The sequence below is a fragment of the Actinobacillus succinogenes 130Z genome (assembly GCF_000017245.1).
Taxonomy (GTDB): Bacteria; Pseudomonadota; Gammaproteobacteria; order Enterobacterales; family Pasteurellaceae; genus Exercitatus; species Exercitatus succinogenes.
Genome location: NC_009655.1, coordinates 1,153,433 through 1,268,775, shown reverse-complemented (window position 1 = coordinate 1,268,775; position 115,343 = coordinate 1,153,433). Strand labels below are relative to the sequence as shown.

Here is a 115,343-nt window from a genome sequence, read left to right as displayed (position 1 = left end):
AAAACGCCCCGACGCTGGAAGAAGCGTTTATTATCTATCTGGAAGAACAGGCGGACGATATTACCGCACCGGAGACAACAACGGATTCCGGCGAAAAAAGTGCGGTCGAAAATACGCGGTCTTTTGAACCGAACCGAGGTTTGCTGGCGTGGTGGTCTTTGATTTGGGCCTTTGCCGTACGGGAAGGCAAAGAACTGTTGCGGGACAATATCCGATTATTCTTCGCCTTTGGCGGACCCATTATTATGTTGCTGACCATGGCGGCCAGTATTTCCTTTGATATTAACCCGTCCAATTTCAAGGTGCTGGATCACGATAACAGCTCCGAAAGCCGTAAATTGGTCGAATACTTCAGCGGTTCACGTTATTTTATCCGGCAGGCGGATCTGCATTCGGTAGATGAAATCACACCGAGCCTGCAAACCGGCGAAATTAAGCTGGTACTTGAAATCCCGGTGAATTTCGGCAAAAAAATGCTGAGCGGACAGCAACCTGAAGTGGGGGTATTTATCGACGGCGCTTTTCCTTCCGTGGCGGAAAATCTGAACGCTTCCGCTTCCGGTGCGATTCGTCAATACATGACGGAAACCCTGCACGAGCAAGGTTTTAATGTGTCCGCCTCCGCCCCAACGGAAGCCCGCTTCATCTATAATCAGGATTTCAAAAGTATTTACGCCATGACTCCGGGTATTATTATGCTGGCGATGATTTTAATCCCTAATATGATGACGGCGCTCGGTGTGGTCAGGGAACGGGAAATAGGCTCGATTATGAATCTATACGGCTCGCCCGCTTCTAAGTTTCAGTTTCTATTAGGTAAACAGTTGCCTTATATCGCCCTTTCTTTCCTGAGCTATTTGCTGATGGTGGCGGTGTCTATTCTGGTGTTTGACGTGCCGATTAAAGGGTCCGCCGCGGCGATGTTTTTCGGCTGTTTATTGGGTATTTGCGCCTCAACCGCATTCGGTCTGCTGATCTCAAGCTTTGTGAAAACTCAGGTTGCCGCCATTTTCGCTGCGGCCATTATTGCCATGGTTCCCACTATCAACTTTGCGGGAATGATGTACCCGACTTCCTCTTTAGACGGGAACGTACGTATCGTTTCAAGAATTTTCCCGGGCGCCTGGTTCCAAAATATCAGCCTGGGCGGATTTACCAAAGGACTCGGTTTTGTCGAATTAATGCCAAACTATATAGCCCTTATACTGATTTACGCAGCTTATTTCAGCCTTGCCGTTCTGTTACTGAAAAAACAGGAGAAATAATTTATGTCACGTTGGTTAAAAAATGTCTTTTTTCTCTGCGGTAAAGAATTTAAAAGCCTGTTTAGCGATCTTACCCTGCTGGTATTGATTATCTATATGTTTTCCATCGCACTGATTTCCGTTGCCAATCTGCCTACTACGGAAGTCAAAAATGCATCGGTGGGAATCGTCGATCACGATCATTCCCCCCTTTCTTATCGTTTGAAAGATGCCTTGCTCAACCCCTATTTCAAAAAGGTGGAATATGCCGCACAGGAACAAATCGACGATCTGATGGATAACAGTGATTTTACTTTTATCGTTGATATTCCGCCGAATTATCAACGGGATATTCTGGCCGGTCGCAATCCGAAAATTCAAATTTTAATCGACGCCACAGCTATGACGCAGGCAAATATCGGCGCCTCCTACATTACGCAGATTTTTACCGCCGAATTAAACCGCTTTCTCAAGGTGACGAACGCCGCGATGCCGATAGAATCGGCGGTAAACGTGCTGTATAACCCCAATTATTCCAGCAAATGGTTTATGGGCGCGATTCAACCGGTGGGAAATCTAAACCTGCTTACCATGCTGCTGGTGGGCGCGGCGATTATTCGCGAGCGGGAACGCGGCACAATAGAACATTTATTAGTAATGCCCGTGCGTTCCAGTGAAATCGCCGTTGCCAAAGTGTTGGCAAACGGCTTGGTTCTATTCGTCGTCGCCATGCTTTCGCTTAAATTCGTAGTGCAAGGTTATTTAGCCATTCCCATCACCGATTCGGCTATCGGATTATTTAGTTTAGGCGTGGTTATTTTTATTTTTTCCATCGCGTCCTTAGGGATCTTACTGGCGGTATTCGCTCCCTCTATGCCGCAATTCGGTCTGTTGTGCTTACCGGTTTATCTGGTGATGTATATGCTGTCGGGTACTATGTCTCCGCTGGAAAATATGCCGCAATTAGCCCAATATTTAACCCAGTTTTCCCCTACTGCGATTTTAGGTTCTTACGCCAAAGACGTACTGTTTAGAGGGGCGAGCCTGAGTATGGTATGGGACGATTTAGTAAAAATGGCGGCATTAGGCGCATTATTTTTAGGTATCGCGCTGATGCAATTTAAGACCATGTTATCCAAACAGGGATAAAAGTGCGGTCGGTTTTTTCCTCGTTTTTCAACAAATTACAAAAACCGATTGTAGTCAAAATATGCAATATCGGTTCTTAAAACCCGATTTATGTTGAGGTTATTATGCAATTCATTTATAAACTCTCGCTGATTGCGGTAGCGGTGACATTAACCGCCTGTTCTAATACCGAGGTGGATTTACATTCACAAATCGACCTGCCAGCAAACTTCGAACAAACCGGCAACGGTACGGGTACTGCCGATGTCAGCCGATGGTGGCGGCAATGGCATGATCCGCAACTCACTCGGCTGATTGAACAAGGGTTACGTAACAACCTCGACATAGCCATGGCGCGCAGTCGTTTGAACGAAGCGCAAGCCAATACCGCTTATACGGAGGCGGATAAAGGCCCGCAAGTTTCAGGCAGCGGGCGTATAGGCGGATCCCGTTCCCGTCTTATCAACAGCCCGTTAACCGGTGAAAACGATACGTCATCGGGCAATAATCAATACGCCGGTATTACCGCAAGCTGGGAACTGGATTTCTTCGGCAAAAAACGCAGCGATGCCGACGCCGCCAAAGCCGCTGAAACGGCGGTACAAAATCAGATTTACGCCACCCGAATGCTGATCGCCGGGCAAATTGCCGAAAACTACTTTAATATTTTTGCCCTGCAACAGCAAAATGCCGTACTGAATCAGTCCGTTAAGGTATTAAGCCGGCTCAGAAATTACGTCCAAGGCAGATTCAACGCAGGACAAGCCAATGCCAACGACGTATTACAAGTGGAAAACCGCCTCACCGCCGTACAGGCACAACAAGCGACATTGAACAGCCAAATTGCCGCTAACGAACGCGCAATCGCCGTGTTAACGGGGCAAACGCCGCAGGGATTCCGGATTAATAAAAACGGCAATCCATTAGTTACGCTACCTTCTCCGCCGGCGGGTATGTTACCGGGCGATTTGCTTAACCGCCGTCCGGATTTACGCGTCGATCGGGCGCAAATTCAAGCCGCCGCCGCAAAATTAGCCAGTGCTAAAGCGGATCTGTATCCCCGCTTCGATATTCAGTTTATGGGCGGAACCGGCCGCATTGAAATAAATTCCGACATTTCCGAATTAAAAGGCTGGACGGGCTTGCTCAGCGGCGGATTAAGCGTACCGATTTTCACCAACGGACGTATTCAGGCCAACATCGACGCAGCGGACGCCCGCTTAAAAACCGCATTACTACAATATGACAAAACGCTGATTCAAGCGCTGGCGGATGTAGATAACGCCTATCAGGCGCAATATGCGTTAAACCGACAAGCGGAACTGCAACAAAGTGCGGTCAAAAAAGCACAGGTTTCCGCCGCCAATGCCGAAAAATTATTTAAATACGGCGATAAAAATCTGGATAACGCTCTCACCGAACGCCTTAATGCGCTGGATTACCAAAACCAACTTATCCAAGTGCGGTTAAACCGGGCGAAGAATTTAGTGAATTTATACAAAGCCTTGGGCGGCGGCTGGCAGGAATAACCGGCAGTCATTGGAAAATAAGGTAAATACTATTTGCTTATCCCGATCATTCGAAATCGGGCGAATGTATTCGTCCGACGAACCTTAAAAAACATTTCGTTTTCCGACCGCACTTTGAGTGGTTTGGTGTTTTAAGTTGTTCGAATTAAGATGATTGGAATGCGGACAGAACGGTCGGAGTGCTTTTTTGTTTGGCTTGCCATAAATCATAATCCGCTTGTTGATGTAACCAACTTTCCGGGCTCGGGCTGTTTTCCCCCAGCCACGCATGCAGGCGCAATGCCATATCTGCACTGATTCCGGCTTTCCCGTTTAACAGGCGCGAAAGTGTCACGCGATTCACCCCTAATTGTTTTGCCGCTTCGGTTACGCTCAATCCTAATTCCGGCAGAATATCCTCCCGAATAATTGCCGCAGGATGAGGAGGCGGGTTAAACATATCCATTATTTTCTCCTAATGATAATCTTGATAATCGACAATTTCGGCATGCCCCATTTCAAATCGGAATGTTACTCGCCAATTTCCATTGACTTTCACTGCCCAACAGCCGGATAAATTCCCAATTAACGGATGTAATTACCAACCCGGAATATTCATATCCTGTACCGATTTTGAACTGTTTAAACGCGCTAAAATACGTTTTAATTTCGCCGCATGACTATTAATAATTCCGGCAGTCGATCCCGTTTTATAAAATCGCTCCAATCCTTTGTGTTTGAAAGAAATAATCATGACTTGATTTCCGTTAAATTGTAGCGCCAACCGCTACAAACATCAATTATTATTTAGACACAGTTTAATATAATTATGAAAAACAAACGGAAGATTTAGTTTAATTCCGGAATAGCGTTCACAATATATTCATTGCAGGGAATTCCTTGATAGCGCGCGTCTCCCGACGCGTACTTGAATCATGAAAAAGGCACGCGTCGGGAGACGCGCGCCAGCAGGCGAATGCGATTCGCCCTTATTGCGATAAAAACAAAAACCCGATCCTAAGATCGGGTTTTTTATTCGCTTAACTAATCCTAAGATTAGAAGAATACGCGTAAACCGACACCGTAGATGTTGTCTTTGTCGGTTTCTGCGTTGTCGTATTTAGTATTTACACGTTCATACATTGCGTATGTGATGACGTTTTTGTGTAATTTGTAATCCACACCGACTTGGTAACGGTTTGCGATTTCTTCTGTGTTACCAGTTGCTTCAGAACGAACGTCTAAACGTTCCCATTGTGCAAATACCGCTGAAGGTTCGGAGAATTGATAACGGGCATCAACCATTGCATAACGACCTTTAGTGCCCGCATCAGTACGACGACCGGTTACTACTTCAGTATAAGCATCGCTTACTTCATTTTTATATTGACCGTAGTTCAACGCTAAATAAAACGGACCGTAAGTGTAGCTACCGTGTAATAACCATGCTTTGTTCTTACCTACGGAATCATTTGAATAGGCAATATCATCATAGTTATCTTGTGTATAACCCGCGGCAAATTCTAAACCGTGATTTTCGGCAAAGTCATAATGATAGAATGCTGTGACACCATAACCGTTTTTATATTCAACATACTCACCAACATAACGATCTACATCAGTATTGCTGTGACCGAATAAGTAGTCTGCACCGAAGCTGAAACCGTTCCATTCCGCTGATTTGAATTTCACGGATTTATCTGAACGGGTAGTCAAAATGTTATATGCACCGGAACGGTAGTAGGTTGCATCCTGCAATACGTCATCCGCTGTGGTTTGTTGACGACCGAATGCCAAACGACCTACATCTTGATGTGCCAAACCGGCATATAATTCACGAGTACTCGGATTATCAAAATCACTATCGGAACCTTTGTTCACGTTAGTTGCATTACCATCTTCAGTAAAACGAATTTGATAACCGGCGAATGCGGATAAACCGTTACCTAAATCTTGACTCGCTTTAACGATAATACGGGAACCGTCGTTTACTAAATCGCTACGACCTTCACCGGTTTTACCCAAGAAAGTACGGAATGAACCGCTTAATTCAACTTTCGCACCGTCCTGTTCATAAACAACGGCGGCGTTTGCTGTGCTTGCCACTGCAGCTGCAGCGACTGCTAATGCTACTAATGTCTTTTTCATAATTTAATTCCTTATCAGAATTTATTTTTTACAACTTCTATTGAACTTTCCGAAACCGGAAAAGTCAAATGCGCTTAAACTTTAAGCTGCTCGGATATTGCCAAAAATCATGTGCATATGTCAATCAATAATGCACAAATAATTTTCATTTTTCTGATCGAGATCACATTTTTTGCAGATTTTTGATTGTTTTTTGTACAACATTGACCGACGAAGCGATTCAGCAAAGGTAAAAAAGAGAATAAACGTTCGATTGAGTATAAAAACCCAAAACTCGGTGTTTTTTGTCGGATCGAGATTATGCTGCCCAAACAGTTGTTGTTAATGCCGGAAAAGCAACCCGGTTTGATCACCGAACTGCAAGCGTTGTAGAATAGATGTCGATTCAGGCTAAATTAAATAATTAAACCGGAGGAATAACTATGCAGAATTTTAATTATTTTACACCGACCCAAATTATTTTCGGCAAAGACACCGAACAACAAGCGGGCGAACTGATTAAAGCTCAACATTGCCGTAAAGTTTTAATTCATTACGGCGGCCAAAGCGCAAAAAAATCCGGTTTGCTGGATCGCATTAAAGCCTCACTCGACAACGCCGGCATCGCTTATACGGAACTGGGCGGCGTAGTGCCGAATCCGCTGTTATCCTTGGTTTATCAAGGTATTGATTTGTGCAAAAAAGAAGGTGTGGATTTCATCCTTGCAGTCGGCGGCGGCAGCGTAATCGATTCCGCCAAAGCCATTGCTTACGGCGTCGCCGAACCGGACAAAGACGTCTGGGAACTGTACGACCGCAAACGTCAGGCCGCCGCCTGTTTGCCGGTCGCCACCGTTTTAACCATTGCCGCCGCCGGCAGCGAAATGAGTCCGAGTTCCGTGATTACCAAAGATGAAGGCGGAATCAAACGCGGTTACAGCAGCGATTTATCCCGGCCGAAATTCTCCATTTTAAATCCCGAACTCACCATGACATTGCCGCAATATCAAACCGCCAGCGGCAACGCGGATATTCTAATGCACACGATGGAACGTTATTTCACACCGAACTCCACCATGGAAATCACGGATTCCATTGCGGAAAGTCTATTAAAAACCGTCATGAAAAATGCGCAGATTCTGGCCAAAGATCCGCAAAATTACGAAGTCCGCGCAGAAATTATGTGGAGCGGCAGTTTATCTCACAACGGCTTAACCGGTTGCGGCGGCGGGCACGGCGATTGGGCGACCCATATGCTGGAACACGAATTGAGCGGCTTATTCGGTGTGACCCACGGTGCGGGATTGGCGGCGATTTGGGGGCATTGGGCAAGATATGTTTACAAAGACGCACTACCGCGTTTCGAACGTTTCGCCCTGCAAGTGATGGAGGTAACAGCGGCTGAAAATGCCGAACAAACCGCTTTAAAAGGCATTGAAGCCATGGAAGACTTTTTCCGTAGCATCGACATGCCGACCAATCTGTCCGAATTAGGTGTAAACGCCAATGCGGAACAGATTGCCGAAATGGCGAAAAAATGCGCTATCGCCACAAACGGCTGCGCCGGTGCCGTTAAGCCGTTATACGAGCAGGATATGATCGCCATTTACACGGCGGCACAAAAAGCGTAGTTAAATTTTTTCTCTACCGCGACTCCATCCTATTATCTTGTGTAAACATCCATTTCGACTAAAAGGTGATCGCTTGAGCGATCACCAAATTCAATGATGAAATCAGAAATCCCGTTTTAAGATTTCAAACGCTCAAATCCCGCTTTTAAATCCGCAATTAATTCATCCGCATCTTCGAAACCGATATGCACGCGGATTAACGTGCCGGTTAAAGTGCGGTCGATATTCGGGCGGATTTTTTGGATTTCTTCCGGTTGGTTGTATAAAATCAGGCTTTCGAAACCGCCCCAGGAATAGGCCATAGAGAACAGTTTGAAGTGATCCATAAACGCGGAAAGCCGCGCGTGATTTAATTTTTCGTTTAATTCGAACGAGAATAAACCGGCGGAACCGCTGAAATCGCGCATGAAAAATTCATGTCCCGGGCAACTCGGCAAGGCGGGGTGATAAACCGCTTTCACTTCCGGTTGTTGGGCAAGCCATTTCGCCACTTTAATTCCGCTTTCGGTGTGTTGTTTGAAACGCACGGCAAGGGAACGAATGCCGCGCGCGGTGGTATAAGCGCTGTCGGCGTCCGCCATTTGCCCCATTAAATAGGAATTTTCCCGTAACTGTTCCCAGCAACGGGCATTGGATACGGCGGTGCCAATCATCACATCGGAATGACCCACCAGATATTTGGTGCCCGCCTGAATGGAAATATCAACGCCGTGTTCCAGCGCTTTAAACAGAATACCGCCCGCCCAGGTGTTATCAATCATGATTACGATTTCAGGGTTCTTTTGGCGCACCGCTTTGACGATACTCGGCACATCGGGCACTTCAAAGGTGAGCGAACTCGGGCTTTCCAAAAACAACACTTTGGTGTTGGAGCGCACCAGTTCTGCGATTTTCACGCCGTCCAGCGGGTCGTAATAAGTCGTGGTCACATTCATTTTGCTCAGGATTTTGTTGCAGAAATCCTGCGTCGGTTCGTAAGCGGCGCCTGTCATCAATACGTTATCACCGGCTTGTACAAAGGCTAAAATAGCATTCGTCACCGCCGCCGCACCGCAAGGATAAAGATAACAACCTGCGCCGCCTTCCATTTCGCACATTAAATCCTGCAGGGCAAAGTGGGTTAACGTGCCGCGACGACCGTAAAACAACGCCTGTTTGGCGCGGTTGACGGTAGCCTGTTTCTTTTGCGCCAGATTTTCAAATACTAAAGAAGACGCCCGTTGCACCACGGGATTCACCGCGCCCTGACTGACGCGTTTACTACGGCCTGCGTGCACTAAAATGGTGGCTAACGACTGTTTTTCCGACATAATAACTTCCTGTTCGATATAATTGATTAATTTAATAGATAAAACCGACTGTAAAAGTGCGGTCGATTTTTTTACAATTTTCCCGTTGATTTTGCACGCTAATTTAAATCGTTGCAAAAAATTTTTCCCTCAATCCATTTTAGGAGATTAAACATGGTATTAGTAACCCGTCAAGCACCGGATTTTACCTCCGCCGCCGTTTTAGGCAACGGCGAAATCGTTGAAAACTTCAACTTCAAACAACATATTGCCGGTAAACCTGCGGTCATTTTCTTCTATCCGTTAGATTTTACTTTCGTTTGTCCGTCCGAATTAATCGCATTCGATCACCGCTATGCGGAATTCCAAAAACGCGGCGTAGAAGTGGTCGGCGTGTCTATCGATTCCCAATACAGTCACAATGCATGGCGTAACACGCCGGTTGACCAAGGCGGTATCGGTCCGGTTAAATACGCATTAGCGGCCGACACCAAACACGAAATCGCTAAAGCATACGGTATCGAACACCCTGAAGCGGGCGTAGCGTTACGCGCTTCATTCTTAATCGACGCCAACGGCGTGGTTCGTCACCAAGTAGTGAACGATTTACCGTTAGGCCGTAACATCGACGAAATGTTACGTATGGTTGACGCTTTACAATTCCACGAAGAACACGGCGAAGTTTGCCCTGCCCAATGGGAAAAAGGCAAAGAAGGGATGAAAGACAACCCTGAAGGCGTAGCGAAATACTTAAAACAAAACGCTGATCAGCTTTAATCGAAAAATTTTCATCGGCTATTTAATGATTATCAGGAACGTTTCAAGCCACACATTTGTGTGGCTTTTTTGTTATTCCGAATCCGCCAAGGCTTGCAATAATACCGGAATATGACTATGTCGCACGTCCTTCACGGCGGTCAGCAACGTGATGTGCGAATGGCGTTTTTCCAACCGCTTCAATTCCGCCAAAGCCTGTCGCTGTGCCGCATTAGTTAATTCCGATCGATAACGCAACACGAATTCGGGGTAATTTTGCTGCGGGTTTTCATGATAAAACCGGCGCAGTTCACGGCTGGGGCAAACTTCTTTCAACCACCGGCAACGGGAAAATTTTTCTTTTGTCACGCCGCGCGGATAAAGCCGATCCACAAATACGGCGCACTCCTGTTCCGTCGGCTTGAAATCATAAATACGCTGCACCTTAAACATTACGCTTCTCCTCAGGGTTCGTTTATCTCGTATAAACAAACCCGAATCCCCATGATAAAAACGACAAAAAATCCGACCGCACTTTTACCGTTCCGGTTGCACCGAAACGCGGCGGTTTTCCGCGGTTTCCGGTTCCAAATCCAGTTTAGCCATCAGTAATTGGTCGCGGTCTTCTTCCGCGTTACCGGTTACCAATAACTTATCGCCGTAGAAGATGGAATTTGCCCCCGCCATAAAACACATCGCCTGCATTTCTTCCGACATACCCTGGCGACCGGCGGATAATCGCACATAGCTTTTCGGCATAGTAATACGGGCGACGGCTATGGTGCGGACGAATTCCGTCCAGTCCAGTTCTTCCGCATCCGCTAAAGGCGTGCCGTCCACTTTCACCAATTGGTTAATCGGGACGGATTCCGGTTGAGGATCCAAATTGGCCAGGCTGGCGATAAAACCGGCTCGTTCCTTTCGGTTTTCGTTCATACCGATAATTCCGCCGCAACAGACTTTCAATCCCGCTTTACGTACTTTTCCCAAGGTACTCAAACGATCCTCAAAACCTCTGGTGCCGATAACTTTCTTATAATGCTCCGGCGAAGTATCGATATTATGGTTGTAATAATCCAGACCCGCCTCTTTCAGATTTTCCGCCATACCGTCTTCCAATAAACCGAAAGTACCGCACGTTTCCAGTCCCAGGTCTTTCACCGCTTTGACAATTTCGGTTATTTTGCCGATGTCTTTCGGTTTAGGTCCGCGCCATGCCGCACCCATACAAAAACGGCTCGCACCGCGGGATTTGGCGATTTTGGCTTTTTCCACAATATCTTCCACTTCTAATAATGCCTGCTTCTGTACGCCGGTTCGGTAACGGGCGGATTGCGGGCAATACCCGCAGTCTTCCGGACAGCCGCCGGTTTTAATGGACATTAGCGTCGAAAGCTGAACCGCTTGCGGATTAAAATGCTCGCGATGTACGATTGCCGCGCGATGAACCAATTCCAAAAACGGCGTTTCGAACAACGCCTCTACTTTACAAACCGACCAATATTGCGCCTGAGGATGCGGTGTATTCGAATAAAGTTGTAATGTTGTTTCCATTGTTATTCCTTACCATAAACGGTATTTGTCTGCATAAACGTAACGGAACCCGCTTTTACCGTTAGAATGCGGTCTATCCGTCCTTTTAATTCATTCGGTTGGTGAGTGACGATTAGCATGGTCAGCTGTTTCTCCGTACAAAGCCGATCCAATAAATCCAGCATTTCCGACCGCAAACCGGGGTCCAGCGACGAAAAAGGCTCGTCCAGTAACAAAATAGGCTTATCCCGCAACAAACAGCGCGCCAATGCCACCCGTTGTTTCTGCCCGCCGGAAAGTGCGCTGGGTTTTCGCCTTAAAAATGCCGCCAAACCGACCGCACTTGCCGCTTGTTGCACCCGCTGTCGTTCCTGTTCGTTCAGTTTTAAATCGGGTTTTAAGCCCAGCGCAATATTTTGTTCCACAGTAAAATGAGGAAACACATTGTTTTCCTGAAACAGCATCGAAACCGGACGCTGATGGGGCTCGCACCGGGTTTGATTTTCGCCGTTCAACCAAATTTCGCCGGATTCCGGCAATTCGAAGCCGGCAATTAAATTTAATAACGTAGACTTTCCCGCCCCGCTGGCACCGATGACGGCGATTTTTTCCTGCGCACGCACGTGCAAATCAAACCGCATTGTCATATCTTGATAGCGGAAGACGACCTGTTTTAATTTAATCATATTGCTTTTCTACTGCCAAAAATAAACCGAAACACACTAATAACAGTACCAACGCCGTGACAGAGGCTTCATCACCGCGATAACTGCCGAGCTGTTGATACAGTAAATACGGCAGCGAGGTGAAATCCTGTCCGCCGAATAAGGCGATAGCGGTGAAATCGCCTAAAGATAATGCCGTCGCCAGCGCGAAAGCATATTTCATCGATGGCGCCAGATTTTGCCATTCAATCAGGCGGAAACGCTGCCAACCGCGAATGCCCAGCGACTGACACAGATTTTCGTAATATTGCATGTTGTTGTTCATGGGCACCGCCAGAATACGAATCGCAAAAGGCAGTGCGGTTAAAGCGTTACACAGCACTACTACGACAAATAAATGCGCCGTGCCGAAATCCAGCCTTTGCAGCTGCAAAAACAAACCGACCGCCAACACCAGCATCGGCACCGCCAGAATCAGCATGCCGCCGTTCATTAAAAGACGGGCCAAAAACGGTAGTTTCAACCAGTTTAAGCGACGCACGAGCTGCAAAAGTGCGACCGCCATCAATAACGAAAGAAAAGCGGAAGACGGTGCAATGGTAAAGGAATAGCCCATGGCCCGCCACAGTTGCGGATTCTGCCACGCACTGAAAAACTGTTGAGAAAACAACGCGCCGGCGACGATATTTCCCAGCGGCAAAACAATAAAAACGGTAGCGACGACAATCACCAAAATCTGCAAAAATCCGACCGCACTTGATTGCTGCGCAAACCATAATTCCCGCTGGGACAGCTGTCCTTCCGGTATTTTGCCCGCCAAATTACCGATACCGAACAGCAGTAAACCAAACACAATCTGCAACGAAGCGTACAACGCCGCCCCGGCAAGATCAAAATCAAAGATTATCGCTTGGTAAACCGCCACTTCCAGCGTACTGTATTGCGGTCCGCCGCCGAGCGTCAGTACGATGGCGAAACTGGTAAAACACAACATGAAAATCAATACCGAAGCGGGAAAAAACTGCTGTCGCAAATACGGCAGTTCAATCAACCGGACAAACTGCCAACCGCGAATACCGAGCTGAGCCGCCAGTTGCCGCTGTTGATTAGGAATAGCCTGGTAACTTTGCAAAAACAAACGCGCCGCCAAAGGCAGATTAAAAAACAAATGAGCGATTAAAATGCCCGGTAAGCCGTAAATATCCGGTTGCCAGTTCAAATGGAAAAAACGGGCTGTCTGCGCCAGCCAGCCCGACCCGCCGTATACGCCCAACAAACCGAACACCGCAACCAGCGACGGCAACACGAAAGTCAGTGAAAACAATCGCAGTAAAACCGTCTTGCCGCGAAAAAGGCGATAAAAAAACGCACGGGCGAAAAGAACGCCGAAAATGACCGATAATAATGCGGACAATCCCGACTGCATAAAACTGAACCACAATATCCGTTTCAAATAGGCATCCTGCCATAAATTCTGCCATACCTGCCGCAACGGCGTGTCGCCCGCAGAATACACGGCATTCAGGCTGCCGCCGTAAAGCACAAGCAAAAAGGCGAAGACACAAATACCGCCCGCATAATGGCGCGGACGCAATCGGCTTAACCGGCGTAATTTCAGAGGAAGAACGTTCATTAACGGCTCAGCTCCGTTTGCCAGATTTCAATCCATTGTTTCACTGTGGCATCCGTCGGTACGGATAAAGTTTGTTTAGTCGGATTGGCGTTTAACGTTTCCGCCTTTAATTGATCAAAGTGCGGTTCGATCGGCGCGGAAATTGACGATAGCATAACGTTTTTCGGAATAATGATTTTTTGCGCTTCGGCGGAAAGCAAAAAGTCAATAAATTCGTCGGCACACACGTGATTTTTTCCGGCGATTTTGGCCACCGTATCAAACTGGTACGGGTTGCCGTCACCGAATCGGGCGGCGGCATACCGATCCTGTTTGTCTTTCAACAAATGATAAAGCGGCGAAGTATTATGGCTGAATACCATATCCGCTTCTCCCTTCAGAAAGGCGCCGTAAGTCTCCGTCCAGCCTTTGCCTACCGTCACCGTATGTTTCGCCAGCGTTCGCCATGCCTCGGTAATCCGTTGCGGCGGATAAACGACGTTCATCCAGCCTATAAAACCGCGTCCCATACTACTGGTACGCGGGTCCTGATAGATCACGCGCAAATCCTGCCGTTCCACCAGTTCTTTCAGGCTTTCGGGCGGATTTTTCAGTTTGTTTTTATCGTAAATGAAGGCAAATTGTCCGAATTCGTAAGGAATAAAGGTTTGGTTCGTCCATCTGACCGGCAAGGAAAGTGCGGTCAAATTTACCGCAGTTTTGGCAAATAATCCGGTTTTTTCCGCCGCGTCGAACTGAAAATTATCCAGCCCGATCACTACATCGGCTTTGGTCTTTTTACCTTCCAGACGCAGGCGGTTCAGCATGGTGTTACGTCCGTCGAATACCCGGTAATCCAGCCGACAGCGGGGGTGTACCTGTTCGAATAATGCCTTCACTTCGGCACCCGGTCCCCAATCGGCACCGAAAAATTCTTCCGTATAAACCTGCAGCGGCGCATTCGCCGCCGCACTATTGATTACGGAAAATGAAAAAACGGAAAGCAGAGAAAAAATGATATGTTTTTTAAGCATGAAAAATCCTTTGACAAACGTTTTGCAAGCAAAGGGAACTTAAGTGCGGTCAAATTTCGGACTGTTTTACAACAAATTGACGTTTCTCAATTCCCTACGCAGATATTAGGATCCGTTTATTTTTCATAAATAGCCCTAATCTGTTCAGGTTCTACGAGTATTTTCTCAGCTTGTCCGGCTGTCGCCGCGATAAGCACCCCGATGAGAACCTGCTGAGTGTAAAACTTCGTTTGCCGATACGCAAGCGAATAATCCGTTTGCAGTGCCGGGATTTTGCTTCTAAAATCACGAATCGCGACAGGAGAAAAACATGCTAACCATTTTACGTAAAATTTCAAACCGTCTGTTTCGTCCGGCGATTAACAAACGGTTGCGGCGACGGTTGAAAAATCACCGCATGTCGGTGATTGCCGGTAACTGCAACGGCGCACTGATTCTGCACGATTTACAGCAACAATTCCGCTCGCCGTTTGTGAATCTGTATCTGGAACCGGCGGATTTCATTCGTTATCTGCAAAATCCCCGTCATTATCAGCAGGCGGAATTGGTTTTCGAACAAACGGATAAACCTTATCCCGTAGCGAAACTGGACGATATCCGGCTATATTTCGTTCATTATCATTGCGAACGGGAAGCGCGGGAAAAATGGCTGAGTCGTTCGTCCCGCATTAATTGGGACAATCTGTTTGTGATGACGACGGATCGCGACGGTTGTACCGAACAAAACATCGCAGATTTCGATGCGTTACCCTATCCGAACAAAGTGATTTTCACGCACAAGGCATATCCGCAATTTACCTCCGCTTATTATATTCGCGGATTTGAAAATCAATCGGAAGTGGGTGATTTGTTCGAGTTCTCCGGCTGGTTCGGTAAAAAATACTACGACCAATTCGATTATGTGGCATGGTTTAACGGAAATGACGGTTAAAGCGATGACAAAATTACTGCAATTTTAATGAAAAACGCATAGAATAGCCTGCAAGTTTGCACGGCGGGCAATTTCTTGCTAAAGTGCGGTTCGATTACGCTTGGATCTGCTTATTTTTGATAATTTCATAAGCGGTTGCGTCCGAAACAGCCGCAGGTTAGACATAAAAGCCGTGAACGGCAGCCCCATTAACACATTTAGGAAATAAAAAATGAGCCAAGAATATCTGGATTTTGAATTACCTATTGCCGAATTAGAAGCGAAAATTGAATCCCTTCGCGCGGTTTCCGGCGACGATAACGAAATTAACCTGGATGACGAAATCAAACGCCTACAGAAAAAAAGCGAGGAATTGACTAAAAAAACGTTCGCCAATCTCGACGCATGGCAGATTTCCCGTATGGCTCGCCATCCGAACCGTCCTTATACGCTGGATTACATTCAACACATTTTCACCGAATTCGAAGAGCTGGCGGGTGATCGCGCCTTTGCCGACGATAAAGCTATTGTGGGCGGATTAGCGCGACTAGACGGCCGCCCGGTAATGGTTATCGGACACCAGAAAGGTCGCACCACCAAAGAAAAGGTACTGCGTAATTTCGGCATGCCGGCGCCGGAAGGTTATCGCAAAGCCTTACGTTTAATGGAAATGGCGGAACGTTTCAAACTGCCGATTATCACCTTTATCGATACGCCGGGAGCGTATCCCGGCGTAGGTGCGGAAGAACGCGGACAGGCGGAGGCCATCGCGCGTAACCTGCGTGAAATGTCTACTTTAAGCGTGCCGGTAATCTGTACCGTAATCGGCGAAGGCGGTTCCGGCGGCGCACTGGCTATCGGCGTAGGCGATAAAGTCAATATGTTGCAGTATTCCACTTATTCCGTTATTTCGCCGGAAGGTTGCGCATCCATTTTATGGAAAAGCGCGGAAAAAGCGTCCACTGCGGCGGAAGTTATGGGCTTAACCGCCGAACGTTTGAAAGAACTGGACTTAATCGACAATATTGTGACGGAACCTTTAGGCGGCGCACATCGCAATTACGCGGAAACGGCACAAAATTTAAAAGCCCGTTTATTGACCGATTTAGAGGATTTAGACGTACTGGACAAAGACGACCTGCTCGATCGTCGTTACCAGCGTCTGATGTCTTACGGTTACTGTTAATTTCTCTTGATTTCGGGTTTCGGTGGGACAAATGTTCCGCCGTTTTTTATCCGTATATTTAACGGGCTGACAAGCCTATGCTATCTATGGAGACAGCTTGATGAAAAACGTTTTATCCATTCAATCCCATGTCGTTTTCGGTTATGCCGGTAACAAATCGTCCACCTTCCCGATGCAGTTAAGCGGTATTGATGTGTGGGCGTTAAATACCGTGCAATTTTCCAACCATACTCAATACGGAAAATGGACGGGAATGGTGGTTCCCCATCAACAAATTCCTGAAATCGCCGACGGTATTGACGCCATCGGCGAACTGAAAAATTGCGATGCGGTACTTTCCGGCTATATCGGTTCCGCCGATCAAGTGGCGGAAATCGTGAAAGTCTCTCATCTGGTTAAAACCCGTAACGCCGCTGCCCTTTATCTATGCGACCCGGTGATGGGCAGCGCGGAAAAAGGTTGCGTAGTCGCAGACGGCGTACGTGAAGGCTTAATCGACATCGCCTTGCCGCAGGCGGATATTATTACCCCTAATCTGTTGGAGCTGCGCGAATTAAGCGGACTTCGAGCGGAAAATTTCGAACAGGCGGTTATCGCCGCACAGCATTTGCTGACCAAAGGACCGAAAACCGTGATCGTGAAGCATTTGGGTTCCGCCGGTAAGTATCCCGGCAAATTCGATATGTTACTGGCAAACCGAGAAGGCGTTTGGTGTTTATCCCGTCCGCTTTATCCTTTTGCAAAAGATCCGGTGGGAGTCGGCGATTTAATTGCCGGACTGTTCTTAGCCAATCTGCTGAACGGCAAATCCGAACCGGAAGCCTTTGAATTAACGGGTAATGCCGTGAATGACGTGATGGAAATCACTCACAAACTGAATTCCTACGAATTGCAGTTAATTGAAGCCCGCCACGCGATTATGGCGCCTCAAAACCGATACAAAGCGGAAAAAATCGCTTAATCTTTTTAATCCGGCTGCTCTGCAGCTCACAAGAGAGCCCCTGAGGGGCTCCGGCTAATTAACCTGATACCGGGGAAATTTAGCTTAACTGACCGGCAGCGGGCAATTTGTCCGCCGTTTTTCGATTTTCTATTCTCATCGCTCGCAGGTTAATGTTATGAGTTTACTGTCCGAATTCCAAGCGCAACTGCAGCATTCCCGTTACCTGATCGCATTCAGCGGCGGTGCCGATTCCACCGCTTTGCTGGCGTTATTTGCAAAATCCCGGCAAAACCGACCGCACTTACAATTACGCGCCATTCATATCCACCACGGGCTCAATGTCGCGGCGAACGACTGGGCGGCGCACTGCCGACGGATTTGTGAAAAACTGGAAGTTCCGTTAATTATCGAACGGGTGGAAATCAACAAAAAAAGCGGCATAGAACAAGGCGCGCGTGAAGCCCGTTACGCAGCGATTCGCTGTCACCGGCACGCCGATGAAATCGTAGCTACCGCCCATCATTTGCAGGATCAAACGGAAACCTTCCTCCTTGCGTTAAAACGAGGCAGCGGTATTAAAGGACTGGGCGCGATGCAACGGGAAAGCCGTTTATACGGTATGCCGATTTTCCGTCCGCTACTGCCCTTCGGCAAAACCGAACTGGAAAACTATTTGCGTGCGCAATCACTGGACTGGATTGAAGACGACAGCAACGCCGATAACCGTTATGATCGCAATTTTCTGCGTAATCGGATTCTGCCGGTATTGCGCCGTCGCTGGACGGATTTTGATCTCGCCGTCAGCCGTTCCGCTCAGCATTGTTATGAACAGGAACGGCTCATTCGGGAATTGTTAACGCCGGCATTCGAAAAAAACTATCGTAAAACCGACCGCACTTTTGCGCTTTCGGACTTCGCCGGGTACAGCCCGAACAAGCAAAACGCTTTATTGCGTATGTGGCTAACGGCGTGTCGTGTGCCGATGCCGGAAAAAATGCAATTGGCGCAACTGATTCGGGATGTGGTTTTTGCCAAGCCCGACGCCGTTCCTCAATTCGTTTTGGGCGAACAAGTCATTCGCCGCTATCAAAACCGACTGTATCTGACGCCGCATTATGCCGATGTGACGGATTTCCGCGCACGGCTTACGGTTAATAAAACGGTCGAACTGCCCGATAATTTGGGGCGATTACATCTGATTAAAAATACAAAAAATCTGACCGCACTTTGGCAATACGAAGACTGGCAATATTCTGCGGATTTCCCCCTCGGCGAACAGCAAATCAGCGTAGGATTCGGTTACGCCGGCAAAGTGAAATTGCATGCCCGGGATATGAGTCGGGATATAAAGAAAGTCTGGCAGAAATACGCCGTACCGCCTTGGCGGCGCACCCGCATTCCGTTAATTTTTGTGGACGGGAAACTGAAAAGTGCGGTCGGTTTTTTCGATGTTTTTTAACCGTTCCCCGACCGCCGCGCCGGTATGCCGTATCAGAGAAATTTCCGTCTAACCTCTTTTTCCCAATCTTGATGACGATCGTACTGGTGCACGATGCAGGCTTTAGAACCGTCCGCCAATAACAGTTCATGGGCTGAATTAAAGGTCAAATTCTCATAATTAAATAAGCCCACCGTGGAAATCACGGAATTCAGCGGAAGACAGCGCACCACCCGGGAAAAACGGTTCCCATAAAGCAGGCGGTTATGAATGCCTTGATCATAATTGGATTTCGCCATAACGGTATAAGGCAACTGCAAAAATTCGTCCAGCATGATATGCAAATAATTTACCACGGATTGATAATCGCCGAGGGTGACGCCGGCACAACAAATCGGATTCGAACTAATCTCCGCCAGCACGTTTTCACCGTACACATCACGCAACCAACTATTGCTGTAACTATCATGTTTCAACGCAACTGCCGGATTTTCGATTCCCAAATATAATCCCTTTTGAATCTGCCGGAACGGATGTTGCTGGAAATACACATCGCGTGTATCCGTCAACATCGCAAATTCCGTTTCCGGCGATGATTCCAAACATGCCAGAAATTCAAAAAAGCGGGAAACGTGAGGATACGCGAATTTTTTCAATAACTCGGCTTTCTTCCGACGATCGGTACGATATAGGCGCTCAAACAGTCGATTAATCAACGGTTTAAAAGTTCGATACCAACGCATACGACGCGCCAGTCCAATTCGGCTGACCCGATAAACAAGCTCGAAACCGAAGGACGAAGACGGATAGAACCGTTGATATTCGGCGAGATCGGATTCGTAAACCAACAAAATAACTTTACCTTTAAACTGCGCAAGGTTCAGACTTTTCAGAAAAATTTCCACCCGCTCGGGTTTATATCCCGTCGCCCCGCCGATAATAATGCCGTTATTGATGTCCATTCATGACGTCCTTTTATTCCGTTCCGTTATTCCGGTTCACCATTCGGGTCGGACGGATTACGTTATCCTTGTTAATTTCCGCTACGCCGAGAAATAAATTCTCCGCTGAAAACAACCGCACTTGTCCGTAAATATTTTCCTCATTATTAAAACGAATACGTTGTCCGAATCCCACGGCTTTGGTTTGTTGTTCGTTTAAAACAAGGGGCGGTAATTTGGATACGGCACTGTCCGTCGGCAGCAAAAGAGCGTCGAGACGGCTTAAATCCGCCGATTCCGCAAGCTGTTGCAGCGCTTCCCAAGTCAGCATTTTTTCCGCCGGATAATCGGAAACCGCGGTGCGCCGCAACATGACGACATGGGCGCCGCAACCGAGATGTTCGCCCAAATCATCAATCAAAGTTCGAATGTAAGTGCCTTTGGAACAATGCACTTCCAGCGTTAAAAACGGGGCGTTGTAGTCAATAAATTTCAGTTCGAAAATCGTAATCGGACGCGCTTGCCGCTGCACGGTAACCCCTGCGCGGGCATATTCATAAAGCGGTTTGCCTTGATGTTTAAGCGCGGAAAACATGGTCGGCACCTGCATTAAATCTCCGCGAAAATGCGGAAGTGCGGTCAGAATTTCAGTTAAATTCACATTCACGGCACGGGTTTGCACCAACTGCCCTTCCGCATCGGAGGTATCCGTCCGTTCGCCCAGTTTCGCCGTCACCAGATACCGTTTATCCGCATCCAGCAGGAACTGGGAAAATTTCGTCGCTTCGCCCAAACAAATCGGCAGCATTCCCGTGGCAAGCGGGTCTAACGCGCCCGTGTGTCCCGCTTTGTTCGCCTGAAAAAGGCGCTTCACCTTCTGCATAATATCATTGCTCGACATGCCCGGCGGCTTATCCAGCAAAAATACGCCATGGATGTCACGCCCTCTTTTCTTTGGTCGTCTGCCCATTATTCGCTGTCTTCCGCCACATGTTTCGCTTCGTCGTTTTTAATTACGTTCGACACCAGATTCGACATCCGCATGCCTTCTACCAAAGACTGGTCGTAAACGAAACGCAACTCGGGCACGATACGCAAACGCATGGCTTTGCCCAAAAGACTGCGAATATAAGGTGCGGCTTTTTCCAGACCTTTCATTCCCTGTTTAATCGCTTCCGGATCGTTATCAAATAAAAACGTCACAAAAATTTTAGCGTAAGCCAAATCTCTGGAAACTTCTACGTCGGACACCGTCACCATACCGATACGCGGGTCTTTCACCTCACGCTGCAAAATCACCGCCACTTCTTTTTGTAACTCTTGGGCGACACGGTCAGAACGCTTAAATTCTCTTGCCATTTTATATCCTAAATTATTTACAAGGACAGATTTTATACCTATCCCGGGTAATGACACAGGACAGGCATAAAGCCTGTCCCTATAAAATGCGGTCAAATTTGACCGCACTTTTTCTTCAATAATTAAATCGAACGTTTCACTTCGACGACTTCGAAAACTTCGATTTGGTCGCCGACTTTGACGTCGTTGTAGTTTTTCACGCCGATACCGCATTCCATGCCGTTACGTACTTCGTTTACATCGTCTTTAAAGCGGCGGAGGGATTCCAATTCGCCTTCGAAGATCACCACATTATCACGTAATACACGGATTGGGTTGTTACGTTTCACTATGCCTTCCGTCACCATACAACCGGCGATAGCACCGAATTTCGGATGGCGGAATATGTCGCGCACTTCGGCCAAGCCGATAATTTCCTGTTTGAATTCAGGCTGCAGCATACCGCTCATGGCGGCTTTGATTTCGTTGAGCAATTCGTAAATAATCGAATAATAACGTAGATCGATATTTTCATTTTCAATCACACGACGTGCCGAAGCATCCGCGCGAACGTTGAAACCGACCATAATCGCGTTGGAGGCCGCAGCTAAAGTCGCATCCGTTTCCGTAATACCGCCCACGCCGGAACCGACCACTTTCACTTTCACTTCTTCCGTTGACAGTTCTTGTAACGACTGAACGATTGCTTCCACCGAACCTTGAACGTCGGCTTTTACGATAACGTTCAATTCCGCTACATCGCCTTCGCTCATATTGCTGAACATATTCTCCAGTTTCGCTTTTTGTTGGCGTGCAAGTTTCACTTCGCGGAATTTACCTTGGCGGTATAACGCCACTTCGCGGGCTTTTTTCTCGTCGCGTACTACGGTGGCTTCGTCACCTGCCGCCGGCACCCCGGAAAGACCAAGCACTTCCACCGGAATAGACGGACCGGCTTCGTTAATGTCTTTACCGTCTTCATCGCGCATTGCGCGTACACGTCCGAATTCGAAACCGCAAAGTACGATGTCGCCGCGTTTCAACGTACCGGACTGAACTAAGATAGTTGCAACCGGACCACGACCTTTATCCAGATAAGATTCAATTACGACGCCGCTTGCCATACCGTCTTTTACGGCAGTCAGTTCAAGCACTTCGGATTGTAACAGAATGGCGTCAAGCAGGTCGTCCACGCCGCTCCCTTTCTTAGCGGAAACATATACGAACTGAACGTCACCGCCGAATTTTTCCGCCACAACGTCATATTGCAATAATTCTTGTTCGACGCGTTCCGGATTCGCTTCCGGTTTATCGATTTTGTTCACCGCAACCACAATCGGCACTCCCGCCGCTCTTGCGTGTTGGATCGCTTCGATAGTTTGCGGCATGACGCCGTCATCCGCCGCTACGACCAATACCACGATATCCGTCGCTTTCGCACCGCGCGCGCGCATTGAGGTAAACGCCGCGTGTCCCGGCGTATCTAAGAAAGTAATTATTTTACCCTTGGTTTCAACATGGTATGCACCGATATGCTGGGTAATACCGCCGGCTTCGCCCGCCGCCACTTTCGCTTTTCGAATATAGTCAAGTAATGATGTTTTACCGTGATCTACGTGTCCCATAATGGTTACCACCGGTGCGCGTTGTACTTTTTCGGCATTCACATCACGATCTTCCAACACCGATTCTTCCAGTTCGTTTTCTTTGCGCAGAATCACTTTATGCCCCAATTCTTCCGCCACCAATTGTGCGGTTTCTTGATCGAGCACTTGGTTGATGGTTACCATTTCTCCCATTTTCATCATGGTTTTGATGATTTCCGTTGCTTTTATCGCCATTTTATTGGCTAATTCCGCTACGGTAATGGTTTCGCCGATCACCACATCGCTTTTCGTAACTTGTGCCGGTTTGGTAAAAGCCTGTTGCAGGGTACTGCCCCGTTTGCCTTGTTTGCTTTGTTTACCTTTTCCTCTCATATCTTTCTGATTACGGCGATCCGCACTGCGTTCGTCTTTCGACCCGTTATCGTCACGACCGCCTTTTTTAGCCTTGGTAACTTTATTTTTACCTGTACGGATATGATTTTCACGGCGACGGTTGTCTTCGTCCTCCGCTTCCCGGGCATAGCTTGAAGTTAAATGGTAATCGGAAAAATCATCGGAATCATTATGATGTTCAACGGTATCCTTTGCCGCTTCGGCATAACGTTTCGCGTCTTCCGCCGCTTTACGAGCCTGTTCTTCCGCTTTTTGACGGGCTAACTCGTCCGCCTTACGGCGCAGCTCCGCTTCTTCCGCTTTACGTTTTTCTTTTTCAGGATCCGCCGCTTTTGCCACCGTACTGTTTTCCGGTTTTGCTTCGGCTTTCGTCGGTTTTGCTGCTTTTTCCCGGACTTTCGCAGCCGTCGCTTTTTCCTGTTCGGCTTTTTCGGCTTCCGCTTTGGCTTTTGCTTCCGCTTCTTCTTGTGCTTTTAATTTTGCCGCTTCCGCCGCTTTAATCGCAGCCTCGGTATCGATTTTCCGGGATTTTCGCACTTCAACCTGAACCGCTTTCGCTTTACCGCCTGCTGTGGTTGCGCTTACCGTCGTTTTTTCACGGCGTTTCAAACTCAGTTTTTTTGGTGCGTTTTCCGCATTTTGTTCTTTTTCTGTCATATTCTGCTCCTATTACTCACCAAACCAACAGATATTACGCGCCGCCATAATTAAGTCCGCCGCCTTCTCTGCGCTTAATTCTTCAATGTCCGCCAAATCGTCGACACCTTGTTCGGCAAGTTCTTCCAGGGTGGTAATCTGTTTTTCCGCCAGTTTGAATGCAAGGTGCCGTTCCATACCTTCCAGATTCAATAAGCGATCTTCAATCTGTGCGTTTTCCAACGCTTTTTCTTCCGCTAAGGCTGCCGCCGTGATAGCGTCTTTCGCGCGTGTTTGCAGTTCTTCTACGAGATCTTCATCTTCAAGACCGTCAATCGCCGTTAACTCGCTCACCGATACATATGCCAGCTCCTCTAATTTGGTGAAACCTTCGTCCACCAGGATTTGTGCGAAATCTTCGTCGATTTCAAGTGCGGTCATAAACAGATTCAAAATTTTGTTATCTTCCGCCTGATGCTTTTGCGCTAATTCTTCGGTGGTCATTACATTTAATGTCCAACCGGTTAATTGGGTGGCCAGGCGAACATTTTGTCCGTTACGACCGATAGCCTGTGCCAAATTACTCGCTTCTACCGCAATATCCATGGAATGATTATCTTCATCCACTACGATGGAACTCACATCCGCCGGTGCCATGGCGTTAATTACATATTGCGCCGGATTCTCGTCCCACAGCACGATGTCCACACGTTCGCCGCCAAGTTCATTAGTAATGGATTGTACACGGGAACCGCGCATACCGACGCAGGCTCCCACAGGATCGATACGTTTATCGCTGGATTTCACCGCAATTTTCGCACGAGAGCCGGCATCACGGGCAGAACCTTTGATTTCGATAATCTGTTCGCCGATTTCCGGCACTTCCAGGCGGAACAATTCCTCTAGCATAATCGGTTTGGAACGGGTAACGAACAATTGCGCCCCTTTGCTTTCCGGACTGACTTTGTAAAGCACACCGCGTACACGGTCGCCCGGACGGAAGTTTTCACGCGGAATCATATCTTCACGGGCAATCACGGCTTCGGCTTTTGCCGGATCTTCTTTATTGCCGAGCAACTCAAGAACGATACTTTCGCGATTTACTTTTTTCACCGTGCCGATGACAATCTTTCCTTCCTCACTGAGGAATTGTTCTACCACTTTACTGCGTTCCGCATCACGGATTTTGGTGCTGATCACCTGGCGGGCAGTTTGCATGGTAATACGGTCGAACGCTACGGATTCGATTTGATCTTCAACAACATCGCCCAGCTGAATGGCGGGATCATCCAAACGCGCCGCTTCCAGAGTAATTTCGCGGGTCGGGTTAACCACTTCCTCCACTACGGTCCAGCGGCGGAAAGTATCGAATTCCCCGGTTTTCGGATCAATCGCCACGCGAACATCAATTTCTGAAGGCTTATCCACACCTAAACGTTCTTGTTTTTGAGCATGCTTTTTCTTCGTTGAAAGTGCAATCGCCGCTTCCAGCGCTTCGAAAATAACTTCTTTTGGCAGCGCTTTCTCGTTTGACACGGCTTCCGCCGCTAATAAAATTTCTTTACTCATCTATTTAATTACCTAGTTATCAATGATTAAAATTTCGGAATGATATTGGCTTTCTGAATATTGCCGAACACAAAAACCTGCGGTTGCCCGTCAACCGTTAGCGTCACCGTATCATTTTCGATTTTTTCCAATTTGCCCTGCCATTTACGGCGATCGGATACCGGAATACGTAAATGAATCGTAATGTCTTCTCCGATAAAACGTTCGTACTGCGACAAAGTAAACAACGGACGATCCAGTCCCGGAGAGGATACTTCCAGATTATATTTATCAGTAATCGGGTCTTCTACATCCAGAATTGCACTCACCTGACGGCTGACATCCGCACAATCGTCTACGGATACCCCGCCTTCTTTATCGATAAACAAACGTACCGTCATAAAACGGCCGGCGCGCTGACATTCGATGCCCCAAAGTTCGCATCCCAAATCTTCTACCGAACCCTGTAGCATCTCTTGTAAATTTTGTTCTAATGTTGCCATTTATTCTCCATAAGATGAGCTTGCCGGCTCATCACCAAATCCCATAAAAGTGCGGTCGGTTTTTGCCGTACTTTCCGCTACGAAAACGCCGCTATACGCGGTTTCAGCTAAATTTCAAACACAAAAAAAGCGCTTAATGCGCCCAGTGAAATTTTCCTAAATTTTACGTACAAAAAAACCCAAATTTGAAATTTGGGTTTCACTGAACCTTTATTTCCTTCCCAATCCGCTGAGAAGTGGTTGCGGGGGCCGGATTTGAACCAACGACCTTCGGGTTATGAGCCCGACGAGCTACCAAGCTGCTCCACCCCGCGTCCGAAATATGGGGCGTATTATACATAAAATTTAGGTCATAGCAAGTTTTTATTACTTTTTTGTTAAAAATTTATACCGGTACCGATTCCGACACCCGCACCGCTGTTATTGGCGCCGAATCCGCCGAATATCGAACACCCGGACAAAAGTGCGGTCAAAAGAAACACTAAAATTGCTTTTTTCATCGATTTTTCCTAAATTAACGGAAAAGTATGATTAACTTTTTACGAAGTGAATAGCGGATTTTATCTATTTATGCCATCCGAAACGCTTCGTTACCACAAAATGAGACTCAAATATGACAAAATTGCTCCGTCTGCTTTTCATCAGTTTATGCTGTTTTCCGCTATTTGCCCAGGCTTTTTCCATCAGCGAGGAAGAAATTAACGCGTATCTGGCTAAAAAATCCGATATTAGCGATAAAGTCGGCTTTCCGGGTCTCTTTTCCCTTGATTATAAATTGCAGGATCTGGCGACTAAGATCGGTCAAAACGATAAAGATCGAGTAGAAATCAGCGGTATCGTTGACGGTATTCTCGGCATTCAGCAAAAACAAATGGCAGGTAAGCTGGCGATGACTATTGATACCATCCCCTATTATGATGCGGAGCAAGGTTCCGTTTATTTGAAAGACATCCGAATTTTAAAATGGTCCGGCGAGCCGGATAGTTACATGCAGCAACTACAGGGCGTTATGCCGTTTATCAGTCAAAGTGTCGCCGCATTAATGAGCACGATTCCGATTTATACATTGGACGACACCAAACCGCGCGATGCGTTAATCAAGAAATTCGCCAAAGGAATCCGGGTGGAAAAAGGACGTTTGGCATTGGATGCCGGCGTCCTATAAGAAGCAAGAAACGATAAACTCAGTCAAAATCAGATATTATTTAGCCAGTAGCGTTTGAATATGACGCAGTTGCTCGGTATTCGTTAAGAATTTCCCCACATCCTGCGTTTCCGGCTTATGAATGTAAGGAATACATCCCAGCAACGGTGCCGCAATTTTACTGCTGAGCACATCAATGATTTCCGCATAATGACTGAGCCCCGGATTGATGCGGTTTGCAATCCAACCTAATACCGGTAATCCCATTTTTTCGACGGATTGTACGGTCAACAAAGCATGATTAATACAGCCTTCTTTAATCCCCACCGCCACAATCACCGGCATGTTGTGCTTCACTACCCAATCTGCAAATGTAAACCGTTCGTTCATCGGACTTAACCAGCCGAAAGAACCTTCCACCGCCACGACATCATAAGTCGCCGCTAATCGCGCTAAATCGCGATCGACTTTTTCTAATTTAATGCGCCCTTTCTCCGCCGTAATCATAGGAACGGTCTGTAAAAAAGTATAACTGTTAATATCGCGATAAGACACATTTTCTTTTGTGGAATTTTGCAGAATCAGTACGTCACGGTTGTCTTCATCGCCATAATCGTTTTTCGGATCATCCAGCGAATCCGCATAAACGGGTTCATCCTGCCCGCTGGCGATAGGTTTAAAACCGACAATTTGCGTATCCATTTCCTGCAGTGCCTGAATAATCGCACGACTACAAATGGTTTTTCCCACACCTGTATCAGTTCCGGTCACAAAAAAAGTACGCATATTTCCCCCTAAATTTATAGGGCGTTAATTTTACGTGATTTGATCAGTGAAAATATTGAGCTGACGCAAAGTTTGCGTACTTTCCGTCGATTATTTTTTGATAACGGATAGGAAATTTTGTAAACCCCGGCTGTCACCCTGTTTCACCATGGTTTGCATCACTAAGGTTGGCGAATGAAGTAATTTATTCATTAACTTGGTACTGAATTCGTCCAGAATCTTGTCCGCACTTTCGCCCTGAGATAAAGAAAATTGCGCTTTTTCCAATAATTCCTGACGAATTTCATCCGCACTTTCCCGATAAGTACGAATGAGATTGGACGCCTGACGAACTTTTAACCACTCGAAGAAAGCGGCGCATTCTTCGGCTATAATTTCTTCCGCCTGTTCGGAAGCCTTTTCCCGTTCGGATAAGTTATGATTGATGATATTTTGCAGATCATCCACAGTATAATGATACACACTGTCTAATTTGACTATGCTTTCTTCCACATCACGCGGCACGGCGATATCCACAATCAAAACCGGACGGTAACGACGCTGTATTTGCGCCTGTTTCATCATTTCATAGGAAATCAGTGTCGTCGGGCTGCCCGTTGAAGAAATGACAATATCCGCCTGATTTAGTCCGTCTTGCAGTTCGGATAACGATAATATCTCGATGAACGGCGATTCCAGTTTTGCGACTAAAGCTTCCGCCCGCGCCCGCGTACGGTTAGCAATCATTAGTTTTTTCACACCGTGACGCAATAAATGGCGAGCCGCTAATTCAATGGTTTCACCGGCTCCGACTAACAGAATGGTTAATTCTTGCAGGCTTTCAAAAATCTGGCGCCCCAGACTACAGGCGGCATAAGCCACGGACACGGCGCTTTCGCCGATATTTGTTTCGGTACGCACGCGTTTAGCGGTAGAAAAGGTTTTTTGGAACAAACGGGAAAGTTCACTGGAAATCACCGCACTTTTTCCAAGCCCGTGCGCCCGCTGATAATATTCTTCCGCAAGTTGGTACGCTTGTTTCACCTGTCCCAGAATTTGCGGTTCGCCTAAAATCAGAGAATCCAAACCGCACGCTACTCGCATAAGATGCGTAACCGCCTGCTGATTTTGATAAAAATACAGACAATCCTGCAGGTCGGTTAATTGAATTTGATGAATTGCCGCAAACCACGCCACACACTCATCAATCCATGCTGAGTTTTGTTCCGGCTGAATAAATTTATTATGCAGATAGACTTCGGTTCGATTACAGGTCGAGAGAATTACCGTACTCTGCGCCAATTTCAGTTGCTCGATTTGGTTCAATGCCGAAAGTCGTTTTTCTTCCGAAAACGCAACTTTTTCACGCAACGCTACCGTTGCGGTTTTATGATTGATACCAAGTACTAAAATTGTCATTTGATTGAACCGCCGTATGGCGTACTCCTCGAAATCGCTTATGCTCTAAAAATCCCGTTATTTTAATCAATTCGCATAGCCTGAGCAAATTACAGCGTGAAGATTACCTCTGATTAGGTAATGTCGAATGGCGGGAAAGATCTTTGCTGTACACCGTCGAGGTCGGGTTCGTTAAATCGAATCCCCGTATCGACGGATGGATATACACCGCACGTTGTATTTGGTAAAGCGGTAAAAAATAACGCTCCTGTTTCACTAAATGCTGAATCTTTTGATAAAGTGCGGTTCGTTCCGCCTCAGTTTTTACAGTTAGCGATTGTTCCAGCCATTGATTGATTTCCGCATTATCGATACCCGTTTTATTATCCGGGTGTTGCCCATGCAGTAAATTAAAAAAAGCGGAAGGATCATTATAATCCGCGCACCAGCCGGAACGGATCAGCTGAAATTCCCCTTTTGCCTGTTTTTCCAATAAGACGGAGAAAGAAACCGGTTGTGGCGTAACATGAATCAGTTCAGACTGAGACCAGGTTCGGACTAAACGGTTTGCAATATTTTCCTGCGGATAACCGCGATCATAGGTTAAGGTAATATGTAACGGCTTTTCCGCCGAAATGCCGGCTTGCTGTAGTAACGGTTCGACGACGCTCGGCTGCCAATCCTGATTTTGTTCCGTTTGCATATGACGGGGCAAAAAATCGCTGAGCGGCAATGCCGGCAAATGTTCGTTCCGTACAATATATTGTGAGGAAATCATCGAAACCAATGCCGTTCTGACCGAACGGCGGCTTAGTTCGGGGTCTTGTAAATTAAACCGATAAAAATAAGTACAAAGCGTTGGAAAATATATTGCCTGCGAGGCATGTTTCGGCGATTCGAGCCAGTCAATCGTCTCCGGCGACTGATCCTCCGCCATTTTTTCATATACTACCGAATTAAACGTGACATTCGCCTCGTTCCAGTAAACGGGATTTTTATCCAGAAAAATCCGATTTCCCCGCATGCGGATAAATCGATAGGCTCCGTTGCTTAAAAACTCCGCAGGCATATTGCCCCGCGTCGGTAAAAACGCCGCATGTGTCAGCATTTTCGGCAGATAAGGCGTCGGTTTATCCAGCTCAATTTCTAAAATACGTTCGTCCGCCGCTCGCACACCGAGCAATTCCGGCGTTAATTGTTGCATGGTGACGGCTTGTGCGTTTAACAGATTGATATACATCAGAGACTGTTTTAACGGGCTGTCGGACAGTGCAAGTTTTCGCCAACTGTCCACAAAATCCTGCGCCACCACCGGTTCGCCGTTTGACCATTTAGCCTGCGGACGTAAATAAAAGCGCCAAAGTTTGTCATCCTGGTTTTCCCACCGCTCCGCAACGCCCGGCAGGATGTCGCCTCGGCTATCGAAAATTACCAACCCCTCTAATAAATCCCGTAAAAAATCCGCTTGTTCCTCATTATTCATGCTCGGTACATCTAAAGTCAGTTCACCGTACACACCGCGAATAAGCCGCTCCTGCGTACGCGCTAACGGTGTAAAAGCCGGTTGTATTTCGTTTTTTCGGTTAGCTTCGATACCGGAAAGTTTTCGACCGAATTCAGATAGAGGTTCACAGGCTGACAAGCTACAAGCCGTAAAAAAAACAGTCAAAAAACGTAGCGCACTTTTACATAAAACCGTCCATACAGAGGACCGTTTCATGCTAAAATACTGGATATGCGACATAACATTAAAACGAGGCAAACGGACAATCTCCCTATAAGAAATGCATCAAAAGAAAAGGCTTCCGATAGCGTATCAGAAGCCTTTCGAATTGTCACGTCAGCAATTAAAGTGCCGAAACATTAAGTTTAGAACCGCCGACAATACGAACGCGGGCACCCGGTTTCAAACTAGCGTCCGCTTTTTGTACTACTACGATTTCATTGCCGTCATCTTTTTTAATCACTAATTCCAAAGCGTCCACTTGGCTTGCTTTTTCTTCGACTTTACTTCCGATAACCGCACCGGCAACGGCGCCCACGGCACTGGCCACCGCACGGCCCGAGCCGCCGCCGATAGTGGATCCGGCGAAACCGCCTAATGCGCCGCCGCCCAATGTGCCAATCACACCCTGATTATCCGCCTGTACTTTTACCGGTCGGGAAGACACAATCGTACCATAACTGATTGAACGCGCTTCTTTAGCTTGATCACCGGTATAAACGTCACCGCTGAAGATATCGGTATTGGCGCAACCCGTTACACTTAAACCCATCAAAACCGCTAACGCTAATGTGATTTTTTTCATTTTTGCCAACCTTAATAAGTTAATTAATATACGATACCTGCTCTTGACAAGGTAGAATGAGATCTTGAACGGGAAACATTACGTACCGTATTGTCATCATCAACACGCACACAGGAACCCACAACCAAATCGGAATCATATTTATGCGTAATCACGACGTCTTCCGCAGCCGTTGCACGTTGCTCCGCCTCACAATTATCTTTTCTCACCGTTAATTTCAGGTCGTTGCCTTCATAGCTAGAGAAAAGTACCGTGCCTTTATAACTGTTATCTTGTTGACTGGAACAGGCCGTTAAACCTAATGTCGCTAAAACAGCAAATACTAAAGTCATTTTTTTCATTCAAAAACCTCGACGATTTTTTTAATAGAATACGGGTGAACTTTAATTGACACATGGTTTCGGCTGTTGTCTTTTAAACTCACGGCAATAGAGGGATTCGGTAACAGCTCGCCTTCTGCCTTAGGTTCACTCACTTTGATAGTTAAACGGTCGAATTGGTTCCATAAAAATACCGACTGAATCCGGTTTATCCACTCATTTGTCGATTCTTTCGCCAAAAGCGGTATCACAAACTCAATGTGTTCCCAAGTTTCATACCGATAAATTTTGTCCTTAGGGAATGGCAATTCAATAACGTCGATAAATTGGTTTAAAAACGGTAGCGGCTCCTCCAATCGAATCAGATAAATTATACGTCCGTTAACCAAATTATCGGATAAAATTGTACCGCACTTTAACAACCGCTCCAACCAATTTTTACCCGCCTCGAGCGAGTTGACCCTTAATGCGAGATGATCGATAACGTAGTCCGCTAAATTAATTCGCATTTCAGCCGCCAACGCCCGGATTTTCCGTTCAAAATCCACATATTCCCGGTAAAGTGCGGTTGAATTTTGAAAGATTTTGTGACTTGATACATTCATTGGTTTACTCATTCTGTTGTTGATCTAATACTTTAACCAGTTCAGTCCCGAATTCCGCCCGCCAATTACGTAATAAATCCGGCAGTTTATTCGGATTGTTATCTTGCAGCCAAACCCATTTCATAAGTTTTTCCAAATCGCGTTTACCGGCAATGATTTCCGGTGCCAAATCCGGCGGTGAAATAGCTTTTAATTTTTGCCGTAATGTCTTTAATGTTGATTTGTAGCGCGGATCTTCGGACAACCGTCGAATAACGGCGGGATAAGTCTGTTCCGGTTCACGCGTCGCTTGGGCCACTAACTTCAGCATTGTTTTTCCATGGATACGGATTTCATGAGGATGAAGTCCCAAATCCGCCAATTCCGACGTATTTTTCGGTGCATGTTTCGCCACTGTCCATAAACTTTCGTTATGCACCACAAAATTAAGGGCCAGATCGCGTTTCACCGCTTCTTCCTGCCGCCATTTCGCTAATAATTTCAATCTCATCAATTCGACCGGTGATAACCGCCATGCATTGGGTACATTCAAATAAGCCGATTCCGCTTCTTTCACGCACCGCTGTTTTTCCAGCAACAAACCGCAATCAAATTCCACCGCACTTTGCCAACGGGTTTTCGCCAATTCCACCGCCATTTTTTCGTACAAAGGCAATAAATACCACACGTCCGCCGCCGCGTATTGTAGCTGTTTCTCCGATAACGGGCGGGCAAGCCAGTCGGTACGCGAGGCCCCTTTGTCAATTTCCAGCGCCAGATAATGCCGGATCAAACTCGCTAATCCGGTGGAATGCGGAAACGCTAAAAATCCCGCCATAACTTGCGTATCCATAATCGGTTCGGGCAATTGCTGAAAATAGTGAGAAAACACTTCCAGATCTTCATAACAGGCGTGCAGCACTTTGATAACATTAATATCCGCCAGTAACGCAGTAAAAGGCGAAAAATCAGTAATGGTCGTCGGATCAATCAAACTCACCCGCTCACCGTCATATAACTGGATCAGACCTAATTTGGGATAATAACTTCTTATACGGATAAATTCGGTGTCCAAGGCGACCGCACTTTTCTGTTGCGCCTGCTCACACACGGTTTTCAGCCCGGAATTCGTAGTAATGAGATTAAATTGCGGTAAATTCTGTATTTCTTTGATCATTAATCCTCTCAATGCTTATCTTTTTATAATCGCTTAAATAACAATGCACGTTCTGAAACGTGCATGTTTGGTTAGGATCGGTTGCTAATTATTCTTGCGTTTATTGATTTCTTCATCGCGCAATACGCGGCGCAATATTTTACCTACATTGGATTTCGGCAGTTCATCACGGAATTCTATTTCTCTCGGCACTTTATAACCGGTTAGATACTGACGACAATGAGTCTTCAATTCTTCTTTGGTTAAGCCCGGATCTTTTTTCACCACGAATATCTTGATGGTTTCACCTGAAACGGAATGAGGAATACCTACGGCCACCACTTCCGCCACTTTGTAATTCAGCATGACCGCATCTTCAATTTCATTCGGATATACATTAAAACCGGAAACTAAAATCATGTCTTTTTTACGATCTACAATACGTATAATGCCTTTTTCATTCATGGTTACAATATCACCGGTCGCCAGCCAGCCGTCTTTCAGCACTTCGGCCGTCGCTTCAGGACATTGCCAGTAACCTTTCATTACCTGATCGCCTTTCACCCAGAGTTCGCCCGATTCGCCCAACGGCGCATTTTCACCGGAATCCGTCACGATACGTATATCCGTATTCGGCACCGGCGAACCGATACTGCCGTCATGAATCAGACAGTTTACATTAGATGCCGCCACCAGCGGAGAACATTCGGTTAATCCGTAACCTTCGATAATATTGCTGCCGGTCAATTCATGCCAACGGGTCGCAATCGCCTGTTGCACCGCCATTCCGCCGCCTACACTTAATTTCAGCGAGGAAAAATCCACTTCTTTAAAATTTTTGTTGTTTAACAAAGCATTAAACAAAGTATTTACACCGGTAAACGCTACAAAACGATGTTTCTTCATTTCTTTTACCAATCCGTCAATATCCCGCGGATTAGTAATTAACACCGCCGTCACGCCCAATTCGATAAACAACAGACAATTCACGCTGACGGCAAAAATATGGTACAACGGCAGCGGCAAAATCGCTTTACGCTGACGCGAATGATTGCCGATAAAAGGAATGGCAATCCATGCGCACTGCATCACACTGGTAATCAGATTACCGTGCGACAGCATGGCGCCTTTTGCCACACCGGTGGTTCCGCCCGTATACTGAAGCATGGCTAAATCGTCACGTTCCAAATCGGGACGAACATACTGCCGTTGTTTACCGATACTCAATACTTCACGGAATGTTACCGCATGGGGTAATTTATATTTCGGCACCAGCTTTTTCACGTATTTCACCACGAAATTCACCAATGTGCGTTTACCGAAAGAAAGCTGATCGCCCATTCGGGTTAAAATAACGTGCTTAATTTCCGTATTAAATACGATTTTTTCTAATGTCGAAGCGAAATTAGAAACTACCACAATAGCTTTCGCCCCGCTGTCCTGCAACTGATGTTCCAGTTCGCGCGGAGTATAAAGCGGATTCACGTTCACCGCTATCAGCCCAGCACGCAATATACCGAATAAAGCAATCGGATATTGCAGTAAATTCGGCATCATTAACGCCATGCGATCACCGCGTTTCAGTTTTAATTCGTTTTGCAGATAAGCGGCAAAAGCGCGACTGCGTTCCTCCAGTTTGCGGAAAGTTAAAATCTGCCCCATATTAATATAAGCGGGGCGATCCGGATGTTCCCGCACCGCTTTATCAAACATATCTAAAAGATTACGATATTTCTTTGTATCAATTTTCGTATCCGAACCTTCCGGATAATTCTGATACCACAGCTTTTCCATAGATAACTTGACGTCCTTTTACTCTTAATTTTATTTATCGCAATATGGTGCGTACTCTCGGTTCCCGATGCCAGAAACCGCCGTAATATCCCCATCTCGGGCCGAATCCGTATCCGTAATAAAAATCGTCGTCCCAATAAGGCGCATAATAGTATTCCCGCACCAACTGCCAATGCTTAAACGCAGTGGCTTTTACCACAGGAAAATGATAATCCGCCTGATCGATTTTCCCCTGTTCTTTACCCGTTAATGTACCTTTCACCGTAATATACTGACTTTTCAGGCTTTCCGGATCCACAAAACCGGGAAGGTAAGCGATAAACCGTCCGTCCGTTGCGCCGTCCCATACCGGTTTAGCCGAAAAACTACTCACGGGCAAACTCATAATTTCTACTCTAGTTTGATCTTTTAAAGCCCGTACCGACAAAATTTTACCGCCTAAACGCACAATTCGGCAGCGACAAGCATAGTCGTCCGCGTCGATTTTGCTTAACTGCTGAATGGTAAATGCGTCTTTTTCCAGTCCTTGCGGCGGTGAAATACAAGCCGTCAGGCAAAGTGCGGTCAAAAAAAGCCATGTTTTTTTCGGCTTTGTCACACAGGTTAAAAATCGAGTCTTTTCACTCATCATTGTCAATAAAATACTCGGAGTTTTTTCCATACTTTCTCCTTATCTCGCCGATAACGAAAAATCAGTACATTATGCTCCCGTCAACGCCGCCCCGGTAGTTTTTTCCATGTTACTTCGTTGCGCAAATAAATCGGCTCAATCTCCGTTGCACTCAGCAGTCGTTTTTGGAACCACATGGGAACAGCCAGACTCAGCATATATTGCGCGGAAGGCAAATCAATGCCGGATTGGCGGTTTAATTCGGCCAACTGCGGATATGCCGTCCACCCCGTGCCGACCGTTTGCCAATGCGTATCAAGATCCTGCGCATATTGCAACACGCTTTCCGGCGGGCAAACCTGTTCCGCAACAATTTCTTGCCATTGTAAAAACTCACCGAATTCCGACCGCACTTTTTTCGCCTCTAAGCGGGAAAAATATACTTCGTTCATACGCGCATCAATGGCGGCAAGCACCTGCGTACTTCGTAATTGTTCATAAGCCGCTTGCGCCATAGCGGTTAAATTCGACACCGCAATCACCGGTAAATCCGCACCCAATGCCAATCCTTGCGTAATCCCCGTGCCGACGCGAACACCGGTAAAGCTGCCCGGTCCTCGTCCGAAAACCAAAGCATCCACTTGGTTTAATCCGATGCCGGACGCCGATAAAATCTCATCCACCATCGGTAAAATACGCTTGGTGTGAGCGCGTTGCGCCGTTTCGTCCAAATGCGTTTTTTCGCCTTGGTGCAATAATGCCACCGAACAGGCTTCCGTCGACGTATCCAACGCCAACAAGGTCAAATTTTTCTTCATATCGCTATTTTTGTAATTGTTGTAAGAATTCTATCACTTTCTTTAAATCGCGGGTACGTCCCGCATTCGGCAAACTCTTTAAAAAAGTTTTACCGTAAGCCCGGTTCACCAAACGGCTGTCACAAATAATCACCGCACCCTTGTCCGTCACATCCCGAATAAGACGTCCGACGCCCTGTTTCAGCGCAATCACCGCGTCGGGGATCTGAATATCGTTAAAGGGTTCGCCGCCCTGTAACTTACAGTCTTCAATGCGCGCTTTCAATAACGGTTCATCCGGCGAAGTAAACGGCAGTTTATCGATAATCACCAGCGACAGCGCATCGCCGCGCACATCCACACCCTCCCAAAAACTGGAAGTCGCCACCAGTACGCTGTGTTCTTCCTGTATGAACTGTTCCAGTAATTTTCCTTTCGTAGTTTCGCCCTGCAACAAAATAGAAAGCCCGCTGTGTGCACGGAAATATTCCGCCAGCCCGCGCATCATAAAATACGAAGTACAAAGTACAAAACAACGCCCTTTATTGGCTTCAATCACCGGTAGCAGCATTCCGCCCAACTGCGTAAGAGTGTGATTTTGATTGCTGCCCGGCAGATAACGCGGCACACATAATAACGCCTGTTCGGCATAATTGAACGGACTCTGTAATACTTTCCGTTCCGCTTGCCGAATGCCTAACCGATGACAAAAATGATCAAAATTACCGCCCACTTCCAAAGTCGCGGAAGTAAAAATCCAGGTACGGTCCTGTTCCTGAATCCGTTCGCCGAATTTATCCGAAACCGTCAGCGGCGTAATATGTAACCCGAATTGGCGGTTAAAGGTTTCATACCAATAACAATACCCCGTGACGGAAATATCCGATAACCGATGAAGCTGCAGTTTCACGGCGGCAATGCGTTCATAAATACTATCCAAAGTTTGCGAACGACCTAACGCCAGTTTGATGACTTCCGCAGTGAAATCCAATTTTTCTTTTAAAGTTTCGAAGCCTCTTTTAACCGCACTTTGCGCAAATAATTCTCGTAAATTGCCGCGTTGATTACCCTCACCTAACAATAGGCGAAAATCCTGTACGATTTTCATTAAATGTTCCGCCGCGACGCCCAATTGCCGCATATCTTTCACTTCGGTACGGTAGACAATTTGAATGTCTTTACAAATATCAAACAGTTGACGCGAAGTCATCGATTGTCCGAAATATTGACTGGCGATGTCAGGCAGCTGGTGGGCTTCATCAAAAATAATCACTTCCGCATTGGGAATCAATTCGCCGAAACCGCTTTCCTTCACCGCCATATCGGCACAAAACAAATGGTGGTTAACCACGACCAAATCCGCCGCCAACGCCCGTTTTCGCGCCAGTGCCACATAACAATCGTTATAATTCGGACATTCCGTACCGAGACAACTTTCCGTCGTGCTGGTTAATTGCGGAAAAATCGGACTGTCTTCAGGTAAGGCGGTACATTCGCTTAAATCGCCGCTTTTAGTGACATTATTCCATGCCCTCACCTTCGATAAATCCGCCAGCACCGATTTATCCCCCAATACACCTTGAGCAATCACCTGTTCCAATCGTTCCAGGCACAGATAATTCGCCCGCCCTTTCAATAAAGCGATTTTGCCGGAATAACCTAATACCGTCTTAATCGCAGGAAGATCGCGATTGAATAGTTGGTCCTGCAAGTTTTTAGAACCGGTAGAAATAATCGTTTTCTTTTTAGCCAGTAACACAGGCGCCAAATAAGCAAATGTCTTACCCGTTCCCGTTCCTGCTTCCACTACTAAAGCGCTTTTAGATTTAATCGCATTTCCCACCGCACTTGCCATTTCCAACTGTTCCTGACGGGGACGAAATCCTTTGATATGACGGCTTAATGCACCGTTAGCGGAAAAAACCTGAATTATTTGCTGCTGATCTACCATTCTGTTCTGTTTTCGGCATAATATTGAGCGTAGTATTAAGGCGTGATTGTATCAGATTTTACTGCAGAAAATAGAAGGTCCGGTTATGAAACGTAAATTTATTCAAAATATTGACACAGGCATTACGCTTTATCAGTACAACGAAATTCCCGTTATTGAAGTGGAACATGCGGTGGGCTCGGCAAAAATTGCGCTGCAAGGCGCCCATTTATTAAGCTGGAAACCGAACGGCGCACAACACGACGTACTCTGGTTGAGTGAAATCGAACCGTTCAAAGCGGGCAATGCCATTCGCGGCGGCATACCCGTTTGCTTTCCCTGGTTCAACAATGCTGGAACACCGGCGCACGGTTACGCCCGCATTCGGTTATGGCAGCTGAGATCGCATCAAATAATGCCGGACTCCGTTCAACTTATTTTCACACTAAATAACGAAAAAAACCTCCCCGTTGCCACACTTGACATGACTTTTGCCGCGGATTGCCGTCTGACGTTTACCAATACGGGAGAAAAAAATGCGCAAATCGCCCTGCACAGTTATTTCAATGTGAGCGATATTCGGCGGATCGTATTACTGAATCTGCCGGATTCCGCCTATAATTCCCTCACGCAACAACAGGAAAATGTACCGACGCCAAGAACCGTCGGTGAAAACGTGGACTGCATTTATCGCGCCGAATCAGGCGCAACTGTCATTGACGATCCGATATATCAGCGTCAAATTGAAGTAGAACATCAAAATGCCGGCGATATTGTCCTGTGGAATCCGTGGCATAAAGCTACCGGCAATATGAGCGAAACCGGTTATCAAACCATGGTTTGCGTGGAAACCGCAAGAATCCGCCGACGAATTAACCGAGAATCCGTGGGCGTCATTATTCGCGTTAAATAAAAAATGTTGTTTTTTTGACCGCACTTTCCGGTTTAAGTGCGGTCGTTCCTTAAATCCAGCCCAACTGAGAAAGAATGATCAACCCTAATGAAGAGGCAAATGCCGAACCGATAGTGGTAATACCGATAATATTGGCTACCGTAACGGCGTTTCCGCCCATACCCCGCACCATTGCATAGGCTGCCGCCGCCAACGGTGTGGTAGTCATCAACAATACGATACCCAATTCCATCCCGGATATCCCGCATAAACGGGAAATAGCAATCATAACTGCCGGTGCGACAAGCAAACGCCCCATCACACCCCAGGATACGACGCGTGATCCCCATCCCATGGTTTTAAAATTAATGGTCGCGCCGGTGCAGATTAACGCTAACGGCAAGGTAATATTGGCTAAGTGATGCCCCGTAGAAATCACGGCCTCCGGTAACGGAACGGTAAAAACATTCATCACTACGCCGGAAACAATGCCAATAATCAGCGGGTTTTTCAGAATATTGAAAAACACGGCGGAAAAGCGGACTTTAGTAGTAGAAAGCGAACGGGTGATAGTAATTACCCCGTAAATATTATACAGAAAAATCAAAACGGCGGAATAAATAGACGCCGGTGCGAAAGCAGCATTGCCGTAAGCATTAATACAGAATGCCAGACCTAAAATACCGTTATTGCCGCGGAAAACGGCTTGTACAAAGGTGCAACGTTCGCGTTTTTCCGCAATAAAACGGGCGGCAAATATTTCTGCCGCAACAAACAAAAATGTCGTACCGAGAAACGCCACAATAATCAGCGGCAGCTGGCCGGCATAATCAATATTCGAACCGTATACATTGAAGAAAAGCAATAACGGCAGAGTGAGATTAAAAATCAATCGGGTCGCTTTTTCACAAAAAGCGTCATCTAAGAATTGATATCGCCGTAACACCATACCGATCAGCAATAAAAGCAGGGTCGGCAGCGTAACATTTACGGAAAATACCAGAGAAGAAAGGAAATTACCATTCATAAGCATTGCCGTTCGGCGGAACAAATAAAAAACAAAACCCCGGCTTTTCAGCCAGGGCATTTTCTACGGTAAAATTAGCGACCGATCGTATCAACATTGTCCATATACGGACGTAAAACTTCCGGTACGGTAATCGAACCGTCGGCATTTTGATAATTCTCCAATACCGCGACCAAAGTCCGACCCACAGCTAAACCGGAACCGTTCAACGTATGCACCAGGCGCGTTTTTTTGTCGCCTTTGGCTCGACAACGGGCCTGCATGCGGCGGGCCTGGAAATCCCACATATTGGAACAGGAAGAAATTTCACGGTAAGTATTTTGTGCCGGCAGCCATACTTCCAGGTCATAGGTTTTACAGGCTCCGAATCCCATATCGCCGCTACAAAGCAACACTTTACGATACGGCAAATTTAACAACCGCAACACTTCTTCCGCATGCCCGGTCAGTTCTTCCAGAGCTTCCATCGATTTTTCCGGTTCCACAATTTGCACCATTTCCACTTTATCAAACTGGTGCATGCGGATTAAACCGCGGGTATCGCGACCGTATGACCCGGCTTCGGAACGGAAACAAGGCGTATGTGCGGTCATTTTTAACGGTAAATTTTCCACACTCAGAATTTCATCGCGTACTAAATTGGTGACCGGCACCTCGGCCGTCGGGATTAATGCGTAAGGCTGTTCGCCTTCCAAAGCTTTGGTATGAAACAAATCTTCACCGAATTTCGGCAATTGTCCGGTTCCGTATAGCGTAGTGTGATTTACCAAATAAGGTACATACGTTTCCAAATAACCGTGTTTTTCCGTATGCAGATCCAGCATGAACTGCGCTAAAGCGCGATGTAATTTGGCGATCCGACCTTTCATCACGGCAAAACGCGCACCGCTTAATTTCACCCCGGCGGAGAAATCCAGCCCGTCGATATTTTCGCCTAACGTAACATGATCTTTGACTTCAAAATCGAAAGTTCTCGGTGTTCCCCAACGGGCGACTTCCTGATTTTCCGTATCGTCTTTGCCTTGCGGTACTTCATCCGCCGGAATATTCGGAATCGTCAATAAAATTGTATTCAGTTCCGCAGATACGTCGTCAAACAACGCTTTCGCCTGCGCCAATTCAATGCCTAAATGATCCACTTCATTTAATAAACTTTCGATATTTTCACCGCGCGCTTTCGCAGCGCCGATAGCTTTGGAACGCAAATTACGCTCCGCCTGCAACGTTTCGGTTTTAACCTGCAGCGCTTTGCGTTGTTCTTCTAATTTTCTTAATTGCTTCACATCCAGAATAAAATTACGCTTCTCTTTTAATTTTTGTGCGGTTTCTTCCAGATTATTACGCAGTAAATTCGGATCGATCATGGCTACCTCAGTTCATTATTGACATTAAAACGATTTTTATTGTAACGGCATTCGGGCGAAAAATACAGGGTTCTTTCATAAATAAACGGGAATAAAGTGCGGTTAAAAACAGCATATTTTTACCGCACTTTATGCCCGTCCGCAGTAAATCTACGAATTGTTTAAAAATTAAACTTCAATTCCGGCTCGAATCCCGTCCATTTTCCGTTGACCGCACTGCCTAAAACGCGGAAATCGTGACTGAATACCGTTAAATTAGCAATCTTGCCCGACTCGACAGAACCTAAGGTATCCGCGACACCAATAGCCTCTGCCGGATACAGATTCGCCATGCGTAAGGCTTCGTCTAAAGGAATATCCGCTTCTTTTACAAGATTAGCGACACTTTCGATCATTGTTATCGCCGAACCGCCTAAAGTGCCGTTGCCGTCTAAACATTTGCCGTCGCGAACATAAACCGTGGTGCCGACAAAATCAAATCGGGCTATATCCGAACCTGCCGCTGCGGTGGCGTCGGTAACCAGATACAGTTTTTTTCCCTTGCAGCGCTTGGCGAGTTTAATGTTGCCGAATTCCACATGTAAACCGTCCGCAATAATACCGGCATACACGTCATCCGCCTCCAGCACCGCACCGACCACCCCCATTTCCCGGCCGGATTTCACCGGCGACATGGCGTTATACAAATGGGTCGCCAACGTAGCGCCTTGGACGAATGCCTGCCGGGTTTGTCGGCAAGATGCGTCGGAATGCCCTACCGCCACGCGAATACCTTTCTTCACAAAATCGGCAATAAAACGCGCGCTCGCATTTTCCGGCGCAATGGTCATGATACGGATAACATCGGCATTCTCGCTTAAAAAATCATACATATCCGAAGAAATTTCCCGTACGAATTCCGCTTGATGGACACCTTTTTTAGCTAAACTGATGTAAGGTCCTTCCAAATGCAGCCCCAATGCCTGATTGCGGTATTGCGTCAAATACTTCCGCATAATTCCGACCGCACTTTTCATGCCTTCGTCGGAAGCGGTAATAAAAGTCGGTAAATAACTGGTAGTCCCCGAACGCAAATTGGTTCGTTGCATGATTTCCAGCGTTTCCACCGAAATCTTGCCGTTAAACATCACGCCTCCGCAGCCATTAAGCTGTAAATCGATAAAGCCGGCGGTCAGATTATGTCCCTGCAAATCTACCGACGGCAGATCGGCAGGCACATTTTCTTCACGTACGACGGCGGAAATACAATCGTTTTCCACTATCGCCGCATAACCGTAAAGCACCGCTTTGCCGGTATAAATTACGCCGTTAGTTAACGCATATTTCATTTTTCTCTCCCAAACCGAATAATGCTTATTTTTTCCAGCGAATATTTTCGCTCTGTTGATCTAAATTCCGTAACCAATCCAATTTTTCTTTAATTTTGATTTCCATACCGCGCGCACCCGGAAAATAAAATCGGGTGTCTTTCAGCGGTTCGGGGAAATAATTTTCCCCTGCCGCATAAGCGTTCGGTTCGTCATGGGCATAACGATATTCCGCATGATTACCCAATTCTTTCAACAACTGGGTCGGCGCGTTGGTTAAATGGCGCGGGACATCGTAATCCGGCGCCTGTTTCGCCAGGGCTTTTGCGGCGTTGAACGCCTGATAAACCGCATTGCTTTTCGGCGCTACCGCAAGATACACAATAGCTTGGGCAATAGCACGCTCGCCTTCCGCCGCGCCGACACGGGTAAAACAGTCCCAAGCGCTTAACGCCACCTGCATGGCGCGCGGATCCGCATTACCGATATCTTCGGACGCAATCGCCAATAAACGACGCGCTACGTACAACGGATCGCCGCCGGCGGTAATAATACGGGCGTACCAATACAACGCCGCATCGGGCGCAGAACCGCGAATGGATTTGTGCACGGCGGAAATCAGATCATAAAAACGATCACCGCCTTTATCAAATCTGGCTTGTCGTTCGCCCAACACTTCCGTCAATAAAGTGCGGTCGATTTTTTTACCGTTTTCGTCCTCTTCCGCCATATCAGCCATTAATTCCAGACAATTCAACGCCAGACGGGCGTCTCCGTTGACATATTCCGCTAACAAATGCAGCAAATTCGCTTGCAAATTTAACCGCGCTTTGCCTAATCCCCGTTCTTCATCCGCCACTGCTTGCTGCAGAACCCTTTGCACATCTGCTGTGGTCAGAGATTTCAAAATATACACCCGGGTCCGCGACAGCAACGCGTTATTTAATTCAAAAGAGGGATTTTCCGTGGTTGCGCCGATAAAAATAATGGTGCCGTCTTCAATGTGCGGCAAAAATGCGTCCTGCTGGCTTTTATTGAAGCGGTGAACTTCGTCCACGAATAAAATGGTTTGGCGATCCGCCAAGCGATTCCGTTTCGCCCGTTCAATGGCTTCACGAATGTCTTTTACGCCGGAAGTTACGGCGGAAAGACGCTCTACCTCGGCGTTAATACGATAAGCGATAATTTCCGCCAGCGTGGTTTTACCTGTGCCCGGCGGCCCCCATAAAATCATGGAATGGGCGTGCCCGGACTCAATCGCCCGACGCAACGGCTTGCCTTGACCGATCAAATGCTGCTGTCCGCAATATTCATCCAACGTACGCGGACGCATACGGGCGGCAAGAGGGCGAAAATCATTTTCGGCAAAATCAAAATTCAGGTTAGCCATTACGAAATCCTTTATGGGGTTATAAAAAAGTTAAAAAGGTGGGCGCCTTGCCCACCTTAAATGCCGCTATTTTTTCTTTTTGCGCTGATCGTCGAATTCCGCGCCTTTCGGCACACTGAAACGAAACAGGTTGTCCGCAATATCGTTATTGTTAATATTGCGCAGCATATACAGATTGGACTGGCCGTCTTTCTCGATGGTACTAAATCCTTTAAGTACGCCGTTACCGTCGATACGAATATCAAACTGCTTGATATTGCTGTTCTTCGCTTTCGGTTTTAACACAAAAGTATCGGCATTTTGCTGCACGTTATATTGATTCCAGTGACTTTGTTCGTTACTGGTCAGCAATACGAAAGGCGTATTGTTCACCGCATCGCTCACCCAGTTGGCCGTCACCTGTTCGACGAAAGGATCATAAAACCAAAGGGTTTTGCCGTCCGCTATAATTTGGCTTTCCTGCGGCTTTTTATTATCCATACGGAACAGATTAGGACGCTTGATTTGGATTTTACCGCTGCCCTGTTGTACCTGTTTACCGTTCGCCGAACTTACATTTTGGGTGAAATCCGCACTGAATACGCTCACTTTCCGCAAACGGGTTTGTAACTCGCTCGCCGCATCGGCCAAAGCCCAAGGTGCAGCCAATGCCAGGGTTAAAAGTGCGGTCAGATTTTTCACTGTTTTTTTCATATTGCTTTCCTTATTTTAAATTCGGCTTCCACTCAAATGCGTGTTTTGGTTAAACATTTAATAATCCGAAGACGTATTGCGCACCAGCAATTCCCGCTTACCGTTACGCATTTCGGACACAATGCCTTGTTCTTCCATCTGTTCCATAATATTTGCCGCGCGGTTAAACCCCACTTTCAAGCGACGTTGAATAAACGAAGTCGAAGTCATGCCCGTGCTGCTGACGATTTCTACCGCTTTATCGAACAGCGGATCAAGATCGTCGCTCTCCGACGACGCATAACCGCCTTCGTTATCCGAATCCTCATCGCCCGAATTTTCCAGAATGGACGCAATATAATCCGGTTTACCGCGCGCGCGCCAGTCATCCGCCACCCGGTTCACTTCATCATCGGTCATAAATGCGCCGTGAACCCGCATTAATTCCGTCGTGCCGTTCGCCAGATACAGCATATCGCCGCGCCCCAGCAAGGCTTCCGCTCCGTTTTGATCCAGAATCGTCCGTGAATCGTTACGTTGCACCACAGTAAAGGCGATACGGCTCGGGATATTGGATTTAATCAAGCCGGTAATTACATCAACGGACGGCCGCTGAGTCGCCAAAATCACATGAATGCCCACCGCCCGCGCTTTTTGGGTTAATCGGGCAATCAATTCTTCAATTTGCTTACCCGCCACCATCATTAAATCGGCAAACTCATCGACGATTAAAACGATATAATTCAAGCGTTCCAGAATCGGCGGCGTAGTATCCATGCTGTCCGACGGTGTCCATAACGGATCCGGAATCACTACGCCTTCTGCGCGATAAGCGTCGATTCGTTCATTGAAACCTTCAAGGCTGCGCACCCGTAATTTCGCCAGCAACTGATAACGGCGATCCATTTCATCCACGCACCAGCGCAGAGCGTTCGCCGCTTTTTTCATGTCCGTCACCACTTCCGTCAGCAAATGCGGAATGCCGTTATACACGGACAATTCCACCACTTTCGGGTCAATCATGATGAACTTCACTTCTTCCGGTTTCACACGGTAAAGCAAGCTCAGAATCATAGTATTGATGCCGACGGATTTACCCGAACCGGTGGAACCCGCCACCAACAGGTGCGGGGTTTTCGCCAAATCGATGACCACCGGTTTACCGCTGATATCTTTACCTAACGCCATCGGTAAAAGTGCGGTGGAATTTCGGAACGTTTCACTCTCCAGCACATCGCGCAAATAAACGTTCTGGCGTTTCGCATTCGGTGTTTCGATACCGATATAAGGCTTGCCCGGGATGGTTTCCGCCACCCGAACGGCTTTAAATGTCAACGCTCGAGCCAAATCCGTGTCGATACTGGTCACTTTCGACGCTTTCACGCCCGGCTGTAATTCCAGCTCGTAGCGGGTGACCACCGGCCCGACCAATACGTCTTTCACCGTAGCTTTGACATTAAAATCGCGCAGACGTTGTTCGATACGTTGCGATGTAGCCCGCAATTCGGTTTCCGTTACATTAACGGTCTGGCTGGAGTGCCGATCCAACAAATCCAGACTCGGCATATCCGTCGTCGGTTTTTCCGGCGATTTATGATCGCCGAATAAAACTATCGCCTGATCGATGGAAATCGTACGTAAACCGGACGATGATTCCTCTTCCGTTTCCTGTGCCGTCAGACTGATTCCCATTTCCTGCGCTTTAGCCTGACGCGCCTGTTCCCGCGCCGCTTCCTGTCGGGCAAACTGTGCCGCTAATTCGGCGTCATCATCCGACTCATCTTCGATTTGTTCAAAAAGCGCGGTCGGTTTCGTCTCAATTTTTCCTGCTACTTCAACCGGTTCTAAGACACCGGCTGAAGAAAGCGGATGAACGACGGGCGACGTATCGGTTGACGGCGCTAATTTTACTGCCGGAATATGAACGGAATCTGAAGAACCCGGCATAAATATATCTCTGGCTCCCACCGTGTTCGCCGCGCCGTTTTTTATAAATTCGGGCTGTAATTCCTGTTCGTTTAGCGGCATATCTTCGTCCGCCTTTCGTACCTCTTGGCTATAATCGCCGTAACAATAATCATCATGAGCTATGCTCACATGAGGTAAATTCTGATCCGCGCTTAAATCGTAAGCGTCGAATTTTTCCAGCATATCCATATTACCGGCATTTTCCTGCTCCGCCTGTGAGGAATCCAAACCGGAAATATGGATTGGCGAGGCATCATCTGCCGGCACAGCCGTTGCAATTTCGCCGCTTTCCGCATCCGCCCCTTCCGTTGCTGCCGCTTCCGAATATTCTTCGTCATTCTTCTGTACTTGTTCGGGCTGAGCAGGCTCTTCATTTTTCATCGTAAGCCAGTTGTAAAACGCCACTAGCAAACGGATCAGCGATGCACCGGAACAAAAAACAAAACCGAGCACGGTCAACGCCACGCCAAAAAGTAAAATGCCGAATTTGCCCATAACCGGAAATAAATGTTTCACCAGGCTCCCGCCCAATACGCCCCCCGCCAAATGATACGGCGTATTATTCAGCAATAACGCACAAAGTGCGGTAGCCCCCAGCATAAAGGTGACAAAACCGAACATTCGCAAACAAAAGCGTGTCCAAGTCAGGCTGTCCGCCCGCTTGGTACGGATGAAATAAATCGGCGTAATACAGACGAGAAACGGCAAAATATGCCCGACATCACCAAAAAAAGTGAAAAACAGATCCACCACCCATGCTCCGAGTTTTCCGGCTTTGTTGATGATTTCCGTTTGATAGGCGGATACCGACCAAGTGCTGTCAAAAGGACTGTAACTCGACCAAGCGATAATCAGATAAAAACCGAAAAGTGCGGTCAATCCTAAGATAAATTCAACCAGATAATGTTTCGGCGAAAAGCCTTCCGTTATTTTTCTAATCATGTTATTTCAGCTGTAAAAAATTCGTCTGTTTGACTTCTTCCATGACCACATAAGTGCGGGTGTCGTTCACACCGGGCAAGCGCAACAAGGTAGTACCCAGCAATTTGCGGTATGCCGCCATATCGGCGACCCGGGTTTTCAACAAATAGTCGAAATCGCCGGAGACCAAATGGCATTCCTGTATTTCGTCCAATTCCTGCACAGCGGCATTAAATTCTTCAAATACGTCCGGTTTACCGCGAATCAAGGTAATTTCCACAATCACCAACAGCGGCGCATTCAGCAATTCCGGATTCAGCAACGCACGGTACCCCATAATCACCCCTTGCTTTTCCAGGCGTTTCACCCGTTCCAAACAAGGCGTCGGCGACAACCCCACTTTTTTGGATAAATCAATATTCGAGATTTTTCCGTTATGTTGCAACTCATTTAAAATTTTAATATCGATAGCATCAAGTGCTTTAGGCAATTTTTTATCCACAAAATTCACCGTTTAATAGAATAAAATTCTGTTAAGTTTACATGATTTTTTTGTTTCTATCAGCATATTAAACCGGAATATTTGCCTAATTTTATGTATTTTTAATTCTGATTATCGGAGTATAGTTAACGGATAAAAAACAAAAGGAGTTAAAAATGGCTAACCGGAACAATCCTTTTCAAGCCAAATGGTCAATCGTCGGCAATACCCTTTGTTTAGGACACTGGGATATTTCCTATGAAGGTTTACCCGTGCTATTACCGGAAAATAAACGCACCGAAGATATGGGTACCGACGGCATTTACAATTTTATCGATCCGGAAGACGAGTTATACCGCGAAGGGTTGAACGAAGACGACTGGATTATCGAAAATGCCGATTGGCTGGCCGACGTATTTATCGAACACTATATTCCTATTGAAGAGGAAACCATGCGTTATTTCTACCGTGCGGTAAACAAAGAAGACTGGCGTTGCGGCAGCTGCGGAGGATGTATTTAGGTTTTAAGTGCATGTTTTTCTAAAATCTTGTAGAATCCCCCGCATTAATTTCTGTTATAACCAACTATATTCTACTTTAGCGAAACATGGAAAAATCCCGTCAAAAATATCTGTTTAAATGGCTGCGTTCGCAGCAAAAAACCATCAAAAACGAGCTGAATCTGAATATCGCACTGGCGGCTTTTTCCTCATTGATTTTAGTGGTTCAGACTTGGTTATTGGCTTCATTACTGCACGCTTTAATCATCGAACACAGTGCGCGTTCCGCGTTGCTTCCGCAATTTATCGGTTTATTTGCCTGTTTCGTACTGCGCGCCGGCATACTTTATATCCGGGAAAGAATAGGCTTTAAGTGCGGTCAAAAATTACGCAACATTATTCGTCGCCGAATTCTGGACAAAATCCACGCCGTCGGTCCTGCCGTTATCAACGGTAAACCGGCGGGAAGCTGGGCGACGTTGATGTTGGAACAGGTGGAAAATCTGCATAATTTTTATGCCCGTTACCTGCCCCAGCAAATGCTGTCCGTCATCGTACCGTGCATTATTTTGATTGCCGTCTTTCCGTTAAACTGGATTGCCGGCTTAATTATGCTGATCACCGCACCGCTGGTGCCGCTATTTATGATTTTGGTCGGCATCGCCGCTGCGGATAAAAGCCAGCAGAATATGGATACGCTGGCAAAGTTGAGTGCGCAATTTCTGGATCGCCTGCGCGGTTTAGAAACTTTGCGTCTTTTCGACCGCACTTCGGAACAAACCCGACATATCGAACAAAGCACGGAAGATTTCCGCAAAACCACCATGGATGTGTTAAAAATGGCGTTTCTGTCTTCCGCCGTGCTGGAATTCTTCACTTCCGTTTCCATCGCTATTATGGCGGTGTATTTCGGTTTCAGTTATTTAGGACAAATCGAATTCGGGCGGCTGTCCGCCGATATAACCTTATTCGTCGGCTTTTTCTGCTTAATTCTTGCACCCGAATTTTATCAACCGTTACGGGATTTAGGCACTTATTACCACGATCGTTCCGCCGCTATCGGCGCGGCGGATGCCGTTGTGACATTTTTAGAAACGGAAACCTCATTCCCGCCGCGACAAACCGCTCATATTCCGCATCAAGGTGCGGTGGAAATTTCAGCCCAAAATTTGGTGGTACTTTCACCGCAAGGTGCGCCCTTAACTCAACCGCTTAATTTCCGCATTGCCGCTCAAAGCCACACGGCGCTGGTGGGGCAAAGCGGCGCCGGGAAAACCTCGCTGATCAATGCTTTGCTGGGTTTTCTGGCTTATGAAGGCAGCCTGAAAATTAACGGCGTAGAGCTCAAGCAAGCGGATATGACCGCCTGGCGCAAACAAATTGCCTGGGTCGGACAAAATCCGTTGTTGTTGCACGGTTCGATTTTAGATAATTTATTGCTCGGCGGGATTCAAGCGGAACAAAAGGAAATCGATGCCGCATTGCAACAGGCAAATGCAAAAGAATTTAGCGATAAATTAGGTTTAACCGGTGAAATTAAAGACGGCGGTTTAGGTATTTCCGTCGGACAGGCACAACGTTTAGCCATCGCCCGCGCGCTGTTACGCAAAGGAAATTTGCTGTTATTGGACGAACCGACGGCAAGTCTGGATGCGCAATCGGAAAATCAGGTATTACAAGCGCTGAATACCATTCATCACACCCATACGACAGTGATGATTACCCACCGTATTGAAGACTTAAAACAATGCGATCAAATTCTGGTGATGCAGCAGGGACAAATCGTGCAGCAAGGAGCTTTTGACGAATTAAGCCGGCAAGGTTATTTTGCCGAACTGCTCAATCAACGCAATCAGGATATTCAATAAAAAAACAGTAAAAAATTTGACCGCACTTTACACATAATTCATAAGCGACAAGGCAATCAAAGAACGGTCGCAAAAAACATAATTTTTAAGGAAACCGGCAATAAAATGCGTACATTACTTCCCTATCTAAAACTGTTCCGTCATGCTAAAATTTCTTTGATATTCGGCGTGATACTGATGATCACCGGGCTTGCCGCCGGCATCGGTTTACTTTCTTTGTCAGGCTGGTTTTTGGCTGCTACCGCCATTGCCGGTGCGGGAACGCTGTTTAACTTTTTCTATCCGTCCGCCGGCGTGCGCGGTTTAGCCATCGGACGCACCGCCGCCCGTTATTTTGAACGTTTGGTCACACATGACGCTACATTTCGTATTCTGGCCAAATTACGCGTACGGGTATTCGAGAAAATCATTCCGCTGTCTCCTGCCGTGTTAAACCGTTACCGCAACAGTGATTTGCTGAACCGTCTGGTGGCGGATGTCGATACTTTGGACAGTCTGTATCTACGCCTGATCGCACCCTTTATCAGTGCGGTGGCGGTAATTATTTTTATGACGTTCGGATTAAGTTTTTTCAATTTATCTCTTGCCCTTTTTATCGGCGGCACCTTGTTAATTCTGCTATTGATCATGCCCGTCGTTTTTTACCGTCTCGGTAGACAATTCGGTGCAAAACTGACCCAATCCCGCGCCCGTTACCGGGAACAGTTTGTGGAATTTATTCAGGCGCAGGCGGAACTGTTGCTGTTCCACGCGTCCTCCGCATTACAAGACGAATTGGTTCAAACGGAACGGCACTGGCAGGCATATCAACAGCGGGAAAGTAATTTGTCGGGATTATCCACCGCACTTTTCATGTTTTTTAACGGATTATTGGTCGTGCTTACCCTGTGGTTGGCTGCCTCCGTCGAGTTCGGATCGGAGCTCGAACAATTCGCCTTTATCGCCCTATTCACCATGTCCGCATTAGCGGCATTTGAAATTTTAATGCCGCTTGGCGCAGCGTTTCTGCATATCGGGCAAGTGATAGCCTCCGCCGAACGGGTAAGCGATATCGTTCGACAAAAACCGCCGGTAGACTTTTCCGGCACTCAAAGTGCGGTCAAAAATACCCGTGTTTTATTTGACATACAACAAGTCACATTCCGCTATCCCGAACGCACCCACATTGCGTTAAATCAGTTGAATTTGCAAATTCTGCGCGGGACTAAAGTTGCCGTATTAGGTAAAACGGGCAGTGGCAAATCGACATTACTGCAGTTACTGGTGCGTCATTATGTTCCCGACAGCGGCGACATTTTATTGGCCGGACAACCTATTTCCGCCTATAGCGAAAGCGCGTTACGTGCGCAAACGGCGTTTCTAACCCAACGCGTACATATATTCAGCGATAGCCTGCGTAACAATTTACAACTGGCAAATCATACGAAATTGACGGATCAGCAAATGCTAAACGCGTTAAATCAGACCGGTCTGCAAAATCTTGCGGAACAAGGGTTGGAACAATGGCTCGGCGACGGCGGACGCCCGCTTTCCGGCGGTGAACAGCGGCGTTTAGGCCTGGCACGAATTTTATTAAGCGATGCGCCGATTTTATTATTGGACGAACCGACGGAAGGGCTGGATCGCGAAACGGAGCGTCATATTTTGCAGCTTATTTTCGAACACGCCAAAGAAAAAACCTTAATCATGGTGACACACCGATTAACGGCCATTGAACAATTTGATCAAATTTGTGTCGTTGATGACAGCCGTTTGATTGAAAACGGGCATTTTGATGAATTAATGGAACGGGAAAATTGTCTGTTTAAACAATTAATGGAAAGAATTTAACGGAATAAAACGGGGTTTGCGCGGATATTTCCATCCCCGGATGGGCGGAAACCTCCCCAGTGATTCTCGGCACACGGAAATTCCGGCTTTGGCTGCTTTCTTCCGAACCTGACCGAGTAAACCGGAGACCATTGCGAGAGACCGAGGAGGTTCCCATCGAACTAACCGATGAGCTTTCGCACACCGGCTTAGTGGGGCGTATTATGCGTGAATCGTCCCGAAAATGCAAATGAAAAAGGAAATATTATGTCAACCGCATTAAACAAATTAATTACCTTACTGAAATTGGAAAAGCTGGACGACGGACTATTCCGCGGCAACTGCGAAGATTTGGGCTTCCGCCAGGTATTCGGCGGGCAAGTAGTGGCTCAGGCGCTTTCCGCCGCTATGCAGGTTGCTTCGCCTAATCGCGCGTTACATTCCTGCCATGCTTATTTCTTAGCGCCCGGCGACAGCAGTTATCCGATTATTTACGATGTTGAAACCCTGCGCGAAGGACATAATTTCACCGCTTTACGGGTAAAAGCCATTCAACATAACCGACCGATTTGCCATGTAACCGCTTCGTTCCAAGTAGAAGAATACGGTTTCGAACACCAAAGCAAAATGCCGCAGGTAGATTCGCCGGAAGAATGGATTTCCGAAAGTTCGGCACTCAAACAAGCGGCCCTTTTTATACCGGAAAACGTACGCGATAAATTTTTAGCGGAACGTCCCTTTGAAATCCGTTCTAAATACATTAACAATCCGTTCCACGGGCAAAAGCTGCCACCGGAGCAGTTCGTTTGGGTGCGAACCAACGGCGAAGCACCGATTGATGCCAATATTCAAAAATGTCTGTTAGCGTATTTTTCCGATTTTCACTGTATTTTGACCGCACTTCATCCCCACGAAAAAGGATTTCTGCAACATGGTATGAAAGTCGCCACCATCGACCACAGTATTTGGTTTCACCGCAGTTTCGATTTAAACGATTGGATGCTGTATGCCATTGAAAGTAATAATGCCTATGCCGCCCGCGGCTTATCGCGCGGACAAATTTTCGACCAATACGGACGTTTGATCGCCACGACACAACAGGAAGGCTTAATCCGTTTCAGCGAACAAACAAAAACGCTTTAATAAGCAATAATAGTTCGGTATCATAACGAATTATTTTGAATCCGATGAATCCGCCTCGCTTTAAAGAACGGCGGGAATCAACCAATAAAAATCAAATAGGTTAAATGTGAATATTCAACAACTTCTTTCAGAAAAAATCCGACACGCTATGATTGCCGCAGGTGCACAGCAACCCGCGGAACCGGCGGTGCGTCAATCGGGCAAACCGCAATTCGGCGACTATCAGGCGAACGGCATTATGGGAGCCGCCAAAAAATTAGGATTAAACCCGCGCGAATTTGCGCAAAAAGTGCTGGATAATTTAAATCTCGACGGTATTGCAGAAAAATTAGAAATTGCCGGTCCGGGCTTTATCAATATTTTCTTAAGCAAAAACTGGCTGGTCTGCCATGCGGACGAGATGTTAAGTGCGGTCAATTTTGGGATTAAAACGGCAAAACCGCAAACTATCGTAGTGGATTATTCTTCTCCTAACGTGGCAAAAGAAATGCACGTAGGTCATTTACGCTCCACCATTATCGGCGATGCCGTGGTACGTACGCTGGAATTTTTAGGTAATCACGTCATCCGCGCCAATCATGTGGGCGACTGGGGCACCCAATTCGGTATGCTGATCGCTTATCTGGAAAAAATGGAAAACGAAAATGCCTCCGCTATGCAATTAAGCGATTTGGAAGCCTTCTATCGTGCGGCAAAAGAACATTATGACAATGATGAAGCCTTTGCGGAAAAAGCCCGTAATTATGTGGTAAAACTGCAAAGCGGTGACGAATATTGTCGTATTATGTGGAAAAAACTGGTGGACATCACCATGCGCCACAATCAGGAAAATTACGATCGCTTAAACGTGACGTTAACGGAAAAAGATGTCATGGGAGAAAGTCTGTATAACCCGATGTTGCCGGAAATCGTCGCGGATCTGAAAAAACAGGGTTTAGCGGTAGAAGACGACGGCGCCTTGGTGGTTTATCTGGACGAATTCAAAAACAAAGACGGCGATCCGATGGGCGTAATCGTACAGAAAAAAGACGGCGGCTACCTTTATACTACAACCGATATCGCCGCGGCAAAATACCGCTGCCACAAACTCCATGCGGACCGCGTACTGGTCTTCTCCGACAGCCGCCAAAGCCAGCATATGCAACAAGCCTGGCTTATCACCCGTAAAGCGGGTTACGTTCCGGATTCATTCAGCCTGGAGCACCCGTTCTTCGGCATGATGCTGGGTAAAGACGGTAAACCGTTCAAAACCCGTACGGGCGGCACGGTAAAATTAAAAGATCTGTTGGACGAGGCGGTAGAACGCGCCGATAAACTGATCGCCGAACGCAATCCGGATCTGACCGCCGAAGAAAAAGCCGCCGTGGTGGAAGCTGTCGCTATCGGTTCGGTGAAATATTCCGATTTATCTAAGAACCGGACTACAGACTACGTTTTCGACTGGGATAATATGTTAACCTTTGAAGGCAACACGGCACCTTATATGCAATACGCCTATACTCGCATTCGTTCCATCTTCGCCCGCGCAGGCATTGAGCCAAACAGTCTGAATGACGATATTGTATTAACGGACGATAAAGAACGCGTACTGGTCATCAAATTATTGCAATTTGAAGAAGCGCTTAACGGCGTGGCTAAAGACGGTATGCCGCATATTCTGTGCCAGTATTTATACGAACTGGCCGGCATGTTCTCCGCTTTTTACGAAGCCTGTCCGATTTTAAATGCGGAACGGCCGATTAAAAACAGTCGTCTGAAATTGGCGGCGTTAGCCGCAAAAACCTTGAAACAAGGTTTGGATTTACTGGGTATTAAAACTGTCGAAAAAATGTAAATTTTCAACGATTCCCTCTTCAATATGAAGAGGGATTTTTCTAAGGGGGAAAATATGAAAAAAACGTTATCTGCCATTTTAGTATTATCTGCCGTCGTGCTTTCCGGCTGTCACGACGAAGAAACTCAAATAAAGCTGCAACAGGCGGAACAGTTAAAAACGGATTTAGCGCAAGCACAGGACGAGTTAACAAAAGTGCGGTCGGAAATTCCCGCATTATGGGTAAAACCGCTGGAAATTTTTAATCGTTCCGAAGAATTTAAACGTATGGATCCCAAACCGCAGGATTTCGTGACAGAAAGCACGGCTTCCGTAAAAGTGATTCTGGTTGATACCGGAATACAGTGGTTAAACGAACTGATTTATAACAAAATCGCCACGGATTATTTTAATACCGCCAATCATGCCGACAAACAGAAAATTGAGGAAATTCAGGATCCCAAAGCCAGATTACAGGCGATTTTCGCCCGCCAATTCGAATCCGCCCGTAAAAGTGCCGAGACCTTTGAAAACCGCGCCAACGATTACTCGCAAATCATGCGTTATATCGGGCAACGGCAAAATATTGTCACTTTCGAGCAAGTTACTTTCGTTGATGGCGGCGGCGCACATCCTATGGGCTGGACTAATTACATCAATATTGATACGGATAAAAAAACCGTCATTAACTTAACTTCCGCTTTCGGCAACGAAAATCTCGCCAAAGTGAAAGACGCCTTATGGGGCGCCTATAAACTCTATAATGCGAAAAACGGCATACACAACGAAACCGATTATTTTGTGTCAAAAGAGGAATTCGAGGTGTCAGCGGATTTTCATTTCGGTACTCAAGGGATAACGTTCAGTTATACGCCTTATGCTATCGGTTCTTATGCGGAAGGCGAAATTCAACTGTTATTGCCTTGGTCCGCCGCACGCCAATGGCTGAAACCTGAATATGTGTGGTAAGCGCCTCAAAAAACGTTCAATTTTTTAACCACACTTTAGACCGAATCAAACGTCGAATCAGTACCTGATTCGTACACAATAAAAACGCGGAATCTCATATTGCCATACTATTTTGCCGTCAATATGGGATTTTTCCGCAAAAATTTCAATTCTTCCCTTGAATTTCACATTCACTCCCCCATTTTTCAAAACAAGACGGATTGCGCCGCACTGCCTTTAATAAATTGAAAAATTTTTAAAAATACCTCTTGAAAAAGAAATTGCAATCCACATCTTAATATCACGTTAGAACGCAGAGACGTTCTGTGAAACAGATTAAAACTAGGAGAAACAAAATGGGTAAAATTATCGGTATTGACTTAGGTACAACAAATTCTTGTGTTGCGGTGATGGACGGTGACAAACCGCGCGTAATTGAAAATGCAGAGGGAGATCGTACAACCCCTTCAATTATTGCATACACAAATGATAACGAAACATTAGTCGGTCAACCTGCAAAACGTCAAGCGGTAACCAATCCAAAAAATACCTTATTCGCAATCAAGCGTTTAATCGGTCGTCGTTTTGAAGACAATGAAGTACAACGCGACGTTGACATTATGCCGTTCAAAATCATCAGAGCGGATAACGGCGACGCATGGGTTGATGTGAAAGGTGATAAACTGGCGCCACCGCAAGTTTCTGCCGAAGTATTGAAAAAAATGAAAAAAACGGCGGAAGATTTCTTGGGTGAAACGGTTACCGAAGCGGTAATCACCGTTCCTGCATACTTTAACGACGCACAACGCCAGGCAACCAAGGATGCCGGTCGTATTGCCGGTTTAGACGTTAAACGTATTATTAACGAACCGACTGCCGCCGCATTGGCTTACGGGCTGGATAAAGGCAAGGGCAACCAAACTATTGCGGTTTACGACTTAGGCGGCGGTACCTTCGACTTATCTATCATCGAAATTGATGAAGTCGGCGGCGAAAAAACCTTCGAAGTACTGGCAACTAACGGTGATACTCACTTAGGCGGCGAAGACTTCGATAACCGTGTAATCAACTATTTGGTTGACGAATTCAAAAAAGAACAAGGCGTAGATTTACGTAACGATCCGTTAGCAATGCAGCGTTTGAAAGAAGCGGGTGAAAAAGCCAAAATCGAATTGTCTTCCGCACAACAAACTGATGTGAACTTACCTTACATCACAGCGGATGCGACTGGTCCTAAACACTTAAACATTAAATTAACCCGTGCAAAATTGGAAGCGTTAGTGGAAGATTTGGTGGCTCGTTCGATGGAACCTGTGAAAGTCGCACTGAAAGACGCCGGCTTAAGCGTTTCTGAAATCGACGACGTCATTTTGGTGGGCGGTCAAACCCGTATGCCGTTGGTGCAACAAAAAGTGGCCGAATTCTTCGGTAAAGAACCGCGTAAAGACGTGAATCCGGATGAAGCGGTTGCAGTAGGTGCGGCAGTTCAAGGCGGCGTGTTATCCGGTAATGTAACCGACGTATTATTGTTAGACGTTACACCGTTATCATTAGGTATCGAAACCATGGGTGGCGTAATGACAACTCTGATTGAGAAAAACACCACGATTCCGACTAAAAAATCACAAGTGTTCTCAACGGCGGAAGATAACCAAAGTGCGGTGACTATTCATGTCTTACAAGGTGAACGCAAACAAGCCAGTGCCAACAAATCGTTGGGTCAATTCAACCTTGAAGGTATTAACCCGGCTCCGCGCGGTATGCCGCAAATTGAAGTGACTTTCGATATTGATGCGGACGGTATTATCCACGTTTCGGCGAAAGATAAAGGTACCGGTAAAGAACAACAAATTACGATTAAAGCTTCTTCAGGTTTAAGCGATGAAGAAATTCAACAAATGGTACGTGATGCGGAAGCGAACGCCGATGCGGATCGTAAATTTGAAGAATTGGTTCAGGCGCGTAACCAAGCGGACGCACTGGTTCACGCAACCCGTAAACAATTAACGGAAGCCGGCGATAAATTATCCGCAGACGACAAAGCGCCGATTGAAAAAGCGGTCAGCGAATTGGAAGATGCGGTGAAAGGCGATGACAAAGACGCGATTGAAGCGAAAAGTCAAGCCTTAATCCAAGTTTCCGAAAAATTAATGCAAGCCGCTCAACAACAAGCGCAGGCAAATACGCAAGGTCAACAATCCCAAGGCGGAAACGACGACGGTGTAGTTGATGCGGAATTTGAAGAAGTAAAAGATAATAAATAATTATCAACAATAAGACAGGGGCGTATTGCATACGCCCCCAATTAATATCAAAATTTCTATAGTGTTCGTCTCCCGGCGGTTGTTAAACAATCACGGAGACACTTCAGAAAGGTTCCATTAACAGGTTATCAATCATTCCGATTTGTACGTATTGCGTACCCCTGAATAATATCCACGGGCGTATGCGCTACTCCTTATAATAATTATAATTAAGGGCGACATACCGCCCTTTCGGTATATATAAAATGGCAAAACAAGACTATTACGAAATCCTTGGTGTGGAACGTGGTGCGGACGAAAAAGCGATAAAAAAAGCTTACAAACGTCTTGCCATGAAATACCACCCTGACCGCACTAAAGGGGATAAAACAAGCGAAGAAAAATTCAAAGAAATCAATGAAGCCTATGAAATTCTAAGCGATAAAGAAAAACGTGCCGCTTATGATCAATACGGTCATGCAGCCTTTGAACAAGGCGGTTTCGGTGGTGCGGGTGCCGGTGGATTCGGCGGCGGCTTTGGCGGTTTCGGCGGGTTTGAAGATATCTTCAGTGAAATGTTCGGTGGCGGTTCCAGTCGTCAACGCGTAGTGCGCGGAGACGATTTACGCTACGATATTGAAATTACGCTGGAAGAGGCTGTTCGTGGCATTACCAAAGATATTCAGATTCAAACCCTGGCAACTTGTGATCATTGTAACGGTAGCGGCGCAGAAAAAGGATCGAAAGTAGAAACTTGTCCGACGTGTCACGGACACGGGCGGGTCCGCCGTCAACAAGGGTTCTTTATGACAGAAACCACCTGTCCTCACTGTCACGGAACCGGTAAAAAAATCGAAAAACCTTGTAAAAAATGTCACGGCGACGGTCGCGTACACAAAACCGAAAGTCTGTCCGTTAAAATTCCGGCGGGTGTCGATACCGGTAACCAATTACGTTTGGCCGGTAAAGGGGCGGCAGGTGAAAACGGTGCACCGGCTGGCGACTTATATGTGGTTATCCATGTAAAAGAACATCATATTTTTGAACGCGACGGTAACAATCTTTATTGTGAAGTGCCAATCAGCTTTACTCAAGCGGCATTGGGCGGTGAAATTGAAGTGCCGACATTGGACGGACGGGCAAAACTCAAAATACCTGAAGGTACGCAAACCGGTACGATGTTCCGTATGCGCGGCAAAGGAATTACCGCTATGCGCTCCGGCTATTCGGGCGATTTAATCTGCAAAATCACGGTAGAGACACCGGTGAAACTGACGGACGAACAAAAAGATCTGCTGCACAAACTGGAAGCCAGTCTTGAAGGTAAAACGACACAACGTCCTAAATCTTCAAGTTTCCTTGACGGTGTGAAAAAGTTCTTTGATAACTTAGGCAAATAAGCAATAGGCGTATCTTACGGATACGCCTTATTTATTAAGTGCGGTCAAAAATTTTAACGAATTTTAACTGTAATCCTTTATTATGCTAAAACTTTTTATCTTTCATGACAGCGCCTAGTCAAAAAGCGGTTTTGAACAAATAGAAATTATACCCGATATACATCAGCAGGAAGACTAAACCTTCAAAACGATTAATCCGCCCTCTTTTGCCGAAACCGAAAATCAGTAATAATACCGTTAACACCGACATCACCAGCATATCGCGTGAAAAGACTTCTTGTCCAGCATGAATAGGCGAAATCGCACCGGCAATACCCACGACAGCCAATGTGTTAAATAAATTGGAACCGATAATATTGCCTACGGCAAGATCCACTTCGCCCTTACGTGCAGCCATTAAAGAGGAGGCTAACTCGGGCAATGATGTACCGATAGCAACGATAGTAAGTCCGATAACCAAATCACTGATACCGAAGTATTTTGCCACTTCGACCGCTCCCCAGACCAATAATTGCGAACTGCCCATTAATAGAAGCAATCCGACAAACAACCAAAGCAATGATATACCTAACGGCATATATTCCTGTGTACTTAAATGTTCCTGTAAATCTCCAACCAAGGTATCGGATTTTCGGGTTAAACCATGCCAAATACTCCACCCCATATACAAGATAAAAATCAGTAATAAAATAAACGCATCCGTACGAGAAACCGAGGCGTCATAAATCAGGAAAGCGGAAATCGCGGTAATGAAAAGCAACATCGGTAATTCTTGCTTTAACACTTGCGAATTGACGGCTAAAGGCGAAATTAATGCGGTACACCCCAAAATTAACGCAATATTGGTAATATTCGAGCCGTAAGCATTCCCTAAGGCGATTCCCGGATTATGATTAATTGCGGAAATCGCCGACACAATCATTTCCGGTGCGGAAGTACCGAATCCAATAATTACGATACCGATTAACAGTTGCGGCATACCGAAATGACGCGCTACGGCCGCGGCACTATCCACAAAACGATCGGCGGACCAAATTAATAATAATAGTCCGGCAATAATGGCTAAGGAGGGGAAAATCATAGTACTCTCCGAGATTATAACTTGCTGATAATAAATGCCAGTAAATAGGGCTGAAAAAATAAAAGCCCGAAAAATTCGGGCTAAAAGCTTTTGGTTGATTATAAATACTTATCAAAGGAGACAAATAAGCATTTACCAAAAGAAAAATGGCTCCTCCTGCGGGACTCGAACCTGCGACATATGGATTAACAGTCCACCGTTCTACCGACTGAACTAAGGAGGAATAAACTTGTAATCGCTAACTTAACTTGCCGAAATGACACATATTCTTTATTTTTTATGATTCACCGTCCGATAGTATATTATGCTCAATATTCACCATCGTTTCAGCTATAAATTCAACATAGTTAACTTTGATAGGTCGCGAATAATAATAATCTTACTCCCGAATGTCAACCCTAAAATTCAAAAAACTTCGTTTTTTCAACCGCACTTTTCTATCCACACAACCTGTGGATAACTCTGTGAATTCTTTTTTGAGAAAATGCCGCAAGCCTTATAAAATCTAGGGTTGTTTTCACCGAACTTAAAATTGGTCGCAAAATAACATTTCCTTATATTTCAATAACTTAAAAAAATTCCATAAAATTTAAAATAAATTTTTATCAAAATTTCCGCTTACACAGCTTGACTTTTCTAACCCTGTGTAAAACCTAGGATTTTCCGGTCTGAAATCCTGTAAAAAATATGATAAAATACACCTACTTTATAAGAGATCAGTATCCTAAAATGGCACATAAAATTAATACGAAACCTTTTATTCTTCATTCCGATTTTAAGCCTTCCGGCGATCAACCTTCAGCTATAGCAAAACTCGTGGAAAATCTTAACGACGGTTTGGCACATCAAACCTTGCTCGGCGTAACAGGCTCGGGAAAAACCTTCACCATTGCAAATGTCATTGCGCAATTAAACCGTCCGGCAATGTTACTGGCGCCCAATAAAACACTGGCCGCCCAGCTTTATGCGGAAATGAAAACATTTTTTCCGGAAAACGCAGTGGAATACTTTGTATCCTATTACGATTACTATCAACCTGAAGCCTATGTACCCAGTAGCGACACCTTCATCGAGAAAGATGCCTCTATAAATGATCAAATAGAACAAATGCGGCTTTCCGCTACCAAATCTTTCTTGGAACGCCGTGACACTATCGTAGTCGCTTCTGTTTCCGCTATTTACGGCTTAGGAGATCCGGACAGTTATCTGAAAATGATGCTACATTTACAAACAGGCGCCATTATCGATCAACGTCAGATTTTAGCCCGTTTGGCAGAATTACAATATACGCGTAACGATCAGGCTTTCCAACGGGGTACATTTCGGGTACGTGGTGAAATTATCGATATTTTTCCGGCGGAAAGTGATGACCAGGCGGTTCGTATAGAACTTTTTGATAATGAAATAGAACGCTTAAGTCTATTTGATCCGCTCACCGGTACCGGTTTTGGACGTATTCCGCGATTTACGGTTTATCCGAAAACCCACTATGTGACACCACGCGAACAAATTCTGGATGCCATAGAAAAAATTAAAACGGAATTAGCTAAACGTCGCGAATATTTCATCAAAGAAAATAAATTATTGGAAGAACAACGAATCACTCAACGAACATTATTTGATATCGAAATGATGAACGAATTAGGATATTGTTCCGGTATCGAAAACTACTCTCGCTATTTATCCGGTCGCAATGAAGGCGAACCGCCTCCGACTTTATTCGATTATGTTCCGGCGGACGGTTTATTAATTATTGACGAAAGCCATGTTACCGTACCGCAAATAGGAGGAATGTACCGAGGCGATCGTTCCCGTAAAGAAACTTTGGTTGAATACGGTTTTCGTTTGCCTTCCGCATTAGATAACCGTCCATTGCGTTTTGAAGAATTCGAACGATTAGCACCGCAAACTATTTATGTTTCGGCTACGCCTGGGCCTTATGAATTGGAAAAATCCGGTTCGGAGATTATCGATCAGGTTGTCCGTCCTACCGGCTTATTGGATCCTGAAATTGAAATTCGTCCGGTAGCTATTCAAGTGGATGATTTACTTTCCGAATCGCGGCAAAGAGCGGAGAAAAACGAACGGATTTTAGTCACTACGCTTACCAAGCGTATGGCTGAAGATTTAACGGATTATTTGGAAGAACACGGTGTACGGGTACGTTATTTACATTCGGATATAGATACCGTAGAACGGGTGGAAATAATCCGGGATCTCCGTTTAGGTGAATTTGACGTTTTAGTGGGGATTAACTTATTGCGGGAAGGTTTGGATATTCCGGAAGTTTCACTGGTAGCGATTTTAGACGCCGATAAGGAAGGTTTCCTGCGTTCCGAACGTTCGCTCATTCAAACCATCGGACGAGCGGCTCGTAATCTGAAGGGAAAAGCGATTCTGTATGCGGATCGCATTACTCAGTCCATGGATAAAGCCATTACAGAAACCAACCGACGCCGTGAAAAACAAATGAAATACAACGAAGAACACGGCATTATTCCGCAGGGGTTAAACAAAAAAGTAGGAGAATTATTGGATATCGGCCAAAATTCCAATAGAAACAAAGGAAAAAGCCGTAATAAAATTGAGAATTCTTCCGCACATTATAAATTACCTAAAACCCCTAAAGAATTACAAAAACAAATTAAAAAACTCGAACAACAAATGTATAAATTCGCTCAAGATTTGGAATTTGAAAAAGCCGCCGCTATGCGCGATCAACTACATCAGCTACGGCAGGAATTCATGTTGGATAAACTTGAGTAAAGTAAATTACAAGAAAATCCTAGCCATTCAGCTAGGATTTTTATTTACGCTAACAAACCGGACTGATTCAGAATGAATAAAATAGCGAATCCGCTCAAAAAAATCAAACCTGCGACAGAAAGCCAGAACAATCCCCCACGAACTTTATGTTCACCTTGCAATACCAGAGAAAAGTTTAACCAGGCAAATAATGGTGCGGAAACAAAAGAAGCAATCATCGCAAATTTCAACATCGGACCTACCGCATTATTAAAGTAAAAAATCACGGCTAAGCCGGAAAGCGCGGCCAAAATAATGGCAATATTCAAAATTCTAGGCGAACTTTCTTTACTGCCCAGAAGTAACCGTAAGCTTTCCACGTTGGTTCTCGAATAACCGTCAATTACCGTGATGGTGGTACCGAACATACACATAAATGCAATAAATGCAATTAAACCGCGTGCCCACTCTCCGATAGTCGACGCATACATATTGATCAGTTGTGCAATATACTTTCCACCAATCATTTGCACTTGCTCGCCGGAACCGAATTGTACTAATGCGCCCAAAGCCAAAAAAACTAAAGCCAGTACGGAAGTACCAATGAAACCGACATTAAAATCAAAAATCCCGTCTTTGTAAGAAATTTCGGTCAAGCGGCGTTTTGCCGTTACCCACATGGAGTTCAATGCCGAGATTTCAATCGGAGCCGGCATCCACCCCATTAACGCCACAATAAAGCCCAATCCCAGCGAACCAAGATTCCAGGGAGTTGGTGCGACAAAATCGGATTGCGCTACGCCTTGTATACCATTACGCAAAAATGCAATTAATACGGCGATCACTGTTGTCACCGTCAGAGTAATCATTATCAATTTAGACAGGCTATCTAAAATACGGTATTTCCCGAGTAATAAAATAAAGGTACTTACAGTGATAACAATTAAGCTTAAGACCGGAATAGGGACTGTGACAGGCAATACGAAAGTTAAAATTGTCGCGCAAAGCAATCCTACAGCAGCAGTATTAATAATTGTTGCAAAAACATTAAGTAAAAAGAAAAGCCATAGATAGAGTTTTCCTTTTTCCAAATACCCCTCTAATAATGTCTTGCGGCTGTCGAGCGTGTACTGTGCGCCAAAGCGGAAAAACGGATATTTAAATAAATTCGCCAGAATAATAATTAAAACTAATTGCCATCCGTACATTGCTCCGGCCTGAGTTGACATAATAATATGTGAACCGCCTACCGCTGCGGATGCCATAAGAATCCCCGGGCCTAATGCCCCTAATCTTAATTTCCAAGATGATTTCTCGGTATTTTGTATATTCATGATTTGTATAAGAAGTATAAAAGAGTGAACAGATTCTACCTGTTTTTAAACTTTTTACAATGAGAACCGCAAAAAGATAAACAGAAAAGTAAAATGAAAGAAATGGCTGGGGTACTAGGATTCGAACCTAGGAATGCTGGAATCAGAATCCAGTGCCTTACCGCTTGGCGATACCCCAATGGACGTTATCTTAAGATACACAAGAAATTATATGACAGTATGGCTGGGGTACTAGGATTCGAACCTAGGAATGCTGAGATCAAAACCCAGTGCCTTACCGCTTGGCGATACCCCAATAGACATTATCTTAAGATACACAAGAAATTATATGACAGTATGGCTGGGGTACTAGGATTCGAACCTAGGAATGCTGAGATCAAAACCCAGTGCCTTACCGCTTGGCGATACCCCATTTACTAAAAGAATGCAAGCTAATGAAATGGTGCGGAAGGAGGGACTTGAACCCACACGCACAAGCGCCGGAACCTAAATCCGGTGCGTCTACCAATTTCGCCACTTCCGCACAATAAAAATTAAAAATATGGTGGCTACGACGGGATTCGAACCTGTGACCCCAACATTATGAGTGTTGTGCTCTAACCAACTGAGCTACGTAGCCATATTTTTAGATTTTATTGCGTTACCGTCATCGGCTTTGCGGAGCGTATTATGCTGATTTCAGCCTATGCCGTCAACTCTTTTTTGTAAAAAATCCGGATTATTATACCAATCGCCTAGAGATTAAGCAATTCGCTGCAAAACCGACCGTAATTTGCTCAATTTATAGTAAACGGTCATAAACATCAAAGTGCGGTCATTTTTCCACATGATTTTCATCACGGATTCAACTATCAACGTACATAAGGATTATGTATTTTTTCCCGCCCTATTGTCGTGTAAGGACCATGCCCCGCAATCACAACCGTATCATCGGGCAAAGCAAATAATTTTTCTTTAATCGATCGCATTAAATCCGTATGATCCCCGCCGGGAAAATCCGTTCGTCCGATACTTTGATTAAACAACACATCACCGGTAAAAGCTATATGATGAGCATGATCGATAAAACCGATATGTCCCGGCGTATGTCCCGGCAAATGTAACACTTCAAAGCTCAATTCGCCTAATCTAATCACTTCACCTTCCCGATTTAACCAGCGATCGGGCAAGAATGCTTCAACCTCAAACAAACCGAACTGACGGGATTGCTGAGGTAACATTTGAAACCAATATTCATCCAATTGATTCGGACCTAAAATTTCACAATCAAAACTCGCCTTTAACTTAATTGCCGCTCCAACATGATCCAAGTGTCCGTGAGTCAACAAAATCATTTTCGGGTTAAGTCTCAATTCTTCAATGCGTTTAATCAATTTCGACGCATCTCCGCCCGGATCAATAATGGCGGCGCTCATGTCTTTTTCATCCCAGATAATACTGCAATTTTGCTGAAAAGAGGTTACAGGAATAATATCTAATTTCATTAGCTCTCTCAAAAAAGGAAAAACCGCACAAAGTGCGGTCAAAAAACAGATTTTTTAACTACCGCGCCAGGTTCTGACAGGCCCCGTATCTACATGTACAAAATTACTAGACGGATAAAATCCTACACCGCCGGATTGCATTCTTTTTGCCGCATGATGTACCCGATTCAACGCAATCCCGTCAATGCGAAAATCAATCGCCTTTCCGCGAATATGGTAACTGTTACTGGCTACCCCTCGGCTTCGACGGCGCATTGCCGCATTACTTGCCGGTGAGCGATAACCGCAAATGATCTGAATTTCCGTATTTCGCAACCCCAAATTACTTTGAATACGATATAGCTTGGCGAACAAATTCGGATCCATACGGTGTACCAAATTATTTCGTCTGTCACGCATGAACCAATCAAATTTCTTTTGTACGCTTGCCGAAATAAATGAGCCTTCCGAAAATTCCGTATTAAAAAATTCTCCCGTATTAATGTTGTGCAAACGCATGATTCTTGGTTTAGGCGTAGATACCGCCGCCAACAAGGAATTAGGCAAAACTACCGCACCTAATGCAATTCCTCCGAGGGACAACCATTTACGTCTGCTTAAATTTATGTCGGCCATACTATATCTCTCAATGAAAAGTCATACTGAACTATGACAGAATGAAATATTTGAAGTTCATCGTTAGGAAAATTTAATCGCACTTTTCAACACAGCGTGAAAGTGCGGTCAAAATTATAAGTATTTTTGAATCGTATTCCAATTTACATAATCCGGATGTCCGACCCGATCATAACCGTAAATATCCGGTACAGACTGGACTTTACCGTTTTCTACCCAGGTGGTGACATAGTAAAGATAGACCGGATTATCGGACAGAATCGGGGCTGATGTGGTTTTTTTACTGTTTAACACCCGTTGTTTTTTATCCGATGACCAACCGGCTTCGCTTAACAAAATAGAAGCCAACTGATCCGATTTATCCACCCGAACACAACCGGAACTTAACGCTCTGTTTTTATTGTTAAATAAGGCATGATTCGGCGTATCGTGCAAATAAATAGCATCGGAACTCGGCATATTGAATTTATAACGACCGAGAGCGCTGTTATCGCCTGCCGCCTGGCGCAGGCGATACGGAAATTTATTACCGATACTGCCCCAATTGATGTTATAAGGATTCACCGTATTCCCTTTCCCGTCAATAATACTATAGCCATGGCGTACCAAATAATTTGGATCACGCTTTACTTTCGGAATAATATCTTCGTTAATTAAACGAGTGGGCGCATTCCAAGGAGGATTGACTACCACATTACTTAATTTGCTGTACATAACCGGTGTACGACGATTATTTTTACCTACAATTACACGGGAATTTAACGTTAACCGACCGTTACGATAATAATTTAACTGATAGCTTGGAATATTAACAAATATCCCATTATAAAAATCCGGAATAATACGCAAACGCTGGGCATTAATAGCTAATTTATAATTATCGTTGACGGGTACTTTATTAACGGAATTTAAATTACCGGCGATAAGATTAACAGTTTGCTGATACAAGCTGTTATTTGCATGCAATCCATTGATATAATTAAGATTTTCATTATTTTTTACCGCTTCAAGCCATAATGCGATATCCTCATCCGCCGGCGTTCCCGCCTGATAGCCATTCACCGAATACAGCCAGTTTTGCGCTGACTGTGTAACATTTTTGGAGTAATAAAGATAATCCAAAAATGCATCGGTCAACAATATATCGTAAATTTGTTTATCCGTTTCGACGGCGATTAAATCCAGAGAACGGGCGGAACGGACAGAAATTCCACTGGCAACCATAGCGGCATATTCATGTAAAAACTGTTTTTCCGCCGCAGAATCCGTCCACAATAGTTCATATTCACGATCCGCATAAATTTTAGCGACAGTCGATTTAAATTGCAGTGGACGAACACCGATAATGCTGCTTAGCTTTTCTTCCGCCTGGCGTTGTTTTTCCTGCGCCAGCCGCTCTTCTTCCGCCTTACGCACAGCCTCTAAACGTTCCGCCTCTTCGCGTTTTTGCTGCTCAACCTGCTGAGTTGCCAAATCCACATCAATATTTTCACGATTAGAGGTATTCGGAAAATAATCGGATAAGACACAACTCGTGCATAACCCCGAGATAAAAACGACGAACGGAGCAAATTTAAATGAGCGTTTAGATTGTGACATACCTATTCCTTAAAATAGCGATAAAATTGACCGCACTTTTACCCCTTATGCGATCGATCAAAAATTATTTTTGTGTCGATGTTGTTTCAGCCGGTTTTGCCGCTTCCGAATGCACCGAATTATTCATATGCGCAAGCTGGTATTTAGCATAATCCGCAGCCATATGTTCCGCTTCCTTCAAGAAGAAATCCGGCGCTTCATAATCTTTCGGCAAATCATTGATATCTTTTAACAATGCTTTACCTTCGCGTTTAAAGCGATCATTTAACGCTTTAAGACGGCGAACGTCATCTTTATCATTTTCCGTTTTACGTTTTTCAAAATTTAATGATTCAAATTTACGTTCACGACGCTCGTCTCTAATTTTCAACTCTTCATTTAATGCCACAAATTCCGGATCTTTTTCGATACGGGCTTTGTGTTTCCGAGTTAATTCATTCACAGCCTGACTTGCTTCGCCGGCAAGAGAATAGGTTGCCGCCGGAATTTTATCCCAAGGCAGCGCATTGTCTTCTTTTTCTTCACCGATTTCTTTTGCATCGATAATTTCAGGAAATTGGATATCAGCCGCGACCCCTTTCATTTGTGTACTGCCGCCATTGATTCGATAGAATTTTTGGATGGTATATTGAATGAAACCTAACGGATCCTGATCCAAATCATATACGAAATTTAATGAACGACTTTGTTGTACCGTACCTTTTCCGAAAGTATTTTGTCCTATAATAACGCCGCGATTATAATCCTGAATAGCGGCCGAGAAGATTTCCGAAGCGGAAGCACTGTGCCGGTTAATCATCACCAATAACGGCCCGGAATATACTTGTGCGCTATCCGGATCTTCATGGACTTTAATTCGGTTATAAGCATCGCGAACCTGCACGACCGGACCGTCGGAAATAAATAATCCGCTCAGTTCGACCGCTTCCGTTAAAGCACCGCCACCGTTTTCTCGCAAATCAACAATCAATGATGTCGCTTTTTTCTCTTCCATTTGTTTGAGTAATTTGCGTACATCCGCAGTTAATCCTATATAAAAAGTCGGAATTTTAATGACGGCAACCATTTCGCCGTCAACTTTTTCCACTGTCAGTTTTGCCGCACTGTCTTCAATACGCACTTTGTCTCGAACTACGGTCACAATACGTGTTTTGCCGCTTTTTTCAGATTCAAGCTCCAAGCGGACTTTCGACCCCTTTTTTCCTTTGATTTTGTCAACCACGTCTTCTAAACGCCAGCCCACAACATCTTCAATTTCTCCTTTCGCCTGACCGACACCGATAATTTTATCGCCCGCTTTAATTTTTTTACTGCGAGCCGCCGGTGCGCCGGGAACCAGTGATTGGATAATGGTCATGTCATCTTCCTGACGCAATGTCGCACCGATTCCTTCCAGCGAAAGATTCATACTTTCATTAAAACTCTTAGCGGTACGCGGTGCTAGATAACTGGTATGCGGATCAATTTCGCGGGAAAAAGCGTTTAAAAATAACTGCGTAATATCGTCCGCTTTAGTTTGAGTTAAACGGCGAATTGCCAGATTATAACGTTTCGTTAAGGTTTTCTTGATTTCCGGCCATTTTTTTTCTTTCAGTTTGAGATCAATCACATCATTTTTAACGCGTTCTTCCCAAAGTTTATTCGCCTCTTCGGTATTTTTCGGCCAAACCGCTTTGCGGCGATCAATCTCAATTTGATCATCCGCGGTCAGATTAGGCTCTTTATTCAGCACTGACAGAGCGTATTCATAACGTTCGTAACGGCGTTTACTCATTAAATCGTACATAGCAAAGGCGATATCCAATTTACCTTCGTTTAACTCGTCATCAAGCTTGTTGGCATATTGAGCGCGTAAATTGTCAATATCCGATTGCAGAAACGTATTATGGTTATAATCCAATCCGTCCAAATAACGATCAAAAATCTTTTGTGAAAAAGCATCATCCAATTGGAACTTACGATAATGTGACTGAGTTAAACGAGTCGCTACACGTTTTGTCGCTAATGAATTCTCTTCCGTAACCTGCGGAACGGTAATTTCGTTCGCTTTAATACTTGGTTGAACCGCAGATACCTGTCCACTAAACAATGCACTTACTACAAAAACAGCAAGAAAGCTTTTCGATTTATTCAATTTCATTGAGTATTCCTAAAGGATATCCCTAAATAAAGAAAAACATCGTTAGGAAATTCCTACCGATGCATACATGCCGTTATATTTGTAAACGACATACCAAAACACTAGGCAAATAAGCGATCTGGCGATACATTAATGGTTAATCCGTTTTCAAGCTGTACACGGGCAGAATCTTTCGCAACTTCCAACACAGTTGCGCTTTGCACCGCATTTCCCGCTTTAATTTTTACTTGTTGACCGGCTTGCAACGTAGCAAGCTCAATCGCCGTTAAAGCGATTTTCGATTTCCGTGGTACGTTGGGCTTGATTGTTTTATTACCGAGTGTTTGAGACTTACGCGGTTGACGTTTTTTCCGGTTGGCTTTCCCAGCCGCCCTTTCCGCTGCACGTTTTTCAGCAAATTTAGCTTTTGCTTCGGTCAGTTGCCGTGCGGCATGTTCTACATGTTCCTGTTCTAAAACACCGCTCGGATTACCCTGTAAATCCACTCGCTCAGCCCCTAAACGGCAACCGTGCAAATAACGCCAATTCGACGTATATTGACGCAATGCATGACGTAATTGCGTTTTACTGACACGTTCATCATCTTGTAATGCTTCCGCTAAATCCTGGAACAATCCGATTTTTAGCGGTTTAGCTTCACCTTCCACCGAAAAACAAAGCGGAAATTTCTCCGCTAAATAGGCAATGATTTCTTTATTGCTTGATAATTTCTGCACTTCTGGCTGATTTTGTGCTTCAGTGGCTTGTTCGTTTAATAGAACGTCAGTCATGTTAATTCCCGTCTGATAAAAATATAGAAAATTGTGCGTATTTTATCGTATTTTTTTTAAAAATGGCAATGAATTAATCAATGGATGGATAAAATATCAGTTTTATTTATTTTTTTAGTCGCACTTTTGCCTTTTATTTTAAAAATATCTAAAATACGCCCATTATTTTATGACGTGATAACTTATGACGAAACCAATCGCTTACTCTTCATCTACTTCTATCGCTCGCTGTGGCGAATGCGATGCGGTGGTTGCCGTCTCGGATTTGAAAAAAGGTCAGCATGCGGAATGTCCTCGCTGCCATCATACCTTACAATCAAAAGATCGCTGGTCATTACAGCGTTGCGGACTTATCGCCATTTCCATTTTAATTTTAATGCCTTTCGCATTAACCTATCCTTTGCTCAGCGTAGATTTAATCGGATTAAAAGTGGATGCCTCTATCTGGGGCGGTATATGGAAAATGGCAACAGAAGGTTATCCCTATACGGCATTCATGGTGTTTCTGACTGCGGTATTCGCACCGATTTCTTTTGCATTGCTAGTCATTTTATTGCGTATCGTACAAATTATGAAACGTACGCCTCGTAATCTATTAATCGCTATTGATTATATCAAACCTTGGGTGATGTTTGATGTCTACCTCGTCGCCCTCGGCGTCAGTGCATTTAAAGTACGGGATTACGCTTCGCTTAACTTTGATATTTATCTCATCGCTTTTATCACCGTTGCGATCCTCATCACGTTGTTGTTCACCAAAATTAACCCACGTGAATTATGGACGGATTTTTACCCTCAACATATGCAGTTATCACAAATTTCGGAAGAAAAACGACCGCACTTTTGTTCCAGTTGCGACTATACTTTTGAACATCCGCTACTAAACGAAAAACAGCGGCCGATTTGTCCTCGTTGTCGCACGGAACTGAATAAATCGGCAGCAATAATGTTACAACAAACTTGGGCGCCGCTGCTTGCCGGAATCATCATGTTGTTTCCCGCGAATTTTTATCCGATTTCCTATACTTTTATGAATAACATTCCAACGGGTGATACCTTAATTTCCGGCGTTATCGCCTTTATGAAAATGGGAAGTTATTTTGTCGCATTTGTTGTGTTTACCGCCAGTATATTCGTGCCTATCGGCAAAGTATTGATTATGCTTTACCTGCTTGCCAGCATTCACTTTAACTGGCGTCATTCTATAAAATGGCAAATGCGCTTATTTCATATCATCCACTTTGTGGGGCGTTGGTCTATGCTGGATTTATTCGTACTGGCGTTAATGATGTCATTAGTGACACGCGGGCAAATCATTAGCTTCTCGGTTGGTCCCGCCGCATTCTACTTCGGCGCTTCAGTTTTTTTGACCATGATCGCCACCACTAATTTCGATAGTCGTCTACTTTGGAAAATTTATGAAAAACAAGAATTCCATTAATCCCCCGCAAAAATCCGTCGAATCGGTCGAAACCGCCAATATTCGGCAATCCCGTCGAATTTCACCGTTTTGGTTGTTGCCGGTTATCGCACTATTGATTGGCGCTACCCTATTCTTCCAAATTATCAGAGAACAGGGGCATACTATTCGTATTACTTTTGCAACGGGTGACGGTTTGGTAGCCGATAAAACCCAAGTCCGTTATCAGGGCTTACAAATCGGTATCGTCAAAAAAGTCAGCTTTACCGATGATCTGAAAAAAGTTGAGGTGGAAGCCAATATTTATCCCGAAGCAAAAACCGTCTTGCGTAAAACCACCCGTTTCTGGCTGGTTCAACCTAATGCGTCATTGGCCGGAATCTCCGGTTTAGATACCTTAATTTCCGGTAACTACATTACTCTGCACCCCGGCGAAGGCGATTATGAAGACGACTTTATCGCCGAAAGCGAAGGTCCGGTGGCGCAAATCAAAGACGGCGATTTGCTGATTCATCTTATTAGTGAAGATTTAGGAGCGATTTCCGTCGGCGCTTCCGTATATTACAAAAAAATGCCGGTAGGGAAAATAATGAATTACCGCTTCATTAAAGATCAGAAAAAAGTACAAATCGACGTCGTCATTGAAAAGAACTATGCCGATTTAGTAAAAAAAGATTCCCGTTTCTGGAATATCAGCGGTATTAAAGCCGATATCGGCATGGGCGGCATTCATGTGGATATGGATAGTCTGAATGCCATAGTCCAAGGCGCTATGTCATTCGATTCACCCGAACACAGCCCGAAAGCGGAACAAAACGAGCACTACACACTGTATGCAAACATCAAGTCTGCGCAACGGGGCGTTGAGGTGGATGTTACCCTGCCTAATCTGGCAGGATTAAAACCGGGTCAAACGGAAGTTTTCTATCAGCAAATTCCCATCGGGATTCTCTCGGAGTTAACCCAAACGGAAGTGGCTCACAAAAATATTTCGGGAAAATTATTACTCAATCCTTCTACCGAAGATTTACTAAAAACCGATACCACTTTTGTGCTGCGCCGCGCAAAAGTGAATTTAGGCAACTTATCCGATTTACCCGCCGCTTTACGTGGTGAATATATCGAGATGTTCCCCGGCGACGGCGAACCGAAAAATCAATTTAACGTTATTAAGGAAAACGAACTATTGCTACAACAACCGGATACGCTGACGTTAACCTTAACGGCACCGGAAACTTACGGTATTATCGAAGGACAAAAACTCTACTACAACAACATTGATATTGGTGAAATCATTGACCAGAATATCAATACCGACGGCGTTAAATTCAATGTTGCCGTCGCCGGACAATATCGTCATTTAATCCATGCCGATACACAATTTATTGCCGCTTCCAATTTGGATGTCTCCCTTGGTCTGGACGGCGTTAAAATCGAAGCCGCCTCGCCCGATAAATGGCTACAAGGCGGTATTCGTGTGGTGAATAACAATAATCGGGGCGCACCGTTGACCAGTTATCCCCTGTACCAAAACCAAAGTAATGCGGAAGCCGGCATTACCAGCAATGTGTTAACCCAGACCTTAACATTGACTACTACCAGCCTGCCAAGTATCGGAAAAGGTTCCTTGGTTCTGTATCGTCAATATGAAGTGGGTAAAATTCTTAATGTTCGCCCGACGAAATCCCATTTCGACGTTGATGTATACATCTACCCGAAACACCGACATTTACTGACCGATAAAAGTCTGTTCTGGGTAGAAAGTGCCGCACAAATCGACATTACACCGAAAGGAATCAGTATTCAGGCATCGCCTGTTGCCCGTTCGCTTAAAGGGGCCATCAGCTTCGATAATTCCGGCTCGGGTAAAAATCGCACGCTTTATGCCAACGAACTTCGGGCAAAATCTGCCGGACAGGTTATTACTTTAACCGCAAATGACGCTTCGAATTTAAGCAAAGGAATGGCATTACGTTACATGGGATTAAACGTGGGGGAAATCGAAAGTTTGTCCTTGGATACGAAATCACGGAAAGTTATTGCGAAGGCTTTCATGAATCCGCAATACATGGGGCTCATCGCCAAATCAGGTTCAAGTTTTCGCGTGATTTCACCGCAAATCTCAGCGGGAGGAATCGAAAATCTAGACTCGCTTCTGGCACCCTATATTGATGTTGAGGCGGGTTCGGGCAAACATCAGACACAATTTACCCTTATCGATCAACACAGTCCGCAAAAGAGCAAACTGAATTCCGGTTTTCCAATTATATTGGAAGCCAATGATGCCTCCAATCTCAGTATTGGCGCACCGCTCATGTATCGCGGCGTGGATGTCGGTAAAATCAAAGATATGGAATTAAATCGTCTCGGTGATCGGGTTTTAATTCACGCATTAATCGCAAACAAGCATGCCCATTTGGTTCGCCAAAACACGCAATTCTGGATTTCTTCCGGCTACACGGCGGGCTTAGGCTGGAATGGAATCGAAGTGAACACCGGTTCTGTGCAGCAGTTATTAAAAGGTGGTATTGCATTTTCAACGCCGTCCGGTACCATCGTACAACCGCAAGCGAAAGCCAACCAACGTTTTCTGCTGCAGGTTCGCCGTCCGGATGAATCCAAACAGTGGAATTCAGGTGTCATTGCCCAGTAAAAAACAAGCAAAAAATTGACCGCACTTTTCTGATTTACAGCCTATGATCAGTCAAGTGCGGTCGAAAAACTGACATTTTTTAATAAAAAATAACGCTTTAACCTATAAATCGTCAAGAACGGCAAGAGCGTCCGATAACTTCTTCACTGTAAAAACCTGCATATTCGGTAATTTATTTTTCGGGCGGTTACCGAATGGTACGATTGCCCGTTTAAAGCCGTGTTTTGCCGCTTCGGAAATACGTTCCTGTCCGCTTGGAACCGGGCGAATTTCGCCGCCCAACCCTACTTCACCGAAAACTACCAAATCCTGTGGCAAAGGACGATTGCGAAAACTGGAAATCAATGCAAGCAATAATGCCAAATCCGCGCTGGTCTCCGTGACTTTTACCCCGCCCACCACATTCACAAATACATCCTGATCGGACATTTGCAAACCGCCGTGACGGTGCAGAACGGCAAGCAACAGTGCCAGACGGTTTTGTTCCAATCCTACGGCAACACGGCGGGGATTCGCCAGCATAGAATGATCCACCAATGCCTGGATTTCCACCAATAACGGGCGGGTACCTTCCCATAACACCATAACGGAACTGCCCGATGTTTGTTCTTCCCCTCGACTGAGAAAAATAGCCGATGGATTTTTCACTTCGCGTAAGCCTTGTTCCGTCATCGCGAAAACTCCTAATTCATTCACCGCACCAAAACGGTTTTTATGGCTACGCAAAGTACGAAACCGGCTGTCCGCTTCCCCTTCCAGTAATAATGAACAGTCGATGGCATGCTCCAAAACTTTCGGACCGGCCAACGTACCGTCTTTTGTCACATGCCCCACCATAATAATCGCTACTTGGCGGGTTTTAGCATAACGGGTTAAAAAAGAGGCGCATTCGCGTACCTGCGCCACCGAACCGGGCGAAGACTGAATATCCGCCAAATGCATGACCTGAATAGAATCAATAACAATAATCTGCGGTTTAAGCTGATCCGCCAACCGGCAAATCTGTTCAACGCTGGTTTCGGAAAGCATATGCAGCGTATCCGTCGGCAACCCCAAACGGTTGGCTCGCATCGCTACCTGTTGCAGGCTTTCTTCCCCCGTAACATAAAGTGCGGTCATATTTTCCGCTAATCCGCACATCACCTGCAATAACAGCGTGGATTTTCCCGCGCCGGGGTGTCCACCGATTAAAATGGCGGATCCCGGCACAATACCGCCGCCCAATACGCGGTCCAATTCTTTAAAACCGCTGGTAAACCGTGGTGTTTCCTGCAGACTGATTTCCGCTAAAGTTTGAATTTTTGCCTGAGTTTCACCTGCATAACCGCTGAACCGATCATTTTTTACCACAGATTTTGCCGAGACCAAGCGCACTTCGCTAATCGTATTCCAGGCTTTGCAGGCACTGCACTGTCCTTGCCAACGGGAAAATTCCGCTCCGCAATCGTTACATACGTAAGCCGTTTTGGGGGCTTTTGCCATATTCATCCACCGTTAGTCGAATTAAATTAATCATACGTTTTACATTTTGCCCTTGATGCAACAGTTCATCCAGTTTTCCCATTGCCAAAGCATTATCCCGCGTTTCGCTGTGCAACCGGATAATGTCGTGAATATTTTGAAACAATGCTTCATTACTTTCATTCAGCTCCACTAGAATTTGTTCATCCGCCTCCACCATTTTCGCCACCGCATTCAGCAATTTTTTATTTTCCGTATAATAGTTCAACAAATTAAAAAAAGATCCGATACGTTCGACACTACGCATAAAATCCTGCGCAAAATAAGCCGGCGAGAAAAACACGGTATCCTCTACCAATTGCTGTTCATAATCCAAAAGTGCGGTCAAAATTTCCTTCGGATTTTGTACGGTTTGTTCGAATTGTAAAAATTCACGCCATTTCGTCAGACAATCCATCGGCACAGACAACGTATTAAACGCCAACCTATACCCGCGCTTCGCTTTGCTGGCGGAACTCAACCGTACGCCGTCGATAACCGGCAAGTTCGCCACAAATGTCAGTAAATCCGACAAAGAACCCTGCTTTAATTCAAATTCAATCTCACAAATCGGTTGCGTTTTTTCTGTCGTTTTGATTTCGCCTCGATCCAATGCTACTTCAATTTCCGTCTCGTGCCCGCATTCAATCAACCAAAATTGACGGGTAAAATCCGTGCTAAAAATCGGTTCTAAAGGCAAATGTCCGGGCAAATCGAAAGACAGATCTTTTAATAAAGTTAAATCGGGCTCGGCGGAAGACAGCACAAAATTATATTCGGGACGAATATGCAATCCACCGGTAACTTGCCCGTCGGTTTTTAACGTCATGGTAAACCGTTCATTTTCCGACCGCACTCTGAGTCCCATTTTTCGTTGCGCAAAAAACTGATCCGGCGTGTCATAATAACAATTTCCAAGTATGACGGTTTGAGTCGATAAAATATGAAAATCCGTCATGTTTTGCGCGAAACTATCCGCAAAAGTCCGGCTGACCTCTAATTTCAATTCCACTTCATTTGACATAACAAATTCCTTAATCATCAAAAAATTTGACCGCTCTTTGGGACAAATTATACGAATTCTTCTCGCTATTATACATTTAAACCGTGAATTTTTACTTCATATCGGGTAATATGCACCCAAAATTTGATTAACTCGGCTTAATTCAGGAGTCTCTATGGCAATGAACAACATTTTAGGGTTGTTTGCCCATTCACCGTTAAAACCATTACAACGCCATTCCGATAAAGTGACTGAGTGTTGCAGTATGCTCGTAGAATTTGTGGAAGCGACATTCCAGGGGGATTGGGTTAAAGCGGAAGCTCTTCGCGTACAAATTTCGGAGGCGGAACGCCAAGCAGATACGCTGAAACGGGAAATTCGTTTAAAACTGCCTCGCGGTTTATTTTTGCCGATTGATCGCACTGACTTGCTAGAATTAGTCACACAACAAGATAAACTTGCGAACTTGGCGAAAGATATTGCCGGACGGATGGTAGGACGTCAATTTCCCATTCCCACCCTATTGCAAAATGACTTTATGGTATTTATCTGTCGCGCATTAGATGCGACCGTACAGGCTCACCGGGTTATCGATGAAATGGACGAACTGCTGGAAACCGGTTTCCGAGGACGCGAATTAAATTTCGTCAATAATATGATCAATGAATTGGATTCCATCGAAGACGACACGGATCAAATGCAAATCAAACTACGTAAAATGTTACGCGATATTGAGCAGAATTATAACCCTATCGACGTCATGTTTTTATATAAAATTTTTGAATGGATAGGTGTGCTGGCTGACCAAGCGCAACGCGTGGGGTCTCGCATCGAATTAATGCTGGCACGTTCATAATTTATAGGAAGTTCATGATTATGGAAACATTACAAGAATACGGTTCCTTACTCATTCTGCTAACGGCGTTATTTGCTTTTTTTATGGCATTCGGCGTAGGTGCGAATGACGTATCGAACGCAATGGGAACCTCCGTAGGTTCCGGTACGATCACAGCCAAACAAGCGATTATTATCGCATTAATTTTTGAATGTGCCGGTGCTTATTTAGCGGGTGGCGAGGTAACCGAAACGATTAAAAGCGGTATTATCAGCCCGATGGATTTTGTAGACAATCCTGATGTGCTAGTTCTCGGAATGATGTCCGCATTATTCGCTTCCGGTTCTTGGCTTTTGATCGCTTCACGCTGGGGTTGGCCGGTTTCAACCACTCATTCTATTGTAGGTGCGATTATCGGTTTTGCCTGTATTACTGAGGGGGCGGGCGCTGTAAAATGGGGAGCAATTTTCGGTATTGTAGGAAGCTGGTTTATTACACCGTTTATTGCAGGTGTATTAGCCTACGGTATCTTCTTTGTTATTCAAAAATTAATTTTTGATACGGAGCATCCCTTACGCAATGCGCAAAAGTTTGGTCCGTATTTCATGGGATTAACGGTATTTATTTTAGTTATTGTAACCGTTGCCAAAGGGTTAAAACATATCGGCTTAACCCTCGACACCGGTGAAACCGTGCTAATTTCGCTGGCACTAAGTGGTATTTCTACTATTGTCAGCTTTTTCTACTTCCGTAGTAAAAAATTTATAAAAAAAGCACGTAAAGGAGTCTTTGGCGGAGTAGAATTAGTCTTCAGCATCTTAATGTTAATGACAGCCTGCGCAATGGCATTTGCACACGGTTCAAACGATGTTGCCAATGCAATCGGTCCTTTGGCCGCCGTAGTGACTATCGTAGAAAGCGGCGGAGATATAGCGGCTTCGGCCCCAATGGTATGGTGGGTTCTACCGCTTGGCGCACTGGGTATTGCTTGCGGGTTAATCATTATGGGCTATAAAGTTATGGCGACAATCGGTACGGGAATTACGGATTTAACACCAAGCCGGGGATTTGCCGCTCAATTTGCCACGGCGGCAACGGTTGTGGTAGCCTCTGGTACAGGTTTACCTATTTCGACGACGCAGACCTTGGTCGGCGCGGTATTAGGAATTGGCATGGCGCGCGGTATTGCCGCATTAAATATGAATGTCATTCGCAATATCATTGCTTCATGGATTGTGACATTGCCGGCAGGCGCATTCTTCGCGATTATTATTTATAGTCTCCTTAATGTAATTTTTCGTTAATTTTTATCAAAGTGCGGTCAAAATTTGCCGCATTTTTATTTTTTAAGTAAAGGGATACACACTATGCTAAAAATGATTAGAGCTACATTATCTTCGTTGATTATTCTCGGCGGTATTTCATTAGCACATGCGGAAACACAATATGTGACGGAAAATTTGAACACCTATCTACGCAAAGGTGCAGGAGATAATTTTAAAATTGCAGGTGCAATCCAAGCCGGTGAACAAGTGACCGTACTTAACCGCCAAGAAAAATATAGTCTGATTCGAGACAGTCGGAACCGTGAAGCCTGGATTTTAAACAGTGAACTAACTTCATCACCAAGCAGTAAAGATGAAAACCCAAAACTTAAAGCTCAAATACAAGAATTAACGACTAAGCTAAACCGAATTGATTCTGATTGGCAACAACGCACAGAAGAAATGAAACGCCGCAGTGATGACAGTAATCAAAAAAGCAGCCAATTATTAGAAGAAAACTCACAACTTAAACGCGAATTAGAAATTACTAAAAACAAAAATCGTGATTTAGAGGCCTTGCTTGATGCGGGTAAGAGAGAAATTGCCATTCAGTGGTTTATTTACGGTGGTTCGGTTTTAGGCGTCGGCTTATTACTTGGATTAATCATTCCGGTAATTATGCCGAAACGTCGTCGTAACGATGGCTGGTCTTAGAATAAAATAGAGATGGGCAATAATACCCATTCTTTTTATTTCGGAAAAATATATGAACATCTATTTAGTCGGTGGCGCCGTACGCGACCAATTACTTCATCTACCGGTTAAAGATCGAGACTGGCTTGTTGTGGGCTCAACACCTGATGAACTTCTTTCACTCGGCTATTTACAGGTCGGCAAAGATTTCCCCGTTTTTATTCATCCGGAAACCCACGAAGAATATGCATTAGCTCGTACTGAGAAAAAATCAGGTTCAGGGTATACCGGATTTATCTGCGACTTTTCTCCTGATATAACCTTGGAAGATGACTTAATCCGGCGTGATTTGACAATTAATGCTATTGCACAGGATAAAAACGGTAAGTTATATGATCCTTATCATGGCATTGAGGATCTAAACAACCGCCTCTTACGCCACATATCCCCATCGTTTGAGGAAGATCCATTGCGGGTTTTACGAGTTGCTCGATTTGCCGCTAAATTTTATCATTTAGGATTTGCTATTGCCCCCGAAACGCTTGAATTAATGAAGAAATTATCTACTCAGGGGGAATTACAGCATTTAACGGCAGAACGTGTCTGGCTGGAAACTGAAAAAGCATTAATGACAGAAAATCCTGAAATCTACTTTCAGACATTGCTTAAAATTGATGCTCTACCTGCACTCATGCCGGAACTTGCAACTATATCAGTTGAAAATTTTCAATATGCTATGACCGCATTAAAAAATGCCGTAAGCTTAATAAAAAATATGGACTGCAATAAAAGTGCGGTATGTTTCGCTACAATTTTTCTTGGCATCATTTACGTTAACCCTTCGCACATGACTCAAAAACAGCAGGAGCAAGACAACCATCAAAAAAATATTACTCCGTGTTTATTTGAGAAATTAAAGGTCCCGGCTTATCATAAAGAACTTGCAATATTAGCGGGTAAATATCATATATATATTCATAATGCATTCAATCTTAAATCACACACTATTATAGACCTATTTAATAAATGGGACGTATGGCGAAAACCACAACGCTTTTTAGAATTACTTATCGTTTGCGCTGCACATTATAGTGCGCAATCAAAAAACCAACCGACCTACCCGCAAAAAAGTTACCTTTTGGGGTTATATCAAAAAGCAATGACAATTGATGTTAAAAATATTGTGAGTGCGGGATTTAAAAAAACAGAAATCCGAAATGAATTAACCCGTCAGAGAATTTCAGCCGTCGAGAAAATAAAAAATTGTTATCCTTGATATAAAGAGACTCGCTATTATTCACGTTAAATTCTTAGAGCGTTTTAAGAAAAAACTGTCACGCTATTTTTCAACAAGCGATGCGTTCCGTATTATAAAAAACCCAAAAACCCCGGCTCATTTCTGAACCGGGGTTTCTTTATCGCTACCTGGCGGTGCCCTACTCTCACATGGGAATATCCCACACTACCATCGGCATTACGGCGTTTCACTTCTGAGTTCGGCATGGGGTCAGGTGGGACCACCGCACTGTCGCCGCCAAGATAATTCTGTTGTTCTCCGCTTATCCGCAACGCCTCTACCTCTCGATAGCCCGCGCCGCTTCCTTTAAAATTCGAAACAAGCCGAAAACATTTGAGCGTTGTATAGTTAAGCCTCTCGGGCAATTAGTATGGGTTAGCTCAACGTCTCGCAACGCTTACACATCCCACCTATCTACGTCGTCGTCTACAACAACCCTTACAGACCTAAAGTCTGGGAGAACTCATCTTAAGGCAAGTTTCGTGCTTAGATGCTTTCAGCACTTATCTCTCCCGCATGTAGCTACCCGGCAATGCGTCTGGCGACACAACCGGAACACCAGGGATGCGTCCACTCCGGTCCTCTCGTACTAGGAGCAGCCCCTTTCAATTCTCCTGCGCCCACGGCAGATAGGGACCGAACTGTCTCACGACGTTCTAAACCCAGCTCGCGTACCACTTTAAATGGCGAACAGCCATACCCTTGGGACCTACTTCAGCCCCAGGATGTGATGAGCCGACATCGAGGTGCCAAACACCGCCGTCGATATGAACTCTTGGGCGGTATCAGCCTGTTATCCCCGGAGTACCTTTTATCCGTTGAGCGATGGCCCTTCCATTCAGAACCACCGGATCACTATGACCTGCTTTCGCACCTGCTCGACTTGTCCGTCTCGCAGTTAAGCTTGCTTTTACCATTGCGCTAACCTGACGATGTCCGACCGTCATTAGCAAACCTTCGTGCTCCTCCGTTACTCTTTGGGAGGAGACCGCCCCAGTCAAACTACCCACCAGACACTGTCCGAGAGCGTGTTTTCACTCCTCGTTAGAACATCAAACGTTAAAGGGTGGTATTTCAAGAATGGCTCCACTGTCACTGGCGTGACCGCTTCAATGCCTCCCACCTATCCTACACATCAAAATTCAAGGTTCAGTGTCAAGCTATAGTAAAGGTTCACGGGGTCTTTCCGTCTAGCCGCGGGTACACCGCATCTTCACGGCGATTTCAATTTCACTGAGTCTCGGGTGGAGACAGCCTGGCCATCATTATGCCATTCGTGCAGGTCGGAACTTACCCGACAAGGAATTTCGCTACCTTAGGACCGTTATAGTTACGGCCGCCGTTTACCGGGGCTTCGATCAGGTGCTTCTCTTGCGATTACACCATCAATTAACCTTCCGGCACCGGGCAGGCATCACACCCTATACTTCCACTTTCGTGTTTGCAGAGTGCTGTGTTTTTAATAAACAGTTGCAGCCAGCGGGTCACTTCGACCGGTTCAACCTTCAAGAGTCTATCTCTACAATTTATCCCGGCGCACCTTCTCCCGAAGTTACGGTGCTATTTTGCCTAGTTCCTTCACCCGAGTTCTCTCAAGCGCCTGAGTATTCTCTACCTGACCACCTGTGTCGGTTTATAGTACGGTTCAGATAAACCTGAAGCTTAGCGGCTTTTCCTGGAAGCATGGTATCGGTTACTTCGGCTCCTTAGAGCCTCGTCATCACTTCTCGGTGTTATTAAAGAGTCCGGATTTGCCTAAACTCTCCACCTACCGGCTTAAACAGACATCCAACCGTCTGATAACCTAACCTTCTCCGTCCCCGCATCGCAGTTTATCCAAGTACGGGAATATTAACCCGTTTCCCATCGACTACGCTTTTCAGCCTCGCCTTAGGGGCCGACTCACCCTGCCCCGATTAACGTTGGACAGGAACCCTTGGTCTTCCGGCGAACGGGTTTTTCACCCGTTTTATCGTTACTTATGTCAGCATTCGCACTTGTGATACGTCCAGCAAGCCTCTCGACTCACCTTCTTCCGCTTACACAACGCTCCCCTACCCAACAATGTCTCCATTGATGCCGCAGCTTCGGTGACTAGTTTTAGCCCCGTTACATCTTCCGCGCAGGCCGACTCGACTAGTGAGCTATTACGCTTTCTTTAAATGATGGCTGCTTCTAAGCCAACATCCTAGCTGTCTAAGCCTTCCCACTTCGTTTCCCACTTAACTAGTACTTCGGGACCTTAGCTGGCGGTCTGGGTTGTTTCCCTCTCCACGACGGACGTTAGCACCCGCCGTGTGTCTCCTGAGTATCACTCTTCGGTATTCGCAGTTTGCATCGGGTTGGTAATCCGGGATGGACCCCTAGCCGAAACAGTGCTCTACCCCCGAAGGTGTCCGCTCAAGGCTCTACCTAAATAGATTTCGGGGAGAACCAGCTATCTCCCGGTTTGATTGGCCTTTCACCCCCAGCCACAGGTCATCCGCTAATTTTTCAACATTAGTCGGTTCGGTCCTCCAGTTAGTGTTACCCAACCTTCAACCTGCCCATGGCTAGATCACCGGGTTTCGGGTCTATACCTTGCAACTCCACGCCCAGTTAAGACTCGGTTTCCCTTCGGCTCCCCTATGCGGTTAACCTCGCTACAAAATATAAGTCGCTGACCCATTATACAAAAGGTACGCAGTCACCCCATCACTTAATCCCACTGCTTCTTTTGAAGGTTTGACTCGCTTCGCTCGTCTTACCATCATTAACGTGCGGTTAATTTCCATCACTTTCCAATTGGATTAAGTGATGGGGCTCCCACTGCTTGTACGTACAGGGTTTCAGGTTCTCTTTCACTCCCCTCGCCGGGGTTCTTTTCGCCTTTCCCTCACGGTACTGGTTCACTATCGGTCAATCAGGAGTATTTAGCCTTGGAGGATGGGCCCCCCTTCTTCAGACAGGATTCCTCGTGTCCCGCCCTACTTCTCGTCAGCTCAGTACCACCGCTCAGACTTCGAGTACGGGGCTGTCACCCTCTGTCGCTTGGCTTCCCAGCCAATTCCTCTGTCTATGCCGCTATCACTGACCGGCTGCTCCGCTTTCGCTCGCCGCTACTCACGGAATCTCGGTTGATTTCTTTTCCTCGGGGTACTTAGATGTTTCAGTTCTCCCGGTTCGCCTTTCATTACTATGGATTCATAATGAAATGATGGATTCTTCATCCATCGGGTTTCCCCATTCGGACATCTCGGATTAAACGCCTCTTATCGGCTCATCCGAGCTTTTCGCAGATTAGCACGTCCTTCTTCGCCTCTGATTGCCAAGGCATCCGCCCTGTACGCTTAGTCGCTTAACTATACAACCTCAAATGTTCTCTTTACTGTCTTTTGCAAGAAAGTGCCTTCAATTTGAAGTCGGTTTTTTAAACTAAACACTTGACTGCTTTTGTTCAGTCAAGATTTTTACTACTCAGACTTTCTTTCGAAAATCTCTTCAGTTTTTCAGCTTGTTTCCAATTTTTTAAAGAACAATAAGATAAACCCTAACTTGCGTTAGACGAAATCATCTTTAATTGGCGTCCCCACGGGGATTCGAACCCCGGTTACCGCCGTGAAAGGGCGATGTCCTAGGCCTCTAGACGATGGGGACAACAGCTAAAGATAATCTCTTTGTTGTCTTGCACTTCCGTTTCTTCGATTCTCATCTCGTCGCTCGACCTAGTAAGCAACCAAAAGTGCGGTCTTTTCTCTCTACTTTTCATCAAACAATCTGTGTGAACACCGGTAATCCGTTCTTTAGTAAGGAGGTGATCCAACCGCAGGTTCCCCTACGGTTACCTTGTTACGACTTCACCCCAGTCATGAATCATACCGTGGTAAACGCCCCCCCTTTCGGTTAAGCTATCTACTTCTGGTACAACCCACTCCCATGGTGTGACGGGCGGTGTGTACAAGGCCCGGGAACGTATTCACCGCGACATGCTGATTCGCGATTACTAGCGATTCCGACTTCATGGAGTCGAGTTGCAGACTCCAATCCGGACTACGACGCACTTTCTGAGATTCACTCCCCCTCGCAGGCTCGTTTCCCTCTGTATACGCCATTGTAGCACGTGTGTAGCCCTACTCGTAAGGGCCATGATGACTTGACGTCATCCCCACCTTCCTCCGGTTTATCACCGGCAGTCTCCTTTGAGTTCCCATCTCTACATGCTGGCAACAAAGGATAAGGGTTGCGCTCGTTGCGGGACTTAACCCAACATTTCACAACACGAGCTGACGACAGCCATGCAGCACCTGTCTCTCAGTTCCCGAAGGCACTCCGATATCTCTACCGGATTCTGAGGATGTCAAGAGTAGGTAAGGTTCTTCGCGTTGCATCGAATTAAACCACATGCTCCACCGCTTGTGCGGGCCCCCGTCAATTCATTTGAGTTTTAACCTTGCGGCCGTACTCCCCAGGCGGTCGATTTATCACGTTAGCTTCGGGCACCAGGCTTATCGCCCAATCCCCAAATCGACAGCGTTTACAGCGTGGACTACCAGGGTATCTAATCCTGTTTGCTCCCCACGCTTTCGCACATGAGCGTCAGTACGTTCCCAAGGGGCTGCCTTCGCCTTCGGTATTCCTCCACATCTCTACGCATTTCACCGCTACACGTGGAATTCTACCCCTCCCTAAAGTACTCTAGCTACCCAGTCTGAAATGCAGTTCCCAGGTTAAGCCCGGGGATTTCACATCTCACTTAAATAGCCGCCTGCGTGCCCTTTACGCCCAGTTATTCCGATTAACGCTCGCACCCTCCGTATTACCGCGGCTGCTGGCACGGAGTTAGCCGGTGCTTCTTCTGTGGCTAACGTCAATCGAATAAGCTGTTAACTTATTCGCCTTCCTCACCACCGAAAGAACTTTACAACCCGAAGGCCTTCTTCATTCACGCGGCATGGCTGCGTCAGGGTTGCCCCCATTGCGCAATATTCCCCACTGCTGCCTCCCGTAGGAGTCTGGACCGTGTCTCAGTTCCAGTGTGGCTGGTCATCCTCTCAGACCAGCTAGAGATCGTCGGCTTGGTAGGCCTTTACCCCACCAACTACCTAATCCCACTTGGGCTCATCTTATGGCGGGCGGTCCGAAAATCCCACCCTTTAGTCCTTAGACATTACGCGGTATTAGCGACAGTTTCCCGTCGTTATCCCCCTCCATAAGCCAGATCCCCAAGCATTACTCACCCGTCCGCCACTCGTCAGCATGGAAAGCAAGCTTTCCACCCGTTACCGTTCGACTTGCATGTGTTAAGCCTGCCGCCAGCGTTCAATCTGAGCCATGATCAAACTCTTCAGTTCAAAAAGTTTTTTCGCTCAATATACTGACATTCATTAATGTATTAACTTCGGTCAGCACCTTAAGTCTTCATTTATTTTTTCTAAACGAATCTTTCCGGTGCCCACACAGATTGTCTGATAAATTGTTAAAGAGCAAAAAACAACGACGCACCGCTTGATTTGACTTCTTCACAACGGCGCGTCGTTGTGTGGGGCGTATTATAGGGCTTTTAGAATCCTTTGCAAGGGGTTTTTAGCAAAAAGTTCAAAATATTTTTCGTTCGTTTACAAATTAGTCAAAACCGTTAAAAATTCTGCAAAAATTGACCGCACTTTGTGCAATCTGCTCCCACAAATACTTTGCACTTCAAAAGTGCGGTCAAAATATCATGACTTTTGCGCCAACTTAGCCAGTAGTTTTTGGTGAATACCACCAAAACTACCATTTGACATCACGAGAATATGATCGCTTGGGTTTGCCTCTGCGACAATCATATCCACTAATTTATCTAAATCCGCCGTACAGCTTGCCGGTTGAATACAATTATTAGCAATATCCACTACTTCCCATGGGATATTGTCCGGTTGTAGCAGATAAACATGATCCGCTCGGACTAATGCCGGTGCGATTTCATCTTTATGATGCCCCATTTTCATTGTATTCGAACGTGGTTCCAATACGGCTAAAATGCGAACTCCGCCACCGATCTTATCACGAAGAGCCGTTAATGTTGCCTGAATTTCGGTAGGATGGTGGGCAAAGTCGTCATAAACAGTAATACCCTTCACTTCGCCTTTTACTTCTAAGCGACGTTTAGCATTAACGAAAGTTGTCAGTGCTTTAGCGGAATCTTCAATAGCAATACCGGCATGATGTGCTGCCGCAATCGCCATCAATGCGTTGTGCATATTATGTTGTCCAACAATATTCCATGTTACCTCAGTAATTTTTTCTCCGTGATGGAAAACGGCAAATTGTGAGCAATCATTAGTAATACGTTCCGCATACCATTCCTGCTCTTTACCGATAAATTGTTGGGCCGACCAGCATCCCATCGCCAAGGTTTCTTTTGCGCTGCTTTCCGCTGCGGTAGAAAGTACAAGCCCGCTTTGCGGCATGGTGCGTATCATATGATGAAATTGTCGTTGAATAGCTTTGAGATCATCAAAAATATCCGCGTGATCAAAACCGATATTATTAATAATTAAGGTCTTCGGGTTGTAATGCACGAACTTAGAGCGTTTATCAAAAAATGCAGTGTCGTACTCATCCGCTTCAATAACAAAATACTGACTGTCGCCTAAACGTGAGGAAACGCCAAAATTTCCCGAAATACCACCAATCAGAAAACCGGGCTTCAATCCGTTTTGATCCAAAATCCAACTCAGCATACCCGTTGTAGTGGTCTTTCCGTGGGTGCCCGACACGGCGAATACCCAACGGTTACGCAATAAATTATCATGCAGCCATTGAGGGCCCGAAGTGAACGGCAGTTGATTTTCCAGCATATATTCAATGCACGGATTACCGCGTTTCATTGCGTTTCCGACCAAAATCATATCCGGAACGGGTTGTAGCTGTTCTACGTCAAAATTCGGAATAATTTCAATACCGTGTTGCTCTAAAAAGGTGGACATGGGCGGGTAAACATTAATATCCGATCCTGTTACATGATACCCCAATTGTTTGGCTATGATGGCAACGCCGCCCATAAACGTTCCGCACACGCCTAAAATATGAATATGTTTTTGTGTCATTCGTTAACTCTTTTATTTTTAATAATTACAGTACAAAAAATGTGATCTGCATCTCATTGTTAAAGCTTTATTATTTACAATAATCTTGTATGGCTTATCATAATTCAACTCATTGACGGCGTCCACCGTAAAAACTGCGGTCAAAAAATGAATTATTTTTTAGAATTAATGCCCTTAATAATTAAGGGAGGAACATCCCCGTTTATCTTTTTATCTTTGTCCCTTTATTTTTTTATTGTTTATAAGGAATACAAAATGAAAACACTTGATGAATTTATCGTTGAAAAACAGGCCGAATATCCGAATGCTAAAGGGGCGTTAACCGGGATTTTGTCATCCATCCGCCTAGTTGCAAAAATTATCCACCGCGATATCAACCGCGCCGGTTTATCTAATGATATTTTAGGCTATGCCGGGAACCAAAACGTACAGGGCGAAAATCAAATGAAGTTGGATGTTTTTGCCAACGATACCTTTAAACGCGCATTAATGGCTCGCGAAGAAGTCGCCGGTTTCGCTTCGGAAGAAGAAGACGATTTTGTCGCCTTTGATACGGAACGAGGACGAAATGCACGTTATATTATTTTAACCGATCCGCTGGACGGTTCATCCAATATCGACGTCAACGTAGCGGTGGGAACTATTTTCTCTATTTATCGCCGTATTAGTCCTGTAGGTACGCCCGTCACCTTGGAAGATTTTATGCAGCCCGGACACAAACAGGTTGCGGCGGGTTATGTAGTTTACGGTTCGTCTACTATGTTGGTTTATACCACCGGTAACGGTGTAAACGGATTCACTTATGACCCGTCCTTAGGCGTATTCTGTATGTCTCATGAAAATCTACAAATTCCGTCGACCGGCAGAATTTATTCTATTAACGAAGGACAATATCTGAAATTCCCGATGGGCGTAAAAAAATACATCAAATACTGCCAAGAAGAAGACAAAGCGACGAATCGTCCTTATACATCCCGTTATATCGGTTCGTTAGTATCCGATTTCCATCGCAACATGTTAAAAGGCGGTATTTACATTTATCCGAATGCCACTAACTATCCTAACGGTAAATTGCGCTTACTGTATGAGGGTAATCCGATGGCATTCTTAGCAGAACAAGCCGGCGGATTAGCCAATGACGGTTACAATCGCATTTTAGATATTGAACCGCTCGAACTTCATCAACGTGTACCGTTTTTTGTCGGTTCGAAAGAAATGGTGAAAAAGGCTAATGAATTTATGCGCGATTATCCCGAGTAAACCGTTACGCATAATTTAACATCATACGAAAGTTCGGCGGATTTCATTGACGTTCCAATAGGGATTTCTTATGATAACCGCCGATTTATTATTCAATTCTGAAAGGGACATTATGAAAAAGACACCTCTTGCCATTCTTTGTAGCGTATTGGTTGCCTCTTCGTTTCTGACCGCTTGCGAAAAACTGGCAACGGCTAAACCTTATTCTCAACAGCCGGCACAACAGGCACCAAGCCAGCAGCAAGGTAATGTACTTCCTTTAACGGCGCCGGAAACACCTATCGAAGACGATCTGCCGGCACAGGATCCGTTACTGACGGCATTCAACCAGTCCGTAAAAATTGTAGCGACAGCGCGCACTATCGCACGGGATAAAAGTAAAGGAACCGGGTCTTTAGTCACTTACCAAATTAATAATACCAGTGCCAAGCCGATTCAAAGCGTAAAATGGACTACCGCATTTACCTCCGGTAATACGATTCTTTTTGATGAAAATATCGTGGCGGATTTCAGTAAAGAACCGCTTTCTGCTCAGCAAGATAAAAGCATTCAGGTTATGGATTATTTCAAATCCATGTCAAAAGAAGCGCAAACTGCATTAAGAGATCCGAAAAAACAAATTAACGTGATTATTGTTGCGCGCGAAATCAGTTTCAGTGATGGTTCGAAAATCATCGTTTCCGTTACGGAAGATGATACGCCGGCCAAACAATAATGGCCTGTCAAAGGTACAAGTACAAAAAAGCGCCGCTCTCGGCGCATTTTTTATAATCATTCCTATTTTTAAAGCGCAAAAAAGATCGTCCAAATCGGTAAACTCGCCGCAATGAACAACAGAATCATCAGTGCATTATACCCAAATTGAATTTTACGTAACACGTGCAACGCAATAATGCCCATCATCACTAAATGCAGCAGAAAATAAAACAAGACGGGATAAACATTTGAGGCATAATCCAATATCGTTAACGTAAAAATAACATTTAACGCCAATAAGATTGCCATGATAAAAGGCAGTAATGAAATAAATCCTTGCAAACGGTTACTTGATACCACCAGCAAAATATTTACTAAAATCACACCGACCAATGCCTGCGTAACAGGATTATACCGCAGCCAATCAGGAGAATCCAAAGCCAGCAAGTAACCGATATAGCTGATAATTCCCAACCCGGACACCCAAATACCGATTATTAAAAACTGACGAAATTGAATAATTAACGACACCATAAAACCCAAGGCGGCAATGCCTACAGGCAATAAATTTTCACCCGGTAACATCCAGCAACTTAATGCCAGCCACACCAGCCAAAATGCCCCCAGATACTGATTTGCCCTAATTAAACGAGAACGTTGTCCGTTACAGATTTGTCCCTTGATAAATACAATCAGCGCTAAAATTTCCGCCACAAAAATTCCGCTTCCGAACTGAGAAACGGCATAGATTTGTTTGCTGACCATAAATCCGTAATAATCCAGCAAAAAGAATAGAATGACCGGAAATGCCGACCAAAGTGCGGTCAAAAACGGTGACGTTTTTTCCTCAGACATAAATAAAAATTCCTTTGTGTTTATCAGGGGGGCTATTATGCAGAAATTAAAAAATAGCGTCAAATTCAACCGCACTTTAAAAGTGTGGCTGCCGACCTCATTATAGCATTAGACTTCCCCGTTAAATTTGTTTAGACTGTTACAAACTTTTTACATTATCTTATTGATACATTCTACGGAGAAATACATGGCACAGGATCAAGATCCTTGGGCGGCTCCAGGCAAAGGAAGCCGACCGTCCGACAACAAGCCCGCTAACGGTTCCAATGATGAGCCGAAGCAGCGCAATCAAGAACAATCCCCTCCCGATTTAGAAGAAGCATTTGCCAATTTACTGAAAAAATTAGGAGGCGGTAAAAAAGGTTCCGCACCACAACAAACCGGTCCGAGAAATTACGGTAAACTGCTGCCGATTGCGGTAGCCGTAGGGTTGACTGTCTGGGGATTAAGCGGTCTGTATACCGTGAAAGAAGCGGAACGCGGTGTGGTCACCCGCTTCGGTCAGTTACATTCCATTGTACAACCCGGCCTAAACTGGAAACCGACGTTTATTGATAAGGTCATTCCGGTTAACGTTGAACGCGTGCGCGAATTAAAAACCCAGGGTTCCATGCTGACTCAGGATGAAAACATGGTGAAAGTGGAACTCACCGTACAATATCGCGTTGTAGATCCGGCCAAATACAAATTCAGCGTCACCGATGCCGATAACAGCCTGGGACAGGCCACCGATAGCGCATTGCGTTATGTGGTCGGCCATATGACCATGGATGATATTCTGACTACGGGACGCGCCGTCGTTCGCGAAGATACCTGGAAAGCTTTAAATGCCATCATCAAGCCGTACGACATGGGCTTGGAAGTGATTGACGTCAACTTCCAGTCCGCCCGTCCGCCGGAAGAAGTTAAAGACGCTTTCGACGATGCAATCAAAGCACAGGAAGACGAACAACGTTATATCCGCGAAGCGGAAGCCTACGCCCGCGAGCGAGAACCGATTGCACGCGGTAACGCACAGAAAATTATTGAAGAAGCTACCGCATATAAAGATCAAATCGTATTGGACGCACAAGGCGAAGTGGAACGTTTCCAACGTTTATTACCCGAATTTAAAGCTTCCCCTGCCGTTACTAAAGAACGTTTATATATTCAAACCATGGAAAATCTGATGGCAAAAACGCCTAAAGTTATGATGGACGGCGGCAACAATTTGGCCGTTTTACCGATGGATCAGCTGTTACGCGGCAGACAGGCTACTCAATCTGCCCTACCACTAAATGAACAGCAACCCAACCAGCCGGCAAACCAAAGTGCGGTCAATTCTCAACCGATTTTAAAACAACCGGTAGAACAAATACAACGCGAACGTCATGGGAGATTTAACTAATGCGCAGATTTTTAACGCCAATTGCTATCCTATTGGCACTCGTGATTTATTCCAGCCTTATCGTGGTACAGGAGGGCAGTCGCGGCATCATGCTGCGTTTCGGCAAAGTTCAGCGCGATGCGGACAACAAGGTTGTAGTTTACGAACCCGGCTTACACTTCAAACTACCGTTTATCGACAGCTTGAAACTACTTGATGCACGAATTAAAACCCTGGACGGTCAACCAGATCGTTTCGTAACCGTGGAAAAAAAGGATTTGCTGGTAGATTCCTATGTTAAATGGCGAATCAGCGATTTCGGCAGATTTTATACCGCAACCGGCGGCGGCGATTATACGCAGGCCTCCAATCTGCTAAAACGTAAAGTCAACGATCGTCTGCGCTCGGAAACCGGTTCGCGCACCATTAAAGACATCGTATCCGGTACTCGCGGCGAATTAATGGAAGGCGCGAAAAAAGCGTTAAATTCCGGCCCGGACAGCACCGCCGAACTGGGTATTGAAGTGATTGATGTACGCATCAAACAAATCAATATGCCGGATGAAGTCTCTTCTTCTATTTATCAGCGTATGCGTGCGGAACGTGATGCCGTCGCCCGCGAACACCGTTCGCAAGGTAAAGAAAAAGCGGCGTTTATTCAGGCGGACGTGGATCGCAAAGTCACGCTTATTACGGCAAATGCCAATAAAAAAGCACAGGCGTTACGCGGTGAAGGCGATGCCGCTGCGGCAAAACTTTACGCCAATGCTTTCGGTACGGAACCCGAATTCTACAGTTTTGTGCGCAGTCTGAAGGCTTACGAAAACAGCTTCGCCGGTTCGGATAATATGATGATCCTGAAACCGGACAGCGAATTTTTCCGCTTTATGCAGGCACCGAAAAAATAATCTTACAGCCCAATCACCCGATTGGGCTTTTCATTGGACATATCTATGAATCAATTTGAACTTGAACAACTACTCAATCAAAAACTTAATAGTTCGGTAATCGACGATTATGCTCCCAACGGATTACAGGTAGAAGGCAAGGCGGAAATCCGAAAAATTGTGACCGGGGTCACGGCAAGCCAAGCCTTAATCAACGCTGCGGTAGCACATAATGCAGATGCCGTATTGGTACATCACGGTTATTTCTGGAAAAACGAAAATCCCTGTATTCGAGGCATGAAAGGCAAACGAATTAAAACCCTGTTGGTCAACGATATTAATCTGTACGGCTATCACCTGCCTCTAGACATTCATCCTGAATTAGGCAATAACGCCCGCTTATCCTGTTTGCTCGGTATCAAAAATCTGCAACCGTTAGAATCAGCTACCGTCAGTATTCCGATGTGGGGTGAATTAAGCGAACCGGTTTCAATAAAACAATTCACTCAACGTATTACGGAGGTATTGGGACGCTCGCCTGTTGTTTGTAATTCGGAAGAACTCACGCAAAATCCACCGCACTTAATCCGTAAAATCGGCATTTGTACCGGCGGAGGACAAGGCTACATTGATTTGGCGGCGGCGCAAGGCTGTGATGCATTCGTCAGCGGCGAAATTTCCGAACAAACCGCCCACAGCGCCCGAGAGCAGGGCATTCATTATTTCGCCTGCGGTCATCACGCCACCGAACGTTACGGTATTCAGGCATTGGGCGAATGGTTGGCACGGCAATATTTCTTTGAGGTGGAATTTATCGATATTGAAAATCCGGCTTAGAATTCGACCGCACTTTTGTTTATCAAAACCGAAATAAAGTGCGGTCGTTTTTTCGCTGTTTTGTCTCCATGCACTAGTTATCCGCTTTGTAATCACCGGAATTTTCCTTTATACTAAGCGGAATTTTAACAAGCCGTTTAATCAACAAATAGGATTTAATTATGGGTTTCTTAACAGGTAAACGTATTTTGGTGACAGGTCTTGCCAGTAATCGCTCAATTGCATACGGCATCGCAAAAGCCTTGAAAGCACAGGGGGCGGAATTGGCTTTCACCTACTTAAACGAAAAATTACAACCGCGTGTAGAAGAATTCGCGAAAGAATTCGGTGCCGATATCGTGCTGCCGTTAGACGTAGCAACCGATGAAAGCATTAAAAACTGTTTTACCGAATTAAACAAAAAATGGGATAAATTCGACGGTTTCGTACACGCTATCGCATTCGCGCCCGGCGATCAATTAGACGGCGACTACGTAAACGCCGCTACGCGAGAAGGTTACCGCATCGCCCACGACATCAGCGCATACAGCTTCGTAGCCATGGCACAGGCGGCGCGTCCGTTTTTAAATGAAAATGCCTCTTTAGTCACATTAACTTACTTAGGGGCTGAACGTGCAATTCCTAACTATAACGTTATGTGCTTGGCAAAAGCTTCATTAGAAGCGGCAACCCGAGTGATGGCTGCGGATTTGGGTAAAGACGGCATTCGCGTCAACGCTATTTCCGCCGGTCCGATCCGCACGCTCGCGGCTTCCGGCATTAAGAACTTCAAGAAAATGCTTTCCGCATTTGAGAAAACCGCCGCATTACGCCGCACCGTCACCATTGACGACGTAGGTAATTCCGCCGCATTTTTATGCTCGGATCTAGCGTCCGGCGTAACCGGCGAAGTATTACATGTAGACGCCGGTTTCAGCATTACGGCAATGGGCGAATTAGGCGAAGAATAATTCGTTCCACTTTAAACCCGCAGGGACAGGTTTTATGCCTGTCCTTTAATATTTATAATCTTTAAACGAAAAATAATTCCTGTCTTTACAAAATATGTTTCAGAATAATCCTTTATTATCTCAATTAAAACAACAACTGCACGACAGCAAACCACATGTCGAAGGCGTAGTGAAAGGTACGGATAAAGCCTACGGTTTCTTGGAAACCGATAAGGAAACCTTTTTTATTGCGCCGCCGGCCATGAAAAAAGTGATGCACGGCGATAAAATCAAAGCGACAATCGAAACCATCGGTGATAAAAAACAGGCCGACCCGGAAGAATTAATCGAACCGATGTTAACCCGTTTTATTGCCAAAGTGCGGTTCAATAAAGACAAGAAATTGCAAGTTTTGGCGGATCACCCGAACATCAATCAACCGATCGGCGCGGCACAAACCAAAGCGGTAAAAGAAGAATTGCATGAAGGCGATTGGGTGGTCGCCACCTTAAAAACCCACCCGCTACGGGACGATCGTTTTTTCTATGCGCAAATTGTAGAATTTATCTGCCGGGCCGAGGACGAATTTGCGCCTTGGTGGGTCACTCTGGCACGTCACCAGCAATCCCGTTATCCCGTACAGGGGCAAGACAGCTATAAAATGCTCGACCCCCAAACTCGTAAAGATTTGACCGCCCTTCATTTCGTCACCATCGACAGCGAAAGCACACAGGATATGGATGACGCGCTTTATATCGAACCACTCGAACAAAACGGTGAACAAACGGGATGGAAACTGACCGTAGCAATTGCGGATCCTACCGCATATATTGCCGCTGATTCGCAAATTGAAAAAGATGCCCGTCAGCGCTGCTTCACCAATTATTTGCCCGGTTTTAACATTCCGATGCTGCCTCGCGAGCTTTCCGACGAACTCTGTTCGCTAATGGAAAATGAAACCCGTGCCGCGCTCGTGTGTCGTTTACAAACGGATTTGCAAGGCGAATTACAAGGTAAACCTGAATTTCTGCTTGCCGATGTACAATCTAAGGCAAAATTAGCTTACAACCGCGTTTCCGATTATTTAGAACAAGCGGAAGGCGCCTGGCAACCTGAAAACGAAACAACGAAACAACAAATTCATTGGTTGCACCGGTTTGCGTTAACCCGTATTAACTGGCGCAAAACCCACGGTTTGTTATTTAAAGAAAAACCGGATTACAGTTTCGTTTTGGCGGATAACGGTCACGTGCAGGAAATTAAAGCGGAATACCGTCGTATTGCCAATCAAATCGTGGAAGAGTCCATGATTGTCGCCAATATTTGCTGCGCACATTACCTGGCAGATAATGCCAAGACCGGGATTTTCAACACCCATGCCGGATTCGATAAAAAATTCCTGCCGAATGCTCACCATTTTTTAATGACGAATTTAAGTAATGCACAAAACCAGGATGAGTTGACGGTTCGTTATTCCGTAGAAAACTTAGCCACGCTGGAAGGTTATTGCCGGATGCGCCACGATATTGAACCCATTGATGGTGATTATTTAGAATTCCGCTTACGCCGCTTCCTCACCTTTGCGGAATTTAAATCGGAACTCGCGCCGCACTTCGGCTTGGGTTTAACGGGTTATGCCACATGGACGTCGCCAATCCGCAAATATTCCGATATGGTGAATCACCGTTTGATTAAAGCCTGTATTGCCGAGCAAGCATGCTTGAAGCCAAGCGATGACATTCTCACTCGCCTGCAGGAGGCGCGCAAACAAAACCGCATGGTGGAACGTGACATTGCCGATTGGCTGTATTGTCGCTATTTGGCGGACAAAGTGGAAAACAAGCCTGAATTCCAAGCGGAAGTTCAAGACTGCATGCGCGGCGGATTACGGGTTCAATTGCTGGAAAACGGCGCCAGCGTTTTTGTACCGGCATCCACCATTCATCCGAATAAAGAAGAAATTCAGGTGAATAGCGATGAGCTGGCGTTTTATATCAACGGCGAACGACGTTACAAAATCGGCGACATCGTGAATATTCAGTTAACAGAAGTCAAAGAAGAAACCCGTAGTTTAATCGGTAATTTAGTGTTATAAAAAATTCCCTTTCGTCGGAAAGGGAATTTCACTGGATGAACGCCGGGAGTTCAGCTGAAAAGTGCGGTCAAAAATTACTGAGTTTTTGAGCTTTGTTTTTCGAAGCCGCTTGCCGAAAGAATTCGAAAAAACGCTATTTTTTCCGACCGCACTTTTACCGTTAATACATTCCCTCGCGCTCCTCACGGGTGCTGATGAAAATATTTTTCACCTGCGTATAGGCCGCCAGCATCATTTTATGGGTTTCACGCCCGATACCGGAAGTCTTATAACCGCCGAACGGCGCGCCCGCCGGCAATCGGTTGTAACAGTTCACCCATACACGACCGGTTTCTAACGCCCGCGCCACACGTAACGCCCGATTAATATTATGCGTCCATACGGCACCGCCTAAACCGTATTCGCTATCATTCGCCATGTGAATCACATCCGCTTCGTCTTTGAACTTAATTACCACGGCGACCGGGCCGAAAATTTCTTCCTGCGCCACCCGTTTAGTGTTATCCGGCGCCAGAATTAAGGTGGGTTGGAAAAACTCACCTTTCGCCAACACCGGATCCGTCGCTTTTTCGCCGCCGATAATAATTTCGCAACCTTCTTCTTTGGCGATATCCACATATTTACTGATTACCTTAATTTGGTTGGAATTGACCTGAGCCCCCATTTGGGTATCGTCTTCCCAAGGCAAGCCGACTTTGACTTTTTTGAATTCCTCTTTCAACGCCGCAATAAATTTATCGTAAATATTTTCTTGTACGAAAATTCGCGAACCGGCACAGCAAACCTGACCTTGGTTAAACAAAATACCTTTTTGCGCGCCTTCCAATGCTTTATCAAACGGCATATCATCAAAGAAAATATTGGCCGATTTACCGCCCAATTCCAGCGTAGACGGAATCAACATTTCTGCCGCCGCCACCCCGATTTTACGACCGATTTCGGTTGAACCGGTGAACGCCAGTTTATTAAAGCCGGTGTGGTGTAGCATATATTCGCCGGATTTAGAGCCTTTGCCGGTAATCACATTAAACACGCCTTTCGGTAATAAGTGATTAATTTTCTGCGCCAAAGAAAGCAGGCTCAAAGACGTAGAAGAAGACGGGTGAATCACCACCGTACAACCTGCCGCCAATGCCGGCGCAATTTTCCATGCCGCCATCAGGAATGGGAAATTCCAAGGAATAATTTGTCCGACCACGCCAATCGGTTCGCGCAGAATCAGAGACAAATCTTCGTCGTCCAACTGATTGGCGCTGCCTTCCTCGGAACGAATCACCGCCGCAAAATAACGGAAATGATCCGCTGCCAACGGAATATCCGCCGCCCGTGTTTCACGAATCGGTTTGCCGTTATCCAGGGTTTCCTGCAAGGCGAATAATTCCGTATTGTCATCAATCACATCGGCGATTTTATTCAAAATTGCCGCCCGCTCCGCCGCACTGGTATGGCGCCAGGATTTAAAAGCCTCCTGCGCGGCAGTTACCGCCGCATCGACATCGGCATCCGTTGCGTCAATAAAAGTCGCCAGTTCCGTCCCGTTTGCAGGGTTATGCGCCGTTAAAGTTTTACCTTCGGAACCATCGGTCCACTCACCGTTAATCAATAAACCGTAATGTTTATCAAATACATTAAGATCTTTCGTCATATTCGCTCTCCTTTTACTAACGTTGCGGTTAAAAACTGTTACGTTTACCTTGCTCTTAACACCGGTCGGTGTCCATCGTTTGATTGGAGCTTAGCTATTTGAACATAAAATCATTTATAAAAATGAGAGCCAGATCACAATTCCATTAATTTATTTACATTTTTTTAACAAAAGTGCAGTTAAAAACATCTTGATTTTCAACCGCACTTTTTGATTTTTAAACCGTTTTTAACTGAGCAGCCGTTGTACCAGCGCAGTATAAATACTCACACCGTTCAGCAATTGGTCTTCATCGAAATCAAACTCCGCCTCATGGTGGCCGGCCGTACGGTTCGCACCCAGCACAAAATAGATCGCTTTGCCGCCTCGTTCCTGCACCCGTCTGCCTAAAACCGTTGCATCTTCACTGGCGTTAAAGGCGTAATTTGCGTCGGCATTATGTACTTTAGGGTGGGCAAGAACGATTTCTTCCACCAGCCGTACCAATTCGGTATCGTTAATCATATCCACCGCTTCGCCCATGATTTCCGTTTCATACTCCACATCAAAACCGACGGCGATACCGTTGGCAATCTGCATAACCTGATCAGCCATATATTGATTGACGGCTTTGTTTTCGCCACGTACTTCAAGCTGAATTTCGGCTTTGGTCGGAATAACGTTTCGCCCTTCCCCCGCGTTCAGCACACCTACATTAATCCGTGTCATTCCTTCGCCGTGGCGGCTGATTCCGTGTAGCTGGGTAACGGCGTGCGCGGCGGCAAGCAGAGCATTACGTCCTAAATGGGGAGCGGCTCCCGCATGTGCCGGTTTGCCTTGATAACGGATATCGATCTTAGTAGTGGAAAGGAAATTTTTCGGATTGGAAATCACCGTACCGCTGTCCGCGCAAAAACCGATATGCGAAGCGGCGAAATAGTCGGCATCGTCAATTACCCCGCTTGCAGCAATTGCCGCTGCGCCGCGCACGCCTTCTTCCGCAGGCTGAAACACGATTTTCACTTTACCGCTGAGCTTATCCTTATTTTGCGACAGCCACAGTGCCGTACCTAAACCGATAGTGATATGTCCGTCGTGCCCGCAGGCATGCATAAAACCGTCGTTAAGGGAAGCAAAGCCTTCTTTATTCGGAATATGCTCCGCTGCTTTGGTTTCGGCTACGTTTACACAATCAATATCGAAACGCAACGCCACGGTTTTCCCCGGTTTTCCCGAATCCAATATCGCCACACAGCCGGTGTAACCGCCCATTTTATCCAGCCATTTTTGGTTGGCACCGTATGCGACGGCATTTGCCAGCCCCTTTTCCACAACGGCTTGTTGACGACCGCGTACAAAATCACGATTAATAATTTGATTGCCGAACAGAATCTCAAATCCCATTTGTTCTAAATAATCGGCAATGCGCGAAGTCGTCCAAAACTCCGTCCAGCCAGTTTCCGGAAAGCGGTGAAATTCTCTACGCCATTGTACGAGTTGTTGTTGAGTTAATTCCATAATATGCTCCTTCTGATGATATTTGCTGTCCTTACCATATGTAGTATTCGGACAAGCGTATATTTACCGTAAGACGGAAATGGTATCCGGACGCCTCCTTAATTTGTTTAAGGCGCTATTTTTCGTATCGGTTTTACCCGAAACATCAGTTTGTTTTCAAATTGAGGACCACCCTAAAAGTGCGGTCATTTTTTCACTTGTTTTTACAGCATAAACAGAGCAAGAAATAAGATTGCCAAAACCATTCCCGGTGCGGTGCGTTTGATCATTTCCACCGGGCTGACCATTGCCAGCCCCGCGCAGACGATAGTTACACCGGCAATCGGCGAGGCGGTGCGTCCGATTGCACCCGACACTGCCGCCGCCATGCCGAGATTGACATGGGTATAGCCGAGTTCGACCGCATGCGGTGTAACGGCGGAATTAAAGGCGATTGCCGCCGCATCGCCGGAACCGGTGATTACCCCCATCAGGAACGGTCCGATAGTCGCCCCCCAACGTACGAATTCGTTGGAATGTTTGAGGAATTCAATGGCGGAATCAATCGCACCGGTGGATTTTAAGCCCGCCACAAATACGCCCGCCGCAATAATGATACCCAGTACGTTTGCATAAGAATTCCCCATTCCGTTAAAGAATTCTTCGGTGATTTTCACCGGAGAAATACGGGTGACCAAAATGCCGTAAATCGCACCGATTAACATTGCCTGCGGTACGCCCATTTTGGTCCAGCTTAACCAAGACACCTGTTGCAATGACGTACCGCCGATAACCAAAATCACCAACGGAACCAAAGGTGCCAAAGCAAACAGAACATTGACTTTAACGAATTTTTCTTCCGCTTCTTTCTGTTCGCTTAAATAGGCTTGACGGTGTTCATCGCCGTAATCTTTAAAAAACAGCGCTAACAATGTCAGCATAACCGCACCGATGGCACCCGCAACCATAGTATAAGGAGCATGGCTCAGGTTAACCTCGGTAACCGTTAGTTTCGACATTTCACTGATCATCGCCGAGTGGGAAGAACCGGGGCTCATCATGGAACCGAAGGTTCCCGCCAGAATAGCCGCCCCGGCGGTCGCCGGACGGACACCGGCGCTTTTCAATACCGGAATCAACGTCGCTCCCACAGCCGCCGAACATCCGGCGGCAGAAGGAATTGCGATATTAATAAAGAAAGTGATCACTGTCGCCACCGGGATCAAAAAGAATTTTAATCCTCCCAGCGGTTTGGTTAATAAATGTACTAAATGAGTATCGCATTGGGTATATTTCATTACATAGGCAAAACCCATGCTGGAACAAATCGCCATAATCAGTCCGCCGGAAGTCATACTTTTAGCGAATGCGTCCAATGCGCCCATCGGATTAAGCGTGAGGATCGACATCAACAAACCGACTCCGATCAGTACGGTTCGGGTTTCATGTTTTTTAATCAGCAAATAAACGGTTATAATAATGCCGGCGACGGCAATAATAGGTTTTAATTCGTCCATAATAATTTTCCTTAGTATTTGAATGTCGAATTGACGGCCAATTCGGTGAGTTGCATATTCTGACTGAAACGTAACACCGCCGCCACGCCCAAAACCGTGGCCTGTCCGCCTTCGATACGCAACGCCGTACCTTCGGGCAAGGCATACACAAGTGCGGTCGGATTCACGATTAAAAATTCCGCCAAACGTTCTTCGCGGCTTTCACCGTTGTGCCCTTGCATTTTGCCGGAAATAAAATGCGGATTAATTTGATACGGAAACAAATCCAACGCAATAAAAGAAGGCGGATAAGCAATCGGCATATCATTAGTGGTCATAATCGAACTGCCCGCCACGTTGGCGCCGGCACTCCAGCCGAAATAAGGCGTGCCGCCGTTAACTTTAGTACGGATTGCCTCCAACAAATGATGTTCATACATCTGTCGCAATAAACAAAACGTATTTCCGCCGCCGACGGCAATTACATCCGCCCGTTCGATAATTTCCGCATGCCGCGCAGCGCGATGAACGGAAATAATTTCTATATTTAACGGCGCTAAAGCCGCTTGCACGTCTTTTTCGTATTCATCGTAAGAACGACGCACACCGGCATAAGGAACGAAAGCGATTGTTTTCCCCCGATAAGCCGATAAGAACTGTTGTAACCAGGGAATACAATGAATTAAATAACCGCTGTCCTTGTATTTTGAACCGCTGATGAGTAACATATTTTTCATTATGATTTTCTCCTTTTTAAACATTAATATTATGCAACCGAATGTCTGAAAGAGGAAAATAAAGATCAGAGTTCTGTGGTCTAGGTCACAAAATAAATGAAAAAAGGAGGAATTATGTCCGTTAATATGCGACGAATTCAAACTATTATCGAAAAACTGGCGTCAATTTCCTCCGTACCGGGCGAGTTAACTCGCTTAGCGTTCAGTACGGAAGATGAAGCGGCGCATAATTACCTGATTGAACTGTGCAAACCCTATGATCTCACCATACGCCGCGATCAAATCGGCAATTTATTTATCCGTAAATCAGGAATTGAAGACCGTCTGCCCGTAGTGGCGTTCGGTTCTCATATTGATACTGTCGTCAATGCGGGAAAATTCGACGGACCTTTGGGAGCTGTCGGCGGATTGGAAATTCTGTTTCAATTATGCGAACAGGGCGTACAAACCCGATATCCGTTAGAACTGATCATTTTCACCTGCGAAGAATCCAGCCGTTTTAATTATGCCACCCTTGGCAGCAAGCTCATGTGCGGAATCGCCGACCGGGAAAGTTTAAGCAGGCTGAGAGATAAACAAGGAAACGGCTTAAAAGAAGCCTTGGCGACTATCGGGTTGAATTTTGCCGAGATTGAGCAGGTCAAACGCAATGCGGAAGAATTTAAATGCTTTTTTGAATTACACATCGAACAGGGGCCGCGCCTGGAAAACGAACGAAAAACCATCGGCGTAGTAACGGGTATTGCCGCACCGATCCGCTGCATGGTAAAAATTCAAGGACAGGCGGATCATTCCGGTGCGACTGCAATGCACTATCGCCGCGACGCACTGTTAGGCGGTGCGGAATTAGCGTTGGCCATTGAACGGGCGGCAATCGACGCCGGACATTCCACCGTAGCGACGGTCGGTAATCTCAGTGCCAAACCGGGCGTGATGAATGTTGTGCCGGGCTATTGCGAACTGTTGGTGGATATTCGCGGTATTCATAGCGAAGCCAGAGAATCGGTTTTCACCGTATTACAACAACAAATCGAACAAGTCGCCGCCAAACGGGGATTATCTATCGAATTACGGCTGATTTCCAAAGATCAACCGGTTTTATTGCCCGACCAAATGGTGCAACAAATCAGCCGGGCGGCACAGGATTTAGGCTATACTTATGAAATTATGCCGAGCGGCGCCGGACACGATGCTATGCATATGGCAACCTTTTGCCCGACCGGTATGATATTCGTTCCGTCAAAAGACGGTATCAGTCATAACCCGCTGGAATTTACCTCATGGGAGCAAGTTGAAGCCGGCATTAAAGTCTTGCGGCAGGTAGTATTGGAACAGGCGGAAAAGGTTTAGCGCAAAATGAAAAAGTGCGGTAAAAACGCTTATTTTTTCGACCGCACTTTTGATGAAAATTTATTCGAAATTACAGATTCTCAATGCTTACATATTGTGCATTGAGTTTTTCCAGACCTTTTTGGTAATCCTGCATTTTCTCACGTTCTTTGGCAATCACCGCTTCCGGTGCTTTTGCCACAAAAGCCTCGTTGCTGAGTTTACCTTCGATACGTTTGATTTCACCGCGCATTTTCTCAATTTCTTTATTGAGACGTGCCAGTTCCGCTTCTTTGTTAATGAAGCCTGCCATCGGTATCAGTAATTCCGTATTTCCGACTAATTTCGTCACTGATAAGGGTACGTCTTCGCCTTGCTCTAACACGGATATATTGTCCAGTTTCGCCATAGCCTGCAATAAAGTGCGGTTGTTTTTCAACATGTTTTGCTCGGCGGTTTCCAAATTGCAGAAAATTAAATCCAGTCCTTTACTTGGCGCAATATTAGCTTCTGCGCGGATATTACGCACCGCAGTAATCATATCTTTCAACCAATCAATTTCGGCTACCGCGTCATCGTTCGTTAAAGATTCGTCGAAAGCAGGGAACGGTTGAGTCATAATGGTGTCACCCTTCACGCCGGCGAAATCTTTCACTTTTTGCCAGATTTCTTCCGTGATAAACGGAATCACCGGATGAGCTAACCGCAACAATTTTTCCAGTACGTTCACTAATGTAAAACTTGCCGCACGTTTTTGCGCTGCCGTTCCGTTGGCAAACACAGGTTTGGTTAACTCCAAATACCAGTCGCAGAATTGGTTCCAAGTGAACTCGTAAAGTTCTGCCGCTGCCAAATCAAAACGGTATTGATCTAACGCCGAACGGAAGTTTTTCACCGCCTTGTTCAATTCCGCTTGAATCCATTTGTCGGCAATACTGAAATCACGCTCTCCAGTACTGAGATCTAATTTTTCGTTGGTCAGCGCAAAACGGCTGGCATTCCACAATTTATTACAGAAATTGCGATAACCTTCTAAACGTTTCATGTCCCAGTTAATGTCGCGACCAGTCGAAGCCAATGCGGAAAGCGTGAAACGCAGTGCGTCGGTGCCGTGCGCCTGAATACCTTGCGGGAATTCTTTGCGCGTGGCTTTGGCGATTTTTTCCGCCAATTGCGGTTGCATCATATTACCTGTGCGTTTTACCAATAAGGATTCAAGATCGATACCGTCAATCATATCTAACGGATCGATAACATTACCTTTTGATTTCGACATTTTTTGACCCTGCTCGTCACGAATCAAACCGGTGACGTACACGGTTTTAAACGGTACCTGCGGTTTACCGTTTTCATCTTTAATGAAGTGCATGGTCATCATGATCATACGCGCCACCCAGAAGAAAATAATGTCAAAACCGGTGATCAACACATTCGTCGGATGAAACATCGCTAATTCTTTGGTTTGCTGCGGCCAACCGAGGGTTGAGAACGTCCATAACGCCGATGAAAACCAGGTATCAAGTACGTCTTCATCCTGACGCAACGCCACATCTGAATTTAAACCGTTTTTCGACCGCACTTCCTCTTCATTGCGACCTACATACACATTACCCTGCTCGTCATACCAAGCCGGAATACGGTGCCCCCACCAAAGTTGACGTGAAATACACCAATCCTGAATATCGCGCATCCAAGAGTAATAAAGATTTTCATATTGTTTCGGCACGAATTGAATTTCACCGTCTTCCACCGCTTTAATCGCTGTTTCCGCTAACGGTTTGACAGACACATACCATTGGTCGGTTAACATAGGCTCAATCGGCACGCCGCCGCGGTCACCGTAAGGCACTTTCAAATCGTGCGGTTGAATTTTTTCCAATAAGCCTAAAGCGTCGAAATCCGCCACCACTTTTTTACGGGCGGCGAAACGCTCTAAACCGCGATAATCTTCGGGAATAATCGCTTCGTAAGTATCGAGCGGTTTGCCATCTGTGCCGATAATTTCCGCTTCATCGCGAATGTCCGCGTTAAACGTCATTACGTTCACCATAGGTAAATTATGGCGTTTACCCACTTCATAGTCATTGAAATCGTGCGCCGGCGTGATTTTTACCACACCGGTACCGAATTCGCGCTCCACATATTCATCGGCGACAATCGGGATTTCACGGTTCGCCAACGGCAACACCACGGTTTTACCGATAAGCGATTGATAACGCTCGTCTTCCGGATGAACGGCAACGGCGGTATCGCCCAATACGGTTTCGGGACGGGTGGTCGCCACCACTAAATAATCCAAACCTTCCGACGTTTTCGCACCGTTGGCTAACGGATAGCGGAAATGCCACAGGCTACCTTTTGATTCTTTATTTTCTACTTCAAGATCGGAAATTGCGGTATGTAACTTAGGATCCCAGTTCACCAAGCGTTTACCGCGATAAATCAGACCTTCTTCATGCAAACGCACAAACACTTCTTTCACGGCGTCAGATAAGCCTTCGTCCATAGTGAAACGTTCGCGTTCCCAGTCGATAGAGTTACCTAAACGGCGCATTTGCTGGCTGATTGTGCCGCCCGAGTAGGCTTTCCAGTCCCAAATTTTTTCGATAAAAGCCTCGCGTCCATAATCATGACGGGTTTTATTTTCTTCCGCCGCAATTTTACGCTCCACCACCATTTGAGTGGCAATCCCCGCGTGGTCAGTCCCGGTCTGCCATAAAGTATTATCACCTTGCATACGATGGTAACGAATTAAGGTATCCATCAAGGTTTGCTGAAACGCATGCCCCATATGCAACGAACCGGTCACATTCGGCGGCGGAATGGCGATAGAATAACTCGGACGACTCGCATCATAAGAAGGTTTAAAATATCCTTGCTGTTCCCAGTGTCTATAAAGGGCTTGTTCTACGGCTGATGCGTCGAAACGATCCGCCATTTGTAGTTTTTTTGTCATTAGGTTTCTCTTTTTGTTACTTTAATCGTACTTTTAATATTCTGATTATACGAAAAATATATTTATCCGGTATTTTCGATTGGTTCGCGCACGGCAAACTGTACGTGATTACGATCATCCTACGCCTGAGTACGCCATGTAGCGACTTTTAAAATCTCCCCTAGCTCCTCTTTACTAAAAGAGGCTAGGGGAAATTTATCACAATATCATATCCAAATGCGGTATACCGTCTTCCAAATATTCACCGGAAATCGCTTTAAATCCGAACGATGTATAAAATTGCTGCAAATATGCTTGAGCCTGGACATAAATCGGTTTATTCGGAAAGCGATTTTTACCCAAAGCAATAGCATTTGCCATCAGCTCACGCCCTAAACCTGTTCCGCGAGCCGGTTTTGCCACAATCACCCGCCCGATTTTCACGCTATCCGCCGCATCAATTATGCGGCAATAAGCACGAATTTCGCCGTCAATTTCTCGCCAAAAATGCACCGCACTTTTGTCGAGTTCGTCCACCTCTTGATAAGGACAATTCTGCTCCACCACAAACACCGAAACGCGCAATCGGTAGATTTTCCACAGCTCAAGTGCGGTCAGATATTGAAGCGTTTTAGCTTGCCACATTTATGCCTTCTCCGTCCCCATCGTAAATCCAAGCTGACGGTAGATTTTATAACGTTCGCGGGCTTGCGCTTTTTGTTCTTCTTCCGCCGGCACAAAATCGATTACCCGGTTAAAACTTTGAGCGAAATCCGGCACATTATATTGCAAGGAAATCAACACATCGCGACGTTGTGCGTTGCGTTTACCCCGCCATGAAATTTCGATTGGCGTGGCAAAGTTAGTAATTTCGCCGGATAAATTATGCGGTACGAATTCATCCGCGTCGCGTTGCCATAAAGCTTCGTCCAAACGAAACGCCTGTTCTTCCGTTTCACAGGCTATCAATACGCGCTTACCCAACCTCCACGCCTGTGCGGCTAAATCGCAAGCCTGCGCTTCAACGGCGGAAAGTTCGCCTTTGGGCTGTGCGGTTTCGATTAGATAAAATTGGGCTTGTTTAGTCATTCGGCGATTTCATTCTGCAAAAAAATTAACCGCGCGATTTTAACGAAAAATCGCCGAAAAATAAAGGTTTTTACTTGTGCTTAAGCGGAATAATGACTAGACTACGAACATTTTGGGGTGGGCCGATGTGCCCGCCATTTTTATTGTCACCCTGCGGGCGGTTTCACCCGCGTTTACATCAGATTGATATGTTAGTTTCCGATTTCCATTTTGATTTACCCGACGAGCTGATCGCCCGTTACCCCAAACCCGAACGCACATCCAGCCGGTTGTTACAGCTTAACGGAGAAAACGGCGAAATTTTTCACCGCACTTTTTCCGATGTTTATGGGTTAATCAACGAAGGGGATTTACTGGTTTTCAATAACACCCGTGTCATTCCCGCCCGTATGTACGGGCGCAAAATTTCAGGCGGTAAGGTGGAAGTGTTGGCGGAACGGATTTTAACCGAAACCTCATTTCTGGCTCACGTGCGTTCTTCCAAAGCGCCCAAAGCCGGTGCAGAACTGATTTTAGGCGAAGACAAACTGGGTGAAGGCAACGGTGTTCGGATGAAAATGCTGGGGCGTCAAGGCGCCTTGTTCGAACTGGAAATTTCGGAAAAACCGACCGCACTTTTGGATGTATTGCAAAAAATCGGGCATATGCCGTTGCCGCCTTATATCGACCGTCCCGATGAAGAAGCGGATCAGGAACGTTATCAGACCGTGTATAACAAAGTTCCGGGTGCCGTGGCGGCACCGACCGCCGGTTTGCATTTTGACGATGAATTACTGGCGAAACTCAAAGCCAAAGGCGTTAACTTTGCTTTCGTGACATTACATGTGGGCGCCGGTACATTTCAACCCGTGCGCGTAGATAAAATAGAAGATCACCACATGCACGCGGAATATGCGGAAGTGCCCCAAGAAGTGGTTAACGCCGTTTTAGCGACAAAAGCGGCGGGCAAACGCGTGATCGCAGTCGGAACCACTTCCGTGCGTTCTCTCGAAAGTGCAGCACTTGCGGCGGAAGAAAAAGGTTCTTCACAACTTATCGAACCGTTTTTCTCAGATACGTCGATTTTCATCTATCCGGGCAAAAAATTCCGCGTAGTGGATTGCCTGATTACCAACTTTCACCTGCCGGAAAGCACGTTAATTATGTTGGTTTCCGCTTTTGCGGGGTATAAAAATATCATGCAAGCCTATAAAAGTGCGGTGGAAAACCGATACAGATTTTTTAGTTACGGTGATGCGATGTTTTTGACTAAGAAGATTTCTTCTTAATTAAAGTCGGATCTCACCCGATGTGTGACCTACTTTCTTTGCTTATGCGAAGCAAAGCAGGCAAAAAGTAAGCCTCAGACTTCGCTGCTTTTCTTTGGTTACGTTCTTTGATAACGCAAAGAACGTAACAAATCCCCTCGAACTGTTTATTCGAAAAGGAAAACTTAATGAAATTTAAACTAAAAACCACCAGCGGAACCGCTCGTCGCGGCGAAATGACATTTTCCCGCCCGCAAGGCGAATTCACCGTGCAAACTCCGGCTTTCATGCCGGTGGGCACTTACGGCACGGTCAAAGGTATGACACCGGAAGAAGTGCGCGCCACCGGTGCGGAAATTCTGCTCGGTAATACATTCCATTTATGGCTGCGCCCGGGACAAGAAGTGATGCGTAAGCACGGTGATTTGCATGATTTTATGCAATGGCATCGCCCGATTTTAACGGATTCCGGCGGTTTCCAGGTGTTCAGCTTGGGGAAATTACGCAAAATTACCGAAGAAGGGGTGAAGTTCCAAAATCCGATTAACGGCGAACGCATTTTTCTTTCGCCGGAAAAATCCATGGAAATTCAATATGATTTGGGCTCCGACATCGTGATGATTTTCGACGAATGTACGCCTTATCCAGCCACCTTCGATTACGCTAAAAAATCTATGGAAATGTCCTTACGCTGGGCGCAACGCAGCCGTGATCGGTTCGATGAATTAGGTAATAAAAACGCCCTGTTCGGCATCGTGCAAGGCGGCACTTTCGAAGAATTACGTAAAGTTTCCGCCGAAGGTCTGGTGGATATCGGTTTCGACGGTTACGCCGTAGGCGGCTTAGCCGTAGGCGAACCGAAAGAAGAAATGCACCGCATTTTGGAATTCACCACGCCGTTACTGCCAGCGGATAAACCGCGCTATTTAATGGGCGTCGGCAAACCGGAAGATTTAGTGGAAGGCGTGCGCCGCGGTATCGATATGTTCGATTGCGTAATGCCGACCCGCAACGCCCGCAACGGACATTTATTCGTGACCGACGGCATTGTGAAAATCCGCAACGCAAAATACAGAGACGATACCAGCGCGCTGGATCCCCATTGTGATTGTTATACTTGCCGACATTACACCAAATCTTATTTATATCATTTGGACAAATGCGGGGAAATTTTAGGCGCACGTTTAAATACCATCCACAATTTGCGCTATTATCAGCGATTAATGGAAGAAATCCGCCAGGCAATTGAAGAAGATCGTTTTGACGATTTCGTGGTGGAATTTTATACTCGTATGGGAAAAGAAGTTCCGCCGTTGCAAAAGCCTTAACCCTCTTATTTCCTCGTCATACACGAGGATTTAGGATCTTTATAAACTATTTCATCCCCCTTATCCTTTCTTCATAAACAAGGATAGGGGGAAATTTAAAGGGAAATGACATGTTCAACCTTCACTCCGACACTTCAGCTCACTCCGCCACATGGGCGCAACCCATCGAAATGCTCTATGCCTGTCACGGCAGAGTGAAAAATTTCTGCCGTCAACTGGAAATATTACCGGATTATCTGGCTGAACACGGTATCGATCAGGCGGTTAAAAATGATGTAAAGCAAATTATCACCTATTTTAACGTTGCCGCGCCGTTGCATCACGAAGACGAGGAATCGGATTTTTTCCCGACGCTGCTGTGTTACGCGCCGGAAGCCAAAGCTACTATTCTGCAGCTTGAAGCGGAACACATCAATATTCACGATCTTTGGGAACAATTAGGCGCTCAGCTGCAAGAATTGGTTGATGAAAAACGTTCAACCGTTTCCCAAAATCTACTGGATGACTATCGTGCCGCTTACGAACGTCATATTGCACTGGAAGAACCTTTGTTTGAATTGGGACAAAACCGAATTCCCGCGGAAGAACTCGCAGTCATGGGACAAATTATGGCGGAACGCAGAAAAATTCAACAATAAAATTATCGGGCGCTGCATGCGCCCTAAAAATGCGCCCAAAACCGACTGCTCTTTTCAATTTACTAGACTTTCTCCGCTCATAAGCCTAAGATTTACGATATCAGATTCTTTCTCGCGGAGGTATAATGCAGCAAACCGTTCATCTTTCTATTGAGGAACACAATGTAGTTATCACTACGCAGTGCGACCGTTATACCTTGCCTATCAGCGTCGGAAAAATTTTTCCCCATGACGTACCGAACGAATACGAATGGGAACAAGCCATTATGCTTGTGGAAGACATAATTTCTCCCGTGCAAAAATCCATTCCCCCGCAAGCGGAACTGATAGTACACGACGAATTCTTACGTCCTCTGGCCGAGCAGAACGTACTCTATCGCGACAATCTGGAACAGGTTTTTCAATATACCAGCCGTTATCACACTATGCCCGCCGATTTGTCCAATTCGGGCGAAGCCAAAGGACATTTGCTGTTTATGCGGGAGTGGTTTCAACATTGCGGTTTTGAACGGGCAAAATTAGGCTAACTATGGATTACCAATTAAACCTTACGAAATACCTCTGCCCGCTGCCTATTGTAATGACCAAACGGGCAATGATGGAATTAGCCGTCGGCGACAGCCTTACTTTAGATATGAATCACAGCACGTCAATGCGGGATATTCGGCAACTGTGCGAACAATTGAATTATTCCTTAACCTTGCTGGAAAACTCGGATAAACATTTCAAATTACGGATTCAAAAATAAACTTATAGCGTTTCCGTTCTAAAAGTGCGGTCGGATTTTCAGGAATTTTTGTCCGTCGAACAAGATCATTTTCACATTCCTTTCAATTTATGCTATTTTAACCGCCTGTTTATCATTTATTCTTACTTAAAAAAGGAAAAAACATGGAAGCTCAACAAGGCAGCCCAATGTCAATGCTGATTATTTTTGCAATTTTCGGCCTGATTTTTTATTTTATGATTTATCGTCCGCAAGCAAAACGGACTAAAGAGCACAAAAACTTGATGGCCTCATTAAGTAAAGGCGCAGAAGTTTTAACCGCCGGCGGTATTGTCGGTAAAATCAGTAAAATTACCGAAGGCAGTAACGAAATCGTAATTCAATTAAATGAAAACACTGAAATCACGATTCATCGTAACTATGTTGCAGCTGTATTACCAAAAGGCTCAATTAAAACGCTTTAATCCATTCCAAAAGGTATTTAACTTATGTTAAACCGTTTCCCTTTATGGAAGAATCTAATGGTGATCTTTATGATCGCCATTGGTGCTTTATATGCCCTTCCAAATATTTACGGTGAAGATCCTGCCGTACAAATTTCCGGTACCCGAGGTCACGAAGCGAACGAGGACACGTTAAGCGACGTACAAAATCTATTAGCGGGTAACCGGCTTACCACTAAATCCATTGTGCTGGAAAACGGCACGATCTTGGCACGTTTCAATAACACCAACGATCAGCTGTTAGCTAAGGATAAAATCGTAGAAAAACTCGGCACAGGCTATTCTGTTGCGTTAAACCTGGCACCGGCGACGCCTGCCTGGCTAAGCAGTATCGGCGGCAGTCCGATGAAATGGGGACTGGACTTGCGCGGTGGCGTACGCTTTCTGATGGAAGTGGATATGAACACGGCGCTAAGTAAGCGTCAGGAGCAACTGCAAGACAGTATAAAAACCGAACTACGTAAAGAAAAAATTCAATATGCCGCAGTACAAAACGGTGAAAATTTCAGCTCGATCGTAACATTAGTCAACCCGGAACAACGTTTTCCGGCGCTGCAGTTATTGCGTAAAGCACATCCGAACTTAACCGTAACGGATACCAATGACACCACGATTTCTCTTGCTCTGTCCGATGCCGCGTTAATTGAAGCACGAGACAGCGCAATTGAACAAAACCTCAATATTTTACGTAAACGTGTGGGGGAACTGGGTGTGGCCGAAGCGGTTATTCAACGTCAGGGCGCCGAACGAATTGTGGTTGAATTGCCGGGTATTCAGGATACGGCACGCGCCAAAGAAATTTTAGGCGCTACCGCTACCTTGGAATTCCGTTTGGTGAATACTAACGTCACGCCTGAAGCCATGCGTCGTAACATTGTGCCGTCGGATACGGAAATTCAGTATCAGCCGGACGGTACCCCCGTAGCATTATTTAAAAAATCCATGCTGGGCGGCGAACATATTATTAACTCTTCCGCCGGTATCGATAACCAAACGGGCGGCACGCAGGTCAGCGTTACGCTTGATGCGGAAGGCGGCGATATTATGTCGCAAATTACTAAACTCAACTTAAAAAAACCGATGGCAACGCTTTACGTTGAATATAAAGATTCCGGTAAAAAAGATGCGAACGGTAAAGTGGTTTTAGAAAAGCACGCCGAAGTGATCAGCGTCGCGACCATTCAAGGTCGTTTCGGTAGTAACTTCCAGATCACCGGTTCCGGTACCATGGCGGAAGCGCAGAA

The 115,343-nt window shown here is 45.7% G+C and carries 92 protein-coding genes, 8 tRNA genes, 3 rRNA genes, 1 other RNA gene and 1 pseudogene (2 of these 105 running past the window's edge); 41 read left to right on the top strand and 64 right to left on the bottom strand.

Annotation, left to right across the window (positions count from 1 at the left end; genetic code table 11):
• The 3 genes from rbbA to ASUC_RS05990 form a co-directional block, all read left to right on the top strand.
• Positions 1-1,265, top strand: partial view of a ribosome-associated ATPase/putative transporter RbbA gene (gene rbbA / locus ASUC_RS06000; protein ID WP_012072884.1) — the end only. It extends 1,480 nt beyond the left edge of the window; 1,265 of the gene's 2,745 nt are visible here — the last part of the coding sequence; its start codon lies beyond the left edge, outside the window; its stop codon occupies positions 1,263-1,265.
• A 3-nt stretch (positions 1,266-1,268) separates the two neighbouring features.
• On the top strand, positions 1,269-2,393 hold the full coding sequence (locus ASUC_RS05995) for an ABC transporter permease (RefSeq protein ID WP_012072883.1): 1,125 nt from the start codon (positions 1,269-1,271) through the stop codon (positions 2,391-2,393).
• A 104-nt stretch (positions 2,394-2,497) separates the two neighbouring features.
• Positions 2,498-3,901 (top strand): efflux transporter outer membrane subunit, encoded by a 1,404-nt coding sequence (locus ASUC_RS05990; RefSeq protein WP_012072882.1) that lies wholly within the window; start codon positions 2,498-2,500, stop codon positions 3,899-3,901.
• A 145-nt stretch (positions 3,902-4,046) separates the two neighbouring features.
• Here the strand turns inward: ASUC_RS05990 and ASUC_RS05985 are convergent, their stop codons facing one another.
• From ASUC_RS05985 to ASUC_RS05975, 3 genes and pseudogenes are all read right to left on the bottom strand, one after another.
• Positions 4,047-4,346, bottom strand: a complete 300-nt coding sequence (locus tag ASUC_RS05985) for a HigA family addiction module antitoxin (RefSeq protein WP_012072881.1) — start codon at positions 4,344-4,346, stop codon at positions 4,047-4,049.
• A gap of 9 nt (positions 4,347-4,355) precedes the next feature.
• A pseudogene (locus tag ASUC_RS05980) lies at positions 4,356-4,634 on the bottom strand (type II toxin-antitoxin system RelE/ParE family toxin).
• Between the two features lie 302 nt (positions 4,635-4,936).
• Complete coding sequence (locus ASUC_RS05975) at positions 4,937-6,028, bottom strand: porin (protein ID WP_012072880.1); 1,092 nt, start codon at positions 6,026-6,028, stop codon at positions 4,937-4,939.
• A gap of 422 nt (positions 6,029-6,450) precedes the next feature.
• Between ASUC_RS05975 and ASUC_RS05970 the strand changes: the two genes are divergently transcribed.
• The gene (locus ASUC_RS05970; RefSeq protein ID WP_012072879.1) at positions 6,451-7,638 is read left to right on the top strand and encodes an iron-containing alcohol dehydrogenase; all 1,188 of its coding nucleotides are present in this window, start codon (positions 6,451-6,453) and stop codon (positions 7,636-7,638) included.
• A 116-nt stretch (positions 7,639-7,754) separates the two neighbouring features.
• Here ASUC_RS05970 and metC read toward each other — a convergent pair whose 3' ends face one another.
• Positions 7,755-8,948, bottom strand: coding sequence for a cystathionine beta-lyase (gene metC, locus ASUC_RS05965; RefSeq protein WP_012072878.1), 1,194 nt, complete (start codon positions 8,946-8,948; stop codon positions 7,755-7,757).
• Positions 8,949-9,101: 153 nt separating this feature from the next.
• Here metC and ASUC_RS05960 point away from each other — a divergent pair, with 153 nt between their 5' ends.
• On the top strand, positions 9,102-9,704 hold the full coding sequence (locus ASUC_RS05960) for a peroxiredoxin C (RefSeq protein WP_012072877.1): 603 nt from the start codon (positions 9,102-9,104) through the stop codon (positions 9,702-9,704).
• Between the two features lie 72 nt (positions 9,705-9,776).
• Here ASUC_RS05960 and ASUC_RS05955 read toward each other — a convergent pair whose 3' ends face one another.
• The 5 genes from ASUC_RS05955 to thiB all read right to left on the bottom strand — a co-directional run bounded on the left by ASUC_RS05955 (position 9,777) and on the right by thiB (position 14,527).
• Positions 9,777-10,136 carry a DUF488 domain-containing protein gene (locus ASUC_RS05955; protein ID WP_012072876.1) on the bottom strand — a complete coding sequence of 120 codons (360 nt, stop codon included), beginning with the start codon at positions 10,134-10,136 and terminating at the stop codon, positions 9,777-9,779.
• Positions 10,137-10,220: 84 nt separating this feature from the next.
• Positions 10,221-11,237: a biotin synthase BioB gene (gene bioB, locus ASUC_RS05950; protein ID WP_012072875.1), complete on the bottom strand. Its 1,017-nt coding sequence runs from the start codon at positions 11,235-11,237 to the stop codon at positions 10,221-10,223.
• A gap of 2 nt (positions 11,238-11,239) precedes the next feature.
• Positions 11,240-11,902, bottom strand: a complete 663-nt coding sequence (thiQ, locus tag ASUC_RS05945) for a thiamine ABC transporter ATP-binding protein (RefSeq protein ID WP_012072874.1) — start codon at positions 11,900-11,902, stop codon at positions 11,240-11,242.
• Positions 11,895-13,514, bottom strand: a complete 1,620-nt coding sequence (gene thiP / locus ASUC_RS05940; RefSeq protein WP_012072873.1) for a thiamine/thiamine pyrophosphate ABC transporter permease ThiP — start codon at positions 13,512-13,514, stop codon at positions 11,895-11,897. Before thiP ends, thiQ begins: the two co-directional genes overlap by 8 nt.
• Positions 13,514-14,527 carry a thiamine ABC transporter substrate binding subunit gene (thiB, locus tag ASUC_RS05935; RefSeq protein ID WP_012072872.1) on the bottom strand — a complete coding sequence of 338 codons (1,014 nt, stop codon included), beginning with the start codon at positions 14,525-14,527 and terminating at the stop codon, positions 13,514-13,516. Before thiB ends, thiP begins: the two co-directional genes overlap by 1 nt.
• Positions 14,528-14,837: 310 nt before the next feature.
• Here thiB and ASUC_RS05930 point away from each other — a divergent pair, with 310 nt between their 5' ends.
• The 4 genes from ASUC_RS05930 to tilS all read left to right on the top strand — a co-directional run bounded on the left by ASUC_RS05930 (position 14,838) and on the right by tilS (position 19,025).
• Positions 14,838-15,458, top strand: a complete 621-nt coding sequence (locus ASUC_RS05930) for a DUF1919 domain-containing protein (protein WP_012072871.1) — start codon at positions 14,838-14,840, stop codon at positions 15,456-15,458.
• A gap of 211 nt (positions 15,459-15,669) precedes the next feature.
• Positions 15,670-16,623: an acetyl-CoA carboxylase carboxyl transferase subunit alpha gene (gene accA, locus ASUC_RS05925; RefSeq protein ID WP_012072870.1), complete on the top strand. Its 954-nt coding sequence runs from the start codon at positions 15,670-15,672 to the stop codon at positions 16,621-16,623.
• Positions 16,624-16,723: 100 nt separating this feature from the next.
• Positions 16,724-17,584, top strand: a complete 861-nt coding sequence (gene pdxY / locus ASUC_RS05920) for a pyridoxal kinase PdxY (protein WP_012072869.1) — start codon at positions 16,724-16,726, stop codon at positions 17,582-17,584.
• Between the two features lie 157 nt (positions 17,585-17,741).
• A complete protein-coding gene (gene tilS, locus ASUC_RS05915) occupies positions 17,742-19,025 on the top strand; it encodes a tRNA lysidine(34) synthetase TilS (RefSeq protein ID WP_012072868.1) in 1,284 nt (427 codons plus the stop codon).
• Positions 19,026-19,057: 32 nt separating this feature from the next.
• On the opposite strand, the gene ASUC_RS05910 is transcribed toward tilS, so the two are convergent.
• The 8 genes from ASUC_RS05910 to ASUC_RS11240 form a co-directional block, all read right to left on the bottom strand.
• The gene (locus ASUC_RS05910) at positions 19,058-19,966 is read right to left on the bottom strand and encodes a hypothetical protein (protein ID WP_012072867.1); all 909 of its coding nucleotides are present in this window, start codon (positions 19,964-19,966) and stop codon (positions 19,058-19,060) included.
• A 13-nt stretch (positions 19,967-19,979) separates the two neighbouring features.
• On the bottom strand, positions 19,980-20,915 hold the full coding sequence (gene truB / locus ASUC_RS05905; protein ID WP_012072866.1) for a tRNA pseudouridine(55) synthase TruB: 936 nt from the start codon (positions 20,913-20,915) through the stop codon (positions 19,980-19,982).
• Positions 20,915-21,304 (bottom strand): 30S ribosome-binding factor RbfA, encoded by a 390-nt coding sequence (gene rbfA, locus ASUC_RS05900; protein WP_012072865.1) that lies wholly within the window; start codon positions 21,302-21,304, stop codon positions 20,915-20,917. The genes truB and rbfA overlap by 1 nt, the downstream gene beginning before the upstream one ends.
• 122 nt (positions 21,305-21,426) lie before the next feature.
• Entirely contained in the window at positions 21,427-23,940 is a 2,514-nt protein-coding gene (gene infB, locus ASUC_RS05895; RefSeq protein ID WP_012072864.1) for a translation initiation factor IF-2, read from the bottom strand.
• Between the two features lie 12 nt (positions 23,941-23,952).
• Entirely contained in the window at positions 23,953-25,488 is a 1,536-nt protein-coding gene (gene nusA / locus ASUC_RS05890) for a transcription termination factor NusA (RefSeq protein ID WP_012072863.1), read from the bottom strand.
• A gap of 26 nt (positions 25,489-25,514) precedes the next feature.
• A complete protein-coding gene (rimP, locus tag ASUC_RS05885; RefSeq protein WP_012072862.1) occupies positions 25,515-25,970 on the bottom strand; it encodes a ribosome maturation factor RimP in 456 nt (151 codons plus the stop codon).
• Positions 25,971-26,207: 237 nt separating this feature from the next.
• A tRNA-Met gene (locus ASUC_RS05880) sits at positions 26,208-26,284 on the bottom strand.
• Positions 26,285-26,347: 63 nt separating this feature from the next.
• A complete protein-coding gene (locus tag ASUC_RS11240) occupies positions 26,348-26,470 on the bottom strand; it encodes a lipoprotein (protein ID WP_156770516.1) in 123 nt (40 codons plus the stop codon).
• 113 nt (positions 26,471-26,583) lie between these two features.
• Between ASUC_RS11240 and ASUC_RS05875 the strand changes: the two genes are divergently transcribed.
• Positions 26,584-27,135 carry a DUF1439 domain-containing protein gene (locus tag ASUC_RS05875; protein WP_012072861.1) on the top strand — a complete coding sequence of 184 codons (552 nt, stop codon included), beginning with the start codon at positions 26,584-26,586 and terminating at the stop codon, positions 27,133-27,135.
• A gap of 36 nt (positions 27,136-27,171) precedes the next feature.
• Here ASUC_RS05875 and bioD read toward each other — a convergent pair whose 3' ends face one another.
• The 11 genes from bioD to ASUC_RS05820 form a co-directional block, all read right to left on the bottom strand.
• Positions 27,172-27,900, bottom strand: a complete 729-nt coding sequence (gene bioD / locus ASUC_RS05870; protein WP_012072860.1) for a dethiobiotin synthase — start codon at positions 27,898-27,900, stop codon at positions 27,172-27,174.
• Between the two features lie 90 nt (positions 27,901-27,990).
• Entirely contained in the window at positions 27,991-29,298 is a 1,308-nt protein-coding gene (gene hemA, locus ASUC_RS05865; RefSeq protein ID WP_012072859.1) for a glutamyl-tRNA reductase, read from the bottom strand.
• Between the two features lie 103 nt (positions 29,299-29,401).
• Positions 29,402-30,919: a peptide ABC transporter substrate-binding protein gene (locus ASUC_RS05860; protein ID WP_049752182.1), complete on the bottom strand. Its 1,518-nt coding sequence runs from the start codon at positions 30,917-30,919 to the stop codon at positions 29,402-29,404.
• Between the two features lie 205 nt (positions 30,920-31,124).
• Positions 31,125-31,586, bottom strand: coding sequence for an outer membrane lipoprotein (locus ASUC_RS05855; RefSeq protein WP_012072857.1), 462 nt, complete (start codon positions 31,584-31,586; stop codon positions 31,125-31,127).
• Between the two features lie 23 nt (positions 31,587-31,609).
• Positions 31,610-31,927 carry a hypothetical protein gene (locus tag ASUC_RS05850; protein WP_012072856.1) on the bottom strand — a complete coding sequence of 106 codons (318 nt, stop codon included), beginning with the start codon at positions 31,925-31,927 and terminating at the stop codon, positions 31,610-31,612.
• On the bottom strand, positions 31,924-32,511 hold the full coding sequence (locus ASUC_RS05845; RefSeq protein WP_041834624.1) for a VOC family protein: 588 nt from the start codon (positions 32,509-32,511) through the stop codon (positions 31,924-31,926). Before ASUC_RS05845 ends, ASUC_RS05850 begins: the two co-directional genes overlap by 4 nt.
• A 4-nt stretch (positions 32,512-32,515) precedes the next feature.
• Positions 32,516-33,667, bottom strand: a complete 1,152-nt coding sequence (gene rnd, locus ASUC_RS05840) for a ribonuclease D (RefSeq protein ID WP_012072854.1) — start codon at positions 33,665-33,667, stop codon at positions 32,516-32,518.
• Between the two features lie 84 nt (positions 33,668-33,751).
• Positions 33,752-35,440, bottom strand: a complete 1,689-nt coding sequence (fadD, locus tag ASUC_RS05835; RefSeq protein ID WP_012072853.1) for a long-chain-fatty-acid--CoA ligase FadD — start codon at positions 35,438-35,440, stop codon at positions 33,752-33,754.
• Positions 35,441-35,474: 34 nt separating this feature from the next.
• A complete protein-coding gene (locus ASUC_RS05830) occupies positions 35,475-36,068 on the bottom strand; it encodes a Slp family lipoprotein (protein WP_143228906.1) in 594 nt (197 codons plus the stop codon).
• 83 nt (positions 36,069-36,151) lie between these two features.
• The gene (gene tsaB, locus ASUC_RS05825) at positions 36,152-36,868 is read right to left on the bottom strand and encodes a tRNA (adenosine(37)-N6)-threonylcarbamoyltransferase complex dimerization subunit type 1 TsaB (protein ID WP_012072851.1); all 717 of its coding nucleotides are present in this window, start codon (positions 36,866-36,868) and stop codon (positions 36,152-36,154) included.
• A 4-nt stretch (positions 36,869-36,872) separates the two neighbouring features.
• Entirely contained in the window at positions 36,873-38,798 is a 1,926-nt protein-coding gene (locus ASUC_RS05820) for an ATP-dependent DNA helicase (protein ID WP_012072850.1), read from the bottom strand.
• An 85-nt stretch (positions 38,799-38,883) separates the two neighbouring features.
• Here ASUC_RS05820 and ASUC_RS05815 point away from each other — a divergent pair, with 85 nt between their 5' ends.
• Entirely contained in the window at positions 38,884-39,690 is an 807-nt protein-coding gene (locus ASUC_RS05815) for a D-hexose-6-phosphate mutarotase (RefSeq protein WP_012072849.1), read from the top strand.
• Between the two features lie 49 nt (positions 39,691-39,739).
• Here the strand turns inward: ASUC_RS05815 and ASUC_RS05810 are convergent, their stop codons facing one another.
• The 7 genes from ASUC_RS05810 to lrp form a co-directional block, all read right to left on the bottom strand.
• Entirely contained in the window at positions 39,740-40,696 is a 957-nt protein-coding gene (locus ASUC_RS05810) for an AEC family transporter (protein WP_041834759.1), read from the bottom strand.
• Between the two features lie 74 nt (positions 40,697-40,770).
• Positions 40,771-42,060, bottom strand: coding sequence for a serine--tRNA ligase (gene serS / locus ASUC_RS05805; RefSeq protein WP_012072847.1), 1,290 nt, complete (start codon positions 42,058-42,060; stop codon positions 40,771-40,773).
• 161 nt (positions 42,061-42,221) lie between these two features.
• Positions 42,222-43,388 carry an N-acetylglucosamine-6-phosphate deacetylase gene (gene nagA / locus ASUC_RS05800; protein WP_012072846.1) on the bottom strand — a complete coding sequence of 389 codons (1,167 nt, stop codon included), beginning with the start codon at positions 43,386-43,388 and terminating at the stop codon, positions 42,222-42,224.
• 25 nt (positions 43,389-43,413) lie between these two features.
• The gene (locus tag ASUC_RS05795) at positions 43,414-44,757 is read right to left on the bottom strand and encodes a replication-associated recombination protein A (protein WP_012072845.1); all 1,344 of its coding nucleotides are present in this window, start codon (positions 44,755-44,757) and stop codon (positions 43,414-43,416) included.
• A 66-nt stretch (positions 44,758-44,823) separates the two neighbouring features.
• A complete protein-coding gene (lolA, locus tag ASUC_RS05790; RefSeq protein WP_012072844.1) occupies positions 44,824-45,450 on the bottom strand; it encodes an outer membrane lipoprotein chaperone LolA in 627 nt (208 codons plus the stop codon).
• A gap of 57 nt (positions 45,451-45,507) precedes the next feature.
• Positions 45,508-48,339: a DNA translocase FtsK gene (locus ASUC_RS05785; RefSeq protein WP_012072843.1), complete on the bottom strand. Its 2,832-nt coding sequence runs from the start codon at positions 48,337-48,339 to the stop codon at positions 45,508-45,510.
• Position 48,340: 1 nt separating this feature from the next.
• The gene (lrp, locus tag ASUC_RS05780; RefSeq protein ID WP_012072842.1) at positions 48,341-48,820 is read right to left on the bottom strand and encodes a leucine-responsive transcriptional regulator Lrp; all 480 of its coding nucleotides are present in this window, start codon (positions 48,818-48,820) and stop codon (positions 48,341-48,343) included.
• Between the two features lie 155 nt (positions 48,821-48,975).
• Here lrp and ASUC_RS05775 point away from each other — a divergent pair, with 155 nt between their 5' ends.
• The 3 genes from ASUC_RS05775 (at position 48,976) to cydC (ending at position 52,997) form a co-directional block, all read left to right on the top strand.
• Positions 48,976-49,320, top strand: a complete 345-nt coding sequence (locus tag ASUC_RS05775) for a hypothetical protein (RefSeq protein ID WP_012072841.1) — start codon at positions 48,976-48,978, stop codon at positions 49,318-49,320.
• A gap of 86 nt (positions 49,321-49,406) precedes the next feature.
• Positions 49,407-51,167, top strand: coding sequence for a heme ABC transporter permease/ATP-binding protein CydD (gene cydD / locus ASUC_RS05770; protein ID WP_012072840.1), 1,761 nt, complete (start codon positions 49,407-49,409; stop codon positions 51,165-51,167).
• Between the two features lie 105 nt (positions 51,168-51,272).
• The gene (gene cydC / locus ASUC_RS05765; protein WP_012072839.1) at positions 51,273-52,997 is read left to right on the top strand and encodes a heme ABC transporter ATP-binding protein/permease CydC; all 1,725 of its coding nucleotides are present in this window, start codon (positions 51,273-51,275) and stop codon (positions 52,995-52,997) included.
• Between the two features lie 50 nt (positions 52,998-53,047).
• Here cydC and ffs read toward each other — a convergent pair.
• An RNA gene (ffs, locus tag ASUC_RS11120) (signal recognition particle sRNA small type) lies at positions 53,048-53,145 on the bottom strand.
• Between the two features lie 98 nt (positions 53,146-53,243).
• Between ffs and tesB the strand changes: the two genes are divergently transcribed.
• From tesB to dnaJ, 5 genes are all read left to right on the top strand, one after another.
• Positions 53,244-54,119 (top strand): acyl-CoA thioesterase II, encoded by an 876-nt coding sequence (gene tesB / locus ASUC_RS05760; protein WP_012072838.1) that lies wholly within the window; start codon positions 53,244-53,246, stop codon positions 54,117-54,119.
• Positions 54,120-54,225: 106 nt separating this feature from the next.
• On the top strand, positions 54,226-55,953 hold the full coding sequence (gene argS, locus ASUC_RS05755; protein WP_012072837.1) for an arginine--tRNA ligase: 1,728 nt from the start codon (positions 54,226-54,228) through the stop codon (positions 55,951-55,953).
• A 54-nt stretch (positions 55,954-56,007) separates the two neighbouring features.
• Positions 56,008-56,901: an RsiV family protein gene (locus tag ASUC_RS05750; protein WP_041834622.1), complete on the top strand. Its 894-nt coding sequence runs from the start codon at positions 56,008-56,010 to the stop codon at positions 56,899-56,901.
• Between the two features lie 335 nt (positions 56,902-57,236).
• Complete coding sequence (gene dnaK / locus ASUC_RS05745; RefSeq protein ID WP_012072835.1) at positions 57,237-59,144, top strand: molecular chaperone DnaK; 1,908 nt, start codon at positions 57,237-57,239, stop codon at positions 59,142-59,144.
• A 245-nt stretch (positions 59,145-59,389) separates the two neighbouring features.
• Positions 59,390-60,523, top strand: a complete 1,134-nt coding sequence (gene dnaJ, locus ASUC_RS05740; protein ID WP_012072834.1) for a molecular chaperone DnaJ — start codon at positions 59,390-59,392, stop codon at positions 60,521-60,523.
• Between the two features lie 118 nt (positions 60,524-60,641).
• Here the strand turns inward: dnaJ and ASUC_RS05735 are convergent, their stop codons facing one another.
• A complete protein-coding gene (locus ASUC_RS05735) occupies positions 60,642-61,604 on the bottom strand; it encodes a calcium/sodium antiporter (RefSeq protein ID WP_012072833.1) in 963 nt (320 codons plus the stop codon).
• Positions 61,605-61,751: 147 nt separating this feature from the next.
• Positions 61,752-61,827: transfer RNA gene (locus ASUC_RS05730), tRNA-Asn, on the bottom strand.
• Between the two features lie 506 nt (positions 61,828-62,333).
• On the opposite strand from ASUC_RS05730, the gene uvrB reads away from it, so the two are divergent.
• Positions 62,334-64,370 carry an excinuclease ABC subunit UvrB gene (uvrB, locus tag ASUC_RS05725; protein ID WP_041834621.1) on the top strand — a complete coding sequence of 679 codons (2,037 nt, stop codon included), beginning with the start codon at positions 62,334-62,336 and terminating at the stop codon, positions 64,368-64,370.
• A gap of 44 nt (positions 64,371-64,414) precedes the next feature.
• Here the strand turns inward: uvrB and ASUC_RS05720 are convergent, their stop codons facing one another.
• From ASUC_RS05720 to proQ, 11 genes are all read right to left on the bottom strand, one after another.
• Positions 64,415-65,683: an NRAMP family divalent metal transporter gene (locus ASUC_RS05720; protein WP_012072831.1), complete on the bottom strand. Its 1,269-nt coding sequence runs from the start codon at positions 65,681-65,683 to the stop codon at positions 64,415-64,417.
• Between the two features lie 103 nt (positions 65,684-65,786).
• Positions 65,787-65,861 (bottom strand) — tRNA-Gln (locus ASUC_RS05715).
• Between the two features lie 42 nt (positions 65,862-65,903).
• Positions 65,904-65,978: transfer RNA gene (locus tag ASUC_RS05710), tRNA-Gln, on the bottom strand.
• Between the two features lie 42 nt (positions 65,979-66,020).
• Positions 66,021-66,095: transfer RNA gene (locus ASUC_RS05705), tRNA-Gln, on the bottom strand.
• Positions 66,096-66,123: 28 nt separating this feature from the next.
• Positions 66,124-66,206: transfer RNA gene (locus tag ASUC_RS05700), tRNA-Leu, on the bottom strand.
• A 19-nt stretch (positions 66,207-66,225) separates the two neighbouring features.
• Positions 66,226-66,302: transfer RNA gene (locus ASUC_RS05695), tRNA-Met, on the bottom strand.
• A 232-nt stretch (positions 66,303-66,534) separates the two neighbouring features.
• Positions 66,535-67,167 carry an MBL fold metallo-hydrolase gene (locus tag ASUC_RS05690; RefSeq protein ID WP_012072830.1) on the bottom strand — a complete coding sequence of 211 codons (633 nt, stop codon included), beginning with the start codon at positions 67,165-67,167 and terminating at the stop codon, positions 66,535-66,537.
• A 54-nt stretch (positions 67,168-67,221) separates the two neighbouring features.
• Positions 67,222-67,782, bottom strand: a complete 561-nt coding sequence (locus tag ASUC_RS05685) for a YcbK family protein (RefSeq protein ID WP_012072829.1) — start codon at positions 67,780-67,782, stop codon at positions 67,222-67,224.
• Positions 67,783-67,896: 114 nt separating this feature from the next.
• Positions 67,897-69,381 (bottom strand): L,D-transpeptidase family protein, encoded by a 1,485-nt coding sequence (locus ASUC_RS05680; protein ID WP_012072828.1) that lies wholly within the window; start codon positions 69,379-69,381, stop codon positions 67,897-67,899.
• A gap of 64 nt (positions 69,382-69,445) precedes the next feature.
• Positions 69,446-71,521, bottom strand: coding sequence for a carboxy terminal-processing peptidase (prc, locus tag ASUC_RS05675; protein WP_012072827.1), 2,076 nt, complete (start codon positions 71,519-71,521; stop codon positions 69,446-69,448).
• A 101-nt stretch (positions 71,522-71,622) separates the two neighbouring features.
• Positions 71,623-72,291 carry an RNA chaperone ProQ gene (proQ, locus tag ASUC_RS05670; RefSeq protein WP_012072826.1) on the bottom strand — a complete coding sequence of 223 codons (669 nt, stop codon included), beginning with the start codon at positions 72,289-72,291 and terminating at the stop codon, positions 71,623-71,625.
• Positions 72,292-72,475: 184 nt separating this feature from the next.
• Between proQ and ASUC_RS05665 the strand changes: the two genes are divergently transcribed.
• Together ASUC_RS05665 and ASUC_RS05660 are read left to right on the top strand one after the other, a co-directional pair.
• The gene (locus ASUC_RS05665; protein WP_012072825.1) at positions 72,476-73,732 is read left to right on the top strand and encodes a paraquat-inducible protein A; all 1,257 of its coding nucleotides are present in this window, start codon (positions 72,476-72,478) and stop codon (positions 73,730-73,732) included.
• Positions 73,710-76,364 (top strand): PqiB family protein, encoded by a 2,655-nt coding sequence (locus ASUC_RS05660; protein WP_012072824.1) that lies wholly within the window; start codon positions 73,710-73,712, stop codon positions 76,362-76,364. The genes ASUC_RS05665 and ASUC_RS05660 overlap by 23 nt, the downstream gene beginning before the upstream one ends.
• A gap of 102 nt (positions 76,365-76,466) precedes the next feature.
• Here the strand turns inward: ASUC_RS05660 and radA are convergent, their stop codons facing one another.
• Positions 76,467-77,846 carry a DNA repair protein RadA gene (radA, locus tag ASUC_RS05655; RefSeq protein WP_012072823.1) on the bottom strand — a complete coding sequence of 460 codons (1,380 nt, stop codon included), beginning with the start codon at positions 77,844-77,846 and terminating at the stop codon, positions 76,467-76,469.
• Positions 77,812-78,888, bottom strand: a complete 1,077-nt coding sequence (locus tag ASUC_RS05650) for a CYTH domain-containing protein (protein ID WP_012072822.1) — start codon at positions 78,886-78,888, stop codon at positions 77,812-77,814. The genes radA and ASUC_RS05650 overlap by 35 nt, the downstream gene beginning before the upstream one ends.
• Positions 78,889-79,042: 154 nt before the next feature.
• On the opposite strand from ASUC_RS05650, the gene ASUC_RS05645 reads away from it, so the two are divergent.
• The 4 genes from ASUC_RS05645 (at position 79,043) to ASUC_RS05630 (ending at position 82,936) form a co-directional block, all read left to right on the top strand.
• Positions 79,043-79,723: a TIGR00153 family protein gene (locus ASUC_RS05645; RefSeq protein WP_012072821.1), complete on the top strand. Its 681-nt coding sequence runs from the start codon at positions 79,043-79,045 to the stop codon at positions 79,721-79,723.
• Between the two features lie 20 nt (positions 79,724-79,743).
• Positions 79,744-81,006, top strand: coding sequence for an inorganic phosphate transporter (locus ASUC_RS05640; RefSeq protein WP_041834755.1), 1,263 nt, complete (start codon positions 79,744-79,746; stop codon positions 81,004-81,006).
• Between the two features lie 63 nt (positions 81,007-81,069).
• The gene (locus ASUC_RS05635; protein ID WP_012072819.1) at positions 81,070-81,681 is read left to right on the top strand and encodes a TIGR04211 family SH3 domain-containing protein; all 612 of its coding nucleotides are present in this window, start codon (positions 81,070-81,072) and stop codon (positions 81,679-81,681) included.
• A 52-nt stretch (positions 81,682-81,733) separates the two neighbouring features.
• Entirely contained in the window at positions 81,734-82,936 is a 1,203-nt protein-coding gene (locus ASUC_RS05630; RefSeq protein WP_012072818.1) for a multifunctional CCA addition/repair protein, read from the top strand.
• Between the two features lie 147 nt (positions 82,937-83,083).
• On the opposite strand, the gene rrf is transcribed toward ASUC_RS05630, so the two are convergent.
• The 5 genes from rrf to mpl form a co-directional block, all read right to left on the bottom strand.
• Positions 83,084-83,199 (bottom strand): 5S ribosomal RNA (rrf, locus tag ASUC_RS05625).
• A gap of 102 nt (positions 83,200-83,301) precedes the next feature.
• A 23S ribosomal RNA gene (locus ASUC_RS05620) occupies positions 83,302-86,300 on the bottom strand.
• Between the two features lie 217 nt (positions 86,301-86,517).
• A tRNA-Glu gene (locus tag ASUC_RS05615) sits at positions 86,518-86,593 on the bottom strand.
• 150 nt (positions 86,594-86,743) lie between these two features.
• Positions 86,744-88,287 (bottom strand): 16S ribosomal RNA (locus tag ASUC_RS05610).
• Together the 16S, 23S and 5S rRNA genes with 1 tRNA gene alongside form the textbook arrangement of a ribosomal RNA operon.
• 366 nt (positions 88,288-88,653) lie before the next feature.
• Positions 88,654-90,024 (bottom strand): UDP-N-acetylmuramate:L-alanyl-gamma-D-glutamyl-meso-diaminopimelate ligase, encoded by a 1,371-nt coding sequence (gene mpl / locus ASUC_RS05605; RefSeq protein WP_012072817.1) that lies wholly within the window; start codon positions 90,022-90,024, stop codon positions 88,654-88,656.
• 255 nt (positions 90,025-90,279) lie between these two features.
• Here mpl and fbp point away from each other — a divergent pair, with 255 nt between their 5' ends.
• Positions 90,280-91,284, top strand: a complete 1,005-nt coding sequence (gene fbp, locus ASUC_RS05600) for a class 1 fructose-bisphosphatase (protein WP_012072816.1) — start codon at positions 90,280-90,282, stop codon at positions 91,282-91,284.
• A 112-nt stretch (positions 91,285-91,396) separates the two neighbouring features.
• The gene (locus ASUC_RS05595) at positions 91,397-91,999 is read left to right on the top strand and encodes a hypothetical protein (RefSeq protein ID WP_143228887.1); all 603 of its coding nucleotides are present in this window, start codon (positions 91,397-91,399) and stop codon (positions 91,997-91,999) included.
• A 68-nt stretch (positions 92,000-92,067) separates the two neighbouring features.
• Here ASUC_RS05595 and ASUC_RS05590 read toward each other — a convergent pair whose 3' ends face one another.
• The gene (locus ASUC_RS05590) at positions 92,068-92,835 is read right to left on the bottom strand and encodes a hypothetical protein (protein WP_012072814.1); all 768 of its coding nucleotides are present in this window, start codon (positions 92,833-92,835) and stop codon (positions 92,068-92,070) included.
• Between the two features lie 187 nt (positions 92,836-93,022).
• Here ASUC_RS05590 and hflK point away from each other — a divergent pair, with 187 nt between their 5' ends.
• The 5 genes from hflK to rnb all read left to right on the top strand — a co-directional run bounded on the left by hflK (position 93,023) and on the right by rnb (position 98,949).
• On the top strand, positions 93,023-94,222 hold the full coding sequence (gene hflK, locus ASUC_RS05585; protein WP_012072813.1) for an FtsH protease activity modulator HflK: 1,200 nt from the start codon (positions 93,023-93,025) through the stop codon (positions 94,220-94,222).
• The gene (gene hflC / locus ASUC_RS05580) at positions 94,222-95,109 is read left to right on the top strand and encodes a protease modulator HflC (protein ID WP_012072812.1); all 888 of its coding nucleotides are present in this window, start codon (positions 94,222-94,224) and stop codon (positions 95,107-95,109) included. Before hflK ends, hflC begins: the two co-directional genes overlap by 1 nt.
• 45 nt (positions 95,110-95,154) lie before the next feature.
• Positions 95,155-95,925, top strand: coding sequence for a Nif3-like dinuclear metal center hexameric protein (locus ASUC_RS05575; protein ID WP_012072811.1), 771 nt, complete (start codon positions 95,155-95,157; stop codon positions 95,923-95,925).
• A gap of 161 nt (positions 95,926-96,086) precedes the next feature.
• On the top strand, positions 96,087-96,875 hold the full coding sequence (locus ASUC_RS05570; RefSeq protein ID WP_012072810.1) for an enoyl-ACP reductase FabI: 789 nt from the start codon (positions 96,087-96,089) through the stop codon (positions 96,873-96,875).
• A gap of 94 nt (positions 96,876-96,969) precedes the next feature.
• Positions 96,970-98,949: an exoribonuclease II gene (gene rnb / locus ASUC_RS05565; RefSeq protein ID WP_012072809.1), complete on the top strand. Its 1,980-nt coding sequence runs from the start codon at positions 96,970-96,972 to the stop codon at positions 98,947-98,949.
• Between the two features lie 160 nt (positions 98,950-99,109).
• Here the strand turns inward: rnb and ASUC_RS05560 are convergent, their stop codons facing one another.
• The 4 genes from ASUC_RS05560 to pepE all read right to left on the bottom strand — a co-directional run bounded on the left by ASUC_RS05560 (position 99,110) and on the right by pepE (position 104,303).
• Positions 99,110-100,594: an aldehyde dehydrogenase family protein gene (locus ASUC_RS05560; RefSeq protein ID WP_012072808.1), complete on the bottom strand. Its 1,485-nt coding sequence runs from the start codon at positions 100,592-100,594 to the stop codon at positions 99,110-99,112.
• 228 nt (positions 100,595-100,822) lie between these two features.
• Positions 100,823-102,091: a M20 family metallo-hydrolase gene (locus ASUC_RS05555; protein WP_012072807.1), complete on the bottom strand. Its 1,269-nt coding sequence runs from the start codon at positions 102,089-102,091 to the stop codon at positions 100,823-100,825.
• Positions 102,092-102,294: 203 nt separating this feature from the next.
• The gene (gene dcuC / locus ASUC_RS05550; protein WP_012072806.1) at positions 102,295-103,587 is read right to left on the bottom strand and encodes a C4-dicarboxylate transporter DcuC; all 1,293 of its coding nucleotides are present in this window, start codon (positions 103,585-103,587) and stop codon (positions 102,295-102,297) included.
• A gap of 11 nt (positions 103,588-103,598) precedes the next feature.
• Positions 103,599-104,303, bottom strand: a complete 705-nt coding sequence (pepE, locus tag ASUC_RS05545) for a dipeptidase PepE (protein ID WP_012072805.1) — start codon at positions 104,301-104,303, stop codon at positions 103,599-103,601.
• 114 nt (positions 104,304-104,417) lie between these two features.
• Between pepE and ASUC_RS05540 the strand changes: the two genes are divergently transcribed.
• Entirely contained in the window at positions 104,418-105,653 is a 1,236-nt protein-coding gene (locus ASUC_RS05540; protein ID WP_012072804.1) for a Zn-dependent hydrolase, read from the top strand.
• A 70-nt stretch (positions 105,654-105,723) separates the two neighbouring features.
• On the opposite strand, the gene ASUC_RS05535 is transcribed toward ASUC_RS05540, so the two are convergent.
• The 3 genes from ASUC_RS05535 to ASUC_RS05525 form a co-directional block, all read right to left on the bottom strand.
• The gene (locus ASUC_RS05535; protein ID WP_041834620.1) at positions 105,724-108,588 is read right to left on the bottom strand and encodes a valine--tRNA ligase; all 2,865 of its coding nucleotides are present in this window, start codon (positions 108,586-108,588) and stop codon (positions 105,724-105,726) included.
• 198 nt (positions 108,589-108,786) lie between these two features.
• Positions 108,787-109,212, bottom strand: a complete 426-nt coding sequence (locus tag ASUC_RS05530) for a GNAT family N-acetyltransferase (RefSeq protein WP_012072802.1) — start codon at positions 109,210-109,212, stop codon at positions 108,787-108,789.
• Entirely contained in the window at positions 109,213-109,656 is a 444-nt protein-coding gene (locus ASUC_RS05525; RefSeq protein WP_012072801.1) for a DNA polymerase III subunit chi, read from the bottom strand. It lies immediately after the preceding gene.
• A 188-nt stretch (positions 109,657-109,844) separates the two neighbouring features.
• Here ASUC_RS05525 and queA point away from each other — a divergent pair, with 188 nt between their 5' ends.
• From queA to secD, 7 genes are all read left to right on the top strand, one after another.
• Entirely contained in the window at positions 109,845-110,924 is a 1,080-nt protein-coding gene (gene queA, locus ASUC_RS05520; RefSeq protein ID WP_041834754.1) for a tRNA preQ1(34) S-adenosylmethionine ribosyltransferase-isomerase QueA, read from the top strand.
• A gap of 167 nt (positions 110,925-111,091) precedes the next feature.
• Positions 111,092-112,231, top strand: coding sequence for a tRNA guanosine(34) transglycosylase Tgt (gene tgt / locus ASUC_RS05515; RefSeq protein ID WP_012072799.1), 1,140 nt, complete (start codon positions 111,092-111,094; stop codon positions 112,229-112,231).
• A 110-nt stretch (positions 112,232-112,341) separates the two neighbouring features.
• Positions 112,342-112,869, top strand: coding sequence for a hemerythrin domain-containing protein (locus ASUC_RS05510; RefSeq protein ID WP_012072798.1), 528 nt, complete (start codon positions 112,342-112,344; stop codon positions 112,867-112,869).
• Between the two features lie 125 nt (positions 112,870-112,994).
• Positions 112,995-113,396 (top strand): hypothetical protein, encoded by a 402-nt coding sequence (locus ASUC_RS05505; RefSeq protein WP_012072797.1) that lies wholly within the window; start codon positions 112,995-112,997, stop codon positions 113,394-113,396.
• Positions 113,397-113,398: 2 nt separating this feature from the next.
• Positions 113,399-113,617 (top strand): sulfurtransferase TusA family protein, encoded by a 219-nt coding sequence (locus tag ASUC_RS05500; protein WP_012072796.1) that lies wholly within the window; start codon positions 113,399-113,401, stop codon positions 113,615-113,617.
• Positions 113,618-113,760: 143 nt separating this feature from the next.
• Entirely contained in the window at positions 113,761-114,060 is a 300-nt protein-coding gene (gene yajC / locus ASUC_RS05495; protein WP_012072795.1) for a preprotein translocase subunit YajC, read from the top strand.
• 24 nt (positions 114,061-114,084) lie between these two features.
• On the top strand, positions 114,085-115,343 hold the 5' portion of the coding sequence (gene secD / locus ASUC_RS05490; RefSeq protein WP_012072794.1) for a protein translocase subunit SecD. It continues 592 nt past the right edge of the window; the window shows 1,259 of its 1,851 coding nt (coding positions 1-1,259); it begins with the start codon at positions 114,085-114,087; its stop codon lies off the right edge, out of view.

Excerpts from the sequence above, each read along its gene's own strand:
- proQ (WP_012072826.1), bottom strand. The coding sequence starts at position 72,291 with ATGACTGACGTTCTATTAAACGAACAAGCCACTGAAGCACAAAATCAG.
- ASUC_RS05685 (WP_012072829.1), bottom strand. The coding sequence starts at position 67,782 with ATGGCCGACATAAATTTAAGCAGACGTAAATGGTTGTCCCTCGGAGGA.
- ASUC_RS05660 (WP_012072824.1), top strand. The coding sequence starts at position 73,710 with ATGAAAAACAAGAATTCCATTAATCCCCCGCAAAAATCCGTCGAATCG.
- ASUC_RS05630 (WP_012072818.1), top strand. The coding sequence starts at position 81,734 with ATGAACATCTATTTAGTCGGTGGCGCCGTACGCGACCAATTACTTCAT.
- mpl (WP_012072817.1), bottom strand. The coding sequence starts at position 90,024 with ATGACACAAAAACATATTCATATTTTAGGCGTGTGCGGAACGTTTATG.
- ASUC_RS05645 (WP_012072821.1), top strand. The coding sequence starts at position 79,043 with ATGGCAATGAACAACATTTTAGGGTTGTTTGCCCATTCACCGTTAAAA.
- ASUC_RS05850 (WP_012072856.1), bottom strand. The coding sequence starts at position 31,927 with ATGAAAAAAATGACTTTAGTATTTGCTGTTTTAGCGACATTAGGTTTA.
- ASUC_RS05635 (WP_012072819.1), top strand. The coding sequence starts at position 81,070 with ATGCTAAAAATGATTAGAGCTACATTATCTTCGTTGATTATTCTCGGC.
- rbfA (WP_012072865.1), bottom strand. The coding sequence starts at position 21,304 with ATGGCAAGAGAATTTAAGCGTTCTGACCGTGTCGCCCAAGAGTTACAA.
- queA (WP_041834754.1), top strand. The coding sequence starts at position 109,845 with ATGTTAGTTTCCGATTTCCATTTTGATTTACCCGACGAGCTGATCGCC.
- dnaJ (WP_012072834.1), top strand. The coding sequence starts at position 59,390 with ATGGCAAAACAAGACTATTACGAAATCCTTGGTGTGGAACGTGGTGCG.
- yajC (WP_012072795.1), top strand. The coding sequence starts at position 113,761 with ATGGAAGCTCAACAAGGCAGCCCAATGTCAATGCTGATTATTTTTGCA.
- ASUC_RS05815 (WP_012072849.1), top strand. The coding sequence starts at position 38,884 with ATGAAACGTAAATTTATTCAAAATATTGACACAGGCATTACGCTTTAT.
- ASUC_RS05720 (WP_012072831.1), bottom strand. The coding sequence starts at position 65,683 with ATGAATATACAAAATACCGAGAAATCATCTTGGAAATTAAGATTAGGG.
- ASUC_RS05590 (WP_012072814.1), bottom strand. The coding sequence starts at position 92,835 with ATGTCTGAGGAAAAAACGTCACCGTTTTTGACCGCACTTTGGTCGGCA.
- lolA (WP_012072844.1), bottom strand. The coding sequence starts at position 45,450 with ATGAAAAAAACAGTGAAAAATCTGACCGCACTTTTAACCCTGGCATTG.
- ASUC_RS05820 (WP_012072850.1), bottom strand. The coding sequence starts at position 38,798 with ATGGTAGATCAGCAGCAAATAATTCAGGTTTTTTCCGCTAACGGTGCA.
- ASUC_RS05970 (WP_012072879.1), top strand. The coding sequence starts at position 6,451 with ATGCAGAATTTTAATTATTTTACACCGACCCAAATTATTTTCGGCAAA.
- hemA (WP_012072859.1), bottom strand. The coding sequence starts at position 29,298 with ATGACAATTTTAGTACTTGGTATCAATCATAAAACCGCAACGGTAGCG.
- ASUC_RS05535 (WP_041834620.1), bottom strand. The coding sequence starts at position 108,588 with ATGACAAAAAAACTACAAATGGCGGATCGTTTCGACGCATCAGCCGTA.
- dnaK (WP_012072835.1), top strand. The coding sequence starts at position 57,237 with ATGGGTAAAATTATCGGTATTGACTTAGGTACAACAAATTCTTGTGTT.
- bioD (WP_012072860.1), bottom strand. The coding sequence starts at position 27,900 with ATGCGTACTTTTTTTGTGACCGGAACTGATACAGGTGTGGGAAAAACC.
- pdxY (WP_012072869.1), top strand. The coding sequence starts at position 16,724 with ATGAAAAACGTTTTATCCATTCAATCCCATGTCGTTTTCGGTTATGCC.
- ASUC_RS05690 (WP_012072830.1), bottom strand. The coding sequence starts at position 67,167 with ATGAAATTAGATATTATTCCTGTAACCTCTTTTCAGCAAAATTGCAGT.
- ASUC_RS05930 (WP_012072871.1), top strand. The coding sequence starts at position 14,838 with ATGCTAACCATTTTACGTAAAATTTCAAACCGTCTGTTTCGTCCGGCG.
- ASUC_RS05640 (WP_041834755.1), top strand. The coding sequence starts at position 79,744 with ATGGAAACATTACAAGAATACGGTTCCTTACTCATTCTGCTAACGGCG.
- ASUC_RS05680 (WP_012072828.1), bottom strand. The coding sequence starts at position 69,381 with ATGTCACAATCTAAACGCTCATTTAAATTTGCTCCGTTCGTCGTTTTT.
- tsaB (WP_012072851.1), bottom strand. The coding sequence starts at position 36,868 with ATGAAGAAAAATTTGACCTTGTTGGCGTTGGATACGTCGACGGAAGCC.
- ASUC_RS05560 (WP_012072808.1), bottom strand. The coding sequence starts at position 100,594 with ATGACGAAAGATCTTAATGTATTTGATAAACATTACGGTTTATTGATT.
- ASUC_RS05830 (WP_143228906.1), bottom strand. The coding sequence starts at position 36,068 with ATGAGTGAAAAGACTCGATTTTTAACCTGTGTGACAAAGCCGAAAAAA.
- rimP (WP_012072862.1), bottom strand. The coding sequence starts at position 25,970 with ATGGCAACATTAGAACAAAATTTACAAGAGATGCTACAGGGTTCGGTA.
- dcuC (WP_012072806.1), bottom strand. The coding sequence starts at position 103,587 with ATGGACGAATTAAAACCTATTATTGCCGTCGCCGGCATTATTATAACC.
- uvrB (WP_041834621.1), top strand. The coding sequence starts at position 62,334 with ATGGCACATAAAATTAATACGAAACCTTTTATTCTTCATTCCGATTTT.
- tesB (WP_012072838.1), top strand. The coding sequence starts at position 53,244 with ATGTCAACCGCATTAAACAAATTAATTACCTTACTGAAATTGGAAAAG.
- pepE (WP_012072805.1), bottom strand. The coding sequence starts at position 104,303 with ATGAAAAATATGTTACTCATCAGCGGTTCAAAATACAAGGACAGCGGT.
- ASUC_RS05955 (WP_012072876.1), bottom strand. The coding sequence starts at position 10,136 with ATGTTTAAGGTGCAGCGTATTTATGATTTCAAGCCGACGGAACAGGAG.
- bioB (WP_012072875.1), bottom strand. The coding sequence starts at position 11,237 with ATGGAAACAACATTACAACTTTATTCGAATACACCGCATCCTCAGGCG.
- ASUC_RS05785 (WP_012072843.1), bottom strand. The coding sequence starts at position 48,339 with ATGATTAGAAAAATAACGGAAGGCTTTTCGCCGAAACATTATCTGGTT.
- ASUC_RS05875 (WP_012072861.1), top strand. The coding sequence starts at position 26,584 with ATGACAAAATTGCTCCGTCTGCTTTTCATCAGTTTATGCTGTTTTCCG.
- ASUC_RS05960 (WP_012072877.1), top strand. The coding sequence starts at position 9,102 with ATGGTATTAGTAACCCGTCAAGCACCGGATTTTACCTCCGCCGCCGTT.
- accA (WP_012072870.1), top strand. The coding sequence starts at position 15,670 with ATGAGCCAAGAATATCTGGATTTTGAATTACCTATTGCCGAATTAGAA.
- thiB (WP_012072872.1), bottom strand. The coding sequence starts at position 14,527 with ATGCTTAAAAAACATATCATTTTTTCTCTGCTTTCCGTTTTTTCATTT.
- thiQ (WP_012072874.1), bottom strand. The coding sequence starts at position 11,902 with ATGATTAAATTAAAACAGGTCGTCTTCCGCTATCAAGATATGACAATG.
- ASUC_RS05575 (WP_012072811.1), top strand. The coding sequence starts at position 95,155 with ATGAATCAATTTGAACTTGAACAACTACTCAATCAAAAACTTAATAGT.
- ASUC_RS05775 (WP_012072841.1), top strand. The coding sequence starts at position 48,976 with ATGGCTAACCGGAACAATCCTTTTCAAGCCAAATGGTCAATCGTCGGC.
- ASUC_RS05910 (WP_012072867.1), bottom strand. The coding sequence starts at position 19,966 with ATGGACATCAATAACGGCATTATTATCGGCGGGGCGACGGGATATAAA.
- ASUC_RS05665 (WP_012072825.1), top strand. The coding sequence starts at position 72,476 with ATGACGAAACCAATCGCTTACTCTTCATCTACTTCTATCGCTCGCTGT.
- ASUC_RS05750 (WP_041834622.1), top strand. The coding sequence starts at position 56,008 with ATGAAAAAAACGTTATCTGCCATTTTAGTATTATCTGCCGTCGTGCTT.
- truB (WP_012072866.1), bottom strand. The coding sequence starts at position 20,915 with ATGGGCAGACGACCAAAGAAAAGAGGGCGTGACATCCATGGCGTATTT.
- thiP (WP_012072873.1), bottom strand. The coding sequence starts at position 13,514 with ATGAACGTTCTTCCTCTGAAATTACGCCGGTTAAGCCGATTGCGTCCG.
- cydD (WP_012072840.1), top strand. The coding sequence starts at position 49,407 with ATGGAAAAATCCCGTCAAAAATATCTGTTTAAATGGCTGCGTTCGCAG.
- ASUC_RS05985 (WP_012072881.1), bottom strand. The coding sequence starts at position 4,346 with ATGGATATGTTTAACCCGCCTCCTCATCCTGCGGCAATTATTCGGGAG.
- tgt (WP_012072799.1), top strand. The coding sequence starts at position 111,092 with ATGAAATTTAAACTAAAAACCACCAGCGGAACCGCTCGTCGCGGCGAA.
- metC (WP_012072878.1), bottom strand. The coding sequence starts at position 8,948 with ATGTCGGAAAAACAGTCGTTAGCCACCATTTTAGTGCACGCAGGCCGT.
- ASUC_RS05500 (WP_012072796.1), top strand. The coding sequence starts at position 113,399 with ATGGATTACCAATTAAACCTTACGAAATACCTCTGCCCGCTGCCTATT.
- radA (WP_012072823.1), bottom strand. The coding sequence starts at position 77,846 with ATGGCAAAAGCCCCCAAAACGGCTTACGTATGTAACGATTGCGGAGCG.
- nusA (WP_012072863.1), bottom strand. The coding sequence starts at position 25,488 with ATGAGTAAAGAAATTTTATTAGCGGCGGAAGCCGTGTCAAACGAGAAA.
- ASUC_RS05530 (WP_012072802.1), bottom strand. The coding sequence starts at position 109,212 with ATGTGGCAAGCTAAAACGCTTCAATATCTGACCGCACTTGAGCTGTGG.
- hflC (WP_012072812.1), top strand. The coding sequence starts at position 94,222 with ATGCGCAGATTTTTAACGCCAATTGCTATCCTATTGGCACTCGTGATT.
- ASUC_RS05735 (WP_012072833.1), bottom strand. The coding sequence starts at position 61,604 with ATGATTTTCCCCTCCTTAGCCATTATTGCCGGACTATTATTATTAATT.
- tilS (WP_012072868.1), top strand. The coding sequence starts at position 17,742 with ATGAGTTTACTGTCCGAATTCCAAGCGCAACTGCAGCATTCCCGTTAC.
- infB (WP_012072864.1), bottom strand. The coding sequence starts at position 23,940 with ATGACAGAAAAAGAACAAAATGCGGAAAACGCACCAAAAAAACTGAGT.
- ASUC_RS05990 (WP_012072882.1), top strand. The coding sequence starts at position 2,498 with ATGCAATTCATTTATAAACTCTCGCTGATTGCGGTAGCGGTGACATTA.
- nagA (WP_012072846.1), bottom strand. The coding sequence starts at position 43,388 with ATGAAATATGCGTTAACTAACGGCGTAATTTATACCGGCAAAGCGGTG.
- ASUC_RS05975 (WP_012072880.1), bottom strand. The coding sequence starts at position 6,028 with ATGAAAAAGACATTAGTAGCATTAGCAGTCGCTGCAGCTGCAGTGGCA.
- prc (WP_012072827.1), bottom strand. The coding sequence starts at position 71,521 with ATGAAATTGAATAAATCGAAAAGCTTTCTTGCTGTTTTTGTAGTAAGT.
- ASUC_RS11240 (WP_156770516.1), bottom strand. The coding sequence starts at position 26,470 with ATGAAAAAAGCAATTTTAGTGTTTCTTTTGACCGCACTTTTGTCCGGG.
- ASUC_RS05855 (WP_012072857.1), bottom strand. The coding sequence starts at position 31,586 with ATGAAAAAAATCACATTAGCGTTAGCGGTTTTGATGGGTTTAAGTGTA.
- ASUC_RS05995 (WP_012072883.1), top strand. The coding sequence starts at position 1,269 with ATGTCACGTTGGTTAAAAAATGTCTTTTTTCTCTGCGGTAAAGAATTT.
- rnb (WP_012072809.1), top strand. The coding sequence starts at position 96,970 with ATGTTTCAGAATAATCCTTTATTATCTCAATTAAAACAACAACTGCAC.
- ASUC_RS05505 (WP_012072797.1), top strand. The coding sequence starts at position 112,995 with ATGCAGCAAACCGTTCATCTTTCTATTGAGGAACACAATGTAGTTATC.
- ASUC_RS05845 (WP_041834624.1), bottom strand. The coding sequence starts at position 32,511 with ATGAATGTATCAAGTCACAAAATCTTTCAAAATTCAACCGCACTTTAC.
- fadD (WP_012072853.1), bottom strand. The coding sequence starts at position 35,440 with ATGGAAAAGCTGTGGTATCAGAATTATCCGGAAGGTTCGGATACGAAA.
- rnd (WP_012072854.1), bottom strand. The coding sequence starts at position 33,667 with ATGATCAAAGAAATACAGAATTTACCGCAATTTAATCTCATTACTACG.
- ASUC_RS05595 (WP_143228887.1), top strand. The coding sequence starts at position 91,397 with ATGAAAAAGACACCTCTTGCCATTCTTTGTAGCGTATTGGTTGCCTCT.
- ASUC_RS05810 (WP_041834759.1), bottom strand. The coding sequence starts at position 40,696 with ATGAATGGTAATTTCCTTTCTTCTCTGGTATTTTCCGTAAATGTTACG.
- ASUC_RS05650 (WP_012072822.1), bottom strand. The coding sequence starts at position 78,888 with ATGTCAAATGAAGTGGAATTGAAATTAGAGGTCAGCCGGACTTTTGCG.
- ASUC_RS05795 (WP_012072845.1), bottom strand. The coding sequence starts at position 44,757 with ATGGCTAACCTGAATTTTGATTTTGCCGAAAATGATTTTCGCCCTCTT.
- cydC (WP_012072839.1), top strand. The coding sequence starts at position 51,273 with ATGCGTACATTACTTCCCTATCTAAAACTGTTCCGTCATGCTAAAATT.
- serS (WP_012072847.1), bottom strand. The coding sequence starts at position 42,060 with ATGATCGATCCGAATTTACTGCGTAATAATCTGGAAGAAACCGCACAA.
- ASUC_RS05510 (WP_012072798.1), top strand. The coding sequence starts at position 112,342 with ATGTTCAACCTTCACTCCGACACTTCAGCTCACTCCGCCACATGGGCG.
- ASUC_RS05540 (WP_012072804.1), top strand. The coding sequence starts at position 104,418 with ATGTCCGTTAATATGCGACGAATTCAAACTATTATCGAAAAACTGGCG.
- ASUC_RS05570 (WP_012072810.1), top strand. The coding sequence starts at position 96,087 with ATGGGTTTCTTAACAGGTAAACGTATTTTGGTGACAGGTCTTGCCAGT.
- fbp (WP_012072816.1), top strand. The coding sequence starts at position 90,280 with ATGAAAACACTTGATGAATTTATCGTTGAAAAACAGGCCGAATATCCG.
- ASUC_RS05525 (WP_012072801.1), bottom strand. The coding sequence starts at position 109,656 with ATGACTAAACAAGCCCAATTTTATCTAATCGAAACCGCACAGCCCAAA.
- hflK (WP_012072813.1), top strand. The coding sequence starts at position 93,023 with ATGGCACAGGATCAAGATCCTTGGGCGGCTCCAGGCAAAGGAAGCCGA.
- ASUC_RS05555 (WP_012072807.1), bottom strand. The coding sequence starts at position 102,091 with ATGGAATTAACTCAACAACAACTCGTACAATGGCGTAGAGAATTTCAC.